At 64.6% G+C, this 105,208-nt stretch carries 107 protein-coding genes, 2 tRNA genes and 2 pseudogenes; 80 read left to right on the top strand and 31 right to left on the bottom strand.

All coding sequences use genetic code 11. The features are described from left to right. Positions 1 to 223: 223 nt before the first annotated feature. Complete coding sequence (gene rpsJ / locus B2R83_RS04615; RefSeq protein ID WP_005663509.1) at positions 224 to 541, top strand: 30S ribosomal protein S10; 318 nt, start codon at positions 224 to 226, stop codon at positions 539 to 541. A 99-nt stretch (positions 542 to 640) separates the two neighbouring features. On the opposite strand, the gene B2R83_RS04610 is transcribed toward rpsJ, so the two are convergent. Continuing rightward, positions 641 to 829, bottom strand: coding sequence for a hypothetical protein (locus B2R83_RS04610; RefSeq protein WP_292038522.1), 189 nt, complete (start codon positions 827 to 829; stop codon positions 641 to 643). A gap of 171 nt (positions 830 to 1,000) precedes the next feature. On the opposite strand from B2R83_RS04610, the gene B2R83_RS04605 reads away from it, so the two are divergent. Next, positions 1,001 to 1,894 (top strand): hypothetical protein, encoded by an 894-nt coding sequence (locus B2R83_RS04605; protein ID WP_292038518.1) that lies wholly within the window; start codon positions 1,001 to 1,003, stop codon positions 1,892 to 1,894. Beyond that, on the top strand, positions 1,891 to 2,460 hold the full coding sequence (locus B2R83_RS04600; RefSeq protein ID WP_292038515.1) for a hypothetical protein: 570 nt from the start codon (positions 1,891 to 1,893) through the stop codon (positions 2,458 to 2,460). Before B2R83_RS04605 ends, B2R83_RS04600 begins: the two co-directional genes overlap by 4 nt. Positions 2,461 to 2,473: 13 nt before the next feature. Here the strand turns inward: B2R83_RS04600 and B2R83_RS04595 are convergent, their stop codons facing one another. The 7 genes from B2R83_RS04595 to B2R83_RS04565 form a co-directional block, all read right to left on the bottom strand. Next, the gene (locus B2R83_RS04595) at positions 2,474 to 3,730 is read right to left on the bottom strand and encodes a TerD family protein (protein ID WP_292038512.1); all 1,257 of its coding nucleotides are present in this window, start codon (positions 3,728 to 3,730) and stop codon (positions 2,474 to 2,476) included. Beyond that, positions 3,727 to 4,620 (bottom strand): HpcH/HpaI aldolase/citrate lyase family protein, encoded by an 894-nt coding sequence (locus B2R83_RS04590; protein WP_292038509.1) that lies wholly within the window; start codon positions 4,618 to 4,620, stop codon positions 3,727 to 3,729. The genes B2R83_RS04595 and B2R83_RS04590 overlap by 4 nt, the downstream gene beginning before the upstream one ends. After that, entirely contained in the window at positions 4,613 to 5,695 is a 1,083-nt protein-coding gene (locus tag B2R83_RS04585) for a cysteine protease StiP family protein (protein ID WP_292038506.1), read from the bottom strand. The genes B2R83_RS04590 and B2R83_RS04585 overlap by 8 nt, the downstream gene beginning before the upstream one ends. Then, the gene (locus B2R83_RS04580; protein ID WP_292038503.1) at positions 5,692 to 6,444 is read right to left on the bottom strand and encodes a hypothetical protein; all 753 of its coding nucleotides are present in this window, start codon (positions 6,442 to 6,444) and stop codon (positions 5,692 to 5,694) included. Before B2R83_RS04580 ends, B2R83_RS04585 begins: the two co-directional genes overlap by 4 nt. Continuing rightward, positions 6,422 to 7,606 (bottom strand): phosphoribosyltransferase domain-containing protein, encoded by a 1,185-nt coding sequence (locus tag B2R83_RS04575; RefSeq protein ID WP_292038500.1) that lies wholly within the window; start codon positions 7,604 to 7,606, stop codon positions 6,422 to 6,424. The genes B2R83_RS04580 and B2R83_RS04575 overlap by 23 nt, the downstream gene beginning before the upstream one ends. Continuing rightward, positions 7,603 to 8,622, bottom strand: coding sequence for an ATP-grasp domain-containing protein (locus B2R83_RS04570; protein ID WP_292038498.1), 1,020 nt, complete (start codon positions 8,620 to 8,622; stop codon positions 7,603 to 7,605). Before B2R83_RS04570 ends, B2R83_RS04575 begins: the two co-directional genes overlap by 4 nt. An 84-nt stretch (positions 8,623 to 8,706) precedes the next feature. Continuing rightward, positions 8,707 to 9,282, bottom strand: coding sequence for a TerD family protein (locus B2R83_RS04565; protein ID WP_036208976.1), 576 nt, complete (start codon positions 9,280 to 9,282; stop codon positions 8,707 to 8,709). A gap of 160 nt (positions 9,283 to 9,442) precedes the next feature. Here B2R83_RS04565 and B2R83_RS04560 point away from each other — a divergent pair, with 160 nt between their 5' ends. Further along, on the top strand, positions 9,443 to 10,441 hold the full coding sequence (locus B2R83_RS04560) for a LacI family DNA-binding transcriptional regulator (protein ID WP_292038493.1): 999 nt from the start codon (positions 9,443 to 9,445) through the stop codon (positions 10,439 to 10,441). Here B2R83_RS04560 and B2R83_RS04555 read toward each other — a convergent pair. Further along, positions 10,438 to 11,529 carry a mechanosensitive ion channel family protein gene (locus tag B2R83_RS04555; protein ID WP_292038492.1) on the bottom strand — a complete coding sequence of 364 codons (1,092 nt, stop codon included), beginning with the start codon at positions 11,527 to 11,529 and terminating at the stop codon, positions 10,438 to 10,440. The genes B2R83_RS04560 and B2R83_RS04555 overlap by 4 nt on opposite strands. A gap of 11 nt (positions 11,530 to 11,540) precedes the next feature. Beyond that, complete coding sequence (gene ggpS, locus B2R83_RS04550; RefSeq protein ID WP_292038489.1) at positions 11,541 to 13,895, bottom strand: glucosylglycerol-phosphate synthase; 2,355 nt, start codon at positions 13,893 to 13,895, stop codon at positions 11,541 to 11,543. Between the two features lie 317 nt (positions 13,896 to 14,212). Between ggpS and B2R83_RS04545 the strand changes: the two genes are divergently transcribed. The 30 genes from B2R83_RS04545 (at position 14,213) to dsbD (ending at position 30,745) form a co-directional block, all read left to right on the top strand. Continuing rightward, positions 14,213 to 14,289: transfer RNA gene (locus tag B2R83_RS04545), tRNA-Val, on the top strand. A 277-nt stretch (positions 14,290 to 14,566) separates the two neighbouring features. After that, on the top strand, positions 14,567 to 15,223 hold the full coding sequence (gene rplC / locus B2R83_RS04540; RefSeq protein WP_036246294.1) for a 50S ribosomal protein L3: 657 nt from the start codon (positions 14,567 to 14,569) through the stop codon (positions 15,221 to 15,223). A 2-nt stretch (positions 15,224 to 15,225) separates the two neighbouring features. Continuing rightward, positions 15,226 to 15,846, top strand: coding sequence for a 50S ribosomal protein L4 (gene rplD, locus B2R83_RS04535; protein ID WP_036208965.1), 621 nt, complete (start codon positions 15,226 to 15,228; stop codon positions 15,844 to 15,846). Further along, the gene (rplW, locus tag B2R83_RS04530; protein WP_027867259.1) at positions 15,843 to 16,160 is read left to right on the top strand and encodes a 50S ribosomal protein L23; all 318 of its coding nucleotides are present in this window, start codon (positions 15,843 to 15,845) and stop codon (positions 16,158 to 16,160) included. Before rplD ends, rplW begins: the two co-directional genes overlap by 4 nt. After that, on the top strand, positions 16,160 to 16,990 hold the full coding sequence (gene rplB / locus B2R83_RS04525; protein WP_036208962.1) for a 50S ribosomal protein L2: 831 nt from the start codon (positions 16,160 to 16,162) through the stop codon (positions 16,988 to 16,990). Before rplW ends, rplB begins: the two co-directional genes overlap by 1 nt. Before the next feature lie 10 nt (positions 16,991 to 17,000). Continuing rightward, positions 17,001 to 17,276 (top strand): 30S ribosomal protein S19, encoded by a 276-nt coding sequence (rpsS, locus tag B2R83_RS04520; protein ID WP_005663463.1) that lies wholly within the window; start codon positions 17,001 to 17,003, stop codon positions 17,274 to 17,276. Next, positions 17,273 to 17,605, top strand: coding sequence for a 50S ribosomal protein L22 (gene rplV, locus B2R83_RS04515; RefSeq protein ID WP_171085678.1), 333 nt, complete (start codon positions 17,273 to 17,275; stop codon positions 17,603 to 17,605). The genes rpsS and rplV overlap by 4 nt, the downstream gene beginning before the upstream one ends. A gap of 11 nt (positions 17,606 to 17,616) precedes the next feature. Next, entirely contained in the window at positions 17,617 to 18,411 is a 795-nt protein-coding gene (gene rpsC / locus B2R83_RS04510) for a 30S ribosomal protein S3 (protein WP_292038479.1), read from the top strand. 2 nt (positions 18,412 to 18,413) lie between these two features. Then, on the top strand, positions 18,414 to 18,833 hold the full coding sequence (rplP, locus tag B2R83_RS04505; protein WP_027867255.1) for a 50S ribosomal protein L16: 420 nt from the start codon (positions 18,414 to 18,416) through the stop codon (positions 18,831 to 18,833). A gap of 12 nt (positions 18,834 to 18,845) precedes the next feature. Further along, on the top strand, positions 18,846 to 19,037 hold the full coding sequence (rpmC, locus tag B2R83_RS04500) for a 50S ribosomal protein L29 (protein ID WP_027867254.1): 192 nt from the start codon (positions 18,846 to 18,848) through the stop codon (positions 19,035 to 19,037). Beyond that, the gene (gene rpsQ, locus B2R83_RS04495) at positions 19,034 to 19,306 is read left to right on the top strand and encodes a 30S ribosomal protein S17 (protein ID WP_027867253.1); all 273 of its coding nucleotides are present in this window, start codon (positions 19,034 to 19,036) and stop codon (positions 19,304 to 19,306) included. Before rpmC ends, rpsQ begins: the two co-directional genes overlap by 4 nt. A 225-nt stretch (positions 19,307 to 19,531) precedes the next feature. Next, a complete protein-coding gene (gene rplN, locus B2R83_RS04490; protein ID WP_005663451.1) occupies positions 19,532 to 19,900 on the top strand; it encodes a 50S ribosomal protein L14 in 369 nt (122 codons plus the stop codon). Between the two features lie 9 nt (positions 19,901 to 19,909). Further along, positions 19,910 to 20,224 carry a 50S ribosomal protein L24 gene (gene rplX, locus B2R83_RS04485; RefSeq protein WP_036208955.1) on the top strand — a complete coding sequence of 105 codons (315 nt, stop codon included), beginning with the start codon at positions 19,910 to 19,912 and terminating at the stop codon, positions 20,222 to 20,224. A gap of 5 nt (positions 20,225 to 20,229) precedes the next feature. Next, the gene (gene rplE / locus B2R83_RS04480) at positions 20,230 to 20,769 is read left to right on the top strand and encodes a 50S ribosomal protein L5 (protein ID WP_036208953.1); all 540 of its coding nucleotides are present in this window, start codon (positions 20,230 to 20,232) and stop codon (positions 20,767 to 20,769) included. 4 nt (positions 20,770 to 20,773) lie between these two features. After that, complete coding sequence (gene rpsN, locus B2R83_RS04475; RefSeq protein WP_005663444.1) at positions 20,774 to 21,079, top strand: 30S ribosomal protein S14; 306 nt, start codon at positions 20,774 to 20,776, stop codon at positions 21,077 to 21,079. 15 nt (positions 21,080 to 21,094) lie between these two features. Then, positions 21,095 to 21,490 carry a 30S ribosomal protein S8 gene (gene rpsH, locus B2R83_RS04470; protein WP_027867250.1) on the top strand — a complete coding sequence of 132 codons (396 nt, stop codon included), beginning with the start codon at positions 21,095 to 21,097 and terminating at the stop codon, positions 21,488 to 21,490. 9 nt (positions 21,491 to 21,499) lie between these two features. Continuing rightward, on the top strand, positions 21,500 to 22,033 hold the full coding sequence (rplF, locus tag B2R83_RS04465; RefSeq protein WP_036208949.1) for a 50S ribosomal protein L6: 534 nt from the start codon (positions 21,500 to 21,502) through the stop codon (positions 22,031 to 22,033). 11 nt (positions 22,034 to 22,044) lie between these two features. After that, positions 22,045 to 22,407, top strand: a complete 363-nt coding sequence (gene rplR / locus B2R83_RS04460) for a 50S ribosomal protein L18 (RefSeq protein WP_005663438.1) — start codon at positions 22,045 to 22,047, stop codon at positions 22,405 to 22,407. Between the two features lie 12 nt (positions 22,408 to 22,419). Beyond that, positions 22,420 to 22,938, top strand: a complete 519-nt coding sequence (gene rpsE / locus B2R83_RS04455) for a 30S ribosomal protein S5 (RefSeq protein WP_036208946.1) — start codon at positions 22,420 to 22,422, stop codon at positions 22,936 to 22,938. A gap of 11 nt (positions 22,939 to 22,949) precedes the next feature. Further along, positions 22,950 to 23,129: a 50S ribosomal protein L30 gene (gene rpmD, locus B2R83_RS04450; protein WP_020655693.1), complete on the top strand. Its 180-nt coding sequence runs from the start codon at positions 22,950 to 22,952 to the stop codon at positions 23,127 to 23,129. A 28-nt stretch (positions 23,130 to 23,157) separates the two neighbouring features. Next, entirely contained in the window at positions 23,158 to 23,589 is a 432-nt protein-coding gene (rplO, locus tag B2R83_RS04445) for a 50S ribosomal protein L15 (protein WP_227803578.1), read from the top strand. A gap of 28 nt (positions 23,590 to 23,617) precedes the next feature. Further along, positions 23,618 to 24,952: a preprotein translocase subunit SecY gene (gene secY / locus B2R83_RS04440; RefSeq protein ID WP_027867245.1), complete on the top strand. Its 1,335-nt coding sequence runs from the start codon at positions 23,618 to 23,620 to the stop codon at positions 24,950 to 24,952. A 20-nt stretch (positions 24,953 to 24,972) separates the two neighbouring features. Further along, a complete protein-coding gene (infA, locus tag B2R83_RS04435) occupies positions 24,973 to 25,191 on the top strand; it encodes a translation initiation factor IF-1 (protein WP_005663428.1) in 219 nt (72 codons plus the stop codon). Positions 25,192 to 25,227: 36 nt separating this feature from the next. Beyond that, positions 25,228 to 25,341, top strand: a complete 114-nt coding sequence (gene rpmJ, locus B2R83_RS04430; protein WP_005663407.1) for a 50S ribosomal protein L36 — start codon at positions 25,228 to 25,230, stop codon at positions 25,339 to 25,341. Positions 25,342 to 25,357: 16 nt separating this feature from the next. After that, entirely contained in the window at positions 25,358 to 25,723 is a 366-nt protein-coding gene (gene rpsM / locus B2R83_RS04425; protein ID WP_027867244.1) for a 30S ribosomal protein S13, read from the top strand. Between the two features lie 14 nt (positions 25,724 to 25,737). Next, positions 25,738 to 26,148 (top strand): 30S ribosomal protein S11, encoded by a 411-nt coding sequence (gene rpsK, locus B2R83_RS04420; protein WP_027867243.1) that lies wholly within the window; start codon positions 25,738 to 25,740, stop codon positions 26,146 to 26,148. A gap of 267 nt (positions 26,149 to 26,415) precedes the next feature. After that, positions 26,416 to 27,039: a 30S ribosomal protein S4 gene (gene rpsD / locus B2R83_RS04415; protein ID WP_027867242.1), complete on the top strand. Its 624-nt coding sequence runs from the start codon at positions 26,416 to 26,418 to the stop codon at positions 27,037 to 27,039. A gap of 232 nt (positions 27,040 to 27,271) precedes the next feature. Next, positions 27,272 to 28,249 (top strand): DNA-directed RNA polymerase subunit alpha, encoded by a 978-nt coding sequence (locus tag B2R83_RS04410; RefSeq protein WP_027867241.1) that lies wholly within the window; start codon positions 27,272 to 27,274, stop codon positions 28,247 to 28,249. 120 nt (positions 28,250 to 28,369) lie between these two features. Further along, positions 28,370 to 28,765 carry a 50S ribosomal protein L17 gene (gene rplQ / locus B2R83_RS04405; RefSeq protein ID WP_005663400.1) on the top strand — a complete coding sequence of 132 codons (396 nt, stop codon included), beginning with the start codon at positions 28,370 to 28,372 and terminating at the stop codon, positions 28,763 to 28,765. A gap of 129 nt (positions 28,766 to 28,894) precedes the next feature. After that, positions 28,895 to 30,745 carry a protein-disulfide reductase DsbD gene (gene dsbD, locus B2R83_RS04400; RefSeq protein ID WP_292038454.1) on the top strand — a complete coding sequence of 617 codons (1,851 nt, stop codon included), beginning with the start codon at positions 28,895 to 28,897 and terminating at the stop codon, positions 30,743 to 30,745. A gap of 83 nt (positions 30,746 to 30,828) precedes the next feature. Here dsbD and B2R83_RS04395 read toward each other — a convergent pair whose 3' ends face one another. Next, complete coding sequence (locus B2R83_RS04395; RefSeq protein ID WP_027867239.1) at positions 30,829 to 31,392, bottom strand: Spy/CpxP family protein refolding chaperone; 564 nt, start codon at positions 31,390 to 31,392, stop codon at positions 30,829 to 30,831. Positions 31,393 to 31,598: 206 nt separating this feature from the next. Between B2R83_RS04395 and B2R83_RS04390 the strand changes: the two genes are divergently transcribed. The 10 genes from B2R83_RS04390 to B2R83_RS04345 all read left to right on the top strand — a co-directional run bounded on the left by B2R83_RS04390 (position 31,599) and on the right by B2R83_RS04345 (position 47,005). Further along, positions 31,599 to 32,327, top strand: coding sequence for a response regulator (locus tag B2R83_RS04390; RefSeq protein WP_036208920.1), 729 nt, complete (start codon positions 31,599 to 31,601; stop codon positions 32,325 to 32,327). Beyond that, positions 32,324 to 33,685, top strand: a complete 1,362-nt coding sequence (locus B2R83_RS04385) for an ATP-binding protein (protein ID WP_209589103.1) — start codon at positions 32,324 to 32,326, stop codon at positions 33,683 to 33,685. Before B2R83_RS04390 ends, B2R83_RS04385 begins: the two co-directional genes overlap by 4 nt. A 150-nt stretch (positions 33,686 to 33,835) precedes the next feature. Then, on the top strand, positions 33,836 to 35,032 hold the full coding sequence (locus tag B2R83_RS04380) for an efflux RND transporter periplasmic adaptor subunit (RefSeq protein ID WP_036208914.1): 1,197 nt from the start codon (positions 33,836 to 33,838) through the stop codon (positions 35,030 to 35,032). After that, positions 35,029 to 38,121: an efflux RND transporter permease subunit gene (locus B2R83_RS04375; protein ID WP_292038448.1), complete on the top strand. Its 3,093-nt coding sequence runs from the start codon at positions 35,029 to 35,031 to the stop codon at positions 38,119 to 38,121. The genes B2R83_RS04380 and B2R83_RS04375 overlap by 4 nt, the downstream gene beginning before the upstream one ends. Before the next feature lie 189 nt (positions 38,122 to 38,310). Beyond that, the gene (locus B2R83_RS04370; RefSeq protein ID WP_292038446.1) at positions 38,311 to 39,222 is read left to right on the top strand and encodes a hypothetical protein; all 912 of its coding nucleotides are present in this window, start codon (positions 38,311 to 38,313) and stop codon (positions 39,220 to 39,222) included. A gap of 216 nt (positions 39,223 to 39,438) precedes the next feature. Next, on the top strand, positions 39,439 to 41,133 hold the full coding sequence (locus B2R83_RS04365) for a tyrosinase family protein (protein ID WP_292038445.1): 1,695 nt from the start codon (positions 39,439 to 39,441) through the stop codon (positions 41,131 to 41,133). 161 nt (positions 41,134 to 41,294) lie between these two features. Next, positions 41,295 to 44,093, top strand: coding sequence for a type VI secretion system Vgr family protein (locus tag B2R83_RS04360; protein ID WP_292038444.1), 2,799 nt, complete (start codon positions 41,295 to 41,297; stop codon positions 44,091 to 44,093). A gap of 31 nt (positions 44,094 to 44,124) precedes the next feature. Next, positions 44,125 to 45,666, top strand: coding sequence for a hypothetical protein (locus B2R83_RS04355; protein ID WP_292038443.1), 1,542 nt, complete (start codon positions 44,125 to 44,127; stop codon positions 45,664 to 45,666). Between the two features lie 26 nt (positions 45,667 to 45,692). Continuing rightward, entirely contained in the window at positions 45,693 to 46,667 is a 975-nt protein-coding gene (locus B2R83_RS04350; protein WP_292038442.1) for a hypothetical protein, read from the top strand. A 74-nt stretch (positions 46,668 to 46,741) separates the two neighbouring features. After that, entirely contained in the window at positions 46,742 to 47,005 is a 264-nt protein-coding gene (locus tag B2R83_RS04345) for a PAAR domain-containing protein (protein WP_292038536.1), read from the top strand. Between the two features lie 58 nt (positions 47,006 to 47,063). Here the strand turns inward: B2R83_RS04345 and hemB are convergent, their stop codons facing one another. Continuing rightward, complete coding sequence (gene hemB / locus B2R83_RS04340) at positions 47,064 to 48,077, bottom strand: porphobilinogen synthase (RefSeq protein WP_292038440.1); 1,014 nt, start codon at positions 48,075 to 48,077, stop codon at positions 47,064 to 47,066. Between the two features lie 33 nt (positions 48,078 to 48,110). Further along, on the bottom strand, positions 48,111 to 48,821 hold the full coding sequence (yihA, locus tag B2R83_RS04335; protein WP_292038439.1) for a ribosome biogenesis GTP-binding protein YihA/YsxC: 711 nt from the start codon (positions 48,819 to 48,821) through the stop codon (positions 48,111 to 48,113). Between the two features lie 161 nt (positions 48,822 to 48,982). Between yihA and B2R83_RS04330 the strand changes: the two genes are divergently transcribed. From B2R83_RS04330 to ccsB, 3 genes are all read left to right on the top strand, one after another. Then, positions 48,983 to 49,642: a c-type cytochrome gene (locus tag B2R83_RS04330; protein WP_027867231.1), complete on the top strand. Its 660-nt coding sequence runs from the start codon at positions 48,983 to 48,985 to the stop codon at positions 49,640 to 49,642. Positions 49,643 to 49,751: 109 nt separating this feature from the next. Then, a complete protein-coding gene (locus B2R83_RS04325) occupies positions 49,752 to 51,842 on the top strand; it encodes a cytochrome c biogenesis protein ResB (protein ID WP_292038438.1) in 2,091 nt (696 codons plus the stop codon). 22 nt (positions 51,843 to 51,864) lie between these two features. After that, positions 51,865 to 53,031: a c-type cytochrome biogenesis protein CcsB gene (gene ccsB, locus B2R83_RS04320; RefSeq protein WP_292038437.1), complete on the top strand. Its 1,167-nt coding sequence runs from the start codon at positions 51,865 to 51,867 to the stop codon at positions 53,029 to 53,031. A gap of 3 nt (positions 53,032 to 53,034) precedes the next feature. Here the strand turns inward: ccsB and uraH are convergent, their stop codons facing one another. Together uraH and B2R83_RS04310 are read right to left on the bottom strand one after the other, a co-directional pair. After that, complete coding sequence (gene uraH / locus B2R83_RS04315) at positions 53,035 to 53,448, bottom strand: hydroxyisourate hydrolase (RefSeq protein WP_292038436.1); 414 nt, start codon at positions 53,446 to 53,448, stop codon at positions 53,035 to 53,037. Between the two features lie 80 nt (positions 53,449 to 53,528). After that, on the bottom strand, positions 53,529 to 53,969 hold the full coding sequence (locus B2R83_RS04310; protein ID WP_292038435.1) for a GlcG/HbpS family heme-binding protein: 441 nt from the start codon (positions 53,967 to 53,969) through the stop codon (positions 53,529 to 53,531). Positions 53,970 to 54,086: 117 nt separating this feature from the next. On the opposite strand from B2R83_RS04310, the gene B2R83_RS04305 reads away from it, so the two are divergent. From B2R83_RS04305 to B2R83_RS04290, 4 genes are all read left to right on the top strand, one after another. Next, complete coding sequence (locus tag B2R83_RS04305; protein WP_292038434.1) at positions 54,087 to 54,773, top strand: heavy metal response regulator transcription factor; 687 nt, start codon at positions 54,087 to 54,089, stop codon at positions 54,771 to 54,773. Beyond that, positions 54,770 to 56,158, top strand: coding sequence for a heavy metal sensor histidine kinase (locus B2R83_RS04300; protein ID WP_292038433.1), 1,389 nt, complete (start codon positions 54,770 to 54,772; stop codon positions 56,156 to 56,158). The genes B2R83_RS04305 and B2R83_RS04300 overlap by 4 nt, the downstream gene beginning before the upstream one ends. Positions 56,159 to 56,288: 130 nt before the next feature. Continuing rightward, complete coding sequence (msrP, locus tag B2R83_RS04295) at positions 56,289 to 57,260, top strand: protein-methionine-sulfoxide reductase catalytic subunit MsrP (RefSeq protein ID WP_292038431.1); 972 nt, start codon at positions 56,289 to 56,291, stop codon at positions 57,258 to 57,260. Between the two features lie 2 nt (positions 57,261 to 57,262). Next, positions 57,263 to 57,889, top strand: a complete 627-nt coding sequence (locus B2R83_RS04290) for a sulfite oxidase heme-binding subunit YedZ (RefSeq protein WP_292038430.1) — start codon at positions 57,263 to 57,265, stop codon at positions 57,887 to 57,889. A 109-nt stretch (positions 57,890 to 57,998) separates the two neighbouring features. On the opposite strand, the gene lysA is transcribed toward B2R83_RS04290, so the two are convergent. After that, a complete protein-coding gene (gene lysA, locus B2R83_RS04285) occupies positions 57,999 to 59,276 on the bottom strand; it encodes a diaminopimelate decarboxylase (protein ID WP_292038428.1) in 1,278 nt (425 codons plus the stop codon). 19 nt (positions 59,277 to 59,295) lie between these two features. Further along, positions 59,296 to 59,490: an LPS translocon maturation chaperone LptM gene (gene lptM, locus B2R83_RS04280; RefSeq protein WP_292038427.1), complete on the bottom strand. Its 195-nt coding sequence runs from the start codon at positions 59,488 to 59,490 to the stop codon at positions 59,296 to 59,298. Between the two features lie 41 nt (positions 59,491 to 59,531). Here lptM and cyaY point away from each other — a divergent pair, with 41 nt between their 5' ends. Beyond that, on the top strand, positions 59,532 to 59,861 hold the full coding sequence (gene cyaY, locus B2R83_RS04275) for an iron donor protein CyaY (protein ID WP_027867221.1): 330 nt from the start codon (positions 59,532 to 59,534) through the stop codon (positions 59,859 to 59,861). A 67-nt stretch (positions 59,862 to 59,928) separates the two neighbouring features. Here cyaY and B2R83_RS04270 read toward each other — a convergent pair whose 3' ends face one another. Next, complete coding sequence (locus B2R83_RS04270; protein ID WP_292038426.1) at positions 59,929 to 62,262, bottom strand: penicillin-binding protein 1A; 2,334 nt, start codon at positions 62,260 to 62,262, stop codon at positions 59,929 to 59,931. A 444-nt stretch (positions 62,263 to 62,706) separates the two neighbouring features. Here B2R83_RS04270 and B2R83_RS04265 point away from each other — a divergent pair, with 444 nt between their 5' ends. The 8 genes from B2R83_RS04265 (at position 62,707) to B2R83_RS04230 (ending at position 72,710) form a co-directional block, all read left to right on the top strand. Beyond that, positions 62,707 to 63,771, top strand: a complete 1,065-nt coding sequence (locus tag B2R83_RS04265) for a pilus assembly protein PilM (protein ID WP_292038424.1) — start codon at positions 62,707 to 62,709, stop codon at positions 63,769 to 63,771. After that, a complete protein-coding gene (locus B2R83_RS04260) occupies positions 63,771 to 64,400 on the top strand; it encodes a PilN domain-containing protein (protein ID WP_292038423.1) in 630 nt (209 codons plus the stop codon). The genes B2R83_RS04265 and B2R83_RS04260 overlap by 1 nt, the downstream gene beginning before the upstream one ends. After that, positions 64,397 to 65,062, top strand: coding sequence for a type 4a pilus biogenesis protein PilO (locus B2R83_RS04255; RefSeq protein ID WP_292038422.1), 666 nt, complete (start codon positions 64,397 to 64,399; stop codon positions 65,060 to 65,062). The genes B2R83_RS04260 and B2R83_RS04255 overlap by 4 nt, the downstream gene beginning before the upstream one ends. Further along, positions 65,059 to 65,607, top strand: coding sequence for a pilus assembly protein PilP (locus B2R83_RS04250; protein WP_292038421.1), 549 nt, complete (start codon positions 65,059 to 65,061; stop codon positions 65,605 to 65,607). The genes B2R83_RS04255 and B2R83_RS04250 overlap by 4 nt, the downstream gene beginning before the upstream one ends. An 8-nt stretch (positions 65,608 to 65,615) precedes the next feature. Continuing rightward, on the top strand, positions 65,616 to 67,802 hold the full coding sequence (pilQ, locus tag B2R83_RS04245; protein ID WP_292038420.1) for a type IV pilus secretin PilQ: 2,187 nt from the start codon (positions 65,616 to 65,618) through the stop codon (positions 67,800 to 67,802). Positions 67,803 to 67,842: 40 nt separating this feature from the next. Beyond that, entirely contained in the window at positions 67,843 to 69,798 is a 1,956-nt protein-coding gene (locus B2R83_RS04240; RefSeq protein ID WP_292038419.1) for an Ig-like domain-containing protein, read from the top strand. Positions 69,799 to 69,921: 123 nt separating this feature from the next. Then, positions 69,922 to 71,571: a bifunctional shikimate kinase/3-dehydroquinate synthase AroKB gene (gene aroKB / locus B2R83_RS04235; RefSeq protein WP_414674348.1), complete on the top strand. Its 1,650-nt coding sequence runs from the start codon at positions 69,922 to 69,924 to the stop codon at positions 71,569 to 71,571. 5 nt (positions 71,572 to 71,576) lie between these two features. Beyond that, a complete protein-coding gene (locus B2R83_RS04230) occupies positions 71,577 to 72,710 on the top strand; it encodes a deoxyguanosinetriphosphate triphosphohydrolase (RefSeq protein WP_285382889.1) in 1,134 nt (377 codons plus the stop codon). Positions 72,711 to 72,893: 183 nt separating this feature from the next. Here the strand turns inward: B2R83_RS04230 and mutY are convergent, their stop codons facing one another. The 3 genes from mutY to mutM are packed head-to-tail and all read right to left on the bottom strand — an operon-like array spanning position 72,894 to position 76,754. After that, complete coding sequence (gene mutY / locus B2R83_RS04225; protein WP_292038415.1) at positions 72,894 to 73,997, bottom strand: A/G-specific adenine glycosylase; 1,104 nt, start codon at positions 73,995 to 73,997, stop codon at positions 72,894 to 72,896. After that, a complete protein-coding gene (locus B2R83_RS04220) occupies positions 73,994 to 75,901 on the bottom strand; it encodes a dynamin family protein (RefSeq protein WP_292038414.1) in 1,908 nt (635 codons plus the stop codon). Before B2R83_RS04220 ends, mutY begins: the two co-directional genes overlap by 4 nt. Before the next feature lie 19 nt (positions 75,902 to 75,920). Continuing rightward, entirely contained in the window at positions 75,921 to 76,754 is an 834-nt protein-coding gene (gene mutM, locus B2R83_RS04215; RefSeq protein WP_036208840.1) for a bifunctional DNA-formamidopyrimidine glycosylase/DNA-(apurinic or apyrimidinic site) lyase, read from the bottom strand. 115 nt (positions 76,755 to 76,869) lie between these two features. Here mutM and B2R83_RS04210 point away from each other — a divergent pair, with 115 nt between their 5' ends. The 7 genes from B2R83_RS04210 to pth all read left to right on the top strand — a co-directional run bounded on the left by B2R83_RS04210 (position 76,870) and on the right by pth (position 83,031). Then, positions 76,870 to 78,717, top strand: coding sequence for a tetratricopeptide repeat protein (locus tag B2R83_RS04210; protein WP_292038413.1), 1,848 nt, complete (start codon positions 76,870 to 76,872; stop codon positions 78,715 to 78,717). A gap of 53 nt (positions 78,718 to 78,770) precedes the next feature. Continuing rightward, positions 78,771 to 79,370, top strand: a complete 600-nt coding sequence (locus B2R83_RS04205) for an outer membrane lipoprotein LolB (RefSeq protein ID WP_292038412.1) — start codon at positions 78,771 to 78,773, stop codon at positions 79,368 to 79,370. Between the two features lie 6 nt (positions 79,371 to 79,376). Next, a complete protein-coding gene (ispE, locus tag B2R83_RS04200) occupies positions 79,377 to 80,270 on the top strand; it encodes a 4-(cytidine 5'-diphospho)-2-C-methyl-D-erythritol kinase (protein ID WP_292038411.1) in 894 nt (297 codons plus the stop codon). Positions 80,271 to 80,342: 72 nt separating this feature from the next. Continuing rightward, positions 80,343 to 80,419: transfer RNA gene (locus B2R83_RS04195), tRNA-Gln, on the top strand. Positions 80,420 to 80,562: 143 nt separating this feature from the next. Then, positions 80,563 to 81,513 carry a ribose-phosphate pyrophosphokinase gene (locus B2R83_RS04190; RefSeq protein WP_036208830.1) on the top strand — a complete coding sequence of 317 codons (951 nt, stop codon included), beginning with the start codon at positions 80,563 to 80,565 and terminating at the stop codon, positions 81,511 to 81,513. Positions 81,514 to 81,707: 194 nt separating this feature from the next. Continuing rightward, a complete protein-coding gene (locus B2R83_RS04185) occupies positions 81,708 to 82,295 on the top strand; it encodes a 50S ribosomal protein L25/general stress protein Ctc (RefSeq protein WP_027867205.1) in 588 nt (195 codons plus the stop codon). A 151-nt stretch (positions 82,296 to 82,446) separates the two neighbouring features. Then, the gene (gene pth / locus B2R83_RS04180; protein WP_292038409.1) at positions 82,447 to 83,031 is read left to right on the top strand and encodes an aminoacyl-tRNA hydrolase; all 585 of its coding nucleotides are present in this window, start codon (positions 82,447 to 82,449) and stop codon (positions 83,029 to 83,031) included. Between the two features lie 25 nt (positions 83,032 to 83,056). Here the strand turns inward: pth and B2R83_RS04175 are convergent, their stop codons facing one another. Beyond that, positions 83,057 to 84,919, bottom strand: a complete 1,863-nt coding sequence (locus tag B2R83_RS04175) for a DUF3857 domain-containing transglutaminase family protein (RefSeq protein WP_292038408.1) — start codon at positions 84,917 to 84,919, stop codon at positions 83,057 to 83,059. 97 nt (positions 84,920 to 85,016) lie between these two features. On the opposite strand from B2R83_RS04175, the gene B2R83_RS04170 reads away from it, so the two are divergent. Then, positions 85,017 to 86,111, top strand: a complete 1,095-nt coding sequence (locus tag B2R83_RS04170; protein ID WP_292038407.1) for a patatin-like phospholipase family protein — start codon at positions 85,017 to 85,019, stop codon at positions 86,109 to 86,111. Here B2R83_RS04170 and B2R83_RS04165 read toward each other — a convergent pair. Next, a complete protein-coding gene (locus tag B2R83_RS04165) occupies positions 86,108 to 86,803 on the bottom strand; it encodes a transglycosylase domain-containing protein (RefSeq protein WP_292038406.1) in 696 nt (231 codons plus the stop codon). The two genes, B2R83_RS04170 and B2R83_RS04165, sit on opposite strands and share 4 nt — an antisense overlap. Before the next feature lie 270 nt (positions 86,804 to 87,073). On the opposite strand from B2R83_RS04165, the gene ychF reads away from it, so the two are divergent. Beyond that, the gene (ychF, locus tag B2R83_RS04160) at positions 87,074 to 88,165 is read left to right on the top strand and encodes a redox-regulated ATPase YchF (protein ID WP_036208816.1); all 1,092 of its coding nucleotides are present in this window, start codon (positions 87,074 to 87,076) and stop codon (positions 88,163 to 88,165) included. A gap of 112 nt (positions 88,166 to 88,277) precedes the next feature. Here the strand turns inward: ychF and B2R83_RS04155 are convergent, their stop codons facing one another. The 3 genes from B2R83_RS04155 to B2R83_RS04145 are packed head-to-tail and all read right to left on the bottom strand — an operon-like array spanning position 88,278 to position 89,875. After that, a complete protein-coding gene (locus B2R83_RS04155; protein WP_292038405.1) occupies positions 88,278 to 88,709 on the bottom strand; it encodes a hypothetical protein in 432 nt (143 codons plus the stop codon). Next, entirely contained in the window at positions 88,706 to 89,311 is a 606-nt protein-coding gene (locus B2R83_RS04150; protein ID WP_292038404.1) for a paar repeat-containing protein, read from the bottom strand. The genes B2R83_RS04155 and B2R83_RS04150 overlap by 4 nt, the downstream gene beginning before the upstream one ends. 9 nt (positions 89,312 to 89,320) lie before the next feature. Then, entirely contained in the window at positions 89,321 to 89,875 is a 555-nt protein-coding gene (locus B2R83_RS04145; RefSeq protein ID WP_292038403.1) for a PAAR domain-containing protein, read from the bottom strand. A 219-nt stretch (positions 89,876 to 90,094) separates the two neighbouring features. On the opposite strand from B2R83_RS04145, the gene bla reads away from it, so the two are divergent. The 3 genes from bla (at position 90,095) to B2R83_RS04130 (ending at position 93,150) form a co-directional block, all read left to right on the top strand. Beyond that, positions 90,095 to 90,997 carry a subclass B3 metallo-beta-lactamase gene (gene bla / locus B2R83_RS04140; RefSeq protein WP_292038402.1) on the top strand — a complete coding sequence of 301 codons (903 nt, stop codon included), beginning with the start codon at positions 90,095 to 90,097 and terminating at the stop codon, positions 90,995 to 90,997. A gap of 57 nt (positions 90,998 to 91,054) precedes the next feature. Next, complete coding sequence (locus B2R83_RS04135) at positions 91,055 to 91,900, top strand: MOSC domain-containing protein (RefSeq protein ID WP_292038401.1); 846 nt, start codon at positions 91,055 to 91,057, stop codon at positions 91,898 to 91,900. A 131-nt stretch (positions 91,901 to 92,031) separates the two neighbouring features. Then, a complete protein-coding gene (locus tag B2R83_RS04130; RefSeq protein ID WP_292038399.1) occupies positions 92,032 to 93,150 on the top strand; it encodes a GGDEF domain-containing protein in 1,119 nt (372 codons plus the stop codon). A 148-nt stretch (positions 93,151 to 93,298) separates the two neighbouring features. Here B2R83_RS04130 and B2R83_RS04125 read toward each other — a convergent pair whose 3' ends face one another. Continuing rightward, positions 93,299 to 95,278: a monovalent cation:proton antiporter family protein gene (locus B2R83_RS04125; protein WP_292038398.1), complete on the bottom strand. Its 1,980-nt coding sequence runs from the start codon at positions 95,276 to 95,278 to the stop codon at positions 93,299 to 93,301. A gap of 87 nt (positions 95,279 to 95,365) precedes the next feature. Between B2R83_RS04125 and B2R83_RS04120 the strand changes: the two genes are divergently transcribed. The 8 genes from B2R83_RS04120 (at position 95,366) to B2R83_RS04085 (ending at position 102,058) form a co-directional block, all read left to right on the top strand. After that, entirely contained in the window at positions 95,366 to 96,388 is a 1,023-nt protein-coding gene (locus B2R83_RS04120) for a KpsF/GutQ family sugar-phosphate isomerase (RefSeq protein WP_292038397.1), read from the top strand. Further along, positions 96,388 to 96,918 carry a KdsC family phosphatase gene (locus B2R83_RS04115; RefSeq protein WP_292038396.1) on the top strand — a complete coding sequence of 177 codons (531 nt, stop codon included), beginning with the start codon at positions 96,388 to 96,390 and terminating at the stop codon, positions 96,916 to 96,918. Before B2R83_RS04120 ends, B2R83_RS04115 begins: the two co-directional genes overlap by 1 nt. Before the next feature lie 28 nt (positions 96,919 to 96,946). Then, positions 96,947 to 97,549 carry an LPS export ABC transporter periplasmic protein LptC gene (gene lptC, locus B2R83_RS04110; protein ID WP_036208789.1) on the top strand — a complete coding sequence of 201 codons (603 nt, stop codon included), beginning with the start codon at positions 96,947 to 96,949 and terminating at the stop codon, positions 97,547 to 97,549. 35 nt (positions 97,550 to 97,584) lie between these two features. Continuing rightward, positions 97,585 to 98,142: a lipopolysaccharide transport periplasmic protein LptA gene (gene lptA, locus B2R83_RS04105; RefSeq protein ID WP_292038395.1), complete on the top strand. Its 558-nt coding sequence runs from the start codon at positions 97,585 to 97,587 to the stop codon at positions 98,140 to 98,142. An 8-nt stretch (positions 98,143 to 98,150) separates the two neighbouring features. Further along, positions 98,151 to 98,930 (top strand): LPS export ABC transporter ATP-binding protein, encoded by a 780-nt coding sequence (gene lptB, locus B2R83_RS04100; protein WP_051996298.1) that lies wholly within the window; start codon positions 98,151 to 98,153, stop codon positions 98,928 to 98,930. 15 nt (positions 98,931 to 98,945) lie between these two features. Further along, entirely contained in the window at positions 98,946 to 100,418 is a 1,473-nt protein-coding gene (locus B2R83_RS04095) for an RNA polymerase factor sigma-54 (protein ID WP_292038394.1), read from the top strand. 57 nt (positions 100,419 to 100,475) lie between these two features. Next, positions 100,476 to 100,829 (top strand): ribosome hibernation-promoting factor, HPF/YfiA family, encoded by a 354-nt coding sequence (gene hpf, locus B2R83_RS04090; protein WP_027865734.1) that lies wholly within the window; start codon positions 100,476 to 100,478, stop codon positions 100,827 to 100,829. Positions 100,830 to 100,972: 143 nt separating this feature from the next. Beyond that, complete coding sequence (locus B2R83_RS04085; protein WP_292038393.1) at positions 100,973 to 102,058, top strand: enoyl-CoA hydratase/isomerase family protein; 1,086 nt, start codon at positions 100,973 to 100,975, stop codon at positions 102,056 to 102,058. A gap of 75 nt (positions 102,059 to 102,133) precedes the next feature. Here the strand turns inward: B2R83_RS04085 and rapZ are convergent, their stop codons facing one another. The 4 genes and pseudogenes from rapZ to B2R83_RS04065 all read right to left on the bottom strand — a co-directional run. Then, complete coding sequence (gene rapZ, locus B2R83_RS04080) at positions 102,134 to 103,012, bottom strand: RNase adapter RapZ (protein WP_292038392.1); 879 nt, start codon at positions 103,010 to 103,012, stop codon at positions 102,134 to 102,136. A 38-nt stretch (positions 103,013 to 103,050) separates the two neighbouring features. After that, positions 103,051 to 103,984: pseudogene (hprK, locus tag B2R83_RS04075) on the bottom strand (HPr(Ser) kinase/phosphatase). A 42-nt stretch (positions 103,985 to 104,026) separates the two neighbouring features. Continuing rightward, positions 104,027 to 104,509, bottom strand: coding sequence for a PTS sugar transporter subunit IIA (locus tag B2R83_RS04070; RefSeq protein ID WP_027865730.1), 483 nt, complete (start codon positions 104,507 to 104,509; stop codon positions 104,027 to 104,029). 349 nt (positions 104,510 to 104,858) lie between these two features. Continuing rightward, positions 104,859 to 105,208 (bottom strand): annotated as a pseudogene (locus B2R83_RS04065) (NADPH-dependent 7-cyano-7-deazaguanine reductase QueF); the annotation flags it as partial.

The raw sequence follows: 105,208 nt of genomic DNA, 5'->3' as shown, positions 1-105,208 counted from the left end.
GTACCGTCGGCGCCGGCGTGGTGGCCAAGATCATCGCCTAAGTTCGCTTAGCCTGATCTAACGGTGGGCTTGTCCCGCCGTGACAACGATGGGGACAGGTTTTTCGACCTGTCCCCATCTTTATGAGAGGGAACGATGTTATACTCCCGCCTCTTGAGCAGTACCGAAGCACCTTTCACACATTGCCGGCACCTTGCCGGAACGTTCTTTTAAAGGAAATAGCATGTCCGCTCCGAACCAGAAAATCCGTATCCGCCTGAAAGCGTTCGACTACAAGCTGATCGACCAGTCCGCTCTGGAAATCGTCGACACCGCCAAGCGCACCGGCGCAGTGGTCAAGGGCCCGGTCCCGCTGCCGACCCGCATCCAGCGTTTCGACGTCCTGCGTTCGCCGCACGTCAACAAGACCTCGCGCGACCAGTTCGAAATCCGCACCCACCAGCGTCTGATGGACATCGTTGATCCGACCGACAAGACCGTTGACGCACTGATGAAGCTGGACCTGCCGGCTGGCGTCGACGTCGAAATCAAGCTGCAGTAATCGCATCCACCGCCAGCGGATCAATCCGCTGAGGTAGCAAGGGCCGGGAGTTCGCAAGGACTCCCGGCCCTTGTCATTTGCGGCCGCCGCGGAAGCGGGTCAGTCGAGCAGGGCGTACAGCACCGGCGCGAGCATACTGAAGAGGACGGCGCCGCCGCCGAGAACCAGCACCAGAAGGGCATACCGGCCGATCCAGCCGACCAGTGTCGGGTGACCCGTAAAATGCGCGCGCAGGCTCGCGGCCGTGAGGCGGGTGGCATCGTCTGGGAGATGATCGAAGTTCGACATAAGGCCTCCGTGCAAAAGTCCATTGTCGAGTGCGCTTTTGCTGCATACATTGCGCTGGCGCAAGCGGCAGAAGGAGCCTGCTTCACCGCGTCTAGCGCTTTATGCGGAGCAAATTGTTCGGGCTGGCTCGTCGTGTTGTAATCGTAGCGATCACAACCGAGCGAAAAGCGCATGTCCGTTACACATAGCTTCCACTCCGCAGCGTTCGAGCTGCGCCGCATCTCCTGGACGCAGCTTGCGGGCTACGCCTATCTCGGCTTCTTCATCCTGCTGCTGGTGCGGCTGGCGGCGCCCGAAGCGATCGGACCGGCACTGCGCAAGCTCGCCTTCGCGCTGCCCCTGGTCCTGCTGGCCGCCAAGGACCTGGCACACCTGCCCGATGCGCTGCAGCGCCTGCGTGGCGCCACCGGCTGGCGTGGCCGCATCCTTGCGCTGCTGCCGCCGGAACTGATCGGCATGGCCAGGCTCGACCGCCTGATGTGGACCGGCTTCCTGCAATGGCTGCGCCGCCGCAAGCCGCTGGCGCGGCCGGAAGGCACGGCGCTGACCTACCTGCAGCGCGGGGCCTACGGCACCGCGATCGGCTGCGCGATGGTCGCGGTATTCCTCGAATTGCCGATCGACTTCGGCATCCTCCACCTGTTCGTCGCCGATCCGGACACGCGCATGCTCATCCATGTGGTCGGCGGCATCGGGGCCGTGTACACGCTCGCCTGGGTGCTGGGCGACCGCTGGCATGTCGCCGAAGGCAGCCATGTGCTGGCGGACGAGGTGCTGCACCTGCGCGTCGGCGTGCGCACCCAGGGCAGCATTCCGCTCTCGAGCATCGAGCGCGTCGACGCGGTGCTTGAAGCGCCCGAACGCTGGCGCCGGCGCCATGGCATCCACCCTGCCGACACCATCACGGTGACGCCTTTCGACAAACCGAACTGCGTGCTGGTCATGAAGCCGGACGCCGGCGTGACGCTGCTGCACTGGCAGGTGCGCCGGACCGCGCCGCGCTATGTGCTGCTCTACGTCGACCATCCGGAACTGCTGGCCAGCAGCGTCAAGCAGCACGGATGACGCGTTCCCGGCAGCTGCGCGTTGGGCCGGGGGCGCTGATCATCCTGGCCCACCTGGTCTTCCTCGCGATCCTGCTCCGCTATGCCGGCAGGCCCCCTGTCAGGGATGAGACAGGTCCGGCCGACTACATCGAATTCGTGCTGGTTCCGGCAAAGGCCAGGCCGAAGCCGGTGGAGGCGGCCACCCCGGCCCCGGTGCCCCGCAAGCCAAAGGCCACGCCAGCGCAGGCCGCGCCCGCGTCATCGGACATGGTGGCCGTGCCATCCGTTCCGGAGCCGCAGGAGTCCAGCCCGGAACAGGCCGTAGCGCAGGGTAGACAACTGGACATGGACGCACTGCGCGCCACTGCCCGTCGCGTGGCCAGGGAGCACGTACCGGAACCATTCGAACAGGTGCGCGATGCCGAGCATCGGCTGGAAATCGAAAAGAAGGACCTCGGCCGCGCCATCAGGGAAGCCAAGCGGCCGCCGTGCACCAAGAAGTACAGCGGCGGCACCTTGCTGAATGTGTTCGCGCTGATTCCGCTGGCGATCGACACGATCACCGATACCGGCTGCAAGTGGTAGCGCCGGCAGGCCGTTAGCCCTTCGAGCCGGTCTTCCAGCGCAGCCCGAAGCCGAAATGGCGGTCCATCAGCTCGTGCGCGCTGGTCCCGCCGCTCTGCTGGAAATACTCGGCCAGCTTGGTGACCTGCAAGCTGCCGCCCCGGTTCTCGATCAGCGCGATCGCGCACATCATCTGGTTGCCGCCGCCATCCAGGCGCACCTCGATCGGCGCCTGCTCGGGCGCGGTGATGGTCACCACGCCATCGGTCGCCGCCCAGTTGGGCACGCCCTCGTAGATGAAGGAAAAGATCAGCGCACGGCGGATCTGGTCGAAGCGCTCGCCGTTGATGGTCAGGTTCTCGCCGCCAGCCATCGCGCCGGTGCGGTCGTCGGCATCCAGGCGGATGTAGGGCTCGCGTTCGAAGTCGCCCCAGGCATTGCCGAGCGCCTGCACCAGCCCGCGCCGGCCATCGGCCAGCTCGTACATGCAGCCGAGGTCGAGGTCGATGCCGCCGCGGCCCTTGCGGCCGACGCCGCCTCCGCCGATCGCGCCGCCGATCAGCTTGTCGAAGAAGCCTGTTTTCGCAGGCTGTTGCGGCGGCGCCGCCGTCGCCGACTGGTTCCAGTTCAGGTTCACGTGGATGCGGCCGAAGCCGCGGCCGGGGCGCTTGTCGAGCGAGACCTTGTCGCCGCGCTTTTCCAGCGTGACCTTCGACAGCGAGACCCTGGGCTGCGCCGGCGCCGGCGCCGGCGCCGAGGTGGGAGCGGAAGCGGCGGCAGGCTTGGCCTCGGTGCCGCCGAAATGCGCCAGCAGTGCCGACAGCCCGCCATTGAAGCCCTGGCCGACCGCGCCGAAACGCCACATGCCGTCGCGCCGGTACAGCTCCGCCACGATGACCGCCTTCTCGTCGCCGAAGTCCGCACCCGACCACGGGAAGCGCACCGCGCTGCCGAGATTCAGGGCGCAGGCGCCGAGCGAGCGCATGGTCTGGGCGCCGTCGATGGCGGCGACAAACACCAGCTTCGCGATCGTCGCCGGCAGGGCATCGAGATTCACGGCGAAGCGCGCCAGCGACCCGCTCGACTCCAGCCGCACCGCGCCCTCGGGACTGGCCAGCTGGTTGTAGAACACCATGTAGCGCTCATCCGACAGGCGCTCGGACGCATCCAGGCCGAAACAGGACACGTCGACCGAGAGGCCGGGCGCCCCGATATCCACCTCGACGGTAAAACTGTGACCGATGCCGAGGTCCGCCAGCTTGCCTTTCTGGCCACGCGAGAACAAATTCATGAGGTTTCTCCTTCCATCGAACGGGAGCCGAAGCGGTGCGACTGTTCCACCAGGCGCTCGGCCCAGGCGCGGTGGGTGGCGACTTCGCACATCGCGTCGTTCATGCGGAACACGGCGGGGCTGGCCTCGTCGAGGATGGCGCGCGCCACCGCCAGGTCTTGCGGGCGCACCTGGTAGTGCTGCTCGATCGGGGCGATCTGGGTCGGGTGGATCGCGGTCTTGCCGACCATGCCGTGGGCCAGGTCTTCCAGCACTTCCTGGTCGAGCAGCTCGGGCAGGTCGAGGTATTCGAACACCGGCGCCGTCAAGGCGAAGCCCCACGGACGGAAGGTGGTCACCAGGCGCGCGATCACCGGCCCCAGGGGCGTGCGGTAGATCGTCATGCCGCGCGGCCGGCGCAGGCCCAGCAGGGCGAGCAGGTCGTTGCCCCCGATGCGCAATGCCAGGATGCGGTGGCGCACTCCCGGGCCTTCGAACACGGCGCGCAGCTGCTGCATTTCGCTGTCGCTGAACACTTCCGCCGTCTCCAGCGTCGGCATCAGGACGTGATTGGTATCGCGCACGAGGCGGAAATACGTGTCGAAGTTGTGGCGCGTGATCTTCGGCAGCACGAAGCCGCTCAGCTTCTCGGCGCCCGGCATGGCCAGCACGCGCGCCATCACCTCCGGGTTGCGCACCCGGACGAAACGCTCGGCCGTGACTTCGCTGCGCATGTTCGCCAGCACCACCGAGAGGTTGAACAGCGACCAGCTCAGTTCGCGGTCGGCGATGGCGTCTTCGAGACAGAAAATGAGCGAGCGTGCGTCCGGCAGCTTCTCGCCGTTGGCGATTCTGGCCAGGTCCTTGTGATTGGCCGGCACGTACAGCGACGCGCCTAAAGACTTAAGCATCCGATGCACTCCTGATCAGGGAAACTGCGTGATAGGGCAGAAGCGGGTCGACCGCGACCGGCACCTGCTTTTCTTCGGCCAGCACTTCCAGGTGCCGCACGTCCGGGGCGCCCGGCCGGCGCAGCACCAGCAGGCGCGGCACGCGGCGCAGCAGCACGCGGGTGGCCTCGCCGATGCCGGGCTTGATGAGATTGACGTCTGCGATGCTGTAGCGCGCCATGGCGCCCTCGAGGTAGGCGCGCGAGCGTTCGGCAGCCGCTTTCGCGTCCAGCGGCGCGGCGTGCGGCACCTCGCCGCCAGCCTGCGCCAGCGCCACCAGCGCATCGGCAAAGCGCTGCGACTGGTCATGGGGGGCAAACTCGCCGTAGTAGACGCAGCCGTGGAAGTCGTTTGGACCGATCCGTTCGTCCAGCACCGTGCGGCTCACCAGCCCCGACACCGTGGCATTCAGGATGCTCGACGGGATCAGGTAGTCGTCGCCGGAGGCCGCGACGGCAGCGGCGCCGGCCAGGTCCGACAGCACGTACAGGCCATTGTCGATGCCGGTCCCCTGCGCCGCATTGAAGGCGGACACGGACAGCGCCAGCTCGCGCGCGATCACGCCCTTGCCGGTCCAGCCGTCCACGAACACGATCGATTCCGGCGCGTGGCCCTGGGCCAGGATGTGGCGCAGGGCGGCCCCGTCGATGCCGCGGTCGCGCACGATCGACACCGAATAGTGGACCGCCTCGCGTTCGAGCACCTCGCGCAGCAGCCGCGCCACCACCACGCCCACTGGCGTGCCGGCGCGCGCCAGCGAGACCACGGCGATGGCGCCGCTGCGCCGTGCGGCGATGAGGCCGGCCAGGCGCAGGCAGTCCGCCGCCATGCGCGCATTGTTGGCGCGGCAGGCATCCTCGAACACGGCCATGTAGCGCGGCGAGGGCAGCGATTCGGGAGACAGCATCTGGCTGTAGTGGCGCTGGCCGGACTGGATCAGGCGCTCCTTGTCATGCACGCTGGTGAATTCCTGCGCCTGCAAGCGCGTGAGCAGGAAGTCCACCTCGCCGGCGCGGTAGCTGCCCGGGAAGCTCACAGGGCCTCCACGGTCAGGCGCGCGAGCTGGGTGGCGCGCGGCACGATGGCGTAGTCGCAGGCGGCCATGAAGCGCGCGTCGGAGCGGCTGTCGCCCATGCCGAAGGTGACGATGTCGCCGTGCTCGGTGCGCAACTTGCCGGTGATGTGGGCCACCGCGTTGGCCTTGTCGAGCGCCTTCGGCAGGATCGCCAGGTTGTTGCCGTTGCGGTGCACGACGTAGTCCGGGCGGTCATCGGCGATCCAGGGGCGCACCACCTCTTCCTCGATCGGCGCCAGGCGCTCGTGGCGCTTGTCCGGGTCTTTCACGACCAGGAAGAAGGGCGTGGCGAAATCCTCGATCATGCGCGCCCGCCCGCCGAAGCCGGTGCGCGCCGCGTAGTCGTCGATGTGCCGCGCCAGCTCCTGCAGGCCGGGCAGGGCGGCGTGCATCGCGCTGCGCATCCCTTCCAGCCAGGGCATGTCGGCGCTGCCGCCTGGCTGCAGTACCACGCCGCCATAGTTGATGACGGCGTAGCTGTCGAAGGGCAGGTGCACGCGGCGCAGGCCGTCGTGGTCGCGCGCCGTGGTCGGGATCACGGTCATGCCGTCCTGCACGAAGCTCAGGAAGGCGCGCTGGGCGCGCGTGGTGTACGAGCAGATGCTGCCGTCCTTGTAATAGGCGGCCGGCTCGAGCGCCTCGCTTGCTGCGCACTTCTCGAAGGTCTGGAACAGCGTGTCGTCCAGGTCAGCGAACAGGAACTTCTTCAACCTCAGCCTCGGACAGGAAGTGGAACAGGCGCGCGTCCAGCAGAGCGGCGAGCTCGCGCAAGGGGGCGTTGGGCGCGGTCTCATGGCAGACCAGCACGTGCTCGTACTGGCCAGGCGCGATGTTGTAGATGAAATTGGCGATGCCCTCGCCGTAGTTGTCGGGGAAGCTCAATGCGTGGCTGACCGCGCCCCAGGTCAGGATCGGCGAGCGCGTGGTCGACTGCACCCGGACGTCGACGCCGCGCCGTTCCAGCGCCGCGCCCAGCAGCATGGCGGCATGCATGAATTCGCCGGTGCCCAGCACGGCGACCCTGGCGCCAGGCGCGAATTCGCCTGCCAGGCGCTCTGCCAGCGCCTCGGGGGCGCGCAAGGCGGCGCGCAGGCCCAGGCGGCCGAAACCGGTGCTGGCGCCGCGGTCCGCATCCGGATCGAAACGCTGGGCAGGGGTGGCCGGGGCCACATAGTCGCCCGGCGTGAAACGGTACTCGCCGCTGAGCAGCGCGCCCATCGTCACCGGCAGGCCGAAGCGCCCGGACAAGGCGGCAGTGGCCTCTCCACCCATGAAATTGGTGATCGTCGCCAGGTGCACCCGCGCGATGCCCGGATTAAGGCGGCGGCAGGCCGCGGTGAGGTTCAGGAAGGTGTTGCCGGTGCTGGCTTCGTCGTCCACCAGCACCAGGGTGGAGGCCGCCAGCAGCAGCGCGCGCAGGTGAGGATCTTCCGGCATGTGCAGGAACTGGCGCGGCGCATGGCTGTGCGCTTCCTCGAATTCGATCAGCTCGCCAGTGCCTGCGCGGTAGCGCGTGGTGTGGATGAACAGGGCTTCACGTCCGGGATGGGCGCGCAGCCAGGCTTCGAACACGCCCTGGCCCAGGCCGATCGCGGTTTCCGCCATGGCAATGAACACCACCGGCCCATCGCTGGCCGGCACGGTGGCGGCAAGGCGTTCGTGGATCGCGAGCATGCTCGACGGTGTCACCGGCCAGTGCTTGCCCAGCACCTTGCTCAGGAACAGGAAGCCGCGCTTGGCATTGGCGCGCGCCGCGAAGCCGAGCAGCTCTTCAAACTCGTCAGCGCCCTCGGCAAGCGCGACGTCGAGCGTCCCGGTGGGCAGGGCCACGCTGCGCCGTGACAGGGCGTCCAGGTCGGACTTCGCGTTCATGCCAGCTCCAGCGCTTCCGGGACTTCAATGACGCGCATGCCGTTGCGTACCGGCGCCACCTCGACCGTGTCGAAGCCGTCGGCAAAGCCCTTCAGTGCGATCCAGGGCAGGTTCGGCCCGGCCGCACAGGCCATGCCGATGCCGCCCGACATGCGCGGGTTGATCTCGAGCAGCCGCGGCTTGCCGCCGGCTTCGCGGAACTGCACGTTGAAGATGCCGTTCAGGCCATAGTCGGCGGCGAGTTTCGTGGTCGCCTCGATGATCTCGGGGCGCATGTCGATCAGCTGGCCGCTGCCGGCCTGCGCCGGCTTGCGGCGCGCCACCGCCGCCACCAGGCGGCCGTTGTCGCCCACGCAGTCGACGCTGTATTCGGCGCCCTCGAGGAATTCCATCAGCAGCATGGTGCGGAATTCCTTCAGCTCCGTCAGGCCGCGGCGCAGGTCCTGGTAGCCGATGTGGTACTCGACACCCGCCAGGAGCAGGGCGGCGCTGCTGCGCTCTTCGTCGACGATGGCGAAGCCGATGCCGTAGATGCCGCGCGCGGGCTTGATGCACAGCTTCGCATGGCGCGGGCGCAGCTCGGTCCAGGCGGCATCGAACTGGTCGACGTTGTCGAAGCGGCGGAATTCGGCCACCGGCGCCTGCGGCAGATCGGTCTCCGCGTAGAAGCCGGCCTTGTCGTGCATGAGCTGGAGCTTCTGCGGCGTGGCCGCGCTCAGCACGCGCGTGCCGATTTCCAGGAAGCGCGCGTGCTGCGCGGCCAGGGTGGTAGCCTCGCGGCCCGGCACGAAGATGTCGATGCGCTGCTTGCGGCAGAATTCCAGGCACCACTCGACGTAGGCAGCCGGCTCCAGTCCGACGGGCTCGCCGTGAAACTCATGGGCCAGGCGCGCCGCCGGGGTATGGCGGTTGGCATTGCTGTGGATGATGGTGAAACGCTGGGCGGTATCGGCCTCGCGGATCAGCCGGATCGCGGCGTAGATGGACGAAAACGTCCTGTTGTACCAGACGCGCATGAAGTCTTTCAAGACAGGTGGACGTACGCGCCCGCGGGCAGCGGGCGCGTAACAACAGGCGGCTCGGGCCGCGCTCTTGTAGGTTTAGACGTTGACGCCGAACGAGCGCGCGAGCGGACCCAGGCCGCCCTTGAAGCCCTGGCCGACGGCGCGGAACTTCCATTCGCCGCCGTGGCGGTACAGTTCGCCGAAGATCATCGCGGTTTCGGTCGAGCTGTCCTCGGACAGGTCGTAGCGTGCGATCTCCGCTTCGCCGTTGGCGTTCAGGCAGCGGATATACGCCTTGGCGACCATGCCGAAGTTCTGGCGGCGCGCGTCGGCGTCGTGGATGGTGACGCAGAACGAGACCTTCTCGACCTCGGCCGGGACGCGCGACAGGTCGACCGCGATCTTCTCGTCGTCGCCCTCGCCCTGACCGGTGGTGTTGTCGCCGGCGTGGACCACCGAGCCGTCGCTCGATTTCAGGTTGTTGTAGAAAATGAAGTCGGCGTCGCCGCGCACCTTGGCGTCGGCTTTCAGCATGAATGCGCTGCCGTCCAGGTCGAAGGCGGCGCCGTCGGTGGAACGCGGGTCCCAGCCCAGGCCAATGATCACCTTGGTGAGGCCAGGTGCCTCCTTGCTCAGGTTGACGTTGCCGCCTTTCTGCAGACTGATTGCCATACGAACTCCTTACGTGGTGGGGGTTGATCGGCCGCCGATGACGGCGTTAACTATTTGATTGTACACGCTCCGAATTTCACATTACTCACTCTCGTGATGTCCATACGCCAGTGGCCGCTTCGTAACATTCCGGTCATAATTGCCGCCCGAAGGAGGCAGAATGGCAACAATGAAGCAGGTGGCGGAGCGGGTCGGCGTATCGACCTCGACCGTCTCGCACGTGATCAACGGGACCCGGGCGGTGAGCGAAGCCGTGCGCAGGCAGGTGCTGGCCACCATCGAGGAGATGGGCTATATCCCGAACGCGATGGCGCGCAGCCTCAAGAACGACAAGAGCCATACCATCGGCGTCTCCATTCCCGACAATACCCATCCCTGCTTCGCCGAGCTGCTGCGCGGCATCGAGGACGCGGCCTTCGAGGTCGGCTACAACATCATGCTGTGCAACGGCTACGGGGACGTGCAGCGCCAGGCCGCCCACCTGCGCAGCCTGACCGAGAAACGCATCGATGGCCTGATCCTGGTGGCTGGCAGCGCCCGCGACGAACTGGCCCCGCTGCTGGCCAGCCAGCGCGTGCCGATCGTGCTGGCAGACCACGAGGTGCCGGCCGTGGACACCGATTTCATCGGCCTCGACCACGAAGCGACAGGCCATGCCGCCACCCGCCACCTGATCGAGCTGGGCCACCGCCGCATCGCCTGCGTGGCCGGGCCCCGGGCCGAACCGCACAGCCTGGAACGCATCGCCGGCCTGCGCCGTGCCCTGCTGGATGCGGGCCTGTCGCTGCCCGCCGCCTACCTGGTGCATGCGACTCCCGATTGCGCCGGCGGCCACGATGCGATGCAAGGCCTGCTGGCGCTGGACACGCCGCCGACGGCGGTGTTTGCCTGCAACGACCTGATGGCGCTGGGCGGCCTGTGCGCGGCGCAGGAAGCCGGCGTGGCGGTGCCCGGCCAGCTGTCGGTGGTCGGTGGCGACGACCTCGGCATGGCCGCGTTCGCGACGCCACGCCTGAGTTCCGTCACCCAGCCGACCCATGCGCTGGGCCGGCAGCTGACCGAACTGCTGGTCGGGCGCATCCGCGGCGATGCCCGGCCGCGCATGCGCCGCCGGCTGCAGGGCAGCCTGGTGGTGCGGCAGTCGACCGCGCCGGTCTAGGCCGCGGCCCGGGTCTCGACCGGAACCTGGTCCACGACCGGCTCGCCGGCCGCTCCCCAATGCACGGTCTGTGCCGGCAGCGCCAGGCGGACGCCCTGCTCGCCGAGCATCGCCACGATGCGCAGGTAGATTTCCTGCTGCACGTCCATGAACACGCGGTAGTCCGGGCTGGCCACGTAGTACACGATCTCGAAGGTGTAGGCGGGCGCCGCCAGCGAAGCCAGGTGGGCGCGGTCGAAGCGCACCTGCGCCTGGGCCGCGACGATGTCTTCGAGCAGGCGGGGCAGGGCGCGCAGGGAGGGTTCCGGCGTGTCGTAGGTCACCGCCACCTGGAACACCACGCGGCGCTCCTCCATGCGGCGCAGGTTGTGGATGCGGCTCTTGAGCAGGTCGGCGTTCGAGAACACGATCTGCTCGCCGCCCAGGCTGCGCACCCGGGTGGTCTTCAGGCCGACGCTCTCCACCGTGCCCAGCATCTTGTCGACGATGATGAAGTCGCCCACCACGAAGGGCTTGTCGAGCACGATCGACAGCTTGGCGAACAGGTCGCCCAGGATGCTCTGCACCGCCAGCGCCACGGCGATACCGCCGACCCCCAGGCTGGCCACCAGGGCGGTGATGTTGACGCCCAGATTATCGAGAGTCATCAGGCCCACCACCGCCCACAGGACCACGCGCAGGAGGAAGGCGATCGCGGTCGAGGAGGTGACGCGGTCGGGGTCGGCGGCCTGCTCGGCGCGGGTGCCGGCCAGCCAGGCGCGCAGCGCATGGTCGCCCCAGATCGCGCACTGGATCAGCACCGCGGCGATCGCTGCGCGGCTGATGAAGAGGTGGGTACGCTCGGGCAGGGCCAGCAGGCTGGCGCCGGCATACAGTCCGACGATGATCAATACCACCAGGCGGGTCTTGGACAGCGCGGCCACGGCGGCGCCGAGCGCGCGCGAGCCGCCCGGATTGGCGGCCACGAAGGAGCGCAGGCGCCGCAGCAGGATCGACTTGACGGCGTCGAGGCCGGCCACCACCACGGCGGCGGCGGCCAGCGCCATCAGCCAGTCGGCCACCGGGTTACCCAGGAAAACGGTATTCATGTGCGCTCCCTTCAGGCGGCGCTGCGCTGGACGGCGCCATCCTCCGGCGCTCCCTGCCGTGCCGCTTCCCCTTCCAGGGCCGCCAGGAAACCATCGCCCCAGCGGGTGACGTCGTGCTCCTCAACGATCATCGCCAGGCGTTCCGAACGGTAGGCGATCTCGTCGGCGCCCATGGTGAGCGCCTGGTACAGGGTCTCGCTCATGGCGTTGGCGTCGTAGGGATTGACCAGCAGGGCGCCGTGCAGCTCGACGGCGGCGCCGGCGAACTCGGACAGGATCAGCAGGCCGGGCCGTCCCAGCGCATGCCGGGTAGCAATATATTCCTTGGCCACGAGGTTGAGTCCGTCGCGCAGCGGCGTGATCCAGGCGATGCCTGCCGCCGCGTAGTGGGCCAGCACGTCTTCGAAGGGCAGCGAGCGGTAGAAGTAGCGCACCGGTACCCAGTCGAGCGTCGAGAAGCGGCCGTTGATGCGGCCCACCGTGCGGTCGAGCTCCTCGCGCAGGCTGTCGTAGATGTCCATGCCGCTGGCGGCCGGGGTGACGATGTTCAGCAGGGTCACCTTGCCCTGCATTTCAGGATGCCGTTCCAGCATGCGCTCGTAGGCTTCCAGCTTCTCCAGCGAACCCTTGACGTAGTCGAGGCGCTCGATCGACACGATGGCGGTGCGGGACTGGCCGGCAGTCCCGGCCAGGTAGCCGTCGAGCTCCTTCAGCTGGCGCTGCACGGTGTCTTCCTGGGCCAGGCGCGCGATCAGCTTGACGTCGGTGCCGACCGGGTGGGCGCCGAGCGCGACCCGGCGCTCGCCGACCTCGATCGCGGTCGTCATGCGGTCGACCCCGAGGGCGCAGCCGTAGGTCAGGAAGCGCGGCGCGCACGCCTGGCTGCCCGCGATCTCCACCGGCGCGAACGAGCGTACCGCGTCGACGAAGTTCTCGACGTAGCGCGGCACGTGGAAGCCGACGTAGTCGCATTGCAGCAGGCTGCCGATGATGTCGCGCCGCCATGGCAGGATGTTGAAGACGTCGCTCGAGGGGAAGGCGGTGTGGTGGAAGAAGGCGATCGTCAGGTCCGGGCGCAGCGGACGCAGGAAGGCCGGCACCATCCACAGGTTGTAGTCGTGGATCCAGGCGGTGGCGCCATGTGCGGCCTCGCGCGCGGTCTGCTCGGCGAACAGGCGGTTGACCTCCAGGAAGCGTTCCCAGTGGGCCTGCTTGAACTCGGCCTTGTCCGGGAAGGAGAAAATGATCGGCCAGAAGGCTTCTTTCGAAAACTTCTTGTAGAACAGGTCGATGTCTTCCTGCGTCAGGGCGATACGGGCCGCCTTCAGCTGCGGATAGCGGGCCGTGTCTACCGCCACGTGCGATTCGAAGCCCTCGGGCGCACGGCTGTCCTGCTGCGACCAGGCGACCCACGAACCCTTGCGACCGTCCGCAAAGAAGCTCAGCAGGGTTGGCATGATGCCGTTCGGGCTCTTCGGACGGCGCTGCAGCGTGATGCCGTCCACCACGATTTCGTCGTAGGGCAGGCGGTGGTAGACCATGACCAGCTCGGCGTCTCCGCAGGCCGGCGCCACCTGCGTGCCGGCGTCGTCGCCGAGCGGCATGCCGTAATGGGCCAGGGCTTCCAGGATGCCGCCGCAGCCTTCCTGGGTGGCGACATAGACGCGCGCATTCTTGCGCACCCGCTCGACCAGAGCCGGCTCGGCGCCGCCCACCGCCACGCCGCGAAAGCCGGTCTCGAACATCGACAGGTCGTTCAGGGTGTCGCCGGCCACCACCACGCTGGCCGAGTCGAAGCCGGCCGCGCTCACCAGACGGCGCAGCGCCGAGCCCTTGCCGACCCCGCGCGGCAACACGTCGAGGTAGCGGCCGGCGGAGAACAGTAGTTCGCAGTCGAGCGCCTCGACCGCCGACCGCAGCTCCGGGGTGACCGCGTCCGCCGTCGCGAGGAAGGAGCAGCGGCGTTCCTGCGGCACGCTCTGGCGCACCAGTTGCGGGAACCCGGCCAGGGCGCGTAGCACGGCCTGGCTGCCGGGCCAATGGGCAGTCAGTTCGCGCTGGATCTGCTCGACAGGCCGCAGTTCGCTGTCGACCACGGTCGCGCCGACGTCGGCAATGATGTAATCGGGGTTGGGAATGGTCGGGTCGCTCAGCAGCGGCATGACGGTCTCCAGGCCGCGGCCGGTGACGAACACCAGGGTGGGTCGGGCGCCGGCGGGCACGTCGGCGAGGCCGGCGAACAGGTCGCGCACGCGGCGCCGCGCCTCGTGGGTCCCGGCCAGCAGTGTGCCGTCGAGGTCGGTGGCCAGCACGAGGCGGGAGGGATCGAGGGGGCGGGACCAGCGTTGCGAGTCAATGACAGTCATGAATCATCCTTATCTGCGATGCGTCCGCGCACCTGGGGCGGCGGACCGGGTCGGGGCGCGCTGGATCCGCCGGGAGGCGGGCACGCCAGGAAAAAAGGGCAGGCATGGTGCGCTGGACGCACCGTCATCTGCCGGCGAAGGGAACGTGAAAAGCGGGAGGGGCGGGAAGGTCGCCCGCAAAATGCATTTGTACAATAGCATTTCGCAGCGGCATCGACAACCGGCGATCCGGCAGGACATGTTGGAGAGCATGCAAAACACGTCCGAAAAAAAGCTATTGCAAAACTGTCGGGCTGCTACGTATAATGCGGCTCCCCGGGCGGTTAGTTCAGCTGGTTAGAATACTTGGTCGACATCCAAGGGGTCGCAGGTTCGAATCCTGCACCGCCCACCAGACTTCCAGATCGCAGGCTCCCAGCAATGGTCGTAGCCTGCAGAGAAAAGGCGCAGCGGTGTGCCTTTTCTGTGCTGACCAGCCAGGTCAGATTCCTTGCTCTCTCCAGCTACTGCGGAAAACGCAACAGGCCGAGGTCACCTCGATTTATCCTGTTGCGCCGTTGCCGTTTGCGCGCTATACTAGCCGGCTTCGGTATGGGCACGTCTTTTTCAGCCCATGCTTTTTTAGTAGTACTAATTAGCCCCGCCCAATCGTAGGTGGGAATGGAGAAAAAATGAGCCTGGGCCTCCTCGGTCGCAAGGTTGGCATGATGCGTATCTTCACGGATGACGGCGATTCGATCCCTGTCACCGTGCTGGACGTGTCCAACAACCGTGTTGCGCAAGTCAAAACCCCTGAAACTGACGGCTACACTGCTGTGCAAGTCGTCTTCGGCCAGCGTCGCGCTTCCCGCGTGAACAAGGCTGCTGCTGGTCACTACGCCAAAGCTGGCGTCGAAGCCGGCACGATGCTGCGTGAATTCCGCATCGATTCCACCAAAGCCGCTGAACTCAAAGCCGGCGACACCATCAATGCTTCGATGTTCGAAGTGGGCCAGAAAATCGACGTGCAGGGCACCTCGATCGGTAAGGGCTACGCCGGTACCATCAAGCGTTACAACTTTGCCTCGGGTCGTCAGACCCACGGTAACTCGCGTTCGCACAACGTTCCTGGCTCCATCGGTATGGCGCAGGATCCGGGCCGCGTGTTCCCAGGCAAGCGCATGACCGGTCACATGGGCGACGTTACCGTCACCACCCAGAACCTGGAAATCGCCCGCATCGACGCTGACCGTCAGCTGCTGCTCGTGAAAGGTGCCGTTCCTGGCGCCAAGAACGGCCAGGTGATCGTCAAGCCGGCTGTCAAAACCAAAGCCAAGAAAGGAGCCTAAGTATGGAACTCCAGCTCCTGAATGAGCAAGGTCAAGCTGGCGCCGGCGTTGCAGCTGCCGACACCGTGTTCGGCCGCGAATACAACGAAGCCCTGATCCACCAGATCGTGGTCGCCTACGCCGCCAACGCGCGCAGCGGCAACCGCAAGCAGAAAGACCGTGAAGAAGTCAGCCACACCACGAAGAAGCCATGGCGCCAGAAGGGCACCGGCCGCGCTCGTGCTGGTATGTCGTCGTCGCCTCTGTGGCGCGGCGGTGGTCGCATCTTCCCGAACACCCCGGACGAGAACTTCTCGCACAAGGTCAACAAGAAGATGTTCCGTGCAGGTATCTGCTCGATCTTCTCGCAGCTGGCCCGCGAAGGCCGTCTGAACGTTGTCGAAAACCTGTCGATCGAAGCTCCGAAGACCAAGCTGCTGTCGCAAAAGCTGCAGGGCATGGGCCTGGAATCGGTCCTGGTGATCACCGACACCATCGATGAAAACCTGGAACTGGCATCGCGCAACCTGCCGAACGTGCTCGTCGTCGAGCCGAAGTCGGCCGATCCGATGTCGCTGGTGTTCTACAAGAAAGTCCTGGTCACCAAAGCTGCTCTGGCCAAGATCGAGGAGATGTACGCATGAGCACCGCTATCAAATTCAGCGAAGAGCGCCTGATGAAGGTGCTGCTGGCTCCGGTTATTTCCGAAAAGGCGACCTTCGTCGCTGAAAAGAACGAACAGATCGTGTTCAAGGTTCTGCCGGATGCAACCAAGCCGGAAATCAAGGCTGCCGTCGAACTGCTGTTCAAGGTCGAAGTGGAATCGGTGCAAACCGTCAACCGCGAAGGCAAGGTCAAGCGTTCGGGCCGTTTCACCGGTCGCCGCAACCACACCAAGCGCGCTTTCGTGGCCCTCAAGCCGGGCCAGGAAATCAATTTTGTCGAGGAGGCTAAATAATGGCACTCGTTAAGATGAAGCCAACCTCCCCAGGCCGCCGCGGCATGGTGAAGGTTGTGAACAGCGACCTGTACAAAGGCCGTCCGTTCGCAGCCCTGGTTGAGAAGAAATCGAAGACTGCTGGCCGTAACAACAACGGTCACATCACCACCCGCCACATCGGCGGTGGCCACAAGCAGCACTACCGTGTCGTGGACTTCAAGCGTAACAGCAAGGACGGCATCCCTGCCAAGGTCGAGCGTATCGAATACGACCCGAACCGTACCGCGCACATCGCTCTGCTGTGCTACGCGGACGGCGCCCGTGCGTACATCATCGCTCCGAAGGGCGTCGCTGTCGGCGATACCCTGATGAACGGTTCGGAAGCACCGATCAAGGCCGGTAACTGCCTGCCGATCCGCAACATCCCGGTTGGTACCGTGATGCACTGCGTCGAAATGCTGCCGGGCAAAGGCGCACAGATGGCCCGCACCGCCGGCGCCGCTGTCGTCCTGATGGCCCGCGAAGGCACCTACGCCCAGGTTCGCCTGCGCTCGGGTGAAGTCCGTCGCGTGCACATCGAGTGCCGTGCAACCGTGGGTGAAGTCGGCAACGCCGAGCACAGCCTGCGCAAGATCGGTAAAGCCGGTGCGATGCGTTGGCGCGGTGTCCGCCCGACCGTCCGCGGTGTCGTCATGAACCCGATCGACCACCCGCACGGTGGTGGTGAAGGCCGTACGGCAGCAGGTCGCCATCCGGTGTCGCCATGGGGCCAGCAGACCAAGGGCAAGAAGACGCGTTCGAACAAGCGCACTTCGTCGATGATCGTCTCGCGCCGCGGCAAGAAATAAGGGATAAAACATGACTCGTTCATTGAAAAAAGGGCCGTTCATTGACGCCCACCTGGTGAAGAAAGTCGAAGCCGCGCAAGCGACCAAAGACAAGAAGCCAGTCAAAACCTGGTCGCGCCGCTCGACGATCACCCCGGACTTCATCGGTCTGACCATCGCTGTGCACAACGGCAAGGTCCACGTGCCGGTGTACGTGTCGGAGAACATGGTCGGCCACAAGCTCGGCGAATTCGCGCTGACCCGTACGTTCAAGGGCCACGCTGCTGACAAGAAGGCGAAACGATAATGGAAACTAAAGCAATCCTCAAAGGCGTTCGCCTGTCGGAACAGAAGGGCCGCCTGGTTGCGGACCTGATCCGCGGCAAGAAAGTTGACGCAGCACTCAACATTCTGCAGTTCAGCCCGAAGAAGGGCGCGACCATCATCAAGAAGGTTCTGGAGTCGGCAATCGCCAACGCGGAACACAACGATGGCGCCGACATCGACGAACTGAAGGTCGTGCAGATCTACGTTGAAAAGGGCCCGATCCTGAAGCGCTTCACCGCACGTGCGAAGGGCCGCGGCGATCGCATTTCGAAACAATCCTGTCACATCTACGTGACTGTCGGTAACTAAGGGGTCACACGATGGGTCAGAAAATCCACCCAACCGGCTTCCGCCTGGCGGTCACCCGTAACTGGGCGTCGCGCTGGTATGCTGGCAACGGCAACTTCGCCGAAATGCTGAAGGAAGACCTGGAAGCTCGCGCTTTCCTGAAGAAGAAGCTGAAGAACGCTTCGGTCGGCCGCGTCGTCATCGAGCGTCCTGCCAAGAACGCACGCTTCACGATCTACTCGTCGCGTCCGGGCGTCGTGATCGGCAAGAAGGGCGAAGACATCGAAGTGCTGAAGTCGTCGCTGGCGAAGATCATGGGCGTGCCCGTGCACGTCAACATCGAAGAGATCCGCAAGCCTGAGATCGATTCGCAGCTGATCGCCGACTCGATCGCCCAGCAGCTCGAAAAGCGCATCATGTTCCGTCGCGCAATGAAGCGCGCGATGCAGAACGCCATGCGTCTGGGCGCCGTCGGCATCAAGATCATGTCGTCGGGCCGTCTGAACGGCATCGAAATCGCACGTACCGAATGGTACCGCGAAGGCCGTGTGCCTCTGCACACCCTGCGCGCCGATATCGACTACGGCACCAGCGAAGCATCGACCACCTACGGCATCATCGGCGTCAAGGTGTGGGTCTACAAGGGCGATCGTTCGGCAACGGGCGAAGCACCTGTGATCGACGTCCCGGCCGACGAGAAGAAGCCACGCGGCCCGCGCCGCGATGATGGCAAGCCTGCCGGCCGTGGCCGTCCGGGCGCCAAGCCAGGTACCGCACCAGCAGGCCGCCGCGCTGCCAAGCCGGCTGCTGAGAAAGCAGGAGAATAAGCATGCTGCAGCCAAACCGCAGAAAGTATCGTAAAGAGCAGAAGGGCCGTAACACCGGCATTTCGCACACCCGCGGCACCTCGGTGTCGTTCGGTGAGTTCGGCCTGAAGGCAGTTGCCCGCGGCCGTATCACCGCACGCCAGATCGAAGCTGCACGTCGTGCGATGACCCGTCACATCAAGCGTGGCGGCCGTATCTGGATCCGTATCTTCCCGGACAAGCCGATCTCGAACAAGCCGGCCGAAGTCCGTATGGGTAACGGTAAGGGTAACCCGGAGTACTACGTCGCTGAAATCCAGCCAGGCAAAGTCCTGTACGAGATGGACGGCGTTGCTGAAGAACTGGCGCGCGAAGCGTTCCGCCTGGCCGCTGCCAAACTGCCGCTGGCGACCACGTTCGTGGTCCGTCAAGTCGGCCAATAACAGGAGTTGAATATGAAAGCATCGGAACTCCGCGGCAAGGACCAGGAAGCGCTGCAGAAGGAGCTGAATGAGCTGCTGAAGGCCCAGTTCGGCCTGCGCATGCAAATCGCTACCCAGCAGCTGGGCAATACCGCGCAGCTCAAGAAAGTACGTCGCGACATCGCGCGTGTGAAGACTGTGATGAACTCGAAGGAAGCCAAATGAACGACACCACTAAAACGGCGCTGAAGCGTACGCTGGTCGGCAAGGTCGTGTCCGACAAGATGGACAAGACGGTGACCGTCCTGATCGAGCGTCACGTGAAGCACCCGCTGTACGGCAAGATCATCGTGCGTTCGAACAAGTATCACGCGCACGACGAGACCAACCAGGTCAAGACCGGCGACACGGTCGAGATCACGGAAGGTCGCCCGATCTCGAAGACGAAGGCCTGGACCGTGACCCGTGTTGTGCAGCAAGCACAGGTCATCTAAAGCCTAAAAATTTGTCTTGCGTGGCCCGCTGGTATCTGTGATACTAGCGGGCTTCGTTCATGTGTTGCCGCAGTATTCCTCCGCGGTTCTGCGGCCTGTAACGAATGGAAAGTCCATCACCCAAACATGGGGCTCCAGCAGGGGCGTCATGGCGGGACCAAGACTGACCGCAGGCCCACGGTTTCCGTGGGGTTTTCTACGGCTTAAGTTGGGAAAGAAAATATCATGATTCAAACCGAAAGCCGGCTCGAAGTAGCCGACAACACCGGTGCCAAGGAAGTTCTGTGCATCAAGGTGTTGGGCGGCTCGAAGCGCCGTTATGCGAGCATTGGCGACATCATCAAGGTCACCGTCAAGGTGGCTGCGCCGCGTGGTCGCGTCAAGAAGGGCGAAATTTACAACGCCGTGGTTGTGCGTACCGCTAAAGGTGTGCGCCGCCAGGACGGTTCCCTGGTCAAGTTCGACGGCAATGCCGCTGTCCTGCTGAACGCCAAGCTGGAGCCGATCGGCACCCGTATCTTTGGACCGGTCACGCGTGAACTGCGTACCGAGAAGTTCATGAAGATCGTGTCGCTGGCACCTGAAGTTCTGTAAGGAATCGACATGGATAAAATTCGTAAAAACGACGAAGTCATCGTTCTGGCCGGCAAGGACAAGGGCAAGCGTGGCGTCGTTCAGAAGCGTGTAGACGCTGAGCACGTCATCGTTGAAGGCGTCAACGTCGCTAAGAAAGCGACCAAGCCGAACCCGATGACCGGTGTTACTGGTGGTATCGTCGACAAGACTATGCCGATTCACGTGTCGAACGTCGCGCTGTTCAACGCTGCGACCGGCAAGGCAGATCGCGTTGGCTTCAAAGATGTGGACGGCAAAAAAGTCCGCGTCTTCAAGTCGAACGGCGAAGTAGTGAAGGGGTAAGATAAATGGCCCGTCTCCAACAAATTTACAAAGACAAAGTCGTCGCCGAACTGACCGAGAAATTCGGTTACAAGTCGATCATGGAAGTCCCGCGCCTGACCAAGATCACCCTGAACATGGGTCTGTCGGAAGCAGTCGCCGACAAGAAGGTCATCGAGCACGCCACTGGCGACCTGACCAAGATCGCCGGCCAGAAGCCGGTCGTCACCAAGGCACGCAAGGCAATCGCAGGCTTCAAGATCCGCGAAGGCTACCCGATCGGCACGATGGTCACCCTGCGTGGCAATCGCATGTACGAATTCCTGGACCGCTTCATCACCGTGGCCCTGCCGCGCGTGCGTGACTTCCGTGGTGTGAACGGCAAATCCTTCGATGGCCGTGGCAACTACAACATCGGCGTCAAAGAGCAGATCATCTTCCCGGAAATCGATTACGACAAGATCGATGCGCTGCGTGGCATGAACATCTCGATCACCACCACCGCTAAGACCGACGAAGAAGCCAAAGCGCTGCTCGCCGCCTTCAAATTCCCGTTCAGGAACTAAGAGCATGGCAAAACTTGCACTGATTAACCGCGAACAGAAGCGTGCAGACCTGGTGGAGAAATTCGCCGCAAAGCGTGCAGCTCTGAAAGCAATCATCGACGACCAGTCGAAGTCGGAAGAAGAACGTTACGAAGCACGCCTGAAGCTGCAGGCCCTGCCGCGTAACTCGGCGCCGACCCGCCAGCGTAACCGCTGCGCCATGACCGGCCGTCCACGTGGCACCTTCCGTAAATTCGGTCTGGCCCGTACCAAACTCCGCGAATTCGCCATGAAAGGCGAAATCCCGGGTATGACCAAAGCTAGCTGGTAATAGGAGAGATAAGCAATGAGTATGAGCGATCCTATCGCCGATATGCTGACCCGCATCCGCAACGCACAGACCGTTTCGAAGACCACCGTCAACATGCCGTCGTCGAAAGTCAAAGTTGCGATCGCCAACGTCCTGAAGGACGAGGGTTACATCGAAGATTTCGCCGTGACCACCGAAGGTGGCAAGGCTGAACTGAAAATCGGTTTGAAGTATTACACCGGCCGTCCGGTCATCGAGCGCATCGAGCGCGTGTCCCGTCCTGGCCTGCGCGTCTACAAGGGCAAGAACGAAATCCCGTCGGTCATGAATGGCCTGGGCGTGGCAATCGTCTCGACCCCGCAAGGCGTGATGACCGATCGCAAGGCACGTGCTACCGGCGTCGGTGGCGAAGTGCTGTGCTACGTGGCTTAAGGAGTAGACATGTCTCGAGTAGCTAAGATGCCAATCGCCGTCCCGGCAGGTGCCGAAGTCGCAATCAATGCGTCGTCGATCACCGTCAAGGGCCCGCTCGGCACCCTGACCCAGTCGCTGAACGGCCTGGTCAAAGTGGAAAACAACAACGGCACGCTGACTTTCGACGTGGTGGACGATTCCCGTGAATCGAACGCCATGTCGGGCACCCTGCGCGCCCTGGTCAACAACATGGTTACCGGCGTCACCAAGGGCTTCGAGAAGAAGCTGAACCTGGTGGGCGTGGGCTACAAGGCAGCTGTGCAGGGCAACGCCCTGAACCTGTCGCTGGGCTTCTCGCACCCGGTGCTGCACGCGATGCCGGAAGGCGTCACCGCGGTCACCCCGACCCCGACCGAAATCGTGATCAAGGGTATCGATCGCCAGAAGGTCGGCCAGACGGCCGCTGAAGTGCGCGCTTACCGCTCGCCTGAGCCTTACAAGGGCAAGGGTGTCCGTTATTCGGACGAAGTGGTGAAGCTTAAAGAAACCAAGAAGAAATAATCGGAGCTGACATGGACAAGAAACAATCGCGTCTGCGTCGCGGACGTCAAACCCGCATCAAGATCGCCCAGCTGGGCGTGAACCGTCTGTCGGTTCACCGCACCAACCTGCACATCTATGCGAACCTGATCAGCCCGGACGCTAAGGTGCTGGTGTCGGCCTCGACGCTGGAAGCTGAAGTGCGTGCTGAACTGGCTGGCAAGACCGGCGCCGGCGGCAACGCTGCCGCTGCTGCCCTGGTCGGCAAGCGCGTCGCAGAAAAAGCACTGAAAGCAGGAATCACCGAAGTCGCTTTCGACCGTTCGGGTTTCCGTTACCACGGCCGTGTGAAGGCGCTGGCAGAAGCCGCGCGTGAAGCCGGTCTGAAGTTCTAAGGAAGAATCGTCATGGCAAAAATGCAAGCGAAAATGGCAAGCGACAAGCCGGATGATGGCATGCGCGAAAAAATGATCGCGATCAACCGCGTCACCAAAGTGGTGAAGGGTGGTCGTATCATGGGTTTTGCAGCGCTGACCGTTGTCGGTGACGGCGATGGCCGCATCGGCATGGGCAAGGGCAAGTCGAAGGAAGTTCCTGTCGGCGTGCAAAAAGCGATGGAAGAAGCCCGCCGCAACCTGATCAAGGTGCCCCTCAAGAACGGTACCCTGCACCACACCGTTACCGGTCGTCACGGCGCATCGCGCGTCATGATGTCGCCGGCCAAGCCGGGTACCGGCGTGATCGCTGGTGGCGCAATGCGCGCTATCTTCGAGGTGATGGGCGTGACCGACGTGGTCGCCAAGTCGACCGGTTCGTCGAACCCGTACAACCTGGTTCGCGCGACCCTCGACGGCCTGTCGAAAATGAGCACTGCTTCCGACATCGCTGCCAAGCGCGGCAAGTCGGTTGAAGACATCCTGGGTTAAGGGGAACACACATGGCAAACACTGTCAAAGTTCAGCTCGTCAAGGGCCTGATCGGTACCCGTCAGGATCACCGTGCCACCGTGCGCGGCCTGGGTCTGCGTCGTGTCAACTCGGTCTCCGAGCTGCAGGACACCCCATCCGTGCGTGGCATGATCAACAAAGTCGCGTACCTCGTTAAAGTAGTTTCGTAAGCCTTCGGGCTTACGTACGGAGAAATCAATGGAACTCAATACCATTCAACCAGCTGACGGCGCCAAGCACGCGAAGCGTCGCGTTGGCCGCGGTATCGGCTCGGGCCTGGGCAAGACTGCTGGCCGCGGTCACAAGGGTCAGAAATCGCGTTCGGGCGGCTTCCACAAAGTCGGCTTCGAAGGCGGTCAGATGCCTCTGCAGCGTCGTCTGCCGAAGCGTGGCTTCAAGTCGCTGAACGCGACCTTCAAGGCTGAAGTTCGCCTGTCGGACCTGAACAACCTGGCCGTCGGCGAAATCGACATCCTGGTGCTCAAAGCTGCAGGCATCCTGCCGGTGGTGGCACGCGACGTGCGCGTCATCCTGTCGGGCGAGATCACCAAAGCGGTGACCCTCAAGGGCCTGAAGGCAACTGCCGGCGCACGCGCCGCGATCGAAGCAGCTGGCGGTTCGGTCGCTTAATTGCGGCCCTGCCTGATCGGAGCAAAAATTGGCGACTAATTCACAACTTGGTAAAAGCGCCGCTTCCGGCTTCCCCTGGGGTCGGCTGTGGTTTTTGCTTGGCGCATTGGTCGTGTACCGCATCGGTGCTCACATCCCGGTCCCCGGGATTGACCCGGTGCAGCTGGCAGCGCTGTTCAAGCAGAACGAAGGCGGCATCCTGGGCATGTTCAACATGTTCTCGGGTGGCGCCCTGTCCCGCTTTACCGTGTTCGCCCTCGGCATCATGCCTTACATTTCGGCTTCGATCATCATGCAGCTTGCATCGATCGTCTCGCCGCAACTCGAGGCGCTGAAGAAAGAGGGCGAAGCCGGCCGCCGCAAGATCACCCAGTACACCCGTTACTTCACGGTGGCGCTGGCACTGTTCCAGGCGTTCGGCATCGCGGTCGCGCTCGAAGCGCAGCCTGGTCTCGTGCTCGATCCGGGCATGGGCTTCCGCTTCGTCACGGTGGTGACGCTCCTGACCGGCACCATGTTCCTCATGTGGCTGGGCGAGCAGATCACCGAGCGTGGTCTTGGCAACGGTATTTCGATCATCATTTTTGCCGGTATCGCAGCAGGTCTGCCGTCGGCCCTGGGTGGCCTGTTCACCCTGGTTTCGAACGGTTCGATCAGCAGCATCGCCGCGATCATCATCGTGGTTCTGGTGGTGGCCGTGACGTATGCCGTCGTGTTCGTGGAACGCGGGCAGCGCAAGATTCTGGTCAATTACGCTAAACGCCAGGTCGGCAACAAGATCTACGGTGGCCAAACCAGCCACCTGCCCTTGAAGCTGAACATGGCCGGCGTGATCCCGCCGATCTTCGCCTCCTCGATCATCCTGTTCCCGGCGACGATCGTCGACTGGTACACGCGAGGCAAGGACGCCAGCGGCCCGTTCATCGGGTTCCTGAAAGACCTGGCTGCTTCGCTGGCTACCGGTGAGCCGATCCACGCGTTGCTGTATGCGGTGGCGATTGTGTTCTTCTGCTTCTTCTACACGGCGCTGGTATTTAACAGCAAGGAAACGGCGGACAACTTGAAGAAGAGCGGCGCGTTTGTTCCGGGCATCCGTCCGGGCGAGCAGACTGCACGCTACATCGACAAGATCCTGATGCGCCTGACCCTGGCCGGTGCGGTCTATATCACCCTGGTGTGCCTGGTGCCGGAGTTCATGACCTCGCAGTGGAAAGTTCCTTTCTACTTCGGTGGCACGTCGCTCCTCATCGTTGTTGTGGTGACGATGGACTTCATGGCACAAGTGCAGAACTACGTCATGTCGCAACAGTATGACTCATTGTTGCGGAAGGCGAATTTCAAGGGCGGAATTCCGTCGCGTTAAGCGGGGAAGGCATAGACCGAATGGCAAAAGACGACGTCATCCAAATGCAAGGGGAGATTCTGGAGAATCTCCCGAACGCAACATTTCGCGTGAAGCTGGAAAACGGGCACGTGGTTCTGGGACATATCTCGGGTAAAATGCGCATGAATTACATCCGCATTCTCCCGGGTGACAAGGTAACGGTGGAACTGACTCCGTACGACCTGTCCCGGGCCCGCATTGTGTTCCGCACCAAGTAAAAATCATTAAAGTAAACGAACCGAAGAGAGTGCAAAATGAAAGTTAACGCTTCAGTCAAGCGGATCTGCCGCAACTGCAAGATCATCAAGCGCAAGGGCGTGGTCCGTGTGATCTGCGTCGAGCCGCGTCACAAGCAGCGTCAAGGTTAATTTCGAGGAATAACGAATGGCACGTATTGCAGGGGTTAACATCCCAAATCATCAGCACACCGTGATCGGCCTGACGGCTATCTACGGTATTGGCCGCCCACGTTCGCAGAAGATCTGCGATTCGACCGGCATCGCTACCAACAAGAAGGTCAAGGACCTCGACGATAACGAACTCGAGAAGCTGCGCGACGAAGTTGCGAAGTTTGTCGTGGAAGGCGACCTGCGCCGCGAACTGTCCATGAACATCAAGCGTCTGATGGACCTGGGCTGCTACCGCGGCATGCGTCACCGCAAGGGCCTGCCAGTGCGCGGTCAGCGTACCCGCACCAATGCTCGTACCCGCAAGGGCCCGCGCAAGGCAGCTCAATCGCTCAAGAAATAATCTAGGAACCGACCATGGCCAAGCAACAGAGCAGCGCAGCCGCAGCAGCAGCCCGCGCACGCAAGAAAGTCAAGAAGAACGTCGCCGAGGGCATCGCCCACGTGCACGCGTCCTTCAACAACACCATCATCACGATCACCGACCGTCAGGGCAATGCTCTGTCGTGGGCAACCTCCGGCGGCGCCGGCTTCAAGGGTTCGCGCAAATCGACCCCGTTCGCAGCGCAGGTTGCTGCCGAAGCCGCAGGCAAGGTCGCTCAGGAATCGGGCGTGAAGAACCTGGAAGTGCGCATCAAGGGCCCAGGCCCTGGCCGTGAGTCGGCTGTGCGTGCACTGAACAACCTGGGCATCAAGATCACCGAAATCCAGGACGTGACCCCGGTTCCGCACAACGGCTGCCGTCCGCCGAAGCGTCGTCGTATCTAATACGATGCTGACTCGGCAGTAGGGGAGGGTGCACACCTTCTCCTGCGTCGCGAAAAGCCAACGACGGGGCCTTGCGCCCCGTTGTGTTTTACCAGATCGACCGGCGCAGTGCCCTGAAAATGGGTTATACTGCCCGGCTCTTGTCGTCTGCCGTTTTCACGGTGGGCGGTTTTTCAAGCCACGTCTACCGCAATCGAGCGGTGGACTAGCGCCTGCCGCATCGCATGCGATGCCTCCGGGGCGTGATTATTATTTTAAGGATTCAACGTGGCACGTTATATCGGACCAAAAGCAAAACTGTCGCGCCGTGAAGGCACCGACCTGTTCCTGAAGAGCGCACGTCGTTCGCTCGACTCGAAGTGCAAACTGGACGTCAAGCCAGGCCAGCACGGCGTCAAGTCGGGTGCCCGCACCTCGGACTACGGCAACCAGCTGCGTGAGAAGCAGAAGGTCAAGCGTATCTACGGCGTGCTCGAGCGCCAGTTCCGCCGCTACTTTGCAGAAGCATCGCGCCGCAAGGGCAACACCGGTGAGACCCTGCTGAAGCTGCTGGAATCGCGCCTGGACAACGTCTGCTACCGCATGGGCTTCGGCTCGACCCGCGCTGAAGCGCGCCAGCTGGTGAGCCACAAGGCCTTCACCGTCAACGGCAACGTCGTGAACATCGCTTCGTACCAGGTCAAGACCGGCGACGTGATCGCTGTGCGCGAAAAGGCCAAGAAGCAAGTGCGTATCGCTGAAGCCCTGTCGCTGGCCGAGCAAGTCGGCTTCCCGAGCTGGGTGTCGGTCGATGCCAAGAAGTTCGAAGGCACCTTCCGTTCGTTCCCGGAGCGTAACGAGATCGCTGCCGACGTCAACGAAGCGCTGATCGTCGAACTGTACTCGCGTTAATGACGACTGGGGACGGCTTGCCGTCCCCTTGTCGCCAAACCCCGCGCATGCGGGGGCGATGGCGGGGCAGTGCGGGCGCAGCAAGCACGGCTTGGCACCGCAGCGGATTTCGATTCCTGTCCTTCTTTCGCATCCGAATTCGTATCACCGCCTGCTCGTCGAGCAGGCGCTTTCTATTAATGCCATCAGCCTTATCGGTGTAACGAGCCGAGGGTATTGAAAAGGACATTTTATGCAAAACAGTCTGTTGAAACCACGTATCATCGATGTCGAAGCAATCGCTCCTGGTCACGCGAAAGTCGTGATGGAGCCGTTCGAACGTGGTTATGGCCACACCCTGGGCAACGCGCTGCGCCGCGTGCTGCTGTCGTCGATGATCGGCTACGCGCCGACCGAAGTGACGATCGCCGGTGTCGTGCACGAGTACTCGTCGCTGGACGGCGTGCAGGAAGACGTCGTCGACCTGCTGCTGAACCTGAAGGGCGTGGTCTTCAAGGTCCACAACCGTGATTCCGTCACCCTGACCCTGAAGAAGGAAGGCGAAGGCGCCGTGCTGGCTTCGGACATCGACCTGCCGCATGACGTGGAACTGATCAACCCGGATCACGTGATCGCTCACCTGACCGCCGGCGGCAAGCTGGACATGCAGATCAAGGTCGAGAAGGGCCGTGGCTACGTTCCTGGTAACGTGCGCCGCCTGTCGGAAGACACCAACAAGACCATCGGCCGCATCATCCTGGACGCATCGTTCTCGCCGGTCCGTCGCGTGTCCTACGCCGTGGAATCGGCCCGTGTCGAACAGCGTACCGACCTGGACAAGCTGATCATCAACATCGAAACCAACGGCGTCATCACCCCGGAAGAAGCGATCCGCCAGTCGGCACGCGTCCTGGTTGACCAGCTGAACGTGTTCGCCGCCCTGGAAGGCACCGAAGCCGCCGCCGAAGCACCGTCGCGCGCGCCGCTGGTCGATCCGATCCTGCTGCGTCCGGTGGACGACCTGGAACTGACCGTCCGCTCGGCAAACTGCCTGAAGGCCGAGAACATCTACTACATCGGCGACCTGATCCAGCGTTCGGAAAACGAACTGCTGAAGACCCCGAACCTGGGCCGCAAGTCGCTGAACGAGATCAAGGAAGTGCTGGCATCCCGTGGCCTGACCCTGGGCATGAAGCTGGAAAACTGGCCGCCGGCTGGTCTCGAGAAGTAATTGCTGTACCTGCCCGGACAATGTTGTCCGGGCAGTTTTAAACCCCTAGAACCGGTCCGCGGTCATGCTCCTGCATGAACGATCGAAGAACTGGACATTAAACACTCGAAAGGAAGTACCATGCGTCACCGTCACGGCCTCCGTAAGCTGAACCGTACCTCGTCCCACCGCCTGGCAATGCTGCGCAACATGACCGTCTCGCTGCTGCGTCATGAAGCCATCAAGACCACCGTGCCGAAAGCCAAGGAACTGCGTCGCGTCATCGAACCGATCCTGACCCTGGGCAAGACCGACACCCTGGCCAACAAGCGCCTGGCATTCGCCCGCCTGCGCGACCGCGAAATGGTGCAGAAGCTGTTCGCTGAACTCGGCCCACGTTACGCCAACCGTAACGGCGGCTACCTGCGCATCCTGAAAATGGGTTTCCGCGTGGGCGACAACGCGCCGATGGCGTACGTCGAACTGCTGGACCGTCCGGAAGTCACCTCGGCTGAAGAAGCACCGACCGCCGAGTAATCGCTTTCCGCGACGACTAAAAAACCAGGCTTCGCGCCTGGTTTTTTTTCGCCTGCAGCATCGTGGTCCGAGCAGGGTGCGACGGCCCGGTGTACCATGCCGGTGCGCTGAAACAACTCATCCAACACCATGTTCCATTCGCTGCACCGCTTCGCCCGCATCCTCCTTGCCTGCCTGAGCCTGTTTTCGATCTTGATGGCAGGCGCCGGGAGCACACGCGCCGCCGACGACTTCCTCGATCCCGCGATCGCCTTCCGTTTCGAGGCGCGCATGGCCGATCCGCAAACCCTCGAAGTGCGCTACCAGATCGCCGAGGGCTACTACATGTACCGCGAGCGCTTCGCCTTCCGCGCTGCCGGAGCGAAGCTCGGCACGCCCGAGATCCCGCCCGGGAAGGTGAAGTACGACGAGACCTTCCAGAAGGATGTCGAGACCTACAAGGGCGAGCTGGTGATCCGCATTCCGGTCGAGGGCAGCGGTCCGTTCACCCTGACGGCCGCCAGCCAGGGCTGCGCCGACGCCGGCCTGTGCTATCCGCCGCAGGAGCACAGCGCGCAGCTGTCGGCGGGCGCCGGCGGCACAGCGCCGGCGTTGCCGATCGGCGCGAATGCGCCGCAGATGTCGACCGCGCCCTTGGCGCCGGCTCCCGCCATGGATGCGGCGCCGGCAACTCCTGTCCAGGCGCCGCCTGCAGAAGCCGCGCCCGCAGCCGCCGCCCAGCCGTCAGACATGGCCGGTATCGCCGGCATCCTGGAGGGCGGGCGCCTGCTGGCCATCGTCCCCGCCTTCGTCCTGCTCGGCCTGGGCCTGGCCTTCACGCCCTGCGTGCTGCCGATGGTGCCGATCCTGTCCTCGATCATCGTCGGTGAAGGACGCCAGGCCGGCCGTTCGCGCGGCTTCATCCTGTCGGCGACCTACTCGCTCGGCATGGCCATCGTCTACACGCTGCTGGGCGTGGCCGCCGGCCTGGCAGGGGAGGGCCTGGCCGCCGCCCTGCAGAACCCCTGGGTGCTGGGCGCGTTTGCCCTCCTGATCGTGGCGATGGCGATGTCGATGTTCGGCTTCTACGAACTGCAGATGCCGGCCGCGCTGCAGACCCGGCTTGCCAACACTGCCGGCCGCCAGTCGGGCGGCAAGCTTGCCGGGGTGTTCGCCATGGGCGCCATCTCGGCCCTGATCGTCGGACCCTGCGTCGCCGCGCCCCTGGCCGGCGCCCTGGTCTACATCAGCCAGACCCGCGACGTGGTGATCGGCGGCGCGGCCCTGTTCGCGATGGCGGTCGGGATGAGCATTCCGCTGCTGCTGGTCGGCGTCTCGGCCGGCTCGCTGCTGCCGCGCGCGGGCGCCTGGATGGAGTCGGTCAAGCGCCTGTTCGGCGTGCTGATGCTGGCGATGGCCCTGTGGCTGGTGTCGCCGGTGCTGCCGCCCATCGTGCAGATGCTGGGCTGGGCCGCGCTGCTGTTCGGCTACGGCTTTTATCTCTTGCGCAAGCACCGCCACTGGGCCTCGATGGCCGCGGGCGCCGCGTTTGCCGTGCTGGGGGCGGTGCAGCTGGTCGGCGCCGCCACCGGCGGCCGCGATGCGCTGGCGCCGCTGGCGCACCTGACGGGCGGCGCCCACCAGGGCCTGGTGTTCAAGCGCATCAAGACGGTGCAGGACCTCGACCGCGAGCTGCTGAGCGCCGGCGGCAGGACCGTGATGCTGGATTTCTATGCCGACTGGTGCGTGTCCTGCAAGGAGATGGAAAAGCTGACCTTCGTCGACCCGGCGGTGCAGGCGAAGCTGGCCAATACCATCCTGCTGCAGGTCGACGTGACCGCCAATGATGCGGAAGACAAGGCGATGCTGAAGCGCTTCAAGCTGTTCGGGCCGCCGGGGATCATCCTGTTCGGGCCGGATGGGAAGGAAATCGAGGATAGCCGGGTGATCGGCTATCAAAACCCCGCCAAGTTCTTGGCCTCCCTGGCCAAGTTGCCGTGAGTTGAACGCGCGGTCGGCAGAGCCGACCACCCTACAAAAAAGACGCCCGAGGGCGTCTTTTCCTTTTGCAAGAATGCGTTCGCTTAACCGCGCATCATCTTGCCATGGCCGCCGTGGTGGCGGCCGCCGCGGCGCTGCTGCTGCTCGTCGAAGACCTTGCGCTGTTCCGGGCTCAGGGCCGCGTACAGGCTGTTCAGGGCCGACAGGCGGGCTTCCATGCGCGCGGTGCGCTCCTTCTGCAGGGCGATGCGGCGTTCCAGGCGTTGCGGCGCGGTCAGGGCGGTGCGCTGTTCCTTGTTCAGGCGCTGGCCGGCGCGCTCACCCTTTTGCGGCGGCGTCATGCTGGCGACAAAAGCCTGCCACACCGGCTGCTGGGCCGGGGTCAGCTTCAGCGATTCGGCCAGCTTGGCCTGGCGGGCGGCGCGCATCTCGGCGCGCTTGGCGCGGAACTCGGCCATCTTGGCCTGGCGCTGCTCCGGGCTCAAGGCGCGGAATTCGGCGCGCTTGGCCTCGCGCTGCTCCTTGCTCATGGCGTGGGCATGGCGGCCCTCGAGCGGGGCGGCGGTCTGCGCCTGGACGCCGAGCGAGGCGCCGGCGATGCCGAAGGCGGCCAGGACGATCACGATGTTTTTGCGGACGGTGTTCATGGTGTTTTCCTTTGTGTGAGAGGCAGGTTGGTGTGCATCTTCGCTTCCGGACTGCTCGCTGCACGGTTCCCATCATCGCCACAAACTGTAACCGTGGGATTTCCCCTGTCCGATACTTTGTATCAATATGTTTCGCGCTCATCGGCATATACAAGCCGATACAAAAACGGTGTCCAAGCTTGGCTTAGATGCGGATAATTGAGGCTATGGATAATCCCTCTACGATTTTGATTGTCGACGACGACCGCGACATCCGCACCCTGCTCGCCGACTACCTGGAATCGAACGGCTACCGCACCATTTCGGCAGCCGACGGCACCGGTATGTGGAAGGCGCTCGACGACGCGCGCCCCGACCTGATCGTGCTCGACCTGAACATGCCGGGCGACGACGGCCTGACCCTGTGCCGCAAGCTGCGCGCCACCTCGAGCCTGCCGGTCATCATGCTGACCGCCCGCAACGAGCCGCTCGACCGCATCCTCGGCCTCGAGATGGGCGCCGACGACTACCTGCCGAAACCCTTCGAGCCGCGCGAGCTGCTGGCCCGCATCCGCAGCGTGCTGCGCCGTTCGCACGCGATGCCGTCGAATGCCCCGTCCGAGAACGTGCAGCAGATGCGCTTCTCCGGCTGGACCCTGGACCTGACCGCGCGCCACCTGGTCAATCCGCAGGGCGTGGTCATCATGCTGTCGGGCGCCGAGTTCCGCCTGCTGCGCGTGTTCCTGGAGCACCCCAACCGCGTGCTCAACCGCGACCAGCTGCTCAACCTGACCCAGGGCCGCGACGCCGACCCCTTCGACCGCTCGATCGACATCCAGATCAGCCGCCTGCGCCAGAAGCTGGGCGAGGATGCGCGCATGCCCCAGATCATCAAGACCGTGCGTAACGGCGGTTACGTGCTGGCCGGGCAGGTCACCGTGGAGCCGCCTGCGTGAAAGCCTTCTTCGGATCGATGACCGGACGCGTGTTCATCACGCTCCTGCTCGGTATCCTGATTTCCGCGGCACTGACCCAGCTGGCAGCCGACCTCGAGCGCCAGCGCGTCATCGAACAGCAGCGCGACCAGCACCTGCTCGAACGCGCCGAACAGCTGGTGATGGCGACCGAAATCGTTCCGGCCTCGGCGCGCTCGGTCTACCTGTCGGTGGCGAACCGCCCGGGCCTGCGCCTGGAAGTCGGCAATCTCCAGCCGCTGGCGGCGTCGCAGAGCTGGTTCGCGCGTTCGCTGGCGGCGCGCCTGGGCGACGGCTACGGCATCAGCTCGGCGGCCAACCGGCCGGCCTCGTGCGACATGCCGCACCAGCAGGCCGTGCTCTACGGCCTGATCCGCACCCAGTGGCATGGCGCCTGCGAAACCCTGAACGTGCGCCTGCGCGACGGCGAAGAACTGCGCCTGTCGGTGCTGCCGCCGCGCTCGGCCTTCACCGGTCCCGAAACCGATTACCGCACCACCATCGGCCTGTTCCTGTTCAGCATCGCCGCGCTTGCCTACGTGGTGGCGCGCATGACCACCCGCCCGCTGAAGGTGCTGGCGCGGGCCGCCCAGGACCTGGGCCACGACATCAACCGCCCGCCGCTCTCCTTGAGCGGCGCCAGCGAGATCCGCCAGGCCAGCGCTGCCTTCAACGCCATGCAGGCGCGGATCCGCCAGTACATCTTCCAGCGTACCCAGATGCTGGCGGCGATCACGCATGACCTGCAGACGCCGCTGACCCGCATGCGCCTGCGCCTCGAAAAGGTGCAGAACGCGGAACTGCAGGAACGCCTGATCGGCGACCTGTCGGCCATGCAGGCCATGGTGCGCGAAGGCCTGGTGCTGGCGCGCAGCATGGACACCACCGAGAACATGCAGATGCTGGACCTCGACTCGCTGCTGGAAGCCGTGTGCGCCGACGCCGTCGACGCCGGACAGCAGGTGACGCTGAAGGGGCAGGCCGGCATGGCCCTGCTGGGCCGGCCGCTGGACCTGCGCCGCTGCCTCGGCAACCTGATCGACAACGCGGTGAAGTACGGCCGCGACGTGCGCGTCTGCGTCGACCGCATCAACGGCGCGGCGCGCATTCGCATCCGCGACAGCGGCCCCGGCATCCCGGCCGGCGAGCTGGGCCGGGTGTTCGATCCGTTCTACCGCGTCGAAACCTCGCGTTCGCGCGAGTCGGGCGGCACCGGCCTGGGCCTGACCATCGCCCGCAACATCGCCGAACAGCATGGCGGCAGCATCGCGCTGGCCAACCATCCGGAGGGCGGCCTGGAAGTGACCCTGGTACTGCCGGAGTATTACCCGAACAAATAAGGGACAAAACCAGCGCAAGGTCGTGATGACGACATGGCGGATACACAATCCTGAAACAAGAGCGTGCGAGAATGCAGCACCGCGACTTTTTTTTGCACGCGCGCATAACACAAGAGAAAGAGCCGCAGGGACTGGCGGCAAGGGACGAACATGAAAAAGAAGAATGCGGGATTCATCGTGGGTGTCGTGGCGCTGGCCGTCGCCGGCGCCTGGTACCTGAACAAGGGTGACGGCGCCCACGCCGACAACGGCCAGGGCGGCAAGGGACCGGGCGCCAGGGGCGGCATGCCGCCGACCACCGTGAACGTGGTGGCGCCGCAGCGCCAGGACGTGGGCGTGGAACTGTCCGCGAACGGCACCGTGACCCCGGTGCGCACCGTCGACCTGCACCCGCAGACCACCGCCACCATCCGCCAGGTCCACATCCGCGAAGGCCAGTTCGTCAAGGAAGGCCAGGTCATGTTCTCGCTCGACGACCGCGCCGACCGCGCCAACGTCGCCCGCGCCGAGGCGCAAGTGGCGCAGAACCGCGCCACCCTGGCTGACTTGGAGCGCCAGTACAAGCGCAGCCAGGAACTCGCCGCCCAGAATTTCCTGTCCCAGAGCGCGGTCGACTCCCTGAAGAGCCAGGTCGAGGCGGCCCGGGCCCTAGTCCAGAGCAATGCCGCGGCGGCCCGTGCCAGCCAGGTCAGCGCCAGCTACACCACCATCCGCGCCCCGATGTCGGGCCGCGTCGGCGCTATCGACATCCATCCGGGCGCCCTGGTGCAGCCGTCCACGTCCCTGACGACCATCACCCAGCTCGACCCGATCGACGTCTCCTTCAACATGCCGGAGTCAAGCCTCGGCGCGCTGCTGGCAGCCCAGCGTGCCGGCAAGGTGGCGGTGCAGGCCAGCACCGGTCCCGAGGGCAAGCCGGTCACCGGCGAGCTGAAGTTCGTGGACAACGCGGTCGACCCGGCCGCCGGCACCATCCGCGTGAAGGCCCAGTTCGCCAACCCGGACTCGATGCTGTGGCCGGGCCAGTACGTGACCACCCGCGTCACCACGCAGACCATCCGCGACGCCGTCGTGATCCCGCAGAACGCCATCATCACCAGCACCCAGGGCACCTTCGTGTACGTGGTGGGCGAGGGTAACGAGGCGAAACAGGTCAAGGTGGCGCGCCTGCACGGCTTCGGCGAGTATGCTGCCGTGACTGGCCTGACCGGCAACGAGAAGGTCATCACCGAAGGCAAGCAGAACCTGCGTCCGGGCGGCAAGGTGCGCCCGGCTGGCGCCAAGTCCCAGGATGCAGCCGGCTCGAACGCAGCGATGCCGGCCGCACAGAAGGGTGACAAGGCATGAACCTGTCCGAACTGTGTATCCGCCGTCCCGTGATGGTGGTGCTGATGTCGATCAGCCTGGTGCTGGTCGGCATCCTGGCCTACATGCACATCCCGGTCGCGGCGCTGCCGAGCTATAACACGCCGGTCATCAACGTCAACGCCAACCTGCCGGGCGCCAGCCCGGAGAACATGGCCTCGTCGGTCGCGCTGCCGCTGGAAAAGCAGTTCGCGACCATCGCCGGCATCAAGATGATCAGCTCGACGAACACGCAGGGCAACACCTCGCTGACGCTCGAGTTCGACGAATCGATCGACGTCAACGAAGCCGCCGTCGACGTGCAGGCCGCGCTGCTGCAGGTCCAGCGCCAGCTGCCGCAGGAGATGACCGACCTGCCGTCCTACCGCAAGATCAACCCGGCCGACTCCCCGATCCTGTTCATGCACATGACCTCGCCGTCCATGGACTTGTCGGAGCTGAACGATTACGCGGAAAACCTGGTTTCGCCGGCGATCTCGACCCTGCCTGGCATCGCCCAGGTGACGGTCAACGGCGGCAAGCGCTTCGCGGTGCGGGTGCGCGCCCAGCATGACCTGATGAGCGCCCGCAATATCTCGATGTCCGAATTGGCCACCGCGCTGCGTTCGGCCAACTCGATCACCCCGCTCGGCATCCTGGACGGCCCGACCCAGACCCTGACCATCCAGGGCGGCGGCCAGCTGATGCGCGCCGCCGACTTCGCCGGCCTGATCGTCGCCACCCGAGACGGCCTGCCGGTGCGCCTGCGCGACATCGCCCAGGTCGAGGACAGCTACCAGTCGGTCAAGGCCACCGGCAGCCTGAACGGCGAACGCTCGATCGTGCTGATGGTGCAGCGCCAGCCCAACGCCAACACCGTGCAGGTGGTCGACTCGGTGCGCGCGCTGATGCCGCGTTTCGAAACCCAGCTGCCGCAGTCGATCAAGATCCACCTGGTCAACGACCGCTCGGACTCGATCCGCGAAGCGATCCACGACGTCAACCTGACCCTGGCCGGCACCGTGGTGCTGGTCATCCTGGTGATCTTCCTGTTCCTGCACCGCCTGACCGCGACCTTCATCCCGGCCGTCACCGTGCCGATCTCGCTGCTGGGCGCGCTGTCCCTGCTGTACGCCTTCGGCTACAGCCTCGACAACATCTCGCTGCTCGGCATCACGCTGGCAGTCGGCCTGGTGGTCGACGACGCCATCGTGGTGCTGGAAAACATCGTGCGCCACATGGAGATGGGAAAGAAGCCGATGCAGGCGGCCCTGATCGGCTCGCGCGAGATGGGCTTCACCATCATCTCGATCTCGATCTCGCTGGTGGCGGTGTTCATCCCGATCTTCTTCATGCCCGGCGTGATCGGCCTGCTGTTCCGCGAATTCGCCGTGATCGTCGGCCTCGCCGTGCTGGTCTCGGCCGTGGTCTCGCTGACCCTGGTGCCGATGCTGTGCTCGCGCCTGATCAAGCATGGCGGCCACGTCGATCCGAAAGAAATGTCCTGGGTCGGCCGCCGCTTCGAAGCCATGTTCACCAACGTGCGCGACGGCTATGCCCGCACCCTGGACATGGCGCTGCGCCACCGCTTCCTGGTGCTGATGCTGGCGCTCGGCACCTTCGTGCTGACCGCCGTGCTGTACATGACCATGCCGAAGGGCTTCTTCCCTGAAGAAGACATCGGCCAGCTGCGCGTGACCGTCGAGGCGTCGGAAGACACCTCCTCGGTGGCCCTGCAGAAGCTGCAGGCCCAGGTGGTGGACATCGTGCGCGCCAACCCGCACGTGAAGGACGTGACCTCGTTCACCGGCGGCGGCAATACCGGTCGCATGTTCCTGGTGCTCAAACCCCGCAGCGAACGCCCGCCGATGTCGGAAGTGGTCGACGCCCTGCGCAAGGCCACCCGCCAGGTCGCCGGCGTGCAGGTATTCATGTCGCCGGTGCAGAACCTGCAGCTGGGCGGACGCCAGTCCAAGAGCCGCTACCAGTACACGCTGCAGAGCGTGTCGGGCGGCGAGATCGGCGGCTGGGCCGAGCAGTTCCTCGAGCGCATGCGCGCCGACCAGCGCTTCCGCGACGTCACCAGCGACTCGCAGAACAAGGCGCTGCAGGCCACCATCGACATCGACCGCGACAAGGCCGCGCTGCTGGGCGTGGAGATGGCCGACATCCGCACGGTGCTGTACGCCTCCTTCGGTGAGCGCCAGGTCTCGACCATCTACTCGACCGCGGCCAGCTACTACGTGATCCTGGAAGCGGCGGCCGCCGACCGCTACTACGACGAAGCGCTGTCGCGCGTCTCGGTGCGTTCCAAGAACGGCGACCTGGTCAAGCTGTCCAGCTTCGCCACCGTCAAGCGCACGGTCGGCCCGCTGGCGGTCAACCACCAGGGCCAGCTGCAGGCGATCACGCTGTCCTTCAACCTGGCCCCGGGCGTGCCGCTGGGCGACGCCACCGCCGCCATCGAGCAGATGGGCCGCGACATGAAGCTGCCGGCCTCGATCATCACCAATTACGGCGGCGACGCGGCCGTGTTCAAGGACACCCAGTCGAGCCAGCTGATCCTGATCATCACCGCCATCGGCGTGATCTACGTGCTGCTGGGCGTGCTGTACGAGAGCTACATCCACCCGCTCACCATCCTGGCCGGCCTGCCGTCCGCAGCGGTGGGGGCGCTGCTGACGCTATGGATGTTCGACATGGACCTGACCCTGATCGCGATGATCGGTATCCTGATGCTGATCGGTATCGTGAAGAAGAATGCGATCATGATGATCGACTTCGCCCTCGACGCCCAGCGCAACGGGGGCATGAAGCCGCAGGAGGCGATCCGCGAGGCCTGCATCCTGCGCTTCCGTCCGATCCTGATGACCACGCTGGCCGCGATGATGGGCGCGCTGCCGATCGCGCTGGGCATCGGCGCCGGCGCCGAGCTGCGCCAGCCGCTGGGCCTGGCCGTGGTCGGCGGCCTGATCTTCTCGCAGGTGATCACGCTCTACATCACCCCGGTCATCTACCTGTACCTCGACAAGTACAGCGGCACCGGTCCGATGACGGACCGCCAGCTGGCCAAGCTGGAAGCTGCACACTGATGCGCGCGGCAGGCGGAGCGATCCGCCTGCCGGTTTCCGGTGGTTTGAAACATCTCGTAACATCCTTCAAGGGATTCCCAAGGGAGTTGTGTTGCTCTTTAAGTACTTCCAAAGTGCGCGGGCGTCGCAAAACGGTTAGACTGCGGCTCTCGCAGTATTGATAGACGCCGATCAGGAACCCGTTCGACCTTGCGTGACCATTCCCACATCTACGACGAGCACAGCGACGTGTGCACGCACTGCGGCCAGCCCTTGCCGATGCAGGGCCGGCCGGTGCTCACGTACGGCCGCCAGGGACCGAACCGACCGGCGCTGGTCGGTACGATCCTGCTGCACGTCCTGCTGGTCGTGATCTGGCTGTTCCAGCCCGACAAGGATGCGAAGCAGGCCAAGCCGGCCTCGGGCGACGAGGGCAAGGTGGTCTACGTCGCACCGATGCAACAAAAAGAGGCGGAGGCGCCGCGCCAACAGGCTCCCAGGCCCTTGCCCATGCCGTCCATTCCGGTGCCGAAGCAGGAGCGCATCGAGATCGCGCGCCTGCCGGACACGATCACGACCCCGCCGGAAGAGCCTGTTAAAGAAACCAAACCGCCGCAGAAGTTCGACGAGCAGAAGCCCGTCGACATGCAGGACTTCATCAACGCCAAGCGCCGCCAGCGCGGCGCCGCGACCGGCAGCGAGCAGCCGTCGGCCGAGGAAAGCGAATCGGCCAAGGGCATGCGCAATGCGCTGGCCAACATCGCCGCCATCAATGGCCGCGGCCGCGAAGACCGCAACGAGAGCGGCGGCGTGTTCTCGGTGTCGAACAAGACCTTCCACAGCATGGACCTGAAGTTCCGCGGCTGGAACCCGAACTTCCAGCGCCGCTGGCTGACGCAGGTGACGGTGGAGCAGGGCAGCGAGCCCGACATCGAGATCGCCGTGGTCAAGAAGATGATCGAGCTGATCCGCCGCGAAAAGACCGGGGACTTCGAGTGGGATTCGCACCGTCTCGGACGCATCATCAAGCTGAGCGCGCGCCCGCAGGATACCGACCAGCTGATGACCTTCCTGTTCAAGGAAATGTTCCCGGAATACAAGCCACCACCGCATTGGCGTTGAACCCGGGCGGGGACATTCGTATCCCGCCCTTCTTGCCTGCTCGCGGGAAATAGTCTCGATCCCCCGCAATCCCTTACTGATGAGCTTGTTCTTGCCCATATGGTCCCCTCGGTGGACCGTATAGGCTGAGGTCATGCCTGTCCGATCCGGACACGCATCGATTTGCCTGGACAAATTAAGTCCAGACATTGTTCTTCACATCGACGGAGAGCACTTATGACCGACAAGCACCACGAGGTATTCAAGCAGTCGCGCCGCGCAGTCCTGAAGACGGCCGGCCTCGGCCTTTGCGCCGGCATGCTGCCGTTCGGCATGGCCCTGGCAGACGACAAGCCGCGTCGCTACCGCCGCTACAACGCCACCGGCAAGCATGGCAAGCGCATGCTCAAGAGCTATGCCAAGGCCGTGCGCGCCATGCTGGCGCTGCCGCCCGAGGACCCGCGCAACTGGTATCGCCAGGCCATCGTCCACACGATGGACTGCCCGCACGGCAACTGGTGGTTCCTGCCGTGGCACCGCGCCTACCTCGGCTGGTTTGAACAGATTTGCCGCGAGCTGAGCGGCGACCCGCATTTCGCCCTGCCGTACTGGGACTGGACCGTGGACCAGCAGGTGCCCGACGACATGTTCGACGACGTGCTCGATCCCAACCACCCGGCCTACCTGGCGGGCCGCCAGGATTTCGAGCGCATGATCACGGGAGTGATCGCGGGCGCCGGCTACTGGTCGCTGCCCGGCAGCGGTTTCGATGGACGCAGCCAGCTCGGCCAGCTGCTGTCGCGCCGCATCCGTTTCGAGCCGGACCTGCTGTTCGACATGGTGACGGATCCACGCGGCGGCATGTTCTTCGACCAGCCGGGCGCGCGCGGCATCCGGCGCGAGCAGCCGGGCTTCTCGCTGGCCACGGCGGACGCGGTCTCGCCCGCCACCATCCAGGCGGCGCTGGCGGCGCCCGACTTCATCGCCTTCGGCAGCGCCAAGACATCGAACCACCACACCAGCGCCGGTTTCGGCATCCTGGAAGCCCGCCCGCACAATTCGATCCACCGCTGCGTCGGTTCGCGCGACTGCAATTTCGTCGAAGCGCGCGGTTTCATGACCGACATGCTGTCCCCGGTCGACCCGATTTTCTTCCTGCACCACGCCAACATGGATCGCCTGTGGGACGTGTGGACCCGCAAGCAGATGCAGCTCGGCCTGCCTTTCCTGCCGGCCGGCTACGAGCTGCGCACCGACCTGCCGGACGAGCAGAAATCCGCGGCGGAACGGGCCAGCGACTACTACCGTTGGGCGCGCGATCCGCTGCTGTTCTTCGTCAATGCCAAGGGCCAGCCCGTGAGCCAGACCCGGGCCGGGGACTATGCCTGGATGACGCCGTTCGGCTACGACTACGAGCCCGGCTCCGGAGAGGATCTGATTCCCAGGTATGCCGTCGCGAGCCAGAACGGCAGGCGCGCCCGCGTCGTCGGCAGCGTGCAGCGGCGCGAGGTGTCCGAAGCCGCCCCGGCCAGCGCGGTGGCGCACCTGCCCGGTGCGACGATCGAGGCGGCGCGGACGGCCGGGCAGGTGCTGGTGGCGAACGTCACCCTCAACTTCCCGCAGATGTCGCACGACGCCTTCATGGTGATCCTGAACGGACCGGACGACCTGTCGCACGTGGACGCTTCCAGCCCGCACTACCTGGCCACCATCATGATGTTCGGCCACCGCGGCGCCCACGGCGCGCTGACCTACAGCCTGCCGCTGAGCGAGAAGCTGCGCCAGTTGCCGCCGGCGGACGGCAAGATCCGGCTGCGCGTCGTGCCGATGTGCGGGCCGGATTGCCACGAGCAAGGTCACGACCATCAGCACCACGACAAGGTCCATGGCGACGCGGTGGAACTGGTGGCGGTAAGCATCGAGGCGTATTGAGCATCGTCGTCGAGGGGTCTCCATATAACGAGACCCCTTCCCGTAACGGTCCCAAGCGTCGGCTTGTCTAGCACAGAAAAACTGAGTTGACCATTATCAAGACCGGCAATTGCCGTGTCTGGCACTTTTGACGTTCAGTCTTTTCTCCAGGAAGAGTTTCAATGAACTTTCTGAACGTCTCGGGCCTCCCGCTCGCGCTCACCCAGTCGCATCGTCCAATCCGTCTTCGCCTGCTCCACCCGCAATCCGTTCTCGATGACATCTTGTTGGTCAAGCATGTCAGCGGCCGGGAAACCCTGTGCGGCGGCATTGAGTATCGCTTGCTGTGCGTCTCGACCCAGGCAGGCCTTCCACTCAAGGAATTCATTGCCTTGCCAACGGAACTGCAGTTCGTCACGGATCGAGGAGGCTTACGTTCGGTGTGCGGTATCGTCGCCCAGGCATGCTCCGGGCAAAGCGATGGTGGACTTGCGACCTACCAGCTCGTTGTGCGAGACGCATTGGCGTTGATGGAGCGGCGTACGAACACCCGTGTGTTTCGTGCAATGAACGAAGTCGACATTAGCATCGCGGTCATCCGCGAGTGGAGGAGCATCAATCCGGTGCTGGCCAAGGCTTTCGACGTCGATACCGCCGGTATCACAGGCGTCTATTCAGCGCGCGAATTCACGATGCAGCACAACGAATCGGATGCGGCCTTCCTGCGCCGATTATGGAAGCGGCAAGGGATTGCATGGGGCTTCCGCCCGGGGCAAGCCAGCGAGCCCCACAGTCCAGGCATGGCTTCTCACACGCTGGTGCTCTTCGATACGCCGCACTCATTGCAGCAGAATGCAGCCGGCACGGTGCGCTTTCATCGCGATGCCGCTACCGAAACGCGCGACGGTGTGATCAACTGGAGTGCCGTTCGCAACCTGGCGCCAGGCAGCATTGCCCGCCAGAGCTGGGATCACAAGCAAGGCCGGATGATGTCGACCCAATGGCCGACCAATCTGCGACAAGGCGAGTACGGCGATCAGTTCGCGTTCAGCCTGGACGACTACCAGATCGACGCCCCTCATCTCGGTGACGATGAGAGCGACTACCGCAGGCTGGGCGAGTTGAGGATGCAGCGCCATGAATATGAAGCCAAGTGCTTTCATGGCGAAAGCGGAGTACGCGATCTTTGTGTCGGGCAGTGGTTTCGGTTAGAGGGCCACCCTGACATCGATACGCATGCGGACGATGAACGCGAGTTCGTGCTAACGGACCTGTCGCTGGTCGCCGAGAACAATCTTCCCAACGACCTTGAAGAACGGACACGGCGCCTGTTTGCAGCCAACGCCTGGCAGTTGGACTCGGTCGATGGCACGCTGGCGCAGGCAAGCGCCGAGCGCGACGTGAAATACACCAATCGCTTCACTTGCGTGCGCCGTGGTATTCCCATCGTACCGGCGTACGACATGTCGACCGATCTGCCGCGCGTGCGCTTGCAGTCCGCACTCGTGGTCGGGCCGCCGGGCGAAGAAGTGCATTGCGACGCGCTCGGGCGCATCAAGTTGCGCTTTCCTGGAACGCGCGAACAAGACCATCAAGAGGGGGCGGGCGCCAGCAATACCGACCGCGATTCGGCTTGGGTGCGGGTCGCCAGTCATTGGGCCGGCGACCAGTGGGGCGCCATCACCCTGCCGCGCGTCGGGGACGAGGTGCTGGTGGATTTCCTGGGAGGCGACCCCGACAAGCCGATTGTCGTCGGCCGCGTGTTCGGCGGCAGGACGCCGCCGCCGACGTTCAGCCATGCAGGCGATTTGCCCGGCAACCGCTTCCTGGCAGGCATCAAGAGCAAGGAGGTGCAGGGTACGCGCTGTAACCAGCTCAGGCTGGACGACACCCCGGGGCAGATCAGTGCGCAACTGGCGAGCGAACATGGGCATAGCCAGCTGAATCTCGGCTGGCTGACGCACCCGCGCAGGGAAGGAGAAGGTGAGGCGCGTGGAGAAGGCGCCGAACTGCGCAGCGATCACTCGGTCGTGCTGCGCGCCGCGCGGCTCATGCTGCTCACGACGCAGGCCATGCTCGGCGCATCGGGCAAGCAGCTCGAACGCGAGCCTCTGTTGGCGCTGCTGGAAGGATCGGAAGGGCTGCTCAAGGAACTGGGGGAGTTTGCGGCTCAGCATCAGGCGATGCCTGTCGATCTCGCGTCGCATCGGCAATTGGCGCAGGACCTGCAAGGGGCGGGAAACGCGGAGCAGGGAAGCGCGCCGCTGATCGCCCAGTATGCTGCTGGTGGATTCGTCAGCGGCACGCCGGAATCAATCGTCAGCTACAGCGGCCGGCAGCAGACCATCGCGGCGCAGCAGCACATCCAGGCCGTTGCCGGACAGCGTTTCAACATCCAGGCCGGGAAGGGTATGTCGCTGTTCGCGCACGCAGACGGCATGAAGCATATTGCCCGCGCCGGCAAGCTCGATATCCAGGCGCAGCAGGACAGCATCGGCGTGGCCGCGGACCGCGACGTCAGGATCACCGCCAGCAAGGGCGAAATCGTGATCGCGGCCAAGACCAGCCTCACGCTGCTGTGCGGCGGCGCCTACATCAAGATCGCGGACGGCAAGATCGAGCAAGGCTGCGCCGGCGATTTCACCGTCAAGGCCGGCATGCACAAATGGGATGGCCCTGCTCAGCAGGAGGCGCAACTACCGTTCTTTCCATCCGCCGAACAGACTAACTGGCTAAAACTCGATCTGGATGGTTACCAAGGAGCGGCGATGGCTGGCGTGTCCTATACCCTGCATTTCGCAGATGGGCAGACGAAAGACGGCACCCTCGATGGCAGTGGCATGGCCGAGGAGCGCAACCTGCCCGACACCGTCTCGAAAGTCGTCTATCACAACGATCCGGCGGCCAGGGATGAGCCGAGGCCGACAGGTGGAGATTTGCTGTCCAGTCTGGATTTGCTCGTGGCCGGGCGCCGGACCTGATCGATACCTTCCGCGACCCGAGGAGGAAATGATGGCGGACCAGACCCTCGATGCACTGAACGAGGTACACGGGCAGGCAAAACCGGACGATGTCGGGATAGGCGAGTGGATCTGGGGAGCCTTGCAAGGCGACTTCAATGCCGAGCGGTCGACCGGGCAGATCGGCTTCGACATGGTGGTGTCCCTGATTCCGATCGTCGATACCTTGTGCGACCTGCGCGACCTGTGCGCGAACATCCGGCATTACCGCAAGGATCCGAGCAACAAGGTGACGCTGTTCTTCATGGCTACCACGGTGGTCGGCTTCATTCCGGAAGTCGGCACCGTCGTCAAGAGCGCGCTGCGCCTGGTGTGGGTCTACCTGAAGCCGCTGGTCAGGCATGCCGACGACATTACCAATACGAGCAAACTGATCGCTGCCGCAGGCAAGGCATGCGATGCCGCACTGCCGAAGATCACCGAATACCTGCAGCACAACCGTGTGGCGAAGTGGGCGACCGACGGCAAGCTGCCGGATATCTACCAGTTCGCGGCGAAGACGATCCGTGAGGCGGGAGACAAGCTCAATCCAGCCAAGCTGCGAGCCATGCTGGATGAGAAGTTCGACGACCTGAAGGCGCTGCTGGAGAAAATCAGGCCGATTGTGCCGAGCAATGTGCGCGAGCATCTCGATGAGCTGCTGAAGTTTGTCGATGCGAAGCGGCGCGCCATCAGCGCGGCAGTCCAGACCTTTGCCAAGCCGGTGCAGACGGTGCTGAAGGTGATTGCGAAGAAGCTGGATGACCAGGCGTGGAAGGTCGAGACTTACCGAACAAATAGAGGATGGATTGCGCCGATTTCCGAATCGGGATCGGCAAGGCTGATCAATGCGAAGCCGCCGAAGTGGGCAACAAGGCGGCCCGAAGAAATGAAATTTCCTCCAATGGAAATGAATGAAGAGATTGATGAGCTGGTGAAAAACTATCCAGAGCACCCGCCGCTCGAGAAATGGCTAGTTGAAACATTTGCGAATAAAGGAAAGAGGATTCAAGCAGACGCAATCAAAGGACCGGCAAAGCTCTACCGTATTGTTGACCCTTCCAACGAAGGGGCAGGCGTATTCTGGATGACGGAAGCGGAGTTCAAGTCGATCAAGAGTCGCGATGAATGGCGCAGCAAGTTTGCCGTCAAGCCGGAATGGAACCAGAACGGGTGGGTCGTGGAATACGAAGTCAGGGCCGGGGAGTCATTGAACGTATGGCGCGGTCCTGCGGCCAGTCAAAATCTCAACGGGACTGACTACTACTTGGAAGGCGGCGGAGAGCAGATCGTATTCTTTCCCCAAAAAAGGGACGAGATGGTGCAGGCTTTACCACGGATTAACCGGGAGACTGGACTGCCCCTCCAGACACGGGATGGCATAGATCGCCGCGTAGAGTACATCGATGTGACAGGAGAGCTGTCCCCTGTAAAACTGCGGTCAAAAATTACGGATGCGCATATCAAAGGGCCGACAGAAACCGGTTGGGGTGCGACAGACTATACGCATCAAGAAGCCAAACGGATTCTGTTGACTGTACCGGCATCGAAATAGCAATGTTCCTTTAATCGGAGAGCAATATGAGAGACATGAATTTGGAAGCTGCCATCTGGCATCTATTCACATCACTGGACTTCCTTGAAGCGGCAGCACGTGAGTGCGAAGACACAATGGAGTGGTTCGGCACACTTGCAATCTCGAGAGGCGTTCCGGGTTTCGGCAGGAACAACGAGATCTTTGACAAGTTCAAGGCATTCGCGCGAGATTTTCGACGTGGTGCAGAATTGGCGAAACTTGGCGATTATAAATTCATTTGGAATATGGCCGGTTCCGTGCGCGGAGATGTCCGCGGAATGATGGAGCAACCGCTCCACAGTTGGATGACCAACGCTGAGTATCAAGAGTTTAGCGACATGAGGATCAGTCGTCTCTTGACATACGCTGGGCAAATCACCCGGGCACTAAACAATGGAATGATCAAGGGGAAGAGCTTCTTTCACCCGAGCCCGGAATGTCCTGAAAGAGCGAATGATGATGACGGATTTCCAGGGGAAGAAATCATCAAGTCATATCGCTGGAATAAAGATCGTTATAAGTTACTTTCATCATGGGACTTGCCCGAGCCCTTGCCGGAATATGTGATCGACAGATCGGTCGCATGCAAGACGGGGGCCGAGGTCCCCTGGACCGGTGTGTGGTATCCAGAAACCGGACTGGAAAGGTACAGTTTAACGTTTGCCATCAAGGGCATGAAGATGCAGCCAGCATTCCGAATTATCAAGACTAAGGAAGAACTCAAAGCCGAGGGTGCTTACCTGCCCAGCACCGAAACGGTCGCTGTCGCAACGACCTGGCATCCCCTTATCCCATCCGGACGCCCGGTCCAACAGGATGCTGGCCTGATGAGCAAGGCGGGCGAGACGTGCCCGAAAACAGGCGTCTGGCAAGCAGCTGACATGAGTGCATTGGAGCGAACTTTCGAGGCTGGCGAGCCGATGCCCAGCCTCGGATCGGCATATGGACTGACCGTCTGGAGATGGCTGCGCGAACGCTGAATCGCTGATCTTGCAGTTGTTGACGGGCTATCTGTTCGACCGGCTATACCCCATAAGGCAAATGGAGAAACATGATGAAAGGTGTAATTCGCTTCGGCGACACGACCACCCACGGCGGCAAGGTCGTCGCCGCTTCCGGCATGGCACGCGTGCACGGCATTACGGTAGCCCGGCAGGGAGATGCATGTCTTTGCCCCATCAAAGGGCATTCGCCATGCGTGATCGCGGAAGGCGATCCGAAAGTGTTGCTTGGGGGTGTCCCTGTCGCCTTCGAAGGACACAAGACCTCATGCGGCGCGACACTCATGTCGTCCGCGCCGACGTCCGGCAAAGTATAGCCCCGGTATCTTGCCAGCATATCCAACCACCAGGCTCGGGGACGGTTCAGCTAGACGTTTATGTCTGCGCCTTCAACTTGCGCGCCACATCCAGCGCGAAATAGGTCAGCACGCCGTCGGCGCCGGCGCGCTTGAAGGCCATCATCGATTCCATCATGACCTTGTCATGGTCCAGCCAGCCGTTCTGGGCCGCCGCCTTCAGCATCGCGTACTCGCCGCTGACCTGGTAGGCAAAGGTCGGCACCTTGAACTCGTCCTTCACGCGGCGCACCACGTCGAGGTAGGGCATGCCCGGCTTGACCATCACCATGTCGGCGCCTTCGGCCAGGTCGAGCGCCACTTCGCGCAGCGCTTCGTCGCTGTTGCCCGGATCCATCTGGTAGGTGTTCTTGTCCGCCTTGCCCAGGTTGGCGCTTGATCCGACCGCGTCGCGGAACGGGCCGTAGAAGCTCGATGCATACTTGGCCGAGTAGGCCATGATGCGGGTATGGATGTGTCCGTTCTCTTCGAGCGCACCGCGAATTGCTCCGATCCTGCCGTCCATCATGTCCGAGGGCGCCACCACGTCCACGCCGGCCTCGGCCTGCGCCAGCGACTGGCGAATCAGCATCTCGATGGTCTTCTCGTTGACGATGTAGCCGTTCTCGTCCGGCAGGCCGTCCTGGCCGTGGGTGGTGTAGGGATCGAGAGCGACGTCGGTCATGATGCCCAGTTCCGGGAAGCGGCGCTTCAGCTCGCGCACGGCGCGCGGCACCAGGCCTTCCGGATTGGTCGCCTCGACGCCGTCATAGGTCTTGAGCGAGGCATCGACCACCGGGAACAGCGCCAGCATCGGGATGCCCAGCGCCACGCATTCCTCGGCCACCGTCAAGAGCAGGTCCACCGACACCCGCTCCACGCCCGGCATCGAGGCCACCTGCTGGCGCTGGTTCTCGCCGTCGAGGATGAAGACCGGGTAGATCAGGTCGGAGGCGGTGACGACGTTTTCGCGCATCAGGGCGCGCGAGAACGGGTCGCGGCGCATGCGGCGCATGCGGGCGGCAGGATAGGTGGCGGGAGTGATGATGGTCATGTCAGTTCCAAGGTTGTCCCGGTGAACCCGGGATTATTCCGAATCCGAATCTTCGTCAGCGTCGTCCAGGGCCGCGTCCTCGCGATCGAGCCCCAGCAGCTCGAGGATCTTGGCGTCCGCCTCCTCGATGCCGATGCGCTTGAGCGCTGAGAACAGCTGCACCGTGAAGGGGAAGCCTTCGCCTTCCTCGTCGACGTAGCTGTCGAGGATCTTCTGCGCCTGGCGCAGGACGTTGGTCTTCTCGTTCTGGTTGAGCTTGTCGGCCTTGGTCAGGATGCAGTGGATCGGCTTGCCGGTCGGGGCGAACCATTCCAGCATCTGCACGTCGAGGTCGGTGAAGGGGCGGCGCGAGTCCATGATGAGGACCAGCGCGGCCAACTGCTCGCGGCGCTGGACGTAGTCGCCCAGCAGCTTCTGCCAGTGCAGCTTGGCCGTGCCCGACACTTCGGCATAGCCGTAGCCCGGCAGGTCGACCAGCAGGGCGCGGATTTCTTCGACGATGGTCGGGTCCTTGCGGTGCTGGGCTACGTGGGCGCCGCCGATCGAGAAGTAATTGATGTGCTGGGTGCGGCCAGGGGTCTTCGAGGCGAACGCCAGGCCCTTCTGGTTGGTGAGGATGTTGATCGCCGTGGATTTGCCCGCGTTCGAGCGCCCGGCGAAGGCGATTTCGGGCACATGGGTGCCGGGAAGGTCGCGCAACTGGTTAACGGTCGTGAAGAACCGGGCCTGCCAAAGTTTGGACATAAGGGGAAGGTTTAAATGACAACGAAATGGCGATAGGGAAACAAAGCTATTGTACAATAAGGGGTTGAACCATGCTCCGCCCCGGGGGAGCGCCAGTAAGGCCGCTGCACTGTTTCACTGTAAATTCCAAAATCTGTTTTTGACTTTTTCAGGGTGCTTGTATGAATCGTTTGACGTTTCCGCTTTTGAAGTCCTTGTTGGTTGCAAGCCTGGTCCTGTGCGGTAGTGCCTCTGCGGCGCCGCAAACCGCCGTCGCCAAGGCCGACCCGGCCAAGGGCGGAACCCTCTACGATGCGGGCGATGCCGCGCGCGGCCTGCCGGCCTGCATGTCCTGCCACGGCGCCGCCGGCAACTCGACCATCGTCGCCAACCCCAAGCTGGCCGGCCAGATCGACGCCTATACCCACAAGCAGCTGGTCGACTTCACCACCCCGAACCGCCAGAACCCGATCATGACGCCGTACTCGAAGATGCTGACCGAGGACGAGAAACGCAACATCGCCGCCTACCTCGCCACCCAGAAGGCCAAGCCGGGCGCCGCCAAGAACAAGGACACCGTCGAGCTGGGCCGCAAGATCTACCGCGGCGGCATCGCCGAGAAGGGCGTCGCCGCCTGCGCCAGCTGCCACGGCGCCACCGGCAGCGGCATCCCGGCCCAGTACCCGCGCCTGTCGGGCCAGCACCAGGATTACACCTATGCCCAGCTGGACGCCTTCAAGACCGGCACCCGCAAGAACAGTGTCCAGATGACCACGCTGGCACAGCGCATGTCGCCGGAAGAAATGAAGGCGGTGTCCGACTATATCGCGGGCCTCAAGTAAGCAGCGCCACGATATGAAAAAGAAGGGGCGGCGGCGCTGAGCTGGCTGCCCTTTTTGCTGTATGCTCGGCAGGTTTGCCCGGTTTCCTGGGCGCTGTAGAAGATAGAACATGAGTACCACCGGAATTGAACTGAACACCCGCCGCCGCGGGTTCGCCGAAGCGGTCGAGCTGGTGTCGTCGATGCGCTTCGCCATCAGCCTGCTCACGATCGTCGCCATCGCCTCGGTCATCGGCACCGTCCTCAAGCAGAACGAGCCGATGCCGAACTACGTGAACCAGTTCGGTCCGTTCTGGTTCGAGGTGTTCGCCAAACTCGGCCTGTACAACGTGTACACGAGCTGGTGGTTCCTGCTGATCCTGGTCTTCCTGATCGTTTCCACCGCCCTGTGCGTGGTGCGCAATGCGCCGAAGATGGTGCGCGACATGCGCAGCTGGCGCGAGCACGTGCGCGAGGAATCGCTGCGCAACTTCCACCACAAGCTTGAGTGGACCGCGCCGGTGGCCCGCACCCTTCTTGCCGCCCAGACCGCCGAACGCCTGCGCCACGCCGGCTACGCGGTCAAGCTGGTCGAAAAGGATGGCGGCATGCTGGTGGCGGCGAAGAAGGGCGCCGGCAACAAGTTCGGCTACATCTTCGCGCACACCGCCATTATCGTGATCCTGCTGGGCGGCATGCTCGACTCGGAGATGCCGGTCAAGTTCCAGCAGTGGTTCTTCGGCAAGACGCCGTTCGGCGGCAGCGGCGTGATCGCCGACATCCCGGCCCAGCACCGCCTCGGCATCTCGAACCCGACCTTCCGCGGCAATACCCTGATCGCCGAAGGCCAGACCAGCGATACGGCCCTGCTGCCGCAGGCCTCGGGCGTGCTGGTGCAGGAACTGCCGTTCTCGATCAAGCTCGAAAAATTCCACATCGATTTCTACTCGACCGGCATGCCCAAGCTGTTCGCCAGCGACGTGATCGTGCGCGACCACGAGACCGGCAAGACCTTCCCGGCCTCGATCAGGGTCAACCACCCGCTGATCTACAAGGGCATCGCCGTCTACCAGTCGAGCTTCGACGATGGCGGCAGCAAGCTCAAGCTGACCGGTTTCCCGATGAGCGGCACGGCCGACAAGGCCTTCCAGATCGAAGGCACGGTCGGATCCAGTACCGAGCTCAAGCAGGGCGACGAGACCTGGTCAGTGGAATGGTCGGGCTTCCGTCCTTTCAACGTCGAGAACATCGCGGCCAACCAGGACGCCCGTGCGGTCGCGAAGAACACCTCGTTCAACGAGCAGCTCAGCGCGACGCTCGGCAAGGCATCCGGCTCGGCGGCCAGGACCGACCATGCCAAGGACCTGAAGAACGTCGGCCCGAGCGTGCAGTACAAGCTGCGCGACAAGACCGGCCAGGCGCGCGAGTTCATGAACTACATGCAGCCGCTCACGCTCGACGGCGCCCAGGTCTACCTGGCTGGCGTGCGCAACAATCCGCAGGAAAACTTCAGCTTCCTGCGCATTCCGGCGGATGCCGACTACAGCGTGCGCACCTGGATGCGCCTGCGCGCGGCGCTGGCCGACGCTTCGCTGCGGCAGGATGCGGCCCGGCGCTACGCGGCGCGTGCGCTGGCGCCGGAACAGCAGGCGGGCCTGGGCGGCCAGCTGGAAGAGTCCGCGGCGCGTACCCTGGCCATCTTCGCCGGCGAGAACGGGGGACGCGGCGGCTTCATCGGCGTGTCGCAGTTCCTGGAAAAGATTCCGCAGGCCGAGCAGGAAAAGGCCGCCAACATCTTCATGAAGATGCTCAACGGCGCCCTGTGGGAGCTGTGGCAGGCCGCCAACGCGCGTGCCGGACTGCCGGCCGTCGAGGCGAGCGAGGCCAACGGCCGCTTCCTGCAGTTGGCCACCAATGCGCTGTCGGACAGCGTGTTCTACGGCGCCCCGGTCTACCTGCAGCTGGAAGAGTTCACCGAAGTGAAAGCCTCGGTGCTGCAGCTGACCCGTTCGCCGGGCAAGAACATCGTCTACCTCGGCTGCCTGCTGCTGGTGGCAGGCGTGTTCGCAATGTTTTATATTCGTGAACGGCGCATGTGGGTGTGGGTCCGCGATACCGAGCATGGCGCCCATGCGCTGATGGCCATGAGCACCCAGCGCAAGACGCTCGACTTCGAACGCGAATTCGACGATTTGAAAGTGAAACTGCCGCAGCCGGCCTGAAGCCCGCGGCAAGGAGACCAAGATGGAACTTTCGCAAGCCCAAACCGGCAAAGCTGGGGCCTATGTCCAGCAACCGGGCTTCTTCCGCAGCCTGAACGCGATCGATTGGCTGTACGGCGCCGCCCTGCTGGCGGGCGCGCTGTTCGCGCTGAACCGCTACGCCCACCACATGGACATCTACGAGCAGGTGATCCTGGTGCTCACCGCACCCACCTTCGCGCTGCTGGGCTGGTACTGGAAACCGATGCGCTGGCTGCTGCCGCTGGTGGCGGTGCTGTCGCTGTGGGCGATTTCCATGTACGGCGGCGCCATCGATGCGGCGAACCAGAAATTCTTCCTGAAATACATGCTGTCGAGCCAGTCCGCCATCCTGTGGATGAGTGCACTGTTCGTGTTCTCGACCGTGTTCTACTGGATCGGCCTGGCCGGCCGTTCGGAGTTCGGCGGCTCGGTCGGCAGCAAGCTGTGCTGGGCCGGCGTGGTGCTCGGTTCGGTCGGCATGATGGTGCGCTGGTACGAGTCCTACCTGATGGGCCCCGACGTCGGCCACATCCCGGTGTCGAACCTGTATGAAGTGTTCATCCTGTTCGCCATCATCACCGCGCTGTTCTACCTCTACTACGAAGGCCGCTACGCCACCCGCCAGCTGGGCCCCTTCGTGCTCCTGATCATTGCGGCCGCGGTTGCCTTCCTGCTGTGGTACACGGTCTCGCGCGACGCCGCCCAGATCCAGCCGCTGGTGCCGGCCCTGCAGAGCTGGTGGATGAAGATCCACGTGCCGGCCAATTTCATCGGCTACGGCACCTTCGCGCTGGCCGCGATGGTCGGCTGCGCCTACCTGCTGAAATCGCACGGCATCCTGGCCGACCGCCTGCCCGCACTGGAGGTCCTGGACGACGTGATGTACAAGTCGATCTCGGTCGGCTTCGCCTTCTTCACCGTCGCCACCATCCTCGGCGCCCTGTGGGCGGCCGAAGCCTGGGGCGGCTACTGGTCCTGGGACCCGAAGGAAACCTGGGCCCTGATCGTCTGGCTCAACTACGCGGCCTGGCTGCACATGCGCCTCATGTCGGGCCTGCGCGGCCGCGTGGCGGCCTGGTGGTCGGTGGTGGGCCTCCTGGTGACGACCTTCGCCTTCCTGGGCGTGAACATGTTCCTGTCGGGGTTGCACTCCTACGGCGAGCTGTAGACTTCAGTTGCCCCGGTAGGTCGAGTAGCCGAAGGGGCTCAGCAGCAGCGGGACGTGGTAATGCTGCGTGGGCGCATCCACGGTGAACTCGACCGGAATCTGCGGGAAGAAGCTGGCCTGTCCCTTGCGCTTGTAGTGTTCGCCGGTCTTGAACACGATGCGGTAGTCGGCCGCCGGCATCGGTTTATTTTCCGGATACAGGGCAGGGATGCGTCCCTGCTCGTTGGTGACGCCGCGCGCCAGTTCGCGCCACCCGCTGCCTGCGCGCTGTTCCAGCGTGACCTCGATGCCTGCGGTGGGCTGGCCGCTCTGCAGGTCGAGCACGTGGACGCTGAGCGGATTCTGCGCGGCGCTTGCCGCGATACTGGCAAAGCCCAGCAGGCTGGCGAGGGCGAGTCGGTGGATGGTGGTTTGCATGGCGTTCTCCTAAGTCAAGTCAGAAAAATTCAAGGGATGGGTTGGTCGAGCTCGGGCACGGCGCCGATGGCGCGCTCCGCTCAGGCATGGTCGTTCAGCGGCCCGCCGCCGCCGGCCACGCCGATGGCGCCGACGACCTGCTTGTGCGCCAGCAGCGGTACGCCCCCGCCGAGCAGCAGGAGTTCGGGCAGGGCGGCCAGGTTGCGGGTATCCGGGGCGGACTGCGCGTCGCGTGCCAGCAGCAGCGTCGGCTTGCGCGTCGACAGCGCGGTATAGGCCTTGCGCCGGCTGGCCTCGGTATTGTGCGGACCGACGCCGTCGTCGCGCTGCACGACCACCAGGTTGCCGCCCTGGTCGACCACGGCCACGACGATCGCGCGGCCTTCACTGCGGCAGGACTGGATGGCGCGCTCCGCCAGGCGCTTGGCCGCTTCCAGGCCGAGTGCCGGCTGCTGGCGCAGCTGTGCGCCGGCAGGGGCCGCGGCCAGCGCTGCGAGAAGCATGATGAGATTTCTGGACATGGTCTTCCTTCGACATGGGATGGCCGCCATCTTGGCATGCGCCTGCCGACGCCAGGCTGACCGCCAGATGACAGTTTCGTCATGTTTGGGCGCATCCCTTCGGCATAGAATGCGCTTATGAGCATTCTCGTAATCGAAGATGAGCCGAAGACCGGCGACTACCTCCAGCGCGGCCTGGCAGAGTCGGGCTTTGCGGTGCGGCTCGCGCGCAATGGACGCGACGGCCTGGCGATCGCCCGCGAGGAAGAGATCGAGCTGGTGGTGCTGGACGTGATGCTGCCGCGCATGGACGGCTGGCAGGTGCTCGCCGCCCTGCGCGCCGACCCGGATACCGAACAGATCCCGGTGCTGTTCCTGACGGCGCGCGACGAGGTCGAGGACCGCGTGCGCGGGCTGGAACTGGGCGCCGACGATTACCTGGTCAAGCCTTTCGCGTTCGTCGAGCTGGTGGCGCGCATCCGCACCCTGTTGCGGCGCGGACCGGTGCGCGAGGAAGAACTGATCCGCATCGCCGACCTCGAGATCGACGTGCTGCGCCGCCGCGTGCGGCGCGGCGCCGAGACCATCGCCCTCACGGCCCAGGAGTTCGCGCTGCTGCACCTGCTGGCGCGGCGCCAGGGCCAGGTGCTGTCGCGCGCCCTGATCGCTTCTCAGGTCTGGGACATGAATTTCGACAGCGATACCAACGTCATCGATGCCGCCGTGCGCCGCCTGCGGCGCAAGATCGACGACCCCTTCACGCGGAAACTGATCCATACCCGGCGCGGCATGGGCTACGTCTGCGAGGCGCAGGCCCCGGCATGAAACCCTCCTGGCGCCATTCCCTGACCCTGCGCGTGACGCTCGCCTTCGTGCTGATCGTCGCGCTTACCGCGGCCGGCCTGGGCATCTACCTGTACCGCGCCTTCGTGGCCGAGATCGCGCGCCGCGACGACCTGCAATTGCTGGGCAAGCTGCGCCAGGTGCAGATCGTGCTCGGACGTCCGGGCGCGGCCGAACTGCTGGCGGCGCAGCCCGATTTTTTCCGCGACACCATGAGCGGCCAGGAAAACTCGCTGGTGCGCATCGTCGCGCCAGGCGGCGCGGTGCTGGCCGACATCAACCCGCGTGGCGAGCGCTATCCCGTGCCGCCGGAGGCCGGGCCGGCGCCTGGCCGGGACGCCATCGCCGGCTGGACCGCGCAGGACGGCACGCCCGGCCGGGTGGTCGCGGGCAGCGCCCGCCTGGGCGCGAACGGGGTGACGGTGGTGGTGGCGCGCGCCTATGCCGAACGCACCGCCATGTTCGCGCGCTACCGCGCCCGTATCCTGGCCGCCTGCGCGGTCGGCGCCCTGCTGGCTGCCGCGCTGGCGGCCCTGATGCTGCGCCGCGGCCTGCGGCCCCTGCGCACGGTCGCCGAGCATGCGGCGCACATCAAGCCCGGCACCCTGGCGCAACGCCTCGACATCGGCGCCGCGCCGTCCGAGCTGCGGCCGCTGATCGATGCCTTCAACGCCATGCTGCAACGCCTGCAGGACGGCTATGCGCGCCTGTCCGGCTTCTCGGCCGACCTGGCGCACGAGTTCAGGACGCCGGTGACGAACATGATCGGGCAAAGCCAGGTCGCGCTCGGGCAGGGCCGCAGCCGCGAAGAATACGAAACCCTGCTGGCCTCGAACATCGAGGAGCTCGAGCGCCTGGCGCGCATGATCGAAAGCATGCTGTTCCTCGCCCGCGCCGGCCAGGACGAGGTGGTGCTGGCGCGCCAGCCGCTGGTGGCGCTGGACGAACTGGAGCGGGTGGCGGATTTCTTCGAGGGCATGGCCGAGGAACGCGGCCTGCGCCTGGAATGCAGCGGGGAAGGGCGCTTCGCCGCCGATCCGGCGCTGGTGAGGCGGGCACTGGCCAATCTGGTCTCGAATGCGGTGCGCCATGCGGATGCGGGCAGCACCATCAGGCTGCATGCCGAACCGCGCCCCGGCATGCTGGAGCTGAGCGTGAGCAACGTGGGCGCGGCGATTCCACGCGAGCACCTGGACCATTTGTTCGACCGCTTCTACCGCGCCGACAGCGCCCGCAGCGATGCGGAAGGCTCGACGGGACTGGGCCTGTCCATCGTCAGCGCCATCTTGAACCTGCACGGCGGCAAAGCGATCGTGCAGTCGAACGGCCCCGACACCCGTTTCATCCTCGCCTTTCCCACCGGGTAGGGCAGCGGGCGGGCCTGACGCGCTTTTGTCCAGCGTGCCGCGCCTCATCCTTGCCGGACGGCAGCCGGCGCTAACGTGCGCCCAAGCCGTCTGGTGTAACCTGAAGTCTCTCTCTGTAGCGGAGTCAGCCATGCTTTTCAAACGCAGTCCGAACGGGATCGACCTCCCGTATCCGTCCGAGATCACCCCGCGCGAAGTGTATGAAGGCCGGCGCCAGTTTATCGCCCGTATCGCCGCCACCGCAGCCGTGGGCAGCGGTATCTGGGAGATGGCCAACCGCGAAGCTTTCGCACAAGGCGTGAAGCTCGCCGCCACCCGCAATGCGGCCCTGTCGACGCAGGAACAGCAAACCTCGTTCAAGGACGCCAGCTCGTACAACAACTTCTACGAATTCGGCCTAGATAAGGGCGACCCGGTCGAGAACGCGCACACGCTGCGCACCCGGCCGTGGACGGTGACGATCGAGGGCGAGGTGAAAAAACCGGTCACGCTCGACATCGACCGCATCCTCAAGCTGGCGCCGCTGGAAGAGCGCGTCTACCGCCTGCGCTGCGTCGAGGGCTGGTCGATGGTGATTCCCTGGGTCGGCTATTCGCTGTCGAACCTGCTCAAGCAGGTCGAGCCGACTGCCAATGCCAAGTACGTCGAATTCACCACCCTGGCCGACCGCAAGCAGATGCCGGGCCTGCGCAGCGGCGTGCTCGACTGGCCCTATGTGGAAGGCCTGCGCATGGACGAGGCCATGCACCCGCTCACGCTGCTCACGGTGGGCATGTACGGCCAGGTGCTGCCGAACCAGAACGGCGCGCCGGTGCGCCTGATCGTGCCCTGGAAGTACGGCTTCAAGTCGGCCAAGTCGATCGTCCGGATCCGCCTGGTGAGCCGCCAGCCGCGCACCGCCTGGAACGACTCGGCGCCGAGCGAATACGGTTTTTATTCGAACGTGAACCCGAACGTGGACCACCCGCGCTGGTCGCAGGCAACCGAGCGCCGCATCGGCGAGGATGGCTTCTTCCAGCGTAAGCGCAAGACCCTGATGTTCAACGGTTACGACCAGGTCGCCTCGCTGTACAGCGGCATGGACCTGAAGAAGTTCTACTGAAGATGGCCTTCAACCCGTCCAACAAGCAGGTCGGCACGATCAAGGCGGTGGTGTTCGTGCTGGCGCTGCTGCCTTTCCTGCGCATGGCCTGGCTGGTATTCCAGGGCGTGCCGGTCGAGCCGCTCGAATTCCTCACGCGCGGCACCGGCGACTGGACCCTGTACTTCCTGTGCATCACGCTGGCGGTGACGCCGCTGCGCCGCCTCACCGGCTGGAACTGGATAGTGCGGCTGCGGCGCATGCTGGGGCTGTTCGCCTTCTTCTACGCGCTGCTGCACTTCACCTGCTTCTTCTGGTTCGATCACTTCTTTGACGTCGCCGGGATGCTCAAGGACGTGGTGAAACGGCCCTTCATCACGGTGGGCTTCATCGCGTTTGTCCTGCTGATTCCGCTGGCGGCGACCAGCACCAATGCGATGATCAGGCGGCTGGGCGGCAAGCGCTGGCAGTGGCTGCACCGCCTGATCTACGTGGTGGCGCCGCTGGGTATCCTGCATTTCTGGTGGATGAAGGCGGGGAAGAACGACTTCCAGGAGCCGATCATTTTTGGGCTGATCGTGGCGGCGCTGCTGGGATTGCGCATGTACTGGAGCGCGGCGAAGAAGACACAGAAAGCCGCGGTGTCGTAGGGTGGGCGGGTCTCCCGCCCACGCGGTCAACCAGCAGCAAGATCAGCGCGCGCGGCTTTTCAATCGCTAACTATCACCGCGTGGGCAGGAAACCTGCCCACCCTACAGATTATTTCAGCATCGATTCCAGCGCAAACAGATCGGCCGGATTCTCGCGCTGGCGGATCACGTGGACCTGGTCGCCGTCGACGATCACCTCGGCCGCGCGGCCGCGGGTGTTGTAGTTCGAGGCCATGGTCATGCCGTAGGCGCCGGCGGTCATGATCGCCAGCAGGTCGCCCGGCTCGACGGCGAGATCGCGCTCGCGCGCCAGCCAGTCGCCCGATTCACACACCGGACCCACCACGTCATAGCTCAGCTTGGCGCCTTCGCGCGGGCTGACCGGCTGCACGCCCATCCAGGCCTGGTACAGGGTCGGACGCATCAGGTCGTTCATGGCCGCGTCGACGATGGCGAAGTTCTTTTCCACGCCCGGCTTGAGGTACTCGATCTTGGTCAGCAGCACGCCGGTATCGGCCACGATCGAGCGGCCCGGTTCGAAGATCACCTTGACCGGCTTGCCCTCGTATTTCTCGGCGCGCCAGGCGTCGATGCGGGCGAACAGGCGGCCCAGGTAGTCGCCCACCGGCACCGGCGGCTTGTCGCCCTCGGCGCCGTAGTTCACGCCCAGGCCGCCACCGATGTCGAGGTGGTGCAGCACGATGCCTTCGCCGGCCAGGGTGTCGATCAGCTCGATCAGCTTGTCCAGCGCTTCCAGCAGCGGCGCGTCGTCCAGCAGCTGCGAGCCGATGTGGCAGTCGATGCCGACCACGTCCAGGTTCGGCAGCGAGGCCGCGGTGCGGTAGGTGTCCAGGGCATCGTCGAACGCCACGCCGAACTTGTTGGCCTTCAGGCCGGTGGCGATGTAGGGGTGGGTCTTGGCGTCCACGTTCGGGTTCACGCGCAGCGACACCGGCGCGCGCTTGCCCATGCTGCCGGCCACTTCGTTGAGGCGGTGCAGTTCCGGGATCGATTCGACGTTGAAGCACAGGATGCCTTTTTCCAGCGCCAGCTGCATTTCCTCGACGGTCTTGCCGACGCCCGAGAAGATGGTCTTGCCCGGGTCGCCGCCGGCGGCGATCACGCGCAGCAGCTCGCCGCCCGAGACGATGTCGAAGCCGGCGCCTTCGCGGTTCAGGAGGTCGAGGATGGCCAGGTTCGAGTTGGCCTTCATCGCGTAGCACACCAGTGCGTCGCGGCCGCGGCAGGCGTCGGAATAGGCGCGGAAGTTTTCCAGCAGCGCCGACTTCGAATAGACATAGGTCGGCGTGCCGAATTGTTCGGCGATGGCGGGCAGGGCAACGCTGTCGGCGTGCAGGACGCCGTTCTGGTACTGGAAGTGCGACATAGGTGTGCGAAATGAGAGCTTACTTGGTTGGGGCCGGGGTGGAGGCGTTATTCGATGGAACTGGCTGGACTGGCTGCGGATTGGCCTCGGCAACGGCGGCTGCGGAGGGCTTGGCCGGCGGGTTCGGCATGTAGAGCGGACCCGTCTGGCCGCAGCCGGCGAGAAGCACGGCCACCAGGCCGGCACCGGAAAGACGTGCGATGGTGGAGTTCACGATTAGAATGGGGGTTTGATTAGCGAACTTTGGAGTGTAGCATGACCGAATCCGAATTTTTGGCGCTGGCCGAAAGCACCCTTGACCGCATCGAGGCCTGCCTCGACAAGCTGAACGACGACGACGTGGTCGACGTCGAGTGCAAGCGCAGCGGCAACGTGCTGGAAGTCGAATTCCTGGACAACGCGTCGAAGATCATCATCAACAGCCAGGCGCCGCTGCAGGAAATGTGGGTGGCGGCGCGCTCGGGCGGCTACCACTACAAGCGCGTCGGCGACCAGTGGCGCAATACCCGCGACGATACCGAGCTGTTCGCCTCGCTGTCGCAGTACGTGACGGAGCAGGGCGGGGCGCCCGTTTCGATGGGCTGATTTCCCTTGCGGCAGACGTAAAAATGGCGACCCGCGGGTCGCCATTTTTTTTACCATTCGGTAAAAATCAGAACAGTTCGTTCCTGACCGCATCGCGCTGCTTCTGCTCGGCCGGCGCCGGCGGCGGGCCGACGTCCAGCGTCGCCACCCCGGTGCCCGGCGGCGTCTCGGCATAGTAGTACTCGCCATTGGCCAGGATCAGCCCCGGCGGCACGTCGCGCTCGACGTTTTCCTCGCCTTTCAGCGCCTTGCCCATGTAGTTGATCCAGATCGGCAGGGCCAGGCCGCCGCCGGTCTCGCGGTTGCCGAGGTTCTTCGGCTGGTCGTAGCCGATCCAGGCCACGCCCACCAGCTTCGGGTTGTAGCCGGCGAACCAGGCGTCGACCGAATCGTTGGTGGTGCCGGTCTTGCCCGCGAGGTCGGTGCGCTTGAGCGCCATGGCCTTGGTCGCGGTACCGTAGCGCACCACGTCCTTGAGCATGCTGTCGACCAGGAAGGCGTTGCGCGCGTCGATCACGCGGTTGGCCTCGACGCCGGCGCGCTCCGGACGCGCTTCGGACAGCACCTTGCCGTCGCTGTCGGTCACCTTCGAGATGATGTAGGGGCTGATGCGGTAGCCGCCGTTGGCGAACACGGCATAGGCGCCGGCCATCTGCAGCGGCGTGGTCGAGCCGGCGCCCAGGGCCAGCGTCAGGTAGGCCGGGTTGCGCTCGGCGTCGAAGCCGAAGCGGGTCGCGAATTCCTGGCCGTAGCGCGCGCCGATCTTGTTCAGGATGCGGATCGAGACCATGTTCTTCGACTGCGTCAGGCCGCGCCGCATGGTGATCGGGCCTTCGTACCGGTTGTCGTAGTTCTTCGGCACCCAGGCCTGGCCGCCGGTCTGGCCGGCATCGAAACTGATCGGGGCGTCGTTGACGATGGTCGCCGGCGACAGGCCGCGCTCGAGCGAAGCCGAATAGATGAAGGGCTTGAACGAGGAGCCCGGCTGACGCCAGGCCTGCGTCACGTGGTTGAACTTGTTGCGGTTGAAGTCGAAGCCGCCGACCAGCGCGCGGATCGCGCCGTCCTCGGTGCTGGTCGCAACGAAGGCCGATTCCACTTCCGGCATCTGGGTGATGACCCATTTCGACTCGTCGTCCTGCATCACGCGGATCACCGCGCCGCGGCGCAGGCGGCGGTTCGGCGCCGCCTTCTCCGACAGCCAGGCCTTGGCGAAGGACAGGCCCGGGCCGGTCATCTTGATCGTCTCGCCCGAGGCGATGGTGGCGGTCACCTCGGTTGGCGAGGCCTTCAGCACGATGGCGGCGACGATGTTGTCGCTGTCCGGATGCTCGGCCAGCTCGGCCTCGATGGCTTCCTCGGCCTCGCCCTTGCTGCTGGGGATGTCGATATACGATTCCGGGCCGCGATAGGGGTGGCGGCGCTCGTACTCCATCACGCCGCGGCGCACCGCCAGGTAGGCCGCGTCCTGGTCGGCCTTGGTGATGGTGGTGAACACGTTCAGGCCGCGGGTGTAGGTGTCTTCCTTGAACTGCTCGTAGACCAGCTGGCGCGCCATCTCGGCCACGTACTCGGCGTGCACGCCGAAGGCGGTGCTGTCGGTCTTGATCGTGAGCCGCTCGTTCTTGGCCTGCGCGTACTGGGCTTCGGTGATGTAGCCGAGATCGCGCATGCGCTGCAGGATGTACTGCTGGCGGGTCTTGGCGCGGGTCGGGTTGACCACCGGGTTATACGCAGATGGCGCCTTCGGCAGGCCGGCCAGCATCGCGGCTTCGGCCACGCTGATGTCGCGCAGGTCCTTGCCGAAGTAGATCTGGGCCGCCGACTGGAAGCCGAAGGCGCGCTGGCCCAGGTAGATCTGGTTCATGTAGAGCTCGAGGATCTGGTCCTTGGAGAGGTTCTTCTCGATCTTCCAGGCCAGCATCGCCTCATAGGCCTTGCGCTTGAAGGTCTGCTCGGACGACAGGAAGAAGTTGCGCGCCACCTGCTGGGTGATGGTCGAGGCGCCCTGGCGCGTCGTCGTGGTGGCGTTGCGGAACGCCGCGCGCAGGATGCCCCAGTAGTCGATGCCGCTGTGCTCGTAGAAGCGGTCGTCCTCGATCGACAGCACCGCCTTCTTCATGACGTCCGGGATGTCCTTGAAACGCACCAGGGTGCGGCGCTCCTCGCCGAATTCGCCGATCAGGACGTTATCGGCGGTGAAGATCCGCAGCGGCATCTTGGGCCGGTAGTCGGTGATGGTGTCGAGCGCGGGCAGGTTCGGGTAGGCCATCGCAAGCGCGAACACGAGCACCAGCACGCCGATGGCGGCCAGGCCGGTGAGGGCCCCGAAGGCCATCAGGATCAGGCGCTTGGGACTGTACTTCGAGGCGCCCGATTTGGGCGATTGTTTCTCTTTCATGCTGGTTTTTACTCCCTTGAACCGTCCCATTATAAGTCAGGGCTTTCAGAGCCGACACACGGACTGCTGAGCTACGCGCCTAACAACGCCCTCATGACTGCGTTGCACCGTCTTGCCGTACTGAAGTACTGTCGTCGACGGCGCGCCTTGCCCTGAGGGCGTTGTTAGACGCGCTGGGTTTTAAGCCAAAGCAAGCGGAACAATGGCAAGCCGGAAACGGTCGTGGCAGGGGTGATAACACTCTGCGCTAGAGTGTGGCGCGCACGCGCCGGATTGATGTGTTCCCTCATAGAAATATCTTGTCTGGGTGCATCCTTTTAAGTACGATCTAACGCGGTGCCTCATAAATATGCACCAACTCATTGAGTCAACAGGACATACCCCCCAGCGGGCGTTCAATACAAGTCCTGCGTCACGCAGGAAGGGCAGTCGAGGAGTACGCTCGTGATCAATCTAGGTTCCTTGTTCGGGAAATCGATTCCGCCGCTGGCCGGGCTCGATATCAGCACGTCGGGCGTCCGCCTGGTCGAGCTGGAAGACGCCGGCAAGGGTGAACTGCGCCTGGCGCGCTATGCCGCCGAACCGTTGCCGCGTGGCGCGGTCGTGGACGGCAACATCGACAATATCGACCAGGTGGCCGAGGCGGTACGCCGCGTCTGGAAGAAAAGCGGCACCCGGGCCAGGAATGTCGCGTTGGGCATGCCGCCGGCTGCGGTCATCACCAAGAAGATCATCCTGCCGGCCGGCATGTCGGAAGACCAGCTGGAAGTGCAGGTGGAGTCGGAGGCCAGCCAGTACATTCCCTTTGCGCTGGACGAGGTGAGCCTCGACTTCGACGTGATCGGCCAGGCGCCGAACTCGCACGAAGACATGGAAGTCATGCTGGCTGCCGCACGCCGCGAAAAGGTCGAAGACCGCGTCGCGATCGCCGAAGCAGCAGGCCTGCTTGCCACCGTGATGGACATCGAGTCCTACGCCGCGCGCGCCGCGCTTGACCGTGTCGCCGGCGCCAAGCCGGGGCAGATCGTCGCCCTGTTCCAGATCGGCTCCCAGGCCACCCATGTGTCGGTGCTGCAGGACGGCGACACCATCTACGAGCGCGAGCAGCCCTTCGGCGGCCACCAGCTCACCCAGGATGTCGTGCGCGCCTACGGTTTGTCGTACGAGGAAGCGGAAACCCGCAAGCGCGCGGGCGACCTGCCCGAGAACTACCGCGCCGACCTGCTCGCGCCTTTCCTGGAAAGCGCCGCGCTGGAAGTCACGCGCGCGATCCAGTTCTTCTTCACGTCCACGCCCTATACCCGGATCGACCAGCTCTACCTGGCCGGCGGCTGCGCCGCGCTGCCCGGCCTGCTCGAACTGATCGGCAGCCGCACCCGCATCCCGAGCAGCATCGTAGCGCCTTTCGAAGGCATGTCTTACGGTCCGCTGGTGCGCGAACAGCAACTGCGCCAGGAAGGCGCGGCCTACCTGGTCGCCTGCGGCCTGGCCCTGCGGAGGTTCGGCTGATGATCCGCATTAACCTGTTACCCCACCGCGAGGCCAGGCGCAAGCAGAAGCAGGCGGCGTTCGTGGCGATGCTGGCGGCGGGCGGCGTCGCCGGCGCCGCCGTGGTGCTGCTGGTCGGCGCCTGGAACGCCAGCCGCATCTCGGTCCAGAACGAACGCAACCTGGTGCTCAAGCAGGCCAGCGCGGAGCTGGACAAGAAGATCGGCCAGATCAAGACCCTGAAGGAAGAAATCGAAGCCCTGAAGGCGCGCCAGCAGGCGGTCGAGGACCTGCAGAGCGACCGCAACCAGCCGGTCTACGTGCTCGACGAACTGGTTCGCCGTACGCCGGAAGGCGTCTACCTGAAGTCCTTCCGCCAGGTTGGCCAGAAGGTGACGCTGAACGGCTACGCCCAGTCGCAGGAACGGGTCGCCGAACTGCTGCGCAACGTGTCCGGCGCCTCGCCCTGGCTGGAGCGTCCGAACCTGACCGAAGTGAAAGTCGCTGCGCTGGACAAGAGCAAGACGGGCCGCAAGGTCGTCGAGTTCCAGATGGACGTCGAAATCAAGCGCCTGCGCGAACAGGATGCGGACGCGAAGCCGGCGGCCGGCGCCACACAACAGCTTGCGAAGGCGGCGGGCACACCATGAACATCGACCTCAAGAATCTCGGCGCCGAGCTCGCCGCGCAGTTCCAGGACCTGCAGGGCCGCCAGCCCGGGCAATGGCCGCTGGCCCCGCGCCTGCTGTGCGCGGCCGGTGTGATGGCGGCCGTCATTGGCCTCGGCTATTTCTTCTACTGGAGCGACCAGTTCCAGGAGCAGGAAAGGCTCGCCGCCCAGGAAGCCAGCCTGCGCGACGAATACAAGATCAAGATGGCCCAGGCCATCAACCTCGAAGCCCTGCAGGCCCAGAAGGCCCAGGTCGACCAGTACGTGGTCCGCCTCGAGAAGCAGCTGCCGAGCAAGTCGGAAATGGCGGACCTGCTGTCCGACATCAACCAGGCCGGTGTCGGCCGCGGCTTGCAGTTCGAGCTGTTCAAGCCGGGCCAGGAAGTGATCCGCGACTACTACGCCGAACTGCCGATCGACATCAAGGTGAGCGGCAAGTACAACGACGTCGGCGCCTTCGCCGCCGACATGGCCCACCTGCCGCGCATCGTCACGCTCAACAACATGATCCTGACGACGCGCGACGGCGCTCTGCAGCTGGAAGCGGTGGCCAAGACCTTCCGCTACCTCGACGCCGACGAGATCGGCGCGCAGAAGAAGGCGCGCAAGAACAAGAAGGTCAAGGAAGGAGCGGCGAAATGACGCGCAAGCTGATGCAGATCGTCTGCGCGTTCGGCACGGCGGCCCTGCTTGCAGGCTGCGGCGACGGCGACGTGCAGGAAGTGCGCGACTGGATGAAGCAGGTCGAGCGCGAGACCCTCCCCAAGGTGAAACCGCTGCCGGAACCGAAGGAATTCGTCCCCTACGCCTACGACCCGGGCGAAGCGGTCGAGCCCTTCAGCGAGGCCAAGCTGCTGGGTGAGATAGCGCGGATGGCGGCGACCAGCACCAATCCGCTGCAGCCGGACGAAACCCGGCCGCGCGAGGTGCTCGAGCATTACCCGCTCGACGTCATGCGCATGGTCGGCACCCTGCAGAAGGGCGGCGCCAGCTACGCGCTGGTGCAGATCGACGCGCAGATCTATCGGGTCAAGGCGGGCGAGCGCATCGGACAGAATCACGGGTTGGTCACGCGCATCAGCGAAGGCGCGATCGACATCAGGGAAACAGTGCAGGACGCCACCGGCGACTGGGTCGAGCGCAAGGCGACGATCGAGCTGGCGGAAAGCAAGGAGACCGGGAAATGAGCCCAGGCATGAACACGCAAACCATTCGCACCTTCCGCATCACCGTGCCGGCCTGGCTGGCGCGCTGCGGCGCTGCTGTCCTGTTGACGCTTGCCGCGGGCGCCGCCGCGGCCCAAGGCAACGCCATCGAATCGATCACGGCCAACCAGCAGGGCGCCAACGTGGTCCTGAACATCGCCATGCGCGAAGCTCCGGCCAAGGCGCCGATCGGTTTCTCGATCACCAATCCAGCGCGCATCGCGCTGGACTTCGGCGCCACCAGCAACGCAACCGGCAAGACGTCGCAGGACATCAACCTCGGCGACGTGCGCAGCCTGAACGTGGTGCAGGCCGGCGCGCGCACCCGCCTGGTGCTGAACATGGCGCGTGCGCTGAACTATGCCACCGCCGTCGACGGCAAGTCGGTGATCGTCACCGTCGAAGGCTCGGGCGGCGTGGCCCAGGCCTTGAATGCGTCGGGCATGCCGGTCGCGTCGAGCGCGCCCGCCGCCGCTGGCGCAAAGCAACTGCTGCGCGACCTCGACTTCCGCCGCGGCAGCAACGGCGAAGGCCGTGTCGTGGTCGACCTGCCGAACGGCCAGGTCGGCGTCGACGTGCGCCAGGCCGGCAACCAGGTGATCGTCGACTTCCTGCGCACCGGCCTGCCGGAGACGCTGCGCCGCCGCCTCGACGTGACCGACTTCGGCACGCCGGTCTCGCGCATCAGCACCGTGGCCCAGGGCGAGAACGTGCGCATGACCATCGACGCCCAAGGAGCATGGGAACAGTCGGTATACCAGAGCGACACCCAGCTGATCGTCGACGTGCGTCCGGTCAAGGAAGACCCGAACCGTCCGGGCGGCAACGCTAGCGGCTACCGCGGCGAGAAGCTGTCCTTCAACTTCCAGAACGTCGAAGTGCGCGCCGCGCTGCAGGCGATCGCCGACATCTCGGGCCTGAACATCATCACCAGCGATTCCGTCACCGGCAACCTGACCCTGCGCCTGCGCGACGTGCCTTGGGACCATGCACTCGACGTGGTCCTGCAGGCCAAGGGCCTGGACATGCGCAAGAACGGCAACGTGCTGTGGATCGCGCCGCGCGAGGAACTGCTGACCAAGGAAAAGCTCGAGCTCGAGCAGCGCGCCCAGATCGCCGACCTCGAGCCGCTGCGCTCCGAGATCTTCCAGCTGAACTACCAGAAGGTCGAGGCCTTCCGCACCGTGTTCGGCCTGGATCCGGACGGCGGCGCTTCCGCCGACACCAGCAACCGGAACCGCGTGCTGTCCAAGCGCGGCAGCGCCATCATCGACCCGCGCACCAACCAGCTGTTCGTGACCGATATCGCCTCCAAGATCGAGGACATCCGCAAGCTGATCCAGAAGACCGACGTCGCCTCCAAGCAGGTGCTGATCGAGGCGCGCCTGGTGGAAGCGAACGACGGCTTCTCGCGCAACCTCGGCGCCAAGCTGGGTTTCAACGACATGCGCGCCCTGCGCGGTGGCAACCAGGGTTATGGAATTGGCGGCAATAACCGGATCGCTATCGGCGGCAACCTGACCGGCGTCGGCCAGGACACCCTGCAGACGCCGGACAAGGGCGACGCTTATACCAACACCACGATGGTGAACCTGCCGGCGGCGGGGATCAACGGCATCAATCCGTCGAGCATCGCCTTTTCGCTGTTCTCGTCGGCCGACAACCGCTTCCTGAACCTGGAGCTGTCGGCGCTGGAAGCAGACGGCAAGGGCAAGATCATCTCGAGCCCGCGCGTGGTCACCGAAGACAAGCAGGTCGCCGTGATCGAGCAGGGCGTCGAGCTGCCGTTCCAGGTCGCCACCAGCAGCGGCGCGACCTCGATCACCTTCAAGAAGGCCAACCTGCGCCTGGAAGTGACGCCGCAGATCACCCCGGACGGCAACGTCGTGCTCGACGTCGACGTCAACAAGGACTCGAAGGGCGAGGAAACCCGCGCCGGCCCGGCGATCAATACGCAGCACGTGAAGACCAAGGTCATGGTCGAGAACGGCGGCACGGTGGTGCTGGGCGGTATCTACCAGCAGACCGAACGCAACAACGAAAGCAAGGTTCCGCTGCTGGGCGACGTGCCGGTGCTCGGCTATCTGTTCAAGACGACCGGCCGCGAAAGCACCAAGACCGAACTGCTGGTGTTCATCACGCCGAAGATCGTGACCGACGCGGCGGCGGGACGCTGAAGCGCACATCCCCATCCATAATCAAAACAACGAGCGTCACATGAAAGAGAAAAACAACTATGTACGCGCCAGCCTGGCGCTGCTGCTGGCGGCAGCGCTGTCGGCCTGCGGCGGCGGCGGCGGCAACCCTGGCACGACGGGCGGCAGCGGCTCGGGTGGTACGGGCGGCAGCCCGACCACCCCGGCGGTACCGGCCACGCCAACGGTGGCTGTCAGCTTCGTCAACGCGGGCGGCCAGGCCAGCAATTCGCTGAGCGGCGCCACGCCGCTGACGGTACGCGCGCTGGTGCGCGACCAGGCCGGGCAGCCGGTGGCGAATGCGCTGGTCTCGTTTGCCACCGATCCCCAGCTGGCGGTGTTTTCGCCGACGGCCGGCACCAGCCTGACCGACGCCGCCGGCCTTGCCACCGTGACGCTGCGCGCCGCCAGCCTGTCGGCCAACGGCGCGGGCAAGGTAACGGCGACGACCGTCGTTGGCGGCTCCACGGTGACCAGCGAAAGCAATTATTCGGTCGGCGCCACCGCGCTCACGCTCAGCGACCTGAGCCTGACGAAGACGAGCATCGTGGCTTACGACTCGACCGAGGTGTCGGTGAATGTGCTGGCCAACGGCGCGCTGTACACGGCCCAATCGGTCAATGTGCGCTTCAGCTCGGCCTGTGCCATCGCTGGCAAGGCCACCCTGGCGGCGAGCGCCCCGACCAACAATGGCTTGGCCAAGGTCGTCTACCGCGACCTGGGCTGTGGCAACGACGACACCATCACCGCATCGGCCGATGGCGTCACCGGCTCCAAGAGCGTCACGCTAAAGATCGCAGCGCCGCAGGCGGCATCGGTGCAGTTCGTGTCGGCCTCGCCGGTGGAAAAATCGATCGTGATTCGCGGCCAGGGTGGCATCAACCGCACCGAGACCGCGACCCTGCGCTACCGCGTATTCGATATCTTCGACCGTCCGCTGGTGGGCCAGCGCGTCGTGTTCTCGGTGCTTCCGGCGAATGCGGTCGAGCTCAACAAGAAAGAGGACACCACTGACCAGAACGGCGAAATCATCACGACCGTCAATTCGCTCAGCACCCCGACCACCTTCCGCGTCCAGGCTACCCTGCCGAATACGGCCAGCGGCAGCCGTCCGGACATCTCCACCCTGTCCGACTCCATCGTCGTGACCACCGGCCTGCCGGTGCAGCGTGCGATGTCGCTGAGCACCACCGTGACCAACGTCGAAGGCTGGCGCATCGACAGCGGCACGACCACGCCGGCCAGCGTGGTCAGCATCCTGCTGGCCGACCAGTCGGGCAACCCGGTCGCGGACGGCACGCCGATCGTGTTCCAGACCAATCTCGGCGCAATCGGCTCCTCGGACAAGGGCGGCTGCACCACCGTCAACGGCGGTTGCTCGGTGAATTTCCGCACCCAGAACCCACGCGTCGCATTGCCGAACACCCCGGCCACCCCATGCAACACGGGCGCCGGCGCCACTCCCGACAGCGCCCGCCCGGGCCTGGCGACGATCTGCGCCAGCACCACTGACGGTGTCAACACGCAGTTCGCCAAGACTGCGATCTTCTTTAGCGGCAGCTACGCCGACAACGTCTTCATGAACGGCGCGACGACGCCGCTGCCGAACCGGACGGTGGAAATTGGCCCGGTCCCGTCGGCCGATCCGCTGGTCTTCACGCTGCAGCTGAACGACCTGAACCTGAATCCGCTGCCGGCCAGCTCGACGGTCCAGGTGACCGGCCTGGCCAATGCCACCGTGGTCGGCGTGGTCCCGGCAACCGTGCCGAACATCCAGCCGCACGATATGAGCGGCAAGGATGACCACACCGGCAATAACGTCATGGGGCCGCAGGGCTCGACCCACCGCTTTACCATCCGCAGCACCGCGCCCGAACCTTGCGTCGCCAGCAGCGTCGGGACTTTCGACGTCACCGTCACCACGCCGACAGGCGCGACCACCTCGATTCCGTTCAGGGTCGCGTTCAGCTGTCCGTGATTGTTTGAAGGTTCCGGTTTGACGCAAAATGAGGCGGCCAGTCTATACTGGCCGTCTTTTTTCATTTCTGCGGACCTGGCAGTGCCTCATCCCAAGAACAACAACATCTTCCTGGTCGGTCTGATGGGGGCGGGAAAGACCACCATCGGCCGCCAGCTGGCGCGCAAGCTCGGCATGCGCTTCGTCGATTCCGACCACGAGATCGAAGCGCGCACCGGGGCATCGATTCCCTGGATCTTCGAGATCGAGGGCGAGGCCAGCTTTCGGCGGCGCGAAGCGGACATGATCCGCGAGCTGAGCGCGCAGGACGGCCTGGTGCTGGCCACCGGCGGCGGCGCGGTGCTGAATCCCGCCAGCCGCGCGCTGCTGGCCGAGCGCGGCACCGTGGTCTACCTGCGCGCCTCGATCGGCAGCATCCTGCAGCGCACCGCGCACGACAAGAACCGCCCGCTGCTGCAGACCGCCGACCCGCGCGCCAAACTCGAGGAACTGCTGGCCCAGCGCGACCCGCTGTACCGCGAGATCGCGGACCTCGTCATCGATACCGGCCGACCTAACGTACAATCGATGGTACAGATCATTTTGGACCAGCTCGTCGCGCAGGATGCCGCTTATGCGTCCGCCCGCGCGCGCCGGCTGGCAAGCGACCCGATGAACGCAATGAACCAAGCGGCACCCACCATCCTCAACGTCGAACTGGGCGAGCGCAGCTACCCGATCACGATCGGCCCCCGCCTGCTGGACGACGGCGCGCTGCTGGCGCGCCACATCGACGGCGGCAAGGCCGCCATTGTCACCAACACCACCGTCGCGCCGCTGTACCTGGCGCGCGTCGCCGGCGCCCTGCGCGCCGCCGGCCGCGAAGTGGTCGAGATCATCCTGCCGGACGGCGAGGAGCACAAGAACTGGCAGTCGCTGAACCTGGTGTTCGACGCGCTGCTCCAGCACAAGTGCGACCGCAAGACCACCGTCGTGGCGCTGGGCGGCGGCGTGATCGGCGACCTGGCCGGCTTCGCAGCAAGCAGCTACATGCGCGGCGTGCCCTTCGTGCAGGTGCCGACCACGCTGCTGTCGCAGGTCGATTCCTCGGTGGGCGGCAAGACCGGCATCAACCACCCGCTCGGCAAGAACATGATCGGCGCGTTCTACCAGCCGCGCGCCGTGATCGCCGACACCGCCACCCTCGACACCCTGCCGCCGCGTGAACTGGCGGCCGGCCTGGCCGAGGTGATCAAGCATGGCGCCATCCTCGATGCCGCCTACTTCGAGTGGATCGAGGCCAACATCGCCAAGCTGGTGGCGCGCGAGCCCGAGGCGATGGCCTACGCCATCGCGCGCTCCTGCGAGATCAAGGCGGAAGTCGTGCGCAAGGACGAACGCGAAGGCGGCCTGCGCGCGGTGCTGAACTTCGGCCACACCTTTGGCCACGCGATCGAGGCCGGCCTGGGCTTCGGCACCTGGCTGCATGGCGAAGCCGTCGGCTGTGGCATGGTGATGGCGGCCGACCTGTCGGCGCGCCTCGGCCTGATCGACGCGGCGACCGTGGAGCGCGTGCGCAAGCTGGTGCAGGCGGCCGGCCTGCCGACCGTGGCGCCCGACCTCGGCCTTGATCGCTGGATCGAGCTGATGGCGGTGGACAAGAAGAACGAGGGCGGGGAGATCAAGTTCATCCTGCTCAAGCCCCTGGGCAGCCCGTCGATCACGACGGCGCCGCCGGAGGTCCTGCGGGCGACCCTGGACGCCTGCGTAGCCAAGGACGCAGTGGAGAAATGATCACCATGGACTTCGACGCACGCCTTGCCCCTTATGCAGCCCATTCGTCGAAGTCGCGCGGCCGGACCCACATCGAGCCGCCGGCAGGGTCGCGCAGCGAATTCCAGCGCGACCGCGACCGCATCATCCACTCGACCGCCTTCCGCCGGCTCGAGTACAAGACCCAGGTCTTCCTGAACCACGAGGGCGACCTGTTCCGCACCCGGCTCACGCACTCGATCGAGGTGGCCCAGATCGGCCGCACGCTGGCGCGCAGCCTGGGGCTGAACGAAGACCTGGTCGAAGCCACCGCGCTGGCGCACGACCTCGGGCACACGCCTTTCGGCCACGTCGGCCAGGACGTGCTCAACGAGTGCATGAAGGACTACGGCGGCTTCGAGCACAACCTGCAGAGCCTGCGCGTGGTCGACGAGCTGGAAGAGCACTACGGCGCCTTCGACGGCCTCAACCTCACCTTCGAAACCCGCGAGGGCATCCTCAAGCACTGCTCGCTGGCGAATGCCCGCCAGTTGGGCGAGCTCGGGCGCCGTTTCATGGAGCGCAGCCAGCCCAGCCTGGAAGCGCAGCTGACCAACCTGGCCGACGAGATCGCCTACAACAACCACGACATCGACGACGGCCTGCGTTCCGGCCTGCTCACGATGGCGCAGATGGAAGAAGTGGAGCTGTTCGCGCGCCACCGTCATACCGTGGAGACCCAGTATCCGGGCCTGCCGGGACGGCGCGCGCTGTACGAGACGATCCGCCTGATGATCACGGCGATGACGGCCGACCTGGTCGAGACCTCAAGGGCCTTGCTGGAGGAAGCGGCGCCGAAGGACATCGACGACGTGCGCGCCTCGCCGCCCCTGATTCGCTTCTCGCCGCAGATGCGCGCGGAGACCACGGCGCTGAAACGCTTCCTGTACGCGAATCTGTACCGGCACTTCCAGGTGAACCGCATGCGCGTGAAGGCCAGCCGCATCGTGCGCGAGCTGTTCGAGGCCTTCCTGCTTGACCCGGTGCTGCTGCCGAACGATTATCAGGTGGAAGGGGATCCGATGCGGCAGGCGAGGAAGATTGCGGATTACATTGCGGGGATGACGGACCGGTATGCGATCAGGGAGCATCGCAGGATTTTCTCGCTGGATCACTTCTGACGCTACTCGCCAGCCGCTAGCTTCCACACGTCATTCCGGCGAAGGCCGGAATCCAAGTTCGTTGCGTCATGTTGACAAGGTGCACGCAAGCATTAGCGGTCTTCCGGAAAAATTGGATCCCGGCCTTCGCCGGGATGACGGTCTCACTGCTAACAATGGAATGAATGCAGTGGGAGCTGGCGATCAACCAAACAACCCCGGCGTCCCCAACTCCTGCAGCAGCTTCTTCACCGGCGCCGGCAGCGGCGCCTCTCCAATCGCATGCAGGTCCCACCACAGGTGCCTGCCGGTTGCACTCCCACGTGCATCCAGCGTCACCTGCCACGGCGCGATATGCAGCTTGTAGTGCGTGAACACATGCACCAGCGGCCTGAGCGCCTGCACCTCGTCCACCGTCCCGAACTGCGCCGCGGCGGCGGCCACCTCCGGCGACGACACGGCATCCACATCCACCCCCAGGTGCCCGTCGACCTCCGGCAGCGACATCAGCCCGCCCCAGATCCCGGTGCCCGGACGCTGCTCCAGCAGCACCTGCCCGCGGTCGATCAGCACCAGCAGTGCGGCGCGCTTTTCCGGCGTGGCCTTCTTCGGCTTGCGTACCGGGAGTTCCGCCGTGCGTCCGGTCGCGTAGGCGACGCATCTCGCCTGCAACGGGCAGCGCGGACAATCCGGGCGGCTGCGGGTGCACAGCGTCGCGCCCAGGTCCATCAGGCCCTGCGTGTACGACTCGATCCCTTCCGCCGGCAGCAGCGCATCGGCACGCCGCCACAGCGCATCCTCGACCCGCTTCTCGCCCGGGTACTGGTCGATGCCGAACACCCGCGCGAACACGCGCTTGACGTTGCCGTCCAGGATCGCGGCGCGCGCGCCGCTGGAGAAGGCGGCGATCGCCGCGGCGGTCGAGCGGCCGATGCCGGGCAGCTCGGCCAGCAGCGCCGGGTCGCTCGGGAACACGCCGCCGTAGTCCTGCACCACGCGCTTGGCGCAGGCGTGCAGGTTGCGCGCGCGGGTGTAGTAACCCAGGCCGCTCCAGTGCGCCATCACGTCCTCGCTCGGCGCTTCGGCCAGCGCCTGCACGGTCGGGAAGCGCTCCAGGAAGCGCGCGTAGTAGCCGAGCACCGCCGCCACCTGGGTCTGCTGCAGCATGATCTCGGACAGCCAGATGCGGTAGGCGTCGGTGGTGTTCTGCCAGGGCAGGGTGTGGCGGCCGTGGCTGCGCTGCCAGTCGATCACCGCCTGCGAAAAGGTCGGGTCGGCCAGCTGGTCGAATTCGGTGAGGCGTTTCATGCTGCTTGTTTCTCCAATACTGCGGCGAGCTGCTCCGCCATGCCCGCCAGCTGCGTGCGGGTGCCGTCCCAGGCCTGCTGGCTGCTCTCGAAGGCGGCGATCTTCTGTTCCAGGCTGTCGGTGGCGTCGTGGATGCGCTGGATCGAGGCCTGGCGGTGGCGCAGCTGGTCGCGGTGCTGGCGGATCGCCGTCTCGAGCGGGGCCATGATCACCTTCAGCCAGGCTTCGGCCTCTAGGTTGGCGGCGCGGAAGATGTGGCGCACGCGCGAGGCGATCGAGTCGAAGAAGCGCTCGAGCAGGGTGGCGCGGCTGGTCATGAGCAGGGTGGCGGTGCCGAACTGCTTCAGGAACAGCGCTTCCACCTCATCGATTTCGCGCCGGTAGCGCTCCAGCGACAGCGACATCGGGCTGCTCAGGGACAGGCCATGCTCGCTTGAAAACTTGCGCACCATGCTGTCCATCATGGCGCCGATCTCGCCGACCTTGCCCGATGACGCCTCCAGGTTGGCGCGCATCGCCTCGAAATAGCTGCGCACCGGCGCCCGCATGCCGGTCGCGAAACGCGCCGCCTGCATGGCGGCGCGCACGGCGTCGGTGTGCTCCTGCACGGCGTCCATGCCCAGCGTCGAGTACAGCTCGGTGGACAGGCGCGCGAACACCGCGCGCGTGCCCTGCAGCTTGAACAGGCTGGCGTCGAATTCCTTCTTTTCCAGCTCGACACGGCGCATCATGTGGGCGATCACGCCCTGGTTCTTGCCGCGCAGGCTTTTCAGTTCCTGCAACTGCTCGACCAGGTCGCGCATGCGCGCCGCGCCCAGCGCCCGCTGGCCGGTGGCCAGCTGCTCGAGGTCTGCGCGCAGCTGGCCCGCGATGATGGCGCGACGTGCCGGGACCAGGTCGTGGAACAGCGCGGCTTCCAGCAGGCCCAGGCGGCTCTTTTCGAACAGGGCCATGTCGCCGTTGATCTTGCCGACCAGGGCCTTCTGCGCCGACACCGGGTACACGCGTGCGGCATCCAGCCCAAGCAGCTGGGCGGCATCGTGCTGCTGGCGTGCGATCTCGGCCTCGTTTTCCTGCGGCGAGCGCAGTTCGTCCCACATGGCGTCGATCTTGTTCAGCACCGCCAGGCGTCCCGGCCCGGCACCGATGTGGGTGCGCCAGACGTCGATGTCGCTCCTGGTCACGCCGGTGTCTGCGGCCAGCACGAACAGCACCGCATGCGCGTTCGGGATCAGCTTGAGGGTCAGCTCGGGCTCGGTGCCGATCGCGTTCAGGCCGGGCGTGTCGAGGATCACCAGGCCCTGTTTCAACAGCGGGTGAGGCAGGTTGATGATGGCGTGGCGCCATTGTGGGATCTCGACCGTGCCGTCGGCCCCCAGGCTGGAAGCCAGGTCGGGGTCTTCCGGATCCCACAGGCCGTATTCCTGCGCCTCGGAAGAGGGGACGCGGCGGGTCTGGCTCACCTGGCGGAAGGCTTCGGTCATGCGTTCGGGAGCATCGAGTTCGAGCGGCAGCACGGTCCAGGCAGCGGCGTCCTCACGGAAATCGCTGGTGGACAGGTGCTGGCGCCGGGTCTCGATCGGCAGCAGGCGAATGCAGGGTGGCAGCGCCGGGTCGTACAGCAGCTCGGTCGGGCACATGGTGGTGCGCCCGGCGCTGGACGGCAGGATGCGCTGGCCGTAGTCGGCGAAGAAGATCGCGTTGATCAGTTCGGTCTTCCCGCGCGAGAACTCGGCCACGAAGGCGACCGACAGGCGGTCGTCGCGCAGGCGCGCCAGGGCGCGCTCGAGCTGCTGCTCGCCGGCGCCGTCGATCAGCGCGGCCTGGCGCAGCGCGGCGCCGTAGCCTTCCAGCTGCTGTGCGACGGCGGCGCGCCAGGCGCCATACTGTTGAAAATCCTGCATCGTTGTGTAGTCGTTACGTTCAGCGCTGGCACTGCACGCAGTAGAAGGTCGAACGCTGGCCCTGCTTGATCTGGCGGACCGGCGACCCACAGTTGCGGCAGGGCACTCCAGCACGATCATAGACGAAATATGTCTGCTGGAAATATCCAGATTGCCCGTTTACCGCAATAAAGTCGCGCAGCGTGCTGCCGCCCTGCACGATGGCGGCCGCCAGGATGTCCTTGATGGCCTCGGCCAGCCGGTCGTAACGGGCGCGGCTGATGCGCGCGGCCGGCGTCTTCGGGTTGATCCCGGCGCGGAACAGGCTCTCGCAGGCGTAGATGTTGCCGACGCCGACCACGATGTCGCCCGCCAGCAGCACCTGCTTGATCGGCGCATTGCGCTTGCGCGTCTCGCGCCACAGGAGTTCGCCCGAAAAGCCCTCGCCCAGCGGCTCCACGCCGAGCCCGCGCAGCAGCAGGTGTTCTTCGAGCTCGCCCTCGTCCTTGCCGTGCCAGAGCACGGCGCCGAAGCGGCGCGGGTCGTGCAGGCGCAGCACCTGCCGTCCCTCTGGACCGTTCACCACCAGGTCGAAGTGGTCGTGCTTGCGCGGCTCGATCCCGGGCGGCAGGACGCGCAGGTGGCCGGACATGCCGAGGTGGACGATCAGGGTGCCGTGCTCGAATTCGATCAGCAGGTACTTGCCGCGGCGGCCGGTAGCAAGGATGCGGCGTCCGGCCAGCAGCTCGGACAAGCCGGGCGGGAAGGGCCAGCGCAGGCCTTCGCGGCGCAAGACCGCCCCTTCGACGACGCGGCCTTCGATATGGGGCGCGACACCGCGCCGGGTGACTTCTACTTCTGGCAGTTCAGGCATGGGGTAAGGGGAGTGGTGTAAATTCTTAGGCAGCCATTAAGTAAAACGCGCTGCAGTGCACGCGGGCGCATGCTTGAGCGTAGAATCAGAGACAACATCTCAGAATGGAATTGCCTTGAAAAACGCTTTCGTCATTGTAACCCTCTCCAGCATCCTGGCGGCATGCGCTGTCGCGCCCGGACAGCAAACCGCACAACAGGCCGCGCCCGGGGCTGCAAGCGCCACTTCGGACACGCCGCTGGCCGACGCCGAGGCGCAGTCCGGTGACGCCGACACCGCGCAGGCGGACGACGAGGAGGAGGCTGAGGCGAAAGCACGGGCCGAGGTGGAAGCGCGGCTGCCGAAGGTCGAGCTGACCAGCAGCATGCTGAACCAGTTACTTAAGGCCGAGTTTGCATTCCGCAAGGGCGACTGGCAGGGCCCGTATCTCACCATGCTGTCGCTGGCCCAGCAGACGCGCGATCCGCGCCTGGCGCGCCGCGCGGCCGAGATGGCGGTGACCGCGCGCCAGGCCGACGACACCCTGGCCGCCGTGCGCCTGTGGCGCGAGCTCGACCCGCAGTCGGACGAGGCAACCCAGTACTTCGTCGGCATGGTGGTCACCTCGGACAATATCGCCGACGTCGAACCGATCTTCGTGCAGCGCCTGAAGGAAGCGCCGGCGGACAAGCGCGGCGTGCTGCTGTTCCAGATCCAGCAACTGCTTGGCCGCGCCAAGGACAAGGACGCGGCCAATGCGATGCTCGAGCGCGTCATCGCTCCCTACAACGACACCTTCGAAGCGCACATCGTGCGCGCCCAGGCGGCCCTGGCGCGCGGCGACCGGGAAGCAGCCCAGCGCGCAGCCCAGGCCGCGCTTGCCGTCAAGCCGGATTCCGAAATCGCGGTGCTCATGATGGCCCAGGTCATCGGGGACGACGCGAAGATCGCCCCGATGCTGGAAGCCTTCCTGAAGACCCATCCGGAGGCGCGCGAGGTGCGCGCCGCGCACGCCCGGGTACTGGTCAACCAGAAGCAGTACCCGCAGGCGCGCGCCCAGTTCGAGACCCTGCTCAAGGGACGCCCGGACGATGCCGGCAACCTGTACGCGCTGGGCGTGCTGGCCACCCAGATGAACGACGCCAAGGCCGCCGAAGGCTATTTCACCCGCTTCGTCGAGGTGCTCGGCCGCAATCCGGACGACGAGCGCGACCCGACCCGGGCGCTCTTGATCCTGGCCCAGATCGCGGACGAGCGCGGCGATGTCCCGGGCGCGCTGGCCTGGCTCGACAAGGTGCCCGCGGGCACCGACCCCGAGCTGCTGCTCAGCGCCCAGCTGCGCCGCGCCCAATTGATGGCCAAGGGGGGCGACCTGGCGGGCGGGCGCAAGCTGCTGGCGGGCCTGAAGCCCATCGAGCCGGCGCAGCAGGCGCAGGTGGCGGTGGCCGAAGTGCAGCTGCTGCGCGATGCCGGCCGCCTGCTGGAAGCCTATACGCTGATGGAAGCCGCCGCCAAGCGCTTCCCGAAGAACCCGGACCTGCTGTACGACTTCGCCCTGCTGGCCGAAAAGGTCGGCCGCGTCGAGGTGATGGAAAAGCTGCTGCGCGAGGTGATGGCGCTGGCGCCGGACAACCACCACGCCTACAACGCCCTCGGCTATTCGCTGGCCGAGCGCAATCTCCGCCTGCAGGAAGCCTACACCCTGATCGCCAAGGCGCTCGAGATGGCGCCGGGCGACCCCTTCATCATGGACAGCATGGGCTGGGTCCAGTACCGCCTGGGCAAGCTGGACGAGGCCGAAAAATACCTGCGCGCTGCCTATGCGCTGCGGCGCGATCCGGAAATCGCCGTGCACCTGGGCGAGGTGCTGTTCCAGAAGGGGCAGCAGGTCGCCGCGCAGGAGTTGTGGCGCGAGGCGCGCGCCAAGGACCCGCAGAACGACACCCTGCGCAGCACGCTGGCGCGCTTGCGCCAGAGCTTGTGAAATAATCCACGCTTTCGATTCCGACCTCATTGCCGATGCCGCTAACGATATCAATGCGCCGACGCCTGTCCCTGCTCGCCCTCAGCGCTGCCTTCATCACCCTGGCCGGCTGCGCCACCACCAGCACCAATGTCGCCACCGTGGGCGCCTACCGCGACAGCATCGACCTGGACGGCCGCCTGTCGGTCAACTACCAGAAGAGCGGCAACCGCGAATCGATGACCGTCAATTTCGACTGGGCGCAGCACCCGGGCCGTGTGGATGTCACCATCGCCAACCCGCTGGGCCAGACGGTCGCGACCATCGAGGTCACGCCCCAGTCAGCCACGCTGACCCAGGCCGGCCGCGCGCCGGTAACGGAAGCCGACGTCGACACCCTGAGCCAGCGCACGCTGGGCTGGCCGCTGCCGGTGTCCGGCCTGCGCGACTGGCTGCAGGGCTATGCCGTGGATGCGCAAGGACAGCGCTTCAGCGCATCGCCGGCACGCAACGAGGTCGTCACGCAGGACGGCTGGCGCCTGCGCTTCGTCGAATGGCAGGATCCGAATGCCGCCCAGCCGGCGCCGCGCGTCATCCACGCCACCCGGGCTGCGGTGGGAGACATCCAGGACCTCGAGATTCGCATTGTCATCAATCAGGCAGGGCAGGGATAAGCATCGATGCGTTCGCTTCACCATTGCCCGGCTCCGGCCAAACTGAATCTGTTCCTGCACGTGACCGGCCGCCGCGCCGACGGCTACCACCTGCTGCAAAGCGTGTTCCAGCTGATCGACCACGGCGACACCCTGCATTTCGACCTGCGCGACGACGAACTCATCGTGCGCACCAACGAGGTGCCGGGCGTGCCGCAGGAGCAGGACCTGATCGTGCGCGCGCTGCGCCTGCTGCAGGCGGAGTATCAACGCCGCCACGGCCGCCTGCCGCCGGGCATCGATGTCGCCATCGAGAAGATCCTGCCGATGGGCGGCGGGCTGGGCGGAGGCTCGTCGGACGCGGCCACCGCGCTGATGGCGGCCAACCACCTGTGGCAGGCCGGCTTGAGCCAGCAGGAACTGATGGACCTGGGACTGCCGCTGGGCGCCGACATTCCGTTCTTCCTGTTCGGCGAGACCGCGTTTGTGGAAGGCGTGGGCGAAGCGCTGCAGGCCGTGCCGGGCCCGGACTGCTGGTACGTGGTGCTCGAGCCGGGCGTCGCGGTGCCGACCCCAGCAATTTTTTCCGCGCACGATTTGACGAGGGATACGAAGCCCGTTACAATAGCGGACTTTTCCAGCAGCCTCGCTGTTTCAGGCAAGCAGATTGGCTTCGGGAAAAATGATTTGCAGGACGTGGCTGAACGCCTGTTCCCGCCGGTAGCAGAGGCGGTGAGATGGTTGAGCGGCTACGGCGATGCCAGGATGACTGGCTCGGGGGCATGTGTGTTCTGTGCCTTCTCCGGCGAGCGCGAAGCGGACCAGGTTCTCGCACATGTGCCGGAGCGGTGGAAAGCCTGGAAAGCGCATTCGCTGGCGAGCCACCCGATGAAATCGCTCTTGCAAATCAACGAGTTGTAGAATAAAATTTTGCCTGTCGCGACGTTAGACGTTAAAATACGTAGAATGTAACGGCAAGCAGTTCAGTCGTGTAGGGGAATCGCCAAGTTGGTTAAGGCACCGGATTTTGATTCCGGCATTCCAAGGTTCGAATCCTTGTTCCCCTGCCAAAGTTTTCCTGGCTGTCGAGGCAAGCTCCTCCAGCGGGATAAACAGCGGTGCAGCGTTCGGCCTGCATCCATAAGCTAATCAGCCGGCTCGACCGGCTGATTGTTTTTCCAGATTCAACAACGCATTTCTTGGGACTCCCTCCATGGCTTACGAAAACCTGATGGTTTTTACCGGCAACGCTAATCCGGCACTAGCAGAGGGGGTCGCCAAGAATCTCGGCATTCCTCTCGGTAAAGCAGTCGTCTCGAAATTCTCGGACGGCGAAGTCATGGTCGAGATCAACGAGAACGTGCGCGGCAAGGATGTTTTCGTCCTGCAATCGACCTGCGCACCGACCAACGACAACCTGATGGAAATCATCCTGATGGTTGACGCGCTCAAGCGTGCATCGGCAGGCCGTATCACCGCCGCCATCCCTTACTTCGGCTACGCCCGCCAGGACCGCCGCCCGCGCTCGGCGCGCGTCGCAATCTCGGCCAAGGTCGTCGCCAACATGCTGGAAGAAGCCGGCGTCGAGCGCGTCCTGATCATGGACCTGCACGCCGACCAGATCCAGGGCTTCTTCGACATCCCGGTCGACAACATCTACGCATCGCCGATCCTGCTGGGTGACCTGCAGAAGCGCAACTACGACGACCTGCTGGTCGTGTCGCCGGACGTCGGCGGCGTGGTGCGCGCCCGTGCGCTGGCCAAGCGCCTCGGCTGCGACCTGGCGATCATCGACAAGCGCCGCCCGAAGGCGAACGTGTCGGAAGTCATGAACATCATCGGTGAAGTCGAAGGCCGCAACTGCGTGATCATGGACGACATGGTCGACACCGCCGGCACCCTGTGCAAGGCCGCCGAAGTGCTGAAAGAGCGCGGCGCCAAGAAAGTCGTCGCTTACTGCACCCACCCGGTGCTGTCGGGTCCGGCAATCGACCGCATCCAGAATTCCCCGCTCGACGAGCTGGTCGTCACCGACACCATCCCGCTGAGCCCGGCCGGCGCCGCCTGCACCAAGATCCGCCAGCTGACCAGCGCACCGCTGCTGGCCGAAACCTTCAAGCGCATCGTGAAGGGTGACTCGGTCATCTCGCTGTTCGCGGAATAAGCAACAGAACCTCGTATTTTACGGCGCGCCTGGCTGACATAGCCGGCGCGCCGTTGTAACATCTTGGGTTTACCGAATTCTTGAGCGTGCTGTACGGCGCTTGTTCAAGACTGCCCTGGTCGCGGGGCGGTCACCACTGGGTTACCGGGCCTGGAATTTTCCGGCATTCGGACCCGTTTATTTTGGAGTTTCACATGAAAGTAGTCGCATTCAACCGCACTCAGCAGGGGACCGGAGCGAGCCGCCGCCTGCGCAACGCTGGCCAGACCCCGGGCATCATCTACGGTGGCGCCGACGCCCCGCAACTGATCGCCCTGGATGGCAACGCGCTGTTCCACGCGCTCAAGAAAGAAGCTTTCCACGGTTCGGTCCTGGACCTCGAAATCGAAGGCAAGACCCAGCAAGTCCTGCTGCGCGACTTCCAGATGCACGCATACAAGCAACTGGTCCTGCACGCTGACTTCCAGCGCGTCGACGCATCGAAGCCGATCCACACCAAGGTCACCCTGCACTTCGTCAACGCCGAGATCTCGCCGGCCGTCAAGCTGAGCAGCGCTGTCATCTCGCACGTCGCCAACGAACTGGAAGTGGCTTGCCTGCCGGGCAAACTGCCGGAGTTCATCGAAGTCGACCTGAGCAAGCTGGAAGCCGGCCAGTCGATCCACGTGAACGACCTGACCCTGCCGGAAGGCGTGACCGCGCTGACCCACGGCCAGAACCTGACCCTGGTGACCACCTCGATCCCGCGTGGCGCTGCTTCGGCAGAAGCCGCTGCTGAGTAATATCTTTCTTTGCCGGCCGCTTCGGCGGCTGACTGGAATCGAAACCCGCCGTGGCTTAGCCCGGCGGGTTTTTTGTTGGCGCCTGTTCCCGCTATTCCTCGGCTATTTTCGGCGATAATCCTGTTTTTCCCAGAATCAAAGTAGACAGCGCATGTCCATCCGTCTGATCGTCGGCCTCGGCAACCCGGGCCCGGAATACGAACAAACCCGCCACAACGCCGGCTTCTGGCTGGTCGACAATCTCGCCAATTCGCTGCCGGGCTGCCGCCTGCAGCGCGAATCGCGCTTCAATGCGATGGTGGCGAAGGCCCGGATCGCGGGCAACGAAGTCTGGCTGCTGGAACCGCTGACCTACATGAACCGCTCCGGCCAGTCGGTCGGCGCGCTGGCGCGCTTTTATAAAATCAATCCGGACGAAGTGCTGGTCGTGCACGACGAACTCGACATGCTGCCGGGCGTCGCCAAGCTCAAGAAGGGCGGCTCCTCGGGCGGGCACAACGGTCTGAAGGACATCACCTCAGCGCTCGGCACCCAGGAATACTGGCGCCTGCGCCTGGGCATCGGCCATCCGCGCAGCCTCAACCTGCAGCAGGGCGTGGCCGACTTCGTGCTGCACCGCCCGCGCCGCGAGGAGCAGACCCTGATCGAGGAATCGATCGACAAGGCCCTGCGCATCATTCCGCTGTGCTGCGAAGGCAAGATGGACGTGGCGATGATACAGCTGCATACCGCCTGAACTCGCGGCCGGCAACCGGACCGCGCTAGCGTCCCTGCACCACGACCTGCCCGCGCAGGTCGCCCATCATGCGCTCCAGCGCCGGCCGCATTTTCCGGTAATCTTCCGGCGTGCAGGTGGCCGCCGTATGGCGGAACTGCAGGCGGCGCTTCACCACCACCTCATTGCCCTGCCGCACATACTGCGAGCGGTAGAAGAACCTGCCGTCATCTACCGTCACCCCTTTGGGCAGCGCTAGCACGCGGGTGCGCGGCGGCAGCGCATAGCGCAGCTCGTCCTCGGCATCGATGGCGGGGCAGACGAATTCCTGGCGCCGTTCCGGCTCGCGTCCCAGGTCGAATACCGCGTCGCCCAGTCCGCCCCAGAAGTTGTAGGTGGTGGCCAGCGCGGCGGGGCCCGGTAGCCGGACGAAGCCGTCCGTCGCGCCCGAGAAGCCCAGCGTGTAGTCGTCCCGGGGCGATCCTTTGCCGGCGCTGTCGGTCTCGCCCGGTTCGAACAGGCCGTCGCCCGTCTGCCCAAGCCCTGCCAGCATGCGCCTGACAAAACGCTCGCGCTCGGACTGGGGCGTGCCGCGCACGGCCTGGCGGTAGGGTTCGGCGATGGCGCCGCCGCTGGTGCGCCGGACATGAAAGCGGCTGCTGCCGTCGCGCGCGATATCGAAACGCGTCAGAGTGCGGCTGCGTGCCGGCTGGTAGATGGGCGTGACCGCAAACCCGCCGGATTCCGCCAGCAGCACCGGTTTGCCGAGCAGGCCTGGGGGCAGGAAGCCGCCCGCCACCGTGCCGGCGGTCGGATCCAGGAAGAGCTGCAGTTGCGGCACGTAGACGATCACGTGGTTCAGCACGCCCAGCGTCGGCACTGCGGGCAGGCGATAGGCATCGTCGCCGTTGACCAGCGCGGCGCTGGAGGGGATGCCGGCGGCCGCCAGCAGGGCCTGCAGCAGCACCGCATGGTCCTTGCAGTCGCCATAGCGATTCGCCAGCACCGACGAAGCCGAATGCGGCACCACGCCGCCCGGCCCCAGGTAGACCGCGACGTAGCGGATATTGCGGCGGACCCAGTCCGACAGCGCGATTGCGCGCGCCTGCACGTCGTCCAGTCCTTGCGTGAGCTGGCTTGCCAGCGCAGCGATGGCCGCATCCGGCCTGGCAGCCGCGCTGGCGCGCGCATGGTAGGCCTGCGCGAAGGCCGGGTAGTCGGGGAAGGTGGAGACCGCCAGCCGCCGGCCATGGTCGAGGTAGCTCACCGAGCCCTGCTCGATGCGTGCGTTGTCGCCGTCCACATAGCGAAAAGCATGGCGGCGGCGGCCCGGCGCGCTGCTGGTGGCCACCGGCACGAAGCCGACGGCGTCCGCCTGCAGTGTCATCGAGGCCGGCAGGTCGTAAGTGAGCCGGAAGTCCTTGTGGCGGTAGGGGCCGGCCACGGTGAAATCTTCGAACTGGCCGGGAAACAGGGGCGTATGGCGCCGTAGCGAATAGCGCAGGGTGAGCGTGTCGCCGGCCTGCACGCCGGGGAAGATGAGGACTTTCAGGCGCGTGTCCTGGAACATGGGCGCCTCGAGCGAGGCCGCTTCGTGCTGGTCGCGGATCTGTTGCGGTTCAAGCTTCACGCGGCGTCCGTCGGGCTTGGTAGTCCAGGCTTCGATGGATTCCACCTTGTCGAGCGAGCCATTGAAGCTGATGAACTGCTCGGCATGCCGCTCGACGGCGGAGGGCGTGGCGATGGTTTTCACCAGCTCGACATCGAGGGTGTAGGCGCCGTCGGCATCCACCGTGAAGTGCTGGTGATGCCGCTCGATGAGGACCGAACGGTCCGTGCCGCTGTCGGCTGCCGCCAGCCGGCCGCAGGAGAACAGCAGCATCAGGAACAAGGCAAGTCGAAAGGGCATGGCGGGCTCCCCGAAAGCGAAAGACCCATGTTACGCAGCGCCTCCATGCCACCCTTGAGCCTGCGCAACGACGTTCTTCCTGCCATAATTTCGCCCCATGAAGGCACTCACATTCCATGCCGGGCCGGTGGCCCTGGCCCAGATCGGCGCGCAGGGCTTGCGCGCGCAGGACATCGCCATCGTGCCGGCCGCGGCCGGCGGCCCCAAGGGATTGATCTTCCAGGCGCTCGACCAGTGGATGTTCGGCGAATGGCTCCCCGGCGCGCCGCGCGAGCGCGTGCTCATCGGTTCCTCGATCGGCGCCTGGCGCATGGCCGCCGCCTGCCAGCGCGATCCCGTCAAGGCCTTCGCGCGCCTGGGCGAGCTGTACGCCGGCCAGCGCTACACCAGCAAGAAGCCGACCCAGCAGCAGATCGACGAGGTGGTGCAAGCCCTGCTGGGCGAATTCGTGCGCGGCCACGAGGACGACATCGTCAGCCATCCGCACCACCGCCTGCACCTGCTGGCGGTGCGCGGCAAGGGCGGGCTGGCGGCGCCGCAGCACTCGCGCGCCGAACTGCGCGGCTTCGCTACGGCGGCGCTGCACAACGCCTGCTCGCGCGCCTGGCTGGGCCGCATGATGGAGCGTGTGGTGATCGGCGACGCGCGCGCCCAGGCGCCGTGGCTGCGCGAGCGCTTCGACGCCTTCACCACGCATTTTTCTTCGCTGACGCGCCAGAACCTCGCGGCCAGCCTGCTGGCGTCGGGCACGCTGCCGCTCATCATGAAACCCGTCACCGGCATCGCCGACCTGCCGCCGGGCTGTTACTGGGACGGCGGCATCATCGACTACCACCTGGCCTTGCCCTATGCGAAGGCGGCGGGGGAGGGGAAGGGCGACCTGGTGCTGTACCCGCACTTCACGCAGCACATCGTGCCGGGCTGGCTCGACAAGGGCTTCCCGTGGCGCCGGGCGGGGCGGGCGCACCGCCACTGGTTAGATAACGTGCTGATCGTTTCGCCATCCGATGAGTTCCTGCGCACCCTGCCGCGCGCCAAGCTGCCGGACCGGGCGGACTTCAAGTTCTATGGCCTTGACCATGACGAGCGCATTCGCAACTGGACGCGTGCAATGGGGGAAGGACAGCGCCTGCGTGACGAGCTGGCCGCGTTCGTGGCCAAGCCCGACCTGTCGCTGATCAAGCCGATCTAGGACGCGCAGCCCTCGTAATCGGTATCGAACCACCCATCGGGCGCGCAGCTGCCGAGCAGCAGCGCCTGTATGCGCCCCGCGCGCTCGTCCAGCGCCGCCGCGTTGCGCGAGGGATGGTAGTGGTTGGGCGCCTTGATCATTGCGACCAGCCGGATGAATTCCTCATCCGTCGTCGCCTCGAGCGGCTTGCCCAGGTAGCTGCGCGCGGCCTGCGCCAGTCCCTTGAGCTGCTGCCCTTCATGCGTGCCCATGTAGACAGTGGCGCTGTAGCGCTGCAGCTGTTCGCGCTTGGACATCCTGGCGTCCAGCACCAGCGCCATCATGTCGCGGCCCAGGTCGATGCGCTTGCAGCAGTCGAACACGCCACGATAAAACGTCTGCATCATGCCGGACACACCGTCGAGCCGGTCCTTGCCGAGGAACAGCTCACGCGCCAGCGCCGATGAAATGGTGGCCACGCCCTGGCCCTGGCCGAGGCTCAATCCATGATGCCCGTAGAAATCCGGGTCTTCGACGCGCAGCAGGACCGCGGCCTGGCGGTTGGACAGTTCGACTTCGTGCGTCAGCGGGACCAGGCGGCGCGCGTCGTCGAAAGCGCTCCATGCCCAGGCGGCGGCCACCGCCAGGTAGGCCAGCAGGAGCAGCGCCAGCAGCATGGGCAGGCGCCACCAGGCCTTGCGCGCGCGGCTCATGGCAGCACTCCCGATGGGGGCAGGGTATCGACGACGAGTTGCAGTGCTTGGTGAGGCATGGCATTCCAGGAAATGGTGGATTTTTGATCTTATCAGCAATAAACCCGGCAAAAATACGCACTTTTACACCCAACCCCTCTGTAATCGGACACAACAGCAGGAGCGGCGCTCGCCGTTTTTTTCGGCAACCCGGCCCGTCCGAGGTTACAATGTGGGGTTTTGGAGCAGGCAGCATTCGCGCTCCGCGTTCACCGAATAGAAAGAGTTCCCATGAGCCTCCAATGCGGCATCGTCGGCCTGCCGAACGTCGGCAAGTCCACCCTGTTCAACGCCCTGACCAAGGCCGGCATCCCGGCTGAAAACTACCCGTTCTGCACCATCGAGCCGAACGTCGGCGTGGTCGAGGTGCCGGATCCGCGCATGCAGGCGCTGGCTGACATCGTCAAGCCGGAACGCGTCGTGCCGGCCATCGTCGAATTCGTCGACATCGCAGGCCTGGTCGCCGGTGCGTCGAAGGGCGAAGGCCTGGGCAACCAGTTCCTGGCGCACATCCGCGAGACCGACGCTATCATCAACGTGGTGCGCTGCTTCGAAGACGACAACGTGGTCCACGTAGCGGGCAAAGTCAGCCCGATCGACGACATCGAAGTCATCCAGACCGAGCTGGCGCTGGCCGACCTGGGCGCCGTCGAGAAGGCGATCCACCGCGAGAACAAGAAGGCGCGCTCGGGCGACAAGGATGCCGCCAAGCTGGTGGCCATCTGCGAACGTATGCTGCCGCACCTGAACGAAGGCCAGCCGGTCCGCACCCTGGGCCTGGACGCCGACGAGATGGCCTTGATCCGCGAACTGCACCTGATCACCGCCAAGCCCGCGATGTATGTCGCCAACGTCTCGGACACCGGTTTCACCGACAACCCGCTGCTGGACAAGCTGACCGAGTTCGCGAAGAAGCAGAATGCGCCGATCGTGGCCATCTCCGCCGCAATCGAATCGGAAATTGCCGAGATGGACGACGCGGACAAGAAGGACTTCCTGGCCGACATGGGCATGGAAGAGCCAGGCCTGGACCGCCTGATCCGCGCCGCCTACAAGCTGCTGGGCCTGCAGACCTATTTCACCGCCGGCGTGAAAGAAGTGCGCGCCTGGACCGTGAAGGTCGGCGCCACTGCCCCGCAAGCGGCGGGCGTGATCCACACCGACTTCGAGCGCGGCTTCATCCGTGCCCAGACTATTTCCTACGACGACTACATTACTTACAAGGGTGAGGCGGGCGCCAAGGAAGCGGGCAAGATGCGGGCGGAAGGCAAGGAGTACATCGTCAAGGATGGGGATGTGTTGAACTTCCTGTTCAACGTCTAAAGCATGAGTTCGGAATCCAGTGGATTCCAATGCCAACGAAAGCCCCGCTTACGCTCTGTACCGGGGCTTCGTTTTTATTCAAAGTAGTTTATAGATCTGAAGAGCCGCAACGTTATTTTGTGCTTTCACCCTCATTTTTCTGAGGGCATTCTTCCGTCCAGCGAGTAATTTTCATATCGATTACTTGCTCGCCAACAGTATCGAGACGCAGACACTTGTCTGCCTTTAGGTAGTAGAAAATGCAATGTGCTCCAGCATCAGTCGAGCATGAATCAACCTCAAGGAAACCACGCTCGGCTAATCTTTTTTCTGCGCCGTCATACTCGTAGGTGTCGTTACTGTGCATGCGAATCGGTGTCCATCCACGACGTATGATTCGGGCGCGTGTAGCAACGAAGGACGCGCCAGTTTTGAGTTGCAAGCTTGAAAGCGCCGATGTTTCGCTCGGGGTTTCGCTGGCAGTTGCTCCCTCGACGCTTGTGGTGGCTGCGAACAGAATGGTTAGGCTGGCGGCTGTGGCAGTGCAGACGCGAGTTAAACTCATTTGCTTGTCCCTCCAGCTGCATGATAGTTTTGAAGAAAAACTTCATACTTCTCGTAGGGCTGGGCCGGATAGTGATTTCCCTGACCAGGACCCTTCGGTAAGGCCGCCCATTTTCTTGCGACTGGACTCATCGCGCCCGCGATGTCACCGGACTTGACTTTGTTGATCACGCCCACCGAGCGTATGAGCTCGACAGCGATCAAGTCTTGAGTCTTCGGAGAGAAATCCGTCAGCCCCATCTTGCCACCGTGCTGGCGCCATGCATCGATAGTGATCTGGTACATGCCAGCTGCCGTTGTGCGTCCCCCAAAACCAGGACCAGGGTGAGTGGAGTAGTCGGAGAAACGCCAGGGATCCTTCTTCTTTCCTTTGACCGCGCCATACTTGAAATCGTACTCACCGCCTTCCGCCTCAGCGATCGCTTTCAAAAAGGCTCCCACGTTGGGGTTGGCAAGTAACGCTTCGTTCTCAGCAAGACGCCCAGCCTTGTCCTGCACGATCCGAACAGTCTTGGCCTCACTACTCTCCTTCGGCGTCGTTGTCCTGGATGTGCGCCGCAGTAGAGTCTTGCCAGTTGGTGATGTCAAGGTGTCGGTTGCCATATGGGGTCTCTAGGCATATATCTCGATGACCTCAGCCTTTGCAGTTGCCGAGAGTAGGTGGGTACGACCGTCAGCATCAGTTGTGCCATACTCTATTTCGCCCGATTCACGGCGAATCGCATACTCGGCGAACGGAATCGGCTCTCCTGTATCGGCGTCCTGCAAAACGAATCTGTCATCAAATTTGTCGTCAGGAGAGTCAGGTTTTGTCGAAGGAGCACTGCCAGTGGACGCAGCAGCAGGATTAGCGATGGCTGAATTCGCAGTCTTGGATGCATTGTTCGTGGCTGCGCTACCGCCTCCGAATTCCACAATGTCCGTAAATTGACTTGCGATAAGCACTGCACCACAGGCGGTTTTCATGCCAGCCAGGGCCACACCCTTGCCGTAAAACGTTGTCGTGGACGCGCCTTCGACAATTGGAAAGACGCCTTTACACTTGGGGCACTGGACTTTATGCCCCATAAAGGCGATGGGTTTCCCCATGCAGATATCGAAGGGTGAACCTTCAATTACTTTACCGCCATGACTGGTGGAATCGCCTAAACGTATGATTTCGGGCATACGAACTCCGTTCGGCAGCTGTATTTCAGCAAGAATAGATGTAACGACAGATCAGACGTATGGTTTCCCAGAAATCTTTGAAGTAGGTCAAGCATCTAGAGCGCTGGCGTTCATCCCATATGAACGGCGGTTCGTCCCACAATCGTTTGCCGATCGCCGCTTCCATGTTCAACTACGCTTGAACAAACAGTTCCACCACAATCGATCAGTGAGCGAATCATGAAAAAAAGCCTCCTCATTACCTCCCTCCTGCTGGCCGCGAACGGCGCACTGGCGCAGGACGCAATCAACTGCGCTTCCTGCGCCGAGTGGAACCAGCCCGCCAAGCCCTTCAACATCCACGGCAACACCTACTACGTCGGCACGGCCGGCCTGTCCGCCATCCTGGTCACCAGCCCTCAAGGCCACGTGCTGCTCGACGGCGCACTACCGCAGTCCGTCCCGCTGATCCAGAAGAACATCGAGTCCCTTGGCTTCAAGATGAAGGACGTCAAGCTGATCCTGAACTCGCACGCCCATTTCGACCACGCCGGTGGCATCGCCGCGCTGCAGAAGGCCAGCGGCGCCACCGTCGCCCACAGCCCGCACGGCGCCCAGGTGCTGCGCGACGGCACCCCAGGCACGGACGACCCGCAGTACGACCCGAAAGAACGCGCCTACATCCCGAAGATCGCGCAGGTAAAGGAAGTCGCGGACGGCGAAACCCTGTCGGTCGGCCCGCTGCGCTTCACCGTCCACTACACGCCCGGCCACACGCCCGGCGGCACCACCTGGAGCTGGCAGTCCTGCGAACAGGGCAAGTGCCTCGACGTGGTGTATGCCGACAGCCTGACCGCGGTGTCCACCGACGGCTTCTACTTTACCGGCGGCGCCAACTACCCGGACCGCTCGGCAGCTTTCCGCAAGACGATCGACAAGGTCGCCAGCCTGAAATGCGACATCGTGATCGCCGCCCATCCGGGCTTCAGCGATGCTTTTAAAAAGGCGGCGGCGAAGACGGCGCAATCGAACCCGTTCATCGATCCGGAAGGCTGCCGCAAGCTGGCCGCCGGCGCCGCCAAGAGCTTCGAGGCGCGGCTGCAGCGCGAGCGCACCGAAAAAGCCAAGGCCGCCGGGGGCTGAGGACACGGGCCCGGATTGCTGCCATACTGTCGCCCTTCATCCGCAAGCTTGAACAGCATGGCTACCGTTACCGAACTCCTCATCTACCCGATCAAGTCCTGCGCCGGCATCCAGGTAGAGGAGGCGCAGTTCCTCGTCTCGGGCCTGGTCGCGCAGGGCGTGCACGACCGCGAGTGGATGCTGGTCACCCGCGAGGGCCAGTTCCTGACCCAGCGCGAATACCCGCGTATGGCGCTCCTCACCCCGCGTATCGATGGCGATGCGGTCGAGGTGACGGCCCCCGGCATGCCGCCGCTGCGCCTGCCGCTCGCGCATGACCCCGCGGCAGCGAACATGACCGTGCAGATCTGGGACCACAGCGTGGAAGCCGCCGACTGCGGCGATGCCGCCGCCGGCTGGTTCGCCGATGCCATCCAGGGGCCTTGCCGCCTGGTGCGCTTCCGCCCCGACGTGCAGCGTCCCACCAGCACCAAGTGGACCGGCGGCGTCCCTGCCGAAACCCGCTTCGCCGATGGCTACCCGATCCTGGTCATCGGCCAGGCCTCGCTCGACGACCTCAACGCCAGGCTGCAGGCCGCCGGCCGCGCGCCGCTCTTGATGAACCGCTTCCGCCCGAACCTGGTGGTCGACGGCATCGAGGCCTTCGAGGAAGACTACGTGGAATCCTTCACGCTTGATGCCCTGGCGATCCGCCCGGTGAAACCCTGCGCGCGCTGCCCGATCCCGGCGATCGACCAGGCCACCGGCATTCCCGGCCCCGACCCGCTCGACATCCTGCAAAGCTACCGCGCCAACCCGCGCATGGAAGACGCGGTCTGCATGGGCATGAACTGCATCGTCACGAGAGGCGAGGGCGCGGCCTTACGCATCGGCCAGCAGCTCGAGACCGCCATCGCGTTCTGAACCCACGCGGCCGCCCGCATGCGGACCGCATAGGTGTTGCAGTGTCGTTAAATCGCCCACCCGGGCGATTTTTCGTTTCCAAGACAAGAAAGATGGCGTAATGTTACGGTTATTGCTGAAAGGAATTTTCAATGCACGAGCCGGGTGCGCAGACGCGAGAACTGATGCTGGAGAACGAGACCCTGCGTTCCCGCATGGCGTACCTGCTCGAGCAAGCCGAGCGCAACCACTCGATCATGACCCGCCACCAGGCGTTCGACCTGCAGATCGTGGGGGCGAGCTCGTTCCAGGAACTGGTGTCGACCATCTTCGGCACGCTGCCGATCATCTCCGAACTCGATACCGTGACGCTGTCGCTGGTCGACCCGGACGCCGACATCTACACCGTCATGCACAAGCTGGGCGTGGACTATGAACAGCTGCCCAACCTGCTGTTCTGCGAGCATGCCGATGAACTCGGGTTCAGGGTGGCGGAAGGGCGCCGCCCGCGTCCCGTGCTGGGGCCGTATGCGCCTTCGCGCCACGGCGCCATGTTCCCGCAGCCGCCGACCAACCTGCAGAGCGTGGCCCTGGTGCCGCTGCTGCGCAATACGCGGCTGATCGGCAGCCTGAACCTGGGCAGCGCGGACCCGAACCGCTTCACGGCCTCCCTCGGCACCGATTTCATCGAGCACATGGGCTCGATCGTCGCGATCTGCCTCGAGAACGTCATCAGCAACGAGATGCTGAAGTTCATCGGGCTGACCGATTCGCTCACCGGCGTCTACAACCGCCGCTACATCGACCGCCGCCTGGTGGAAGAGATCGCGCGGGCGCGCCGCCAGGGCTACCGCATCTCCTGCATGTACATCGACATCGATTACTTCAAGCAGGTCAACGACAGTGTGGGGCACCAGGGCGGCGACGAGGTGCTGCGCGAAGTGGCCAACCGCATCAAGGCCGAACTGCGCATCTCGGACGCGCTGGCGCGTTTCGGCGGCGAGGAATTCGTGGTGCTGCTGATCGACGCCGACCTTGAAAGCGCCAGCATGGTGGCGCAGCGCATCCGCGCCAGCGTGGCCCTGAATCCGGTACACCTGAGCACGGGCGAGGAGGTGCCGGTGACGGTGTCGATCGGCGTGGCCTCGCTGGATGATTTCGAGCGCGATCATGCGATCGAGGGTGTGGCGCAGGATCTGGTGGCGCAGGCGGATACGGCCTTGTATCAGGCGAAGGCCAACGGGCGCAATCGCGTGGTGTCGTTGTCGTAACCGATTACGTTTTTCGTAGGGTGGGCGGGGTAATTTCGGGCAATGCCCGGAATTACAAACGCCCACGCGGCGATAGTTAAATGCGAGATCATCGAGCACGACAACGGAGTCGGTAACAATCACCGCGTGGGCGGGAGACCCGCCCACCCTACAGTAAGCGGCTCTCGGCGCGGCTGACGGCTTCTCCTTCACCCCGCAGCACCAGCACATCCCCCGCCAGCAGCGTCGTCTCCGGATCGAAGTGCAGACTCTGGCCATTGCGCCGGAGCGTCGTCACCTCCGCCCCCACTTCCTCCAGCGCCAGCTCGCGCAGATGCTGCCCGATCGCCGCGGCGCCGCTGTGCAGGGTCACCGAATGCAGGCGCACGTAGCTGTGCTCCAGGTCGTCCGAGACGTCGCTCGCGCCGTGGAAGTAGCCGCGCAGCGAGGCGTAGCGTTCGTCGCGCGCCACCTGCACCCGGTGCACCACGCGGCGCAGCGGCACGCCCATGGTCACCAGCGCGTGCGAGGCCAGCATGAGTGAACTCTCCAGCGCTTCCGGCACCACTTCGGTGGCGCCGGCGCGCTTGAGCACGTCGAGGTCGCTGTCGTCGTGGCTGCGCACGATCACCGCCAGGTTCGGGGCCAGCTCGTGCACCAGGTGCAGCACCTTCAGCGCCAGTCTGGTGTCGGCGAAGGTGATCACCAGCGCGCTGGCGCGGTTGATGCCGGCCGCGATCAGGCTTTCGCGGCGCGCCGCGTCGCCGTAGGAAACGTTGGCGCCGGCGCGCTGGGCTTCCTGCACCCGCTCCGGGTCCAGGTCGAGCGCATACCAGGGCAGCTTTTCTTCGGAGAGCAGGGTCGCCAGGCTCTGGCCGCTGCGGCCGAAGCCGGCGATGATCACGTGCTTCTGGGTCTTCATGGTGCGGCTGGCGATCTGGGTCAGCTGCAGCGACTGCATCATCCATTCGTTGGCCGCCAGCTTCATGACGATGCGGTCCATGTTGTCGATGATGAAGGGCGCGAGCAGCATCGACAGCACCATCGAGGCCAGCACCAGCTGGATCAGGAAGGGATCGACCAGCTTCGAGCCCATCGCCAGGTTGAGCAGCACGAAGCCGAACTCGCCCGCCTGCGCCAGCGCCAGGCCGGTTCGCATCGCCACGCCGTCGCTCGAGCCGAAGGCCTTGGCCAGCGCCGCGATGATGGCGAACTTGAGCAGCACCGGAAAGATCACCAGCGCCAGCACTACCCACCAGTGCTGCAGCACCAGCTGCAGGTTGAGCAGCATGCCCACCGTGATAAAGAACAGCCCGAGCAGCACGTCGCGGAAGGGCTTGATGTCTTCTTCCACCTGGTGCTTGTACTGGGTCTCGGAGATCAGCATGCCGGCGACAAAGGCGCCCAACGCCAGCGACAGGCCGGCCTGCTCGGTGACCCAGGCCAGGCCCAGCGTCACCAGGAGCAGGTTGAGCATGAACAGCTCCTGCGAACGGCGCTTGGCGACAATGGTGAACCAGTTGCGCATCAGCTTCTGGCCGAAGATCAGCAGCAGGGCCAGCACGAAAGCTGCCTTGAGCGCCGCCCAGCCGAGCGTGATCGCCAGTTCCTCGGCCGGGCGCGCCAGCGAGGGAATCATAATCAGGAGCGGCACCACCGCCAGGTCCTGGAACAGCAGGATGCCGATGATGCGGCGGCCGTGCTCGCTTTCCAGTTCGAGCCGTTCGGTGAGCATCTTGACCACGATCGCGGTCGAAGACATGGCGAGCGCTCCGCCCAGCGCGAAGGCGGCCTGCCAGCTGACCTGCAGTGCGGGTACCCACCAGGAAATGAACAAACCGAAAGCCATGGCGGCCACGATTGTCAATACGACTTGAGCCAGACCTAAGCCGAACACGATACGGCGCATCGACTTGAGCTGGGCAAGCGAAAATTCGAGCCCGATGGAAAACATCAGGAAGACGACGCCGAATTCGGCCAGCGCATGGGTGGCAGGACTGTCTTCGGCAAGGGCCAGCGCATGGGGGCCGATCAATACGCCGACCGCCAGATAGCCGAGCATCGGCGGCAGGTGCAGCATCCGGAAGGCGACCACGCCCAGCACGGCGCAGCCCAGCAGGAGCAGGGTCAGTTCAAGTCCGGAATGCATCTGCCACGGTTGTTTTTTCGTTATCGTTGTAGTGGTTTGTTACGACTGGCAAGTTTTTTGCTTATCCAATTCGGATATACTGCCACTATGAGTTTAACCGATGAAAAAATAATGCTGAAAAGTTTTGACGCGGACCAGGCCCGCCGTGTGCTGGAGCTGGGCCGCGAGACCCTCGCCATCGAAGCCGACGCGATCCGCGCCCTGCATGCGCGCCTCGGCGACGACGACAATTTCGTGCGCGCCGTGCAGCTGCTGTACGGCTGCACCGGGCGCGTGGTCGTCTCCGGCATGGGCAAGTCCGGCCACATCGGCCGCAAGATTGCCGCCACCCTGGCCTCGACCGGCACCCCGGCCATGTTCGTGCACCCGGGCGAAGCCGCCCACGGCGACCTGGGCATGGTGACCACGCATGACGTGTTCATCGCCATTTCGAATTCCGGCGAATCGTCCGAGCTGCTCGAGATCCTGCCGGCCATCAAGCGCATGGGCACCCCCGTCATCTCGATGACCGGCAAGCCGCACTCGCGCCTGGCCAAGCTGTCCGAGATCCACCTGGATATCTCGGTGGCCAAGGAAGCCTGCACCCTCAACCTGGCGCCGACCACCAGCACCACCGTCACCCTGGCCATGGGCGACGCGCTGGCCGTGGCGCTGCTCGACGCGCGGGGTTTTCGCGAGGAAGACTTCGCCATGTCGCACCCGGGCGGCGCGCTGGGCCGCCGCCTGCTGACCCACGTGCGCGACGTGATGCGCAGCGGCGACGCCATCCCGGCGGTGTCCCCGGACACCCCGCTGACGCGCGCGCTGCTGGAAATCAGCCAGAAGGGCATGGGCATGACCGCCGTCGTCGACGAAGAGCGCCGCCCGGTCGGCGTGTTCACCGACGGCGACCTGCGCCGCCTGATCGAGCGCGTGACCGATTTTTCGAACATCAGCATCCGCGACGTGATGCACGCCAACCCGCGCCGCGTCCATCCGGAGCAGCTGGCGGTGGATGCCGTCGCCGTCATGGAAGAATTCCGCATCAACCAGATGCTGGTTGTCGACGCTGAAGACCGCCTGGTCGGCGCACTGCACATCCACGACCTGACCCGCGCCAAGGTGATCTGATGACGCCAACCGAATTCATGCAGCGCGCGGCGCGCGTCAAAGTGATGATCTTCGACGTCGACGGCGTGCTCACCGACGGCAGCCTCACCTACGGCCCGGACGGCGAAGTCACCAAGACCTTCAACGTGCTCGACGGCCTCGGCATCCAGCTGCTGAACAAGACCGGCGTCAAGACCGCCATCATCAGCGCACGCAAGTCGCCGATCGTGGTCAAGCGCGCCGCCGACCTCGGCATCGCGCACGTCTACCAGGGCATCCACGACAAGCGCGTCGGCTTCGCCGAGCTGCTTGCCGCCACCGGCGTCACGCCGGAGGAATGCGGCTACATCGGCGACGACGTGATCGACCTGCCGCTGTTCACCCGCGTCGGCTTCGCCGTCACCGTGCCCTCGGGCCACCCGGAAGTGCAGCACCGCGCCCACTACGTCACGAAGAATGCGGGCGGGCGCGGCGCCGTGCGCGAGGTCTGCGACCTCGTCATGCGCGCGCAGGGCACCTACGAGCAGGCGCTGGCGCCGTATTTCGCGTAACACGGCGATATCGGACACGGGACACGACATGGTCACCTACAAGCGCACCGCCCACCGCTGGAAGCTCCTGACGATCATGATGATCGCGACCTTCTGCGCCTTCGGCAGCTTCTGGCTGGTGCAGGTGATGGAGCAGGAGGACGCCGGCGCCCGCCTCGGCGGGCCGGGGGACGAGCCGGACTACATCGTCGAGAACTTCTCCTTCGTGCGCATGACGGAAGAGGGCAAGCCGAGCTACGTGGTGTCGGGCAAGCGCCTGGCGCATACGCCGCTGAACGACGTGTCCCAGGTCGAGGCGCCGGTGATGCAGGGCATGACGCCCGGCCGGCCGCGCATGACCATCGTCGCCAACCGCGCCCAGCTCTACCATGAAGAGCACCGCGTCGAACTGCTCGGCAACGTCGACATCCAGCGCCCGGCCACGCCGACCAGCGAAGCGCTGCGCGTGCAGACGCAGGCGCTGACCGTGCTGCCCGACGAAGAAATCCTCAAGACCGACCGGCCGATCGAGATGCAGCTGGGGGCCGCCACCGTGACCGGCACCGGCATGGTGGCCAACAACGCGACCCAGAAGCTGCACCTGGCCAGCCGCGGCCAGATCGTCTATCCGCCACGCGCGCAGCGGCAGTAGCGCCGCGCCGCGTCAACCCAGGACAAAGCAAGAACATGAAAAAAATCATCGCTGCCGTATTCCTCAGCCTGGCCGCCTTCGGCGCCTTGGCCGAGCGTGCCGATTCGCTCAAGCAGGCCGTGATCAACTTCGATTCCCTCGACGTCGACGAGGTCACGCAGACCCGCATCCTGACCGGCAACGTCGTGCTCACGCGCGGCACCCTGGTGCTGAAATCCGACCGCGCCCTGGTGAAGGAAACGCCGGAGGGCTACATGAGCGTGACCCTGACCGCCAACAACGGCAAGCTGGCGACCTTCCGCCAGAAACGCGACGGCGGTCCCGACCTGTGGGTCGAGGGCCAGGCCCAGCGCATCGAATACGACGAGCGCGCCGAACTGGTCAAGCTGTTCACCAGCGCCGAAGTGCGCGAGCTGGAGGGCGGCCGCATGACCAACGAGATCAAGGGGCCGTTCATCTCCTACGACAACCGCCGCGAAGTCGCACAGGTGCGCAACGATCCTACCGGCCAGAGCAAGGTGGGCGGCGGCCGCGGCACCCTGATCATCGCGCCCCGCCGTACCACGGCGCCAGCCGAAGGTGCAAAGCAATGACGGCAGCCATGAGCGCAAGCACCGACGCAGCGGCGACCGCGGTCGAAGGCTGCAGCACCCTGATCGTCAAGGGCCTGCAGAAGAGCTACGGCAAGCGCCTGGTGGTGCGCGACGTGTCGCTGCAGGTGGAATGCGGCGAAGTGGTGGGCCTGCTCGGCCCCAACGGCGCCGGCAAGACCACCTCCTTCTACATGATCGTCGGCCTGGTGCCCTCGGACGCCGGCACCATCGACATCAACGGCACCGACATCTCGAGCCTGCCGATCCACCGCCGTGCGGTGCTGGGCCTGTCCTACCTGCCGCAGGAAGCCTCGGTGTTCCGCAAGCTGACGGTGGAGGAGAACATCCGCGCCGTGCTGGAACTGCAGCGCGTGGACGGCAAGCCGCTCACCCGCGACCAGATCAGCGAGCGCCTCGACACCCTGCTGGCCGAACTGCAGATCGAGAAGCTGCGCGAGAACCCGGCGCTGTCGCTGTCGGGCGGCGAACGGCGCCGCGTCGAGATCGCGCGGGCGCTCGCGACCAACCCGCGCTTCGTGCTGCTCGACGAACCCTTCGCCGGCGTCGACCCGATCGCGGTGATCGAGATCCAGCGCATCGTGCGCTTCCTGAAGGAGCGCAACATCGGCGTCCTGATCACCGACCACAACGTGCGCGAGACGCTCGGCATCTGCGACCGCGCCTACATCATCAACCAGGGGGCGGTGCTGGCCTCGGGCCGCCCTGACGACATCATCGCCAACGAATCCGTACGGCGCGTGTACCTCGGCGAGCACTTCAGGATGTAATCAAGAGCACCAGGCATGAAACAGTCTCTCCAGCTACGCACTTCGCAGCACCTGGCGCTCACGCCGCAGCTGCAGCAGTCGATCCGCCTGCTGCAGCTCTCCACGCTCGAACTGCACCAGGAGATCGAGCAGATCCTGCACGACAACCCGCTGCTCGAACGGCTCGACGATCCGCTCGACCGCTCGGTGCGGCTGCTGGCGGACGGCGCGATCAATACCGCGCCGGCGAATGGCGAAGCGCCGGCGCCCCAGCCGCAGGAAGGGCAGGAGGGCGCGAAGGCCGAGCCCGAGGGCGCGGACGGCGAAGACCATGGGGAGCGTGCCGATGCCGATGCGGATTGGGGCGGCGAAGGCGGCGGCGCGCGCAGCGGCGACGACGAGGACGGCCGTCCGCAGCTGGAAGCCGACGGCATCACGCTGCGCGAGCACCTGACGGAACAGATCCGATTGAGCTGCTGCAGCCTGCGCGACCGCGCGCTGGCCGAGCTGGTGATCGATGCGCTCGACGACAACGGCTACCTGGAAGAGCCGCTCGACGACATCCATGCGCGCCTGCCGGCAGAACTCGAGATCGAGATGGACGAGCTGCGCTGCGCGCTGGCGCTGGTGCAGAGCCTGGACCCGGTGGGCGTGGGCGCGCGCAGCGCGGCCGAATGCCTGGCCCTGCAGATCCGCCGCATGCCGGGCGTGCCCCTGGTGACGCGGCGCCTTGCCTTGAAGATCGTCGAAGGCTACCTGACCTGGTTCGCGCAGCGCGAATACACCAAGCTGAAAAAGGCGCTCGACTGCGACGACGAAGACCTGCGCGAAGTGCAGGCCGTGGTCCGCCAATGCAATCCACATCCCGGCGCGGCCTTCGGTTCGGGGGTATCCGACTACGTGGTGCCGGACGTGATCGTGCGCCGCGCCAAGAACGGCTGGCAGGTGTCGCTGAACCCCGACGTCATGCCCAAGCTGCGCGTGAACTCGCTGTATGCGAACCTGCTCAAGCAGGGCAAGAGCGAAAGCCAGATGGGCGCGCAGCTGCAGGAAGCCAAGTGGCTCATCAAGAACATGCGCCAGCGCTTCGACACGATCCTGCGTGTTGCCGAGGCAATCGTCGAGCGCCAGCGCAACTTTTTCAGCCACGGCGCGGTTGCCATGCGCCCTCTTGTTTTGCGTGAGATAGCTGATACACTAGGCCTACACGAGAGCACGATCTCGCGTGTAACCACGCAGAAATACATGCTGACCCCGCACGGCATGTTCGAGCTGAAGTACTTCTTCGGAAGCCACGTCGCCACCGAAGCGGGGGGAGAAGCCTCCTCGACGGCGATCCGCGCGCTTATTGCGCAATTGACAGGAGCAGAAGACCCTAGGAATCCTCTATCCGACAGCAAGATCGCGGAGATGCTCGGGGAACAAGGTATGGTCATTGCGCGCCGGACGGTTGCCAAATACCGCGAAGCGCTCAAGATTCCTCCCGTCAGCCTCCGTAAATCCCTGTAAAGCACTGCCCACTCTCACCTTGTGGCGCGGGCAGGGCACCTTCCCAAAGGAGTGTGTATGAACCTCACAATCAGCGGCCACCATCTCGAAGTCACACCCGCCATCCGTGAATACGTTCAGAATAAGCTCGAGCGCATCACCCGCCATTTCGACCACGTGATCGACACCCACGTGTTCCTCGCCATCGATAACCTCACTGAAAAAGAAAAACGGCAAAAGGCCGAGATCAACCTACAGGTATCGGGCAAGATTCTGCATGTGGCGAGTGCTGCGCAAGATCTGTATGCGGCCATCGACACCTTGATGGACAGGTTGGACAGGCAGGTTCTGAAACACAAATCCATGCTGCAAAATCATAACCACGTGGCGCACAAGCGCCTTCCGGACAACGGAGAAGCCGCTGCCGCGTAATTCATACGGGTAGCCGCAAAACACAGCAAGGGCGTCTGAGGGGACGCCCTTTTTGCTTTTGTACAATACCTGTTACTTTTCTACGCTTCCGTTTGTACAAATGTTCTGTAGAATGCATGTCTTTTCGATCACAGAATACCATCATGACCGATACCGTCCTGACCCGCGTTGCCAACCGCACCGGCGTCATCACGCTCGACCGGCCGAAGGCGCTGAACTCCCTCTCGCTCGACATGGTGCGCGCCCTGAGCGCCATCCTGCTGCAATGGAAGGATGACGCGGGCATCGACGCGGTGGTCATCACCAGCAGCAGCGAGAAGGCCTTGTGCGCCGGCGGCGATATCCGCTTCTTCCACGAGATGGGCCACGTCGGCCCGATGGGCGGCAGCGCGCTGCTGGAAGACTTCTTCACCGAAGAATACGCACTGAACCACCTGATCCACTTCTACCCGAAGCCCTACATCGCCGTGATGGATGGCGTGGTGATGGGCGGCGGCATGGGCATCGCCCAGGGCGGCCCTGGCTGCGGCCTGCGCATCGTGACCGACCGCACCAAGATGGCGATGCCCGAGGTGAACATTGGCCTGTTCCCGGACGTCGGCGGCAGCCACTTCCTGTCGCATGCGCCGGGCCAGCTGGGCCAGTACCTGGGCCTGACCGGCCTGACCATCGGCGCGGCCGATGCGCTGTACGTGGGGCTGGCGGACGTGTACGTGCCGGGCGCGGAACTGGCCGGCCTGATGGCGCTGGTCGACACGACCCCGGGCGCGCAGCTGCCGGCGGCGATCCGCAGCCATGCGGCGCAATTCGCGGGCCAACTGGGGCCGAGCGAACTGCAGGCGCAGCGCGGCGTGATCGATGCGCACTTCGGCGCCGCCAGCGTGGCGATGATCATGGCTTCGCTGGGTCGTGACGAGAACCCGTTCGCGCAGAAGGCGCTGAAGGCGATGCGCCAGCGCTCGCCCCTGATGATGTGCGTGACCCACGAACTGCTGCTGCGCGGCGCCTCGCTGGACGTGGCGGACTGCCTGCGCATGGAGCGCAACCTGGTGCGCCGCAATTTCGAGCATGGTGAAGTGCTGGAAGGCGTGCGGGCGCTGGTGATCGACAAGGACAACCAGCCGAAGTGGAATCCGCCGACGCTGGAAGAGGTGAGGCCCGAGATGGTGGCGCGCTTCTTCGAGCCGGTGTGGCCGGAGTATGCGCACCCGCTGCGGCACCTCACCTGAGACCTGCTTTTCGTAGCGTGGGCGGGGAACCCGCCCACGCTACGATTCGCGGCAGAGCAACAGCCGCGGGCCGTATCACCCCGCCGCGTGCTTCGGCTGCTCGCGGTGACGAATGATCACCCGCTCGGTCTGCCCGAAGTAGGCCCCCAGCCTTTCCGCCATGTAGACCGAACGGTGCTGCCCGCCGGTACAGCCCACCGCCACGGTGAGGTAGGACCGGTTGTCCGTCTTGAACGAGGGCAGCCACTTCGCAACAAAAGCGCGAATATCTTCCAGCATCTCCACCGCGCTCTGCTGGGCGTCGAGGAAGGCGATCACCGGCTGGTCGCGGCCCGTGAGCGGGCGCAGCGCCAGGTCGTAGTAGGGATTGGGAATCGCGCGCACGTCGAACACGAAGTCGGCGTCCAGCGGCACGCCGACCTTGAAGGCGAAGGATTCGAAGAACAGGGTCAGCGGGGCATGCTCGAGGTCGGCCAGTTCCTTGACCCAGGCGCGCAGCTTGTTGGCGGACAGTTCCGAGGTGTCGATCACGTGGCCCAGGTTCTCGATCGCCGACAGGCGCTCGCGTTCCTCGGCGATGCATTCGATCAGGGTACGGCGCGAGGCCGGATTCTCGCCCGGGCGCAGCTCGTGCGACAGCGGGTGGCTGCGCCGCGTTTCGGAGAAACGCGCCACCAGCGAGTGCGTGCTCGAGGTCAGGAACATCACCTTGACGTTGTGGCCTTCCTCTTTCAGGTGGCGCACGCTCACCGGCAGTTCGACCAGCGATTCGGCACTGCGCGCATCGACCGCGACGGCGATTTTCTCCGTGCCTTTTTCACTGACCGCGTAGACCAGGGCCGGCAGCAGGGCCGGCGGCAGGTTGTCGACGCAGTAGTAGCCTGCGTCTTCCATGACATTCAGGGCAACCGACTTGCCCGAGCCGGAAATACCGGTAATGAGGACGATGTGCATGCTTGGGATGATACCCCAAATGGCGAAGTGATCGTACCTCAGTCGCCGCTCATCGCCTGGCGTTGCCGCTCCATGAATTCCTGCAGCGTATCGATGCCGCGCAGCTGCAGGATGGTGTTGCGTACGGCGGCCTCGAGCAGCACCGCGATGTTGCGGCCGGCTGCCACCGGAATGACCACCTTGCGGATCGGCAGGCCCAGCACGTCCTCGGTCGGGNNGGAAAGGCAGGCGCTCGACCTCTTCGTCGAGCGCGCCGCGCTTGACCAGGTGGACGATGAGCTTGAGGCGCATCTTGCGGCGCACCGCGGTCTCACCAAAGATCGCCTTGATGTCCAGGAGGCCCAGGCCGCGCACTTCCAGCAGGTTCTGCAGCAGCGGCGGGCAGCGGCCTTCGATCATGTTCGGCGCGATGCGCGAGAATTCCACCGCGTCGTCGGCCACCAGGCCGTGCGAACGCGAGATCAGTTCCAGGCCCAGCTCGCTCTTGCCCAGGCCCGAGTCGCCGGTGATCAAGACGCCCACGCCCAGCACGTCCATGAACACGCCGTGCATGATGACGCGCTGCGCCAGCTTCTTGGATAAATACACGCGCAGGAAGTCGATCACCTGCGCCGCGGGCAGCGGGGTCGAGAACAGGGGAATGTTCTGCTCGTCGCAGATGGCGAGGATGTCGGGCGGCGTCTCCAGGCCCTGGGCGATGATCAGGGCCGGCGGGCCACCACCGATCAGCTCGCCGATCACGTGGGTGCGCGAGCTGGATTTCAGGCGGTGGTAATAGTTCAGTTCCTGGTGTCCAAAGACCTGGATCCGGCCCGGGTGGATCAGGTTCAGGTGGCCGACCTGGTCGGCGGCCGAGGCCGCGTCACCCGCGATCTGCCGCTCGCCGCCGGGGAAACCCGCGAACCAGCCCAACTGGAGGCTGTCGCGGTTGTCATCGTACAAACGCTGGATGGTCAGCGGAGTCTGCAGCATGGGCATATCGTTCCGTACGCGGCGAATTGCCGCGCAGACAGTTTAGCCTAAAGCTTGCAGACTGGGCTGCCAGTTGATGATGCGTTCGTGGACCGACTTCGGATCCGGATCGGTGGCCAGCGCGTTGCGCACGGCTTCGTCCGAGAACAGCTCGGCGATTTCCGACAGGATTTCGAGGTGCTGCTGGGTCACGTGGTCCGGGATCAGGAGGAAGAACAGCAGGCTGACCGGCTGGCCGTCGGGCGATTCGAAGGGAATCGGTTCCTTCAGGCGCACAAAGGCCGCCAGCGGCGACTTCAGGCTCTTGGAGCCCTTGATCCGCCCGTGCGGCACGGCGACGCCATGGCCGAGTCCAGTGGAGCCGAGGCGCTCGCGTGCGAACAGGTTGTCCGACACCGTGGAGCGGGCGATGCCGCAGTTGTTCTCGAAAATCAAGCCAGCCTGCTCGAATGCACGCTTTTTGCTGGAAACTTCCAGATCCAACTGCACGTTCTCGAGCGAGAGGATTTTGCTAAGGTTCGTCATAACTTGTATGCCATGCACAGGGTGGGGTGTGCTTGCGAGGCGGAATTATAGGCCTGTTTCAGGACGGTGACATTCGATTTCGCATCTGTACAGGCATACAGTCACCTACATGGGGACGGTACGGCGAAAGCGTAGTGTTTTGCCATGAAATCGGCTTAGCAATTTAACGCAATTTCCTAAGCGAAATCGCAGGGAAAGCGGCGCAAATGGAGGTGCGAAAGCCTTCGCACCATCTTTTCCATGCATTGTGCCCGTTTTTTGAGCACGACGTTTGGATGCCGTTTTTGTATCAAAAACTTGCGCCGAGTGTGGCTGAAAACGCACAGCCGGCTTGCAAGCGTACACNNGGTTATTGACGCGCGGTGCGCAGGTTGGACGGCTTGCCGGTGCTGAAATTGGCGCGCCAGGGATTGATGTCGAGTCCGCCGCGGCGGGTATAGCGTGCGTACACCGCCAGCTTGGTCGGCTTGCACTGGCGCAGCACGTCCATGAAGATGCGCTCGACGCATTGCTCGTGGAATTCGTTGTGCTCGCGGAAGCCGATCAGGTACTTGAGCAGGCCTTCCTGGTCGATCTGCGGACCGACATAGCGGATCTGCACGGTGCCCCAGTCCGGCTGGCCGGTGACGAGGCAATTCGATTTCAGCAGGTGCGACACCAGGGTTTCCTCGACCGGCGCTTCCGTCTGGTTGGCGCTCA

The organism is Massilia sp. UBA6681 (genome assembly GCF_002454935.1).
Lineage (GTDB): Bacteria > Pseudomonadota > Gammaproteobacteria > Burkholderiales > Burkholderiaceae_D > Telluria > Telluria varians.
Note: the sequence above shows the minus strand (reverse complement) of the source record. Positions and strands in the feature narration are given on the sequence as shown.

Excerpts from the sequence above, each read along its gene's own strand:
- rpsJ (WP_005663509.1), top strand. The coding sequence starts at position 224 with ATGTCCGCTCCGAACCAGAAAATCCGTATCCGCCTGAAAGCGTTCGAC.
- B2R83_RS04610 (WP_292038522.1), bottom strand. The coding sequence starts at position 829 with ATGTCGAACTTCGATCATCTCCCAGACGATGCCACCCGCCTCACGGCC.
- B2R83_RS04605 (WP_292038518.1), top strand. The coding sequence starts at position 1,001 with ATGTCCGTTACACATAGCTTCCACTCCGCAGCGTTCGAGCTGCGCCGC.
- B2R83_RS04600 (WP_292038515.1), top strand. The coding sequence starts at position 1,891 with ATGACGCGTTCCCGGCAGCTGCGCGTTGGGCCGGGGGCGCTGATCATC.
- B2R83_RS04595 (WP_292038512.1), bottom strand. The coding sequence starts at position 3,730 with ATGAATTTGTTCTCGCGTGGCCAGAAAGGCAAGCTGGCGGACCTCGGC.
- B2R83_RS04590 (WP_292038509.1), bottom strand. The coding sequence starts at position 4,620 with ATGCTTAAGTCTTTAGGCGCGTCGCTGTACGTGCCGGCCAATCACAAG.
- B2R83_RS04575 (WP_292038500.1), bottom strand. The coding sequence starts at position 7,606 with ATGAACGCGAAGTCCGACCTGGACGCCCTGTCACGGCGCAGCGTGGCC.
- B2R83_RS04570 (WP_292038498.1), bottom strand. The coding sequence starts at position 8,622 with ATGCGCGTCTGGTACAACAGGACGTTTTCGTCCATCTACGCCGCGATC.
- B2R83_RS04565 (WP_036208976.1), bottom strand. The coding sequence starts at position 9,282 with ATGGCAATCAGTCTGCAGAAAGGCGGCAACGTCAACCTGAGCAAGGAG.
- B2R83_RS04560 (WP_292038493.1), top strand. The coding sequence starts at position 9,443 with ATGGCAACAATGAAGCAGGTGGCGGAGCGGGTCGGCGTATCGACCTCG.
- B2R83_RS04555 (WP_292038492.1), bottom strand. The coding sequence starts at position 11,529 with ATGAATACCGTTTTCCTGGGTAACCCGGTGGCCGACTGGCTGATGGCG.
- ggpS (WP_292038489.1), bottom strand. The coding sequence starts at position 13,895 with ATGACTGTCATTGACTCGCAACGCTGGTCCCGCCCCCTCGATCCCTCC.
- rplC (WP_036246294.1), top strand. The coding sequence starts at position 14,567 with ATGAGCCTGGGCCTCCTCGGTCGCAAGGTTGGCATGATGCGTATCTTC.
- rplD (WP_036208965.1), top strand. The coding sequence starts at position 15,226 with ATGGAACTCCAGCTCCTGAATGAGCAAGGTCAAGCTGGCGCCGGCGTT.
- rplW (WP_027867259.1), top strand. The coding sequence starts at position 15,843 with ATGAGCACCGCTATCAAATTCAGCGAAGAGCGCCTGATGAAGGTGCTG.
- rplB (WP_036208962.1), top strand. The coding sequence starts at position 16,160 with ATGGCACTCGTTAAGATGAAGCCAACCTCCCCAGGCCGCCGCGGCATG.
- rpsS (WP_005663463.1), top strand. The coding sequence starts at position 17,001 with ATGACTCGTTCATTGAAAAAAGGGCCGTTCATTGACGCCCACCTGGTG.
- rpsC (WP_292038479.1), top strand. The coding sequence starts at position 17,617 with ATGGGTCAGAAAATCCACCCAACCGGCTTCCGCCTGGCGGTCACCCGT.
- rplP (WP_027867255.1), top strand. The coding sequence starts at position 18,414 with ATGCTGCAGCCAAACCGCAGAAAGTATCGTAAAGAGCAGAAGGGCCGT.
- rpmC (WP_027867254.1), top strand. The coding sequence starts at position 18,846 with ATGAAAGCATCGGAACTCCGCGGCAAGGACCAGGAAGCGCTGCAGAAG.
- rpsQ (WP_027867253.1), top strand. The coding sequence starts at position 19,034 with ATGAACGACACCACTAAAACGGCGCTGAAGCGTACGCTGGTCGGCAAG.
- rplN (WP_005663451.1), top strand. The coding sequence starts at position 19,532 with ATGATTCAAACCGAAAGCCGGCTCGAAGTAGCCGACAACACCGGTGCC.
- rplX (WP_036208955.1), top strand. The coding sequence starts at position 19,910 with ATGGATAAAATTCGTAAAAACGACGAAGTCATCGTTCTGGCCGGCAAG.
- rplE (WP_036208953.1), top strand. The coding sequence starts at position 20,230 with ATGGCCCGTCTCCAACAAATTTACAAAGACAAAGTCGTCGCCGAACTG.
- rpsN (WP_005663444.1), top strand. The coding sequence starts at position 20,774 with ATGGCAAAACTTGCACTGATTAACCGCGAACAGAAGCGTGCAGACCTG.
- rpsH (WP_027867250.1), top strand. The coding sequence starts at position 21,095 with ATGAGTATGAGCGATCCTATCGCCGATATGCTGACCCGCATCCGCAAC.
- rplF (WP_036208949.1), top strand. The coding sequence starts at position 21,500 with ATGTCTCGAGTAGCTAAGATGCCAATCGCCGTCCCGGCAGGTGCCGAA.
- rplR (WP_005663438.1), top strand. The coding sequence starts at position 22,045 with ATGGACAAGAAACAATCGCGTCTGCGTCGCGGACGTCAAACCCGCATC.
- rpsE (WP_036208946.1), top strand. The coding sequence starts at position 22,420 with ATGGCAAAAATGCAAGCGAAAATGGCAAGCGACAAGCCGGATGATGGC.
- rpmD (WP_020655693.1), top strand. The coding sequence starts at position 22,950 with ATGGCAAACACTGTCAAAGTTCAGCTCGTCAAGGGCCTGATCGGTACC.
- rplO (WP_227803578.1), top strand. The coding sequence starts at position 23,158 with ATGGAACTCAATACCATTCAACCAGCTGACGGCGCCAAGCACGCGAAG.
- infA (WP_005663428.1), top strand. The coding sequence starts at position 24,973 with ATGGCAAAAGACGACGTCATCCAAATGCAAGGGGAGATTCTGGAGAAT.
- rpmJ (WP_005663407.1), top strand. The coding sequence starts at position 25,228 with ATGAAAGTTAACGCTTCAGTCAAGCGGATCTGCCGCAACTGCAAGATC.
- rpsM (WP_027867244.1), top strand. The coding sequence starts at position 25,358 with ATGGCACGTATTGCAGGGGTTAACATCCCAAATCATCAGCACACCGTG.
- rpsK (WP_027867243.1), top strand. The coding sequence starts at position 25,738 with ATGGCCAAGCAACAGAGCAGCGCAGCCGCAGCAGCAGCCCGCGCACGC.
- B2R83_RS04410 (WP_027867241.1), top strand. The coding sequence starts at position 27,272 with ATGCAAAACAGTCTGTTGAAACCACGTATCATCGATGTCGAAGCAATC.
- rplQ (WP_005663400.1), top strand. The coding sequence starts at position 28,370 with ATGCGTCACCGTCACGGCCTCCGTAAGCTGAACCGTACCTCGTCCCAC.
- dsbD (WP_292038454.1), top strand. The coding sequence starts at position 28,895 with ATGTTCCATTCGCTGCACCGCTTCGCCCGCATCCTCCTTGCCTGCCTG.
- B2R83_RS04395 (WP_027867239.1), bottom strand. The coding sequence starts at position 31,392 with ATGAACACCGTCCGCAAAAACATCGTGATCGTCCTGGCCGCCTTCGGC.
- B2R83_RS04390 (WP_036208920.1), top strand. The coding sequence starts at position 31,599 with ATGGATAATCCCTCTACGATTTTGATTGTCGACGACGACCGCGACATC.
- B2R83_RS04380 (WP_036208914.1), top strand. The coding sequence starts at position 33,836 with ATGAAAAAGAAGAATGCGGGATTCATCGTGGGTGTCGTGGCGCTGGCC.
- B2R83_RS04375 (WP_292038448.1), top strand. The coding sequence starts at position 35,029 with ATGAACCTGTCCGAACTGTGTATCCGCCGTCCCGTGATGGTGGTGCTG.
- B2R83_RS04365 (WP_292038445.1), top strand. The coding sequence starts at position 39,439 with ATGACCGACAAGCACCACGAGGTATTCAAGCAGTCGCGCCGCGCAGTC.
- B2R83_RS04360 (WP_292038444.1), top strand. The coding sequence starts at position 41,295 with ATGAACTTTCTGAACGTCTCGGGCCTCCCGCTCGCGCTCACCCAGTCG.
- B2R83_RS04355 (WP_292038443.1), top strand. The coding sequence starts at position 44,125 with ATGGCGGACCAGACCCTCGATGCACTGAACGAGGTACACGGGCAGGCA.
- B2R83_RS04350 (WP_292038442.1), top strand. The coding sequence starts at position 45,693 with ATGAGAGACATGAATTTGGAAGCTGCCATCTGGCATCTATTCACATCA.
- B2R83_RS04345 (WP_292038536.1), top strand. The coding sequence starts at position 46,742 with ATGAAAGGTGTAATTCGCTTCGGCGACACGACCACCCACGGCGGCAAG.
- hemB (WP_292038440.1), bottom strand. The coding sequence starts at position 48,077 with ATGACCATCATCACTCCCGCCACCTATCCTGCCGCCCGCATGCGCCGC.
- yihA (WP_292038439.1), bottom strand. The coding sequence starts at position 48,821 with ATGTCCAAACTTTGGCAGGCCCGGTTCTTCACGACCGTTAACCAGTTG.
- B2R83_RS04330 (WP_027867231.1), top strand. The coding sequence starts at position 48,983 with ATGAATCGTTTGACGTTTCCGCTTTTGAAGTCCTTGTTGGTTGCAAGC.
- B2R83_RS04325 (WP_292038438.1), top strand. The coding sequence starts at position 49,752 with ATGAGTACCACCGGAATTGAACTGAACACCCGCCGCCGCGGGTTCGCC.
- ccsB (WP_292038437.1), top strand. The coding sequence starts at position 51,865 with ATGGAACTTTCGCAAGCCCAAACCGGCAAAGCTGGGGCCTATGTCCAG.
- uraH (WP_292038436.1), bottom strand. The coding sequence starts at position 53,448 with ATGCAAACCACCATCCACCGACTCGCCCTCGCCAGCCTGCTGGGCTTT.
- B2R83_RS04310 (WP_292038435.1), bottom strand. The coding sequence starts at position 53,969 with ATGTCCAGAAATCTCATCATGCTTCTCGCAGCGCTGGCCGCGGCCCCT.
- B2R83_RS04305 (WP_292038434.1), top strand. The coding sequence starts at position 54,087 with ATGAGCATTCTCGTAATCGAAGATGAGCCGAAGACCGGCGACTACCTC.
- B2R83_RS04300 (WP_292038433.1), top strand. The coding sequence starts at position 54,770 with ATGAAACCCTCCTGGCGCCATTCCCTGACCCTGCGCGTGACGCTCGCC.
- msrP (WP_292038431.1), top strand. The coding sequence starts at position 56,289 with ATGCTTTTCAAACGCAGTCCGAACGGGATCGACCTCCCGTATCCGTCC.
- B2R83_RS04290 (WP_292038430.1), top strand. The coding sequence starts at position 57,263 with ATGGCCTTCAACCCGTCCAACAAGCAGGTCGGCACGATCAAGGCGGTG.
- lysA (WP_292038428.1), bottom strand. The coding sequence starts at position 59,276 with ATGTCGCACTTCCAGTACCAGAACGGCGTCCTGCACGCCGACAGCGTT.
- cyaY (WP_027867221.1), top strand. The coding sequence starts at position 59,532 with ATGACCGAATCCGAATTTTTGGCGCTGGCCGAAAGCACCCTTGACCGC.
- B2R83_RS04270 (WP_292038426.1), bottom strand. The coding sequence starts at position 62,262 with ATGAAAGAGAAACAATCGCCCAAATCGGGCGCCTCGAAGTACAGTCCC.
- B2R83_RS04260 (WP_292038423.1), top strand. The coding sequence starts at position 63,771 with ATGATCCGCATTAACCTGTTACCCCACCGCGAGGCCAGGCGCAAGCAG.
- B2R83_RS04255 (WP_292038422.1), top strand. The coding sequence starts at position 64,397 with ATGAACATCGACCTCAAGAATCTCGGCGCCGAGCTCGCCGCGCAGTTC.
- B2R83_RS04250 (WP_292038421.1), top strand. The coding sequence starts at position 65,059 with ATGACGCGCAAGCTGATGCAGATCGTCTGCGCGTTCGGCACGGCGGCC.
- pilQ (WP_292038420.1), top strand. The coding sequence starts at position 65,616 with ATGAACACGCAAACCATTCGCACCTTCCGCATCACCGTGCCGGCCTGG.
- B2R83_RS04240 (WP_292038419.1), top strand. The coding sequence starts at position 67,843 with ATGAAAGAGAAAAACAACTATGTACGCGCCAGCCTGGCGCTGCTGCTG.
- aroKB (WP_414674348.1), top strand. The coding sequence starts at position 69,922 with ATGGGGGCGGGAAAGACCACCATCGGCCGCCAGCTGGCGCGCAAGCTC.
- B2R83_RS04230 (WP_285382889.1), top strand. The coding sequence starts at position 71,577 with ATGGACTTCGACGCACGCCTTGCCCCTTATGCAGCCCATTCGTCGAAG.
- mutY (WP_292038415.1), bottom strand. The coding sequence starts at position 73,997 with ATGAAACGCCTCACCGAATTCGACCAGCTGGCCGACCCGACCTTTTCG.
- B2R83_RS04220 (WP_292038414.1), bottom strand. The coding sequence starts at position 75,901 with ATGCAGGATTTTCAACAGTATGGCGCCTGGCGCGCCGCCGTCGCACAG.
- mutM (WP_036208840.1), bottom strand. The coding sequence starts at position 76,754 with ATGCCTGAACTGCCAGAAGTAGAAGTCACCCGGCGCGGTGTCGCGCCC.
- B2R83_RS04205 (WP_292038412.1), top strand. The coding sequence starts at position 78,771 with ATGCGCCGACGCCTGTCCCTGCTCGCCCTCAGCGCTGCCTTCATCACC.
- ispE (WP_292038411.1), top strand. The coding sequence starts at position 79,377 with ATGCGTTCGCTTCACCATTGCCCGGCTCCGGCCAAACTGAATCTGTTC.
- B2R83_RS04190 (WP_036208830.1), top strand. The coding sequence starts at position 80,563 with ATGGCTTACGAAAACCTGATGGTTTTTACCGGCAACGCTAATCCGGCA.
- B2R83_RS04185 (WP_027867205.1), top strand. The coding sequence starts at position 81,708 with ATGAAAGTAGTCGCATTCAACCGCACTCAGCAGGGGACCGGAGCGAGC.
- pth (WP_292038409.1), top strand. The coding sequence starts at position 82,447 with ATGTCCATCCGTCTGATCGTCGGCCTCGGCAACCCGGGCCCGGAATAC.
- B2R83_RS04175 (WP_292038408.1), bottom strand. The coding sequence starts at position 84,919 with ATGCCCTTTCGACTTGCCTTGTTCCTGATGCTGCTGTTCTCCTGCGGC.
- B2R83_RS04170 (WP_292038407.1), top strand. The coding sequence starts at position 85,017 with ATGAAGGCACTCACATTCCATGCCGGGCCGGTGGCCCTGGCCCAGATC.
- B2R83_RS04165 (WP_292038406.1), bottom strand. The coding sequence starts at position 86,803 with ATGAGCCGCGCGCGCAAGGCCTGGTGGCGCCTGCCCATGCTGCTGGCG.
- ychF (WP_036208816.1), top strand. The coding sequence starts at position 87,074 with ATGAGCCTCCAATGCGGCATCGTCGGCCTGCCGAACGTCGGCAAGTCC.
- B2R83_RS04155 (WP_292038405.1), bottom strand. The coding sequence starts at position 88,709 with ATGAGTTTAACTCGCGTCTGCACTGCCACAGCCGCCAGCCTAACCATT.
- B2R83_RS04150 (WP_292038404.1), bottom strand. The coding sequence starts at position 89,311 with ATGGCAACCGACACCTTGACATCACCAACTGGCAAGACTCTACTGCGG.
- B2R83_RS04145 (WP_292038403.1), bottom strand. The coding sequence starts at position 89,875 with ATGCCCGAAATCATACGTTTAGGCGATTCCACCAGTCATGGCGGTAAA.
- bla (WP_292038402.1), top strand. The coding sequence starts at position 90,095 with ATGAAAAAAAGCCTCCTCATTACCTCCCTCCTGCTGGCCGCGAACGGC.
- B2R83_RS04135 (WP_292038401.1), top strand. The coding sequence starts at position 91,055 with ATGGCTACCGTTACCGAACTCCTCATCTACCCGATCAAGTCCTGCGCC.
- B2R83_RS04130 (WP_292038399.1), top strand. The coding sequence starts at position 92,032 with ATGCACGAGCCGGGTGCGCAGACGCGAGAACTGATGCTGGAGAACGAG.
- B2R83_RS04125 (WP_292038398.1), bottom strand. The coding sequence starts at position 95,278 with ATGCATTCCGGACTTGAACTGACCCTGCTCCTGCTGGGCTGCGCCGTG.
- B2R83_RS04120 (WP_292038397.1), top strand. The coding sequence starts at position 95,366 with ATGAGTTTAACCGATGAAAAAATAATGCTGAAAAGTTTTGACGCGGAC.
- B2R83_RS04115 (WP_292038396.1), top strand. The coding sequence starts at position 96,388 with ATGACGCCAACCGAATTCATGCAGCGCGCGGCGCGCGTCAAAGTGATG.
- lptC (WP_036208789.1), top strand. The coding sequence starts at position 96,947 with ATGGTCACCTACAAGCGCACCGCCCACCGCTGGAAGCTCCTGACGATC.
- lptA (WP_292038395.1), top strand. The coding sequence starts at position 97,585 with ATGAAAAAAATCATCGCTGCCGTATTCCTCAGCCTGGCCGCCTTCGGC.
- lptB (WP_051996298.1), top strand. The coding sequence starts at position 98,151 with ATGAGCGCAAGCACCGACGCAGCGGCGACCGCGGTCGAAGGCTGCAGC.
- B2R83_RS04095 (WP_292038394.1), top strand. The coding sequence starts at position 98,946 with ATGAAACAGTCTCTCCAGCTACGCACTTCGCAGCACCTGGCGCTCACG.
- hpf (WP_027865734.1), top strand. The coding sequence starts at position 100,476 with ATGAACCTCACAATCAGCGGCCACCATCTCGAAGTCACACCCGCCATC.
- B2R83_RS04085 (WP_292038393.1), top strand. The coding sequence starts at position 100,973 with ATGACCGATACCGTCCTGACCCGCGTTGCCAACCGCACCGGCGTCATC.
- rapZ (WP_292038392.1), bottom strand. The coding sequence starts at position 103,012 with ATGCACATCGTCCTCATTACCGGTATTTCCGGCTCGGGCAAGTCGGTT.
- B2R83_RS04070 (WP_027865730.1), bottom strand. The coding sequence starts at position 104,509 with ATGACGAACCTTAGCAAAATCCTCTCGCTCGAGAACGTGCAGTTGGAT.